The organism is Chitinophaga sp. W3I9, assembly GCF_050434025.1.
Classification (GTDB): Bacteria; Bacteroidota; Bacteroidia; order Chitinophagales; family Chitinophagaceae; genus Chitinophaga.
The window spans coordinates 7115563-7230905 of the sequence record NZ_JBNPWC010000001.1 but is presented as its reverse complement, the minus strand read 5'-3'; the positions used below and the strand labels follow the sequence as shown (position 1 = coordinate 7230905).

The 115343-nt window shown below is 46.7% G+C and carries 98 protein-coding genes (2 of these 98 only partly in view); 61 read left to right on the top strand and 37 right to left on the bottom strand.

All coding sequences use genetic code 11. From position 1 onward, the window contains the following. Together QFZ51_RS29235 and QFZ51_RS29230 are read right to left on the bottom strand one after the other, a co-directional pair. A protein-coding gene (locus QFZ51_RS29235) for a type II toxin-antitoxin system HigB family toxin (RefSeq protein ID WP_429050966.1) crosses the window boundary here: on the bottom strand, positions 1 to 144 show its 5' portion. 132 nt of this gene lie to the left of the window's left edge; only the first 144 of its 276 coding nucleotides appear in the window; the start codon lies at positions 142 to 144; its stop codon lies off the left edge, out of view. Between the two features lie 84 nt (positions 145 to 228). Next, positions 229 to 717, bottom strand: a complete 489-nt coding sequence (locus QFZ51_RS29230) for a DUF6702 family protein (protein ID WP_429050964.1) — start codon at positions 715 to 717, stop codon at positions 229 to 231. Positions 718 to 785: 68 nt separating this feature from the next. On the opposite strand from QFZ51_RS29230, the gene QFZ51_RS29225 reads away from it, so the two are divergent. The 3 genes from QFZ51_RS29225 to QFZ51_RS29215 all read left to right on the top strand — a co-directional run bounded on the left by QFZ51_RS29225 (position 786) and on the right by QFZ51_RS29215 (position 4596). Next, positions 786 to 1367 (top strand): HupE/UreJ family protein, encoded by a 582-nt coding sequence (locus tag QFZ51_RS29225; RefSeq protein WP_429050962.1) that lies wholly within the window; start codon positions 786 to 788, stop codon positions 1365 to 1367. 8 nt (positions 1368 to 1375) lie between these two features. Beyond that, positions 1376 to 3700, top strand: coding sequence for a M1 family metallopeptidase (locus QFZ51_RS29220; RefSeq protein WP_429050960.1), 2325 nt, complete (start codon positions 1376 to 1378; stop codon positions 3698 to 3700). A gap of 83 nt (positions 3701 to 3783) precedes the next feature. After that, positions 3784 to 4596, top strand: a complete 813-nt coding sequence (locus tag QFZ51_RS29215; RefSeq protein ID WP_429050959.1) for an alpha/beta hydrolase — start codon at positions 3784 to 3786, stop codon at positions 4594 to 4596. A 308-nt stretch (positions 4597 to 4904) separates the two neighbouring features. Here QFZ51_RS29215 and QFZ51_RS29210 read toward each other — a convergent pair whose 3' ends face one another. The 8 genes from QFZ51_RS29210 to QFZ51_RS29175 form a co-directional block, all read right to left on the bottom strand. Further along, positions 4905 to 6506 carry a SusD/RagB family nutrient-binding outer membrane lipoprotein gene (locus QFZ51_RS29210; protein ID WP_370912328.1) on the bottom strand — a complete coding sequence of 534 codons (1602 nt, stop codon included), beginning with the start codon at positions 6504 to 6506 and terminating at the stop codon, positions 4905 to 4907. A gap of 29 nt (positions 6507 to 6535) precedes the next feature. Beyond that, positions 6536 to 9685, bottom strand: coding sequence for a SusC/RagA family TonB-linked outer membrane protein (locus QFZ51_RS29205; protein ID WP_429050957.1), 3150 nt, complete (start codon positions 9683 to 9685; stop codon positions 6536 to 6538). Between the two features lie 386 nt (positions 9686 to 10071). Beyond that, on the bottom strand, positions 10072 to 10278 hold the full coding sequence (locus tag QFZ51_RS29200; RefSeq protein WP_429050956.1) for a SusD/RagB family nutrient-binding outer membrane lipoprotein: 207 nt from the start codon (positions 10276 to 10278) through the stop codon (positions 10072 to 10074). Further along, positions 10250 to 11650, bottom strand: a complete 1401-nt coding sequence (locus QFZ51_RS29195; RefSeq protein ID WP_429050954.1) for a SusD/RagB family nutrient-binding outer membrane lipoprotein — start codon at positions 11648 to 11650, stop codon at positions 10250 to 10252. Before QFZ51_RS29195 ends, QFZ51_RS29200 begins: the two co-directional genes overlap by 29 nt. Positions 11651 to 11661: 11 nt before the next feature. Next, positions 11662 to 15147 (bottom strand): SusC/RagA family TonB-linked outer membrane protein, encoded by a 3486-nt coding sequence (locus QFZ51_RS29190; RefSeq protein ID WP_429050952.1) that lies wholly within the window; start codon positions 15145 to 15147, stop codon positions 11662 to 11664. A 5-nt stretch (positions 15148 to 15152) separates the two neighbouring features. Next, on the bottom strand, positions 15153 to 16178 hold the full coding sequence (locus QFZ51_RS29185; protein ID WP_429050951.1) for a FecR family protein: 1026 nt from the start codon (positions 16176 to 16178) through the stop codon (positions 15153 to 15155). 92 nt (positions 16179 to 16270) lie between these two features. Beyond that, positions 16271 to 16855 (bottom strand): RNA polymerase sigma factor, encoded by a 585-nt coding sequence (locus QFZ51_RS29180; RefSeq protein WP_429050949.1) that lies wholly within the window; start codon positions 16853 to 16855, stop codon positions 16271 to 16273. A gap of 138 nt (positions 16856 to 16993) precedes the next feature. Then, positions 16994 to 17869, bottom strand: a complete 876-nt coding sequence (locus tag QFZ51_RS29175; protein ID WP_429050947.1) for an AraC family transcriptional regulator — start codon at positions 17867 to 17869, stop codon at positions 16994 to 16996. 312 nt (positions 17870 to 18181) lie between these two features. On the opposite strand from QFZ51_RS29175, the gene QFZ51_RS29170 reads away from it, so the two are divergent. The 4 genes from QFZ51_RS29170 to QFZ51_RS29155 all read left to right on the top strand — a co-directional run bounded on the left by QFZ51_RS29170 (position 18182) and on the right by QFZ51_RS29155 (position 24757). Then, positions 18182 to 19213, top strand: coding sequence for a LacI family DNA-binding transcriptional regulator (locus QFZ51_RS29170; protein WP_429050945.1), 1032 nt, complete (start codon positions 18182 to 18184; stop codon positions 19211 to 19213). Positions 19214 to 19859: 646 nt separating this feature from the next. Next, positions 19860 to 20297: a carboxypeptidase-like regulatory domain-containing protein gene (locus QFZ51_RS29165; protein WP_429050944.1), complete on the top strand. Its 438-nt coding sequence runs from the start codon at positions 19860 to 19862 to the stop codon at positions 20295 to 20297. Continuing rightward, positions 20287 to 23142 (top strand): SusC/RagA family TonB-linked outer membrane protein, encoded by a 2856-nt coding sequence (locus tag QFZ51_RS29160; RefSeq protein ID WP_429050942.1) that lies wholly within the window; start codon positions 20287 to 20289, stop codon positions 23140 to 23142. The genes QFZ51_RS29165 and QFZ51_RS29160 overlap by 11 nt, the downstream gene beginning before the upstream one ends. 37 nt (positions 23143 to 23179) lie before the next feature. Next, positions 23180 to 24757 carry a SusD/RagB family nutrient-binding outer membrane lipoprotein gene (locus QFZ51_RS29155; protein ID WP_429050941.1) on the top strand — a complete coding sequence of 526 codons (1578 nt, stop codon included), beginning with the start codon at positions 23180 to 23182 and terminating at the stop codon, positions 24755 to 24757. 81 nt (positions 24758 to 24838) lie between these two features. Here the strand turns inward: QFZ51_RS29155 and mutS are convergent, their stop codons facing one another. Next, positions 24839 to 26227: a DNA mismatch repair protein MutS gene (gene mutS / locus QFZ51_RS29150; RefSeq protein ID WP_429051609.1), complete on the bottom strand. Its 1389-nt coding sequence runs from the start codon at positions 26225 to 26227 to the stop codon at positions 24839 to 24841. Then, the gene (locus QFZ51_RS29145; RefSeq protein WP_429050939.1) at positions 26220 to 27449 is read right to left on the bottom strand and encodes a hypothetical protein; all 1230 of its coding nucleotides are present in this window, start codon (positions 27447 to 27449) and stop codon (positions 26220 to 26222) included. The genes mutS and QFZ51_RS29145 overlap by 8 nt, the downstream gene beginning before the upstream one ends. Before the next feature lie 46 nt (positions 27450 to 27495). Between QFZ51_RS29145 and QFZ51_RS29140 the strand changes: the two genes are divergently transcribed. The 9 genes from QFZ51_RS29140 (at position 27496) to QFZ51_RS29100 (ending at position 34271) form a co-directional block, all read left to right on the top strand. Continuing rightward, on the top strand, positions 27496 to 28029 hold the full coding sequence (locus tag QFZ51_RS29140) for an RNA methyltransferase (RefSeq protein ID WP_429050937.1): 534 nt from the start codon (positions 27496 to 27498) through the stop codon (positions 28027 to 28029). Positions 28030 to 28041: 12 nt separating this feature from the next. Beyond that, positions 28042 to 28908, top strand: coding sequence for a UbiA-like polyprenyltransferase (locus QFZ51_RS29135; RefSeq protein ID WP_429050935.1), 867 nt, complete (start codon positions 28042 to 28044; stop codon positions 28906 to 28908). 25 nt (positions 28909 to 28933) lie between these two features. Continuing rightward, positions 28934 to 29347, top strand: coding sequence for a Holliday junction resolvase RuvX (gene ruvX, locus QFZ51_RS29130; RefSeq protein ID WP_370912340.1), 414 nt, complete (start codon positions 28934 to 28936; stop codon positions 29345 to 29347). Positions 29348 to 29449: 102 nt separating this feature from the next. Next, positions 29450 to 30028, top strand: coding sequence for a peptide deformylase (gene def / locus QFZ51_RS29125; protein ID WP_429050934.1), 579 nt, complete (start codon positions 29450 to 29452; stop codon positions 30026 to 30028). Positions 30029 to 30132: 104 nt separating this feature from the next. Continuing rightward, the gene (locus tag QFZ51_RS29120) at positions 30133 to 30651 is read left to right on the top strand and encodes an RNA polymerase sigma factor (protein ID WP_370912342.1); all 519 of its coding nucleotides are present in this window, start codon (positions 30133 to 30135) and stop codon (positions 30649 to 30651) included. 66 nt (positions 30652 to 30717) lie between these two features. Beyond that, the gene (locus QFZ51_RS29115; RefSeq protein ID WP_429050933.1) at positions 30718 to 31587 is read left to right on the top strand and encodes an anti-sigma factor domain-containing protein; all 870 of its coding nucleotides are present in this window, start codon (positions 30718 to 30720) and stop codon (positions 31585 to 31587) included. Between the two features lie 188 nt (positions 31588 to 31775). After that, on the top strand, positions 31776 to 32324 hold the full coding sequence (locus QFZ51_RS29110; RefSeq protein WP_429050932.1) for an RNA polymerase sigma factor: 549 nt from the start codon (positions 31776 to 31778) through the stop codon (positions 32322 to 32324). Between the two features lie 69 nt (positions 32325 to 32393). After that, positions 32394 to 33188, top strand: a complete 795-nt coding sequence (locus QFZ51_RS29105) for an anti-sigma factor (protein WP_429050931.1) — start codon at positions 32394 to 32396, stop codon at positions 33186 to 33188. Between the two features lie 132 nt (positions 33189 to 33320). Beyond that, positions 33321 to 34271 carry a hypothetical protein gene (locus tag QFZ51_RS29100; RefSeq protein ID WP_429050930.1) on the top strand — a complete coding sequence of 317 codons (951 nt, stop codon included), beginning with the start codon at positions 33321 to 33323 and terminating at the stop codon, positions 34269 to 34271. A 3-nt stretch (positions 34272 to 34274) separates the two neighbouring features. Here QFZ51_RS29100 and QFZ51_RS29095 read toward each other — a convergent pair whose 3' ends face one another. Together QFZ51_RS29095 and QFZ51_RS29090 are read right to left on the bottom strand one after the other, a co-directional pair. Next, the gene (locus tag QFZ51_RS29095; RefSeq protein ID WP_429050928.1) at positions 34275 to 35945 is read right to left on the bottom strand and encodes a gliding motility-associated C-terminal domain-containing protein; all 1671 of its coding nucleotides are present in this window, start codon (positions 35943 to 35945) and stop codon (positions 34275 to 34277) included. A 123-nt stretch (positions 35946 to 36068) separates the two neighbouring features. Beyond that, on the bottom strand, positions 36069 to 37142 hold the full coding sequence (locus QFZ51_RS29090) for an RluA family pseudouridine synthase (RefSeq protein ID WP_370912348.1): 1074 nt from the start codon (positions 37140 to 37142) through the stop codon (positions 36069 to 36071). Positions 37143 to 37200: 58 nt separating this feature from the next. Here QFZ51_RS29090 and lipB point away from each other — a divergent pair, with 58 nt between their 5' ends. Continuing rightward, positions 37201 to 37965 (top strand): lipoyl(octanoyl) transferase LipB, encoded by a 765-nt coding sequence (gene lipB, locus QFZ51_RS29085; RefSeq protein WP_429050926.1) that lies wholly within the window; start codon positions 37201 to 37203, stop codon positions 37963 to 37965. On the opposite strand, the gene QFZ51_RS29080 is transcribed toward lipB, so the two are convergent. The 3 genes from QFZ51_RS29080 to QFZ51_RS29070 all read right to left on the bottom strand — a co-directional run bounded on the left by QFZ51_RS29080 (position 37966) and on the right by QFZ51_RS29070 (position 41081). Next, positions 37966 to 38697: a hypothetical protein gene (locus QFZ51_RS29080; RefSeq protein ID WP_429050924.1), complete on the bottom strand. Its 732-nt coding sequence runs from the start codon at positions 38695 to 38697 to the stop codon at positions 37966 to 37968. Positions 38698 to 38764: 67 nt separating this feature from the next. Then, positions 38765 to 39649 carry a 1-aminocyclopropane-1-carboxylate deaminase/D-cysteine desulfhydrase gene (locus QFZ51_RS29075; RefSeq protein ID WP_429050922.1) on the bottom strand — a complete coding sequence of 295 codons (885 nt, stop codon included), beginning with the start codon at positions 39647 to 39649 and terminating at the stop codon, positions 38765 to 38767. Between the two features lie 91 nt (positions 39650 to 39740). Beyond that, positions 39741 to 41081, bottom strand: coding sequence for an alpha-L-fucosidase (locus QFZ51_RS29070; RefSeq protein ID WP_429050920.1), 1341 nt, complete (start codon positions 41079 to 41081; stop codon positions 39741 to 39743). Between the two features lie 131 nt (positions 41082 to 41212). Here QFZ51_RS29070 and QFZ51_RS29065 point away from each other — a divergent pair, with 131 nt between their 5' ends. The 8 genes from QFZ51_RS29065 to ilvA all read left to right on the top strand — a co-directional run bounded on the left by QFZ51_RS29065 (position 41213) and on the right by ilvA (position 51636). Next, the gene (locus QFZ51_RS29065; RefSeq protein WP_370912353.1) at positions 41213 to 42115 is read left to right on the top strand and encodes a sugar phosphate nucleotidyltransferase; all 903 of its coding nucleotides are present in this window, start codon (positions 41213 to 41215) and stop codon (positions 42113 to 42115) included. Then, positions 42106 to 43203: a phosphotransferase enzyme family protein gene (locus tag QFZ51_RS29060; RefSeq protein ID WP_429050918.1), complete on the top strand. Its 1098-nt coding sequence runs from the start codon at positions 42106 to 42108 to the stop codon at positions 43201 to 43203. The genes QFZ51_RS29065 and QFZ51_RS29060 overlap by 10 nt, the downstream gene beginning before the upstream one ends. A 711-nt stretch (positions 43204 to 43914) precedes the next feature. Next, on the top strand, positions 43915 to 44817 hold the full coding sequence (locus tag QFZ51_RS29055) for a branched-chain amino acid transaminase (RefSeq protein WP_370912355.1): 903 nt from the start codon (positions 43915 to 43917) through the stop codon (positions 44815 to 44817). A 247-nt stretch (positions 44818 to 45064) separates the two neighbouring features. Next, positions 45065 to 46744, top strand: a complete 1680-nt coding sequence (gene ilvD, locus QFZ51_RS29050; protein ID WP_429050916.1) for a dihydroxy-acid dehydratase — start codon at positions 45065 to 45067, stop codon at positions 46742 to 46744. Continuing rightward, entirely contained in the window at positions 46710 to 48458 is a 1749-nt protein-coding gene (ilvB, locus tag QFZ51_RS29045) for a biosynthetic-type acetolactate synthase large subunit (protein ID WP_370912357.1), read from the top strand. Before ilvD ends, ilvB begins: the two co-directional genes overlap by 35 nt. Before the next feature lie 49 nt (positions 48459 to 48507). Continuing rightward, positions 48508 to 49044, top strand: a complete 537-nt coding sequence (gene ilvN / locus QFZ51_RS29040) for an acetolactate synthase small subunit (RefSeq protein WP_142686236.1) — start codon at positions 48508 to 48510, stop codon at positions 49042 to 49044. Between the two features lie 128 nt (positions 49045 to 49172). Further along, positions 49173 to 50219 (top strand): ketol-acid reductoisomerase, encoded by a 1047-nt coding sequence (ilvC, locus tag QFZ51_RS29035; protein ID WP_370912358.1) that lies wholly within the window; start codon positions 49173 to 49175, stop codon positions 50217 to 50219. Between the two features lie 160 nt (positions 50220 to 50379). Beyond that, positions 50380 to 51636, top strand: coding sequence for a threonine ammonia-lyase IlvA (ilvA, locus tag QFZ51_RS29030; RefSeq protein ID WP_429050913.1), 1257 nt, complete (start codon positions 50380 to 50382; stop codon positions 51634 to 51636). 28 nt (positions 51637 to 51664) lie between these two features. On the opposite strand, the gene QFZ51_RS29025 is transcribed toward ilvA, so the two are convergent. Beyond that, positions 51665 to 52189 (bottom strand): OB-fold protein, encoded by a 525-nt coding sequence (locus QFZ51_RS29025; RefSeq protein ID WP_429050912.1) that lies wholly within the window; start codon positions 52187 to 52189, stop codon positions 51665 to 51667. A 136-nt stretch (positions 52190 to 52325) separates the two neighbouring features. Beyond that, positions 52326 to 53372, bottom strand: coding sequence for an NAD(P)-dependent alcohol dehydrogenase (locus tag QFZ51_RS29020; RefSeq protein ID WP_370912361.1), 1047 nt, complete (start codon positions 53370 to 53372; stop codon positions 52326 to 52328). Between the two features lie 148 nt (positions 53373 to 53520). On the opposite strand from QFZ51_RS29020, the gene QFZ51_RS29015 reads away from it, so the two are divergent. The 8 genes from QFZ51_RS29015 to QFZ51_RS28980 all read left to right on the top strand — a co-directional run bounded on the left by QFZ51_RS29015 (position 53521) and on the right by QFZ51_RS28980 (position 62737). Next, on the top strand, positions 53521 to 54321 hold the full coding sequence (locus tag QFZ51_RS29015) for an SDR family NAD(P)-dependent oxidoreductase (protein WP_429050910.1): 801 nt from the start codon (positions 53521 to 53523) through the stop codon (positions 54319 to 54321). A 9-nt stretch (positions 54322 to 54330) separates the two neighbouring features. Beyond that, positions 54331 to 55470, top strand: coding sequence for an NAD(P)/FAD-dependent oxidoreductase (locus QFZ51_RS29010; RefSeq protein ID WP_429050908.1), 1140 nt, complete (start codon positions 54331 to 54333; stop codon positions 55468 to 55470). A 406-nt stretch (positions 55471 to 55876) separates the two neighbouring features. Beyond that, positions 55877 to 57562 (top strand): sodium/sugar symporter, encoded by a 1686-nt coding sequence (locus QFZ51_RS29005; protein ID WP_429050906.1) that lies wholly within the window; start codon positions 55877 to 55879, stop codon positions 57560 to 57562. A gap of 95 nt (positions 57563 to 57657) precedes the next feature. Then, positions 57658 to 59136 (top strand): xylulokinase, encoded by a 1479-nt coding sequence (locus tag QFZ51_RS29000; protein WP_429050905.1) that lies wholly within the window; start codon positions 57658 to 57660, stop codon positions 59134 to 59136. Positions 59137 to 59182: 46 nt separating this feature from the next. Continuing rightward, the gene (xylA, locus tag QFZ51_RS28995; protein WP_429050904.1) at positions 59183 to 60511 is read left to right on the top strand and encodes a xylose isomerase; all 1329 of its coding nucleotides are present in this window, start codon (positions 59183 to 59185) and stop codon (positions 60509 to 60511) included. A 110-nt stretch (positions 60512 to 60621) separates the two neighbouring features. After that, the gene (locus QFZ51_RS28990; protein WP_429050902.1) at positions 60622 to 61575 is read left to right on the top strand and encodes an aldose 1-epimerase; all 954 of its coding nucleotides are present in this window, start codon (positions 60622 to 60624) and stop codon (positions 61573 to 61575) included. Between the two features lie 78 nt (positions 61576 to 61653). After that, positions 61654 to 61839 carry a CsbD family protein gene (locus QFZ51_RS28985; RefSeq protein ID WP_429050900.1) on the top strand — a complete coding sequence of 62 codons (186 nt, stop codon included), beginning with the start codon at positions 61654 to 61656 and terminating at the stop codon, positions 61837 to 61839. 181 nt (positions 61840 to 62020) lie between these two features. Continuing rightward, entirely contained in the window at positions 62021 to 62737 is a 717-nt protein-coding gene (locus tag QFZ51_RS28980) for a carboxypeptidase-like regulatory domain-containing protein (protein WP_429050898.1), read from the top strand. A gap of 76 nt (positions 62738 to 62813) precedes the next feature. Here the strand turns inward: QFZ51_RS28980 and QFZ51_RS28975 are convergent, their stop codons facing one another. Together QFZ51_RS28975 and QFZ51_RS28970 are read right to left on the bottom strand one after the other, a co-directional pair. Continuing rightward, positions 62814 to 63947: a S1C family serine protease gene (locus QFZ51_RS28975; protein ID WP_429050896.1), complete on the bottom strand. Its 1134-nt coding sequence runs from the start codon at positions 63945 to 63947 to the stop codon at positions 62814 to 62816. Then, positions 63922 to 64497 carry an RNA polymerase sigma factor gene (locus QFZ51_RS28970; RefSeq protein WP_429050894.1) on the bottom strand — a complete coding sequence of 192 codons (576 nt, stop codon included), beginning with the start codon at positions 64495 to 64497 and terminating at the stop codon, positions 63922 to 63924. The genes QFZ51_RS28975 and QFZ51_RS28970 overlap by 26 nt, the downstream gene beginning before the upstream one ends. Before the next feature lie 131 nt (positions 64498 to 64628). On the opposite strand from QFZ51_RS28970, the gene QFZ51_RS28965 reads away from it, so the two are divergent. The 8 genes from QFZ51_RS28965 (at position 64629) to QFZ51_RS28930 (ending at position 72839) form a co-directional block, all read left to right on the top strand. Further along, positions 64629 to 64862 carry a hypothetical protein gene (locus tag QFZ51_RS28965; protein ID WP_370912372.1) on the top strand — a complete coding sequence of 78 codons (234 nt, stop codon included), beginning with the start codon at positions 64629 to 64631 and terminating at the stop codon, positions 64860 to 64862. A 575-nt stretch (positions 64863 to 65437) separates the two neighbouring features. Further along, positions 65438 to 66262, top strand: a complete 825-nt coding sequence (locus QFZ51_RS28960; RefSeq protein ID WP_370912373.1) for a prephenate dehydratase — start codon at positions 65438 to 65440, stop codon at positions 66260 to 66262. An 8-nt stretch (positions 66263 to 66270) separates the two neighbouring features. Further along, entirely contained in the window at positions 66271 to 67434 is a 1164-nt protein-coding gene (locus QFZ51_RS28955) for a pyridoxal phosphate-dependent aminotransferase (RefSeq protein WP_429050891.1), read from the top strand. Next, positions 67431 to 68273, top strand: a complete 843-nt coding sequence (locus tag QFZ51_RS28950) for a prephenate dehydrogenase (protein ID WP_429050889.1) — start codon at positions 67431 to 67433, stop codon at positions 68271 to 68273. The genes QFZ51_RS28955 and QFZ51_RS28950 overlap by 4 nt, the downstream gene beginning before the upstream one ends. A 33-nt stretch (positions 68274 to 68306) precedes the next feature. Continuing rightward, positions 68307 to 69410: a chorismate mutase gene (locus QFZ51_RS28945; RefSeq protein WP_227024498.1), complete on the top strand. Its 1104-nt coding sequence runs from the start codon at positions 68307 to 68309 to the stop codon at positions 69408 to 69410. Positions 69411 to 69486: 76 nt separating this feature from the next. Continuing rightward, the gene (gene aroB / locus QFZ51_RS28940) at positions 69487 to 70512 is read left to right on the top strand and encodes a 3-dehydroquinate synthase (protein ID WP_429050887.1); all 1026 of its coding nucleotides are present in this window, start codon (positions 69487 to 69489) and stop codon (positions 70510 to 70512) included. A gap of 40 nt (positions 70513 to 70552) precedes the next feature. Then, complete coding sequence (gene aroA, locus QFZ51_RS28935; RefSeq protein ID WP_370912377.1) at positions 70553 to 71815, top strand: 3-phosphoshikimate 1-carboxyvinyltransferase; 1263 nt, start codon at positions 70553 to 70555, stop codon at positions 71813 to 71815. 22 nt (positions 71816 to 71837) lie between these two features. Beyond that, positions 71838 to 72839 (top strand): chorismate synthase, encoded by a 1002-nt coding sequence (locus QFZ51_RS28930; RefSeq protein WP_429050885.1) that lies wholly within the window; start codon positions 71838 to 71840, stop codon positions 72837 to 72839. 406 nt (positions 72840 to 73245) lie between these two features. On the opposite strand, the gene QFZ51_RS28925 is transcribed toward QFZ51_RS28930, so the two are convergent. Next, positions 73246 to 73965, bottom strand: coding sequence for an FKBP-type peptidyl-prolyl cis-trans isomerase (locus tag QFZ51_RS28925; protein ID WP_429050883.1), 720 nt, complete (start codon positions 73963 to 73965; stop codon positions 73246 to 73248). A 136-nt stretch (positions 73966 to 74101) separates the two neighbouring features. On the opposite strand from QFZ51_RS28925, the gene QFZ51_RS28920 reads away from it, so the two are divergent. Further along, positions 74102 to 75286 carry an acyloxyacyl hydrolase gene (locus QFZ51_RS28920; RefSeq protein WP_429050881.1) on the top strand — a complete coding sequence of 395 codons (1185 nt, stop codon included), beginning with the start codon at positions 74102 to 74104 and terminating at the stop codon, positions 75284 to 75286. A 41-nt stretch (positions 75287 to 75327) separates the two neighbouring features. Here the strand turns inward: QFZ51_RS28920 and QFZ51_RS28915 are convergent, their stop codons facing one another. The 5 genes from QFZ51_RS28915 to QFZ51_RS28895 form a co-directional block, all read right to left on the bottom strand. Continuing rightward, positions 75328 to 77220, bottom strand: coding sequence for a CocE/NonD family hydrolase (locus QFZ51_RS28915; RefSeq protein ID WP_429050879.1), 1893 nt, complete (start codon positions 77218 to 77220; stop codon positions 75328 to 75330). Between the two features lie 79 nt (positions 77221 to 77299). Then, positions 77300 to 77650, bottom strand: a complete 351-nt coding sequence (locus QFZ51_RS28910; protein WP_429050877.1) for an MmcQ/YjbR family DNA-binding protein — start codon at positions 77648 to 77650, stop codon at positions 77300 to 77302. Positions 77651 to 77697: 47 nt separating this feature from the next. Then, positions 77698 to 78609, bottom strand: a complete 912-nt coding sequence (locus tag QFZ51_RS28905) for a hypothetical protein (RefSeq protein WP_429050875.1) — start codon at positions 78607 to 78609, stop codon at positions 77698 to 77700. A 14-nt stretch (positions 78610 to 78623) separates the two neighbouring features. Then, positions 78624 to 79547, bottom strand: a complete 924-nt coding sequence (locus QFZ51_RS28900) for a hypothetical protein (RefSeq protein ID WP_429050873.1) — start codon at positions 79545 to 79547, stop codon at positions 78624 to 78626. Positions 79548 to 79748: 201 nt separating this feature from the next. Beyond that, positions 79749 to 80261: a hypothetical protein gene (locus QFZ51_RS28895; protein ID WP_370912384.1), complete on the bottom strand. Its 513-nt coding sequence runs from the start codon at positions 80259 to 80261 to the stop codon at positions 79749 to 79751. Positions 80262 to 80576: 315 nt separating this feature from the next. Between QFZ51_RS28895 and QFZ51_RS28890 the strand changes: the two genes are divergently transcribed. Further along, positions 80577 to 81827, top strand: coding sequence for an ectonucleotide pyrophosphatase/phosphodiesterase (locus QFZ51_RS28890; protein ID WP_429050871.1), 1251 nt, complete (start codon positions 80577 to 80579; stop codon positions 81825 to 81827). A gap of 79 nt (positions 81828 to 81906) precedes the next feature. Here the strand turns inward: QFZ51_RS28890 and gcvP are convergent, their stop codons facing one another. Continuing rightward, a complete protein-coding gene (gcvP, locus tag QFZ51_RS28885) occupies positions 81907 to 84774 on the bottom strand; it encodes an aminomethyl-transferring glycine dehydrogenase (RefSeq protein WP_429050869.1) in 2868 nt (955 codons plus the stop codon). Between the two features lie 164 nt (positions 84775 to 84938). On the opposite strand from gcvP, the gene QFZ51_RS28880 reads away from it, so the two are divergent. Continuing rightward, positions 84939 to 85433 (top strand): YkgJ family cysteine cluster protein, encoded by a 495-nt coding sequence (locus QFZ51_RS28880; RefSeq protein WP_079470457.1) that lies wholly within the window; start codon positions 84939 to 84941, stop codon positions 85431 to 85433. 47 nt (positions 85434 to 85480) lie between these two features. Here the strand turns inward: QFZ51_RS28880 and QFZ51_RS28875 are convergent, their stop codons facing one another. Beyond that, entirely contained in the window at positions 85481 to 86737 is a 1257-nt protein-coding gene (locus QFZ51_RS28875; RefSeq protein WP_429050867.1) for an MFS transporter, read from the bottom strand. Positions 86738 to 86879: 142 nt separating this feature from the next. On the opposite strand from QFZ51_RS28875, the gene QFZ51_RS28870 reads away from it, so the two are divergent. Together QFZ51_RS28870 and QFZ51_RS28865 are read left to right on the top strand one after the other, a co-directional pair. Continuing rightward, on the top strand, positions 86880 to 88109 hold the full coding sequence (locus QFZ51_RS28870) for a PQQ-dependent sugar dehydrogenase (RefSeq protein ID WP_429050865.1): 1230 nt from the start codon (positions 86880 to 86882) through the stop codon (positions 88107 to 88109). Between the two features lie 302 nt (positions 88110 to 88411). Continuing rightward, on the top strand, positions 88412 to 90532 hold the full coding sequence (locus QFZ51_RS28865) for a carboxy terminal-processing peptidase (protein ID WP_429050864.1): 2121 nt from the start codon (positions 88412 to 88414) through the stop codon (positions 90530 to 90532). A 247-nt stretch (positions 90533 to 90779) separates the two neighbouring features. On the opposite strand, the gene QFZ51_RS28860 is transcribed toward QFZ51_RS28865, so the two are convergent. Continuing rightward, complete coding sequence (locus QFZ51_RS28860; RefSeq protein ID WP_429050862.1) at positions 90780 to 92396, bottom strand: S41 family peptidase; 1617 nt, start codon at positions 92394 to 92396, stop codon at positions 90780 to 90782. Between the two features lie 216 nt (positions 92397 to 92612). Between QFZ51_RS28860 and QFZ51_RS28855 the strand changes: the two genes are divergently transcribed. The 8 genes from QFZ51_RS28855 (at position 92613) to QFZ51_RS28820 (ending at position 102492) form a co-directional block, all read left to right on the top strand. After that, positions 92613 to 93461, top strand: coding sequence for a BadF/BadG/BcrA/BcrD ATPase family protein (locus tag QFZ51_RS28855; RefSeq protein ID WP_429050860.1), 849 nt, complete (start codon positions 92613 to 92615; stop codon positions 93459 to 93461). 19 nt (positions 93462 to 93480) lie between these two features. Beyond that, positions 93481 to 94299, top strand: a complete 819-nt coding sequence (murQ, locus tag QFZ51_RS28850) for an N-acetylmuramic acid 6-phosphate etherase (protein ID WP_079470451.1) — start codon at positions 93481 to 93483, stop codon at positions 94297 to 94299. Between the two features lie 31 nt (positions 94300 to 94330). After that, entirely contained in the window at positions 94331 to 94894 is a 564-nt protein-coding gene (locus tag QFZ51_RS28845; protein WP_370912394.1) for a hypothetical protein, read from the top strand. 187 nt (positions 94895 to 95081) lie between these two features. Then, the gene (locus tag QFZ51_RS28840) at positions 95082 to 95765 is read left to right on the top strand and encodes a succinate dehydrogenase cytochrome b subunit (RefSeq protein ID WP_429050858.1); all 684 of its coding nucleotides are present in this window, start codon (positions 95082 to 95084) and stop codon (positions 95763 to 95765) included. Between the two features lie 19 nt (positions 95766 to 95784). Continuing rightward, a complete protein-coding gene (locus QFZ51_RS28835) occupies positions 95785 to 97758 on the top strand; it encodes a fumarate reductase/succinate dehydrogenase flavoprotein subunit (protein ID WP_370912396.1) in 1974 nt (657 codons plus the stop codon). A 63-nt stretch (positions 97759 to 97821) separates the two neighbouring features. Beyond that, on the top strand, positions 97822 to 98586 hold the full coding sequence (locus tag QFZ51_RS28830; RefSeq protein WP_370912397.1) for a succinate dehydrogenase/fumarate reductase iron-sulfur subunit: 765 nt from the start codon (positions 97822 to 97824) through the stop codon (positions 98584 to 98586). A 333-nt stretch (positions 98587 to 98919) separates the two neighbouring features. Next, on the top strand, positions 98920 to 100305 hold the full coding sequence (locus QFZ51_RS28825; protein WP_429050856.1) for a Gfo/Idh/MocA family protein: 1386 nt from the start codon (positions 98920 to 98922) through the stop codon (positions 100303 to 100305). 138 nt (positions 100306 to 100443) lie between these two features. Then, positions 100444 to 102492, top strand: a complete 2049-nt coding sequence (locus QFZ51_RS28820) for a S9 family peptidase (protein ID WP_429050855.1) — start codon at positions 100444 to 100446, stop codon at positions 102490 to 102492. Positions 102493 to 102546: 54 nt separating this feature from the next. Here the strand turns inward: QFZ51_RS28820 and murI are convergent, their stop codons facing one another. After that, positions 102547 to 103365 (bottom strand): glutamate racemase, encoded by an 819-nt coding sequence (gene murI, locus QFZ51_RS28815; protein WP_370912400.1) that lies wholly within the window; start codon positions 103363 to 103365, stop codon positions 102547 to 102549. A 2-nt stretch (positions 103366 to 103367) separates the two neighbouring features. Then, positions 103368 to 104030: a carbonic anhydrase gene (locus tag QFZ51_RS28810; RefSeq protein WP_429050853.1), complete on the bottom strand. Its 663-nt coding sequence runs from the start codon at positions 104028 to 104030 to the stop codon at positions 103368 to 103370. Between the two features lie 170 nt (positions 104031 to 104200). On the opposite strand from QFZ51_RS28810, the gene QFZ51_RS28805 reads away from it, so the two are divergent. After that, entirely contained in the window at positions 104201 to 105844 is a 1644-nt protein-coding gene (locus tag QFZ51_RS28805; RefSeq protein ID WP_429050851.1) for an ABC-F family ATP-binding cassette domain-containing protein, read from the top strand. Positions 105845 to 105920: 76 nt separating this feature from the next. Here the strand turns inward: QFZ51_RS28805 and QFZ51_RS28800 are convergent, their stop codons facing one another. Beyond that, on the bottom strand, positions 105921 to 106316 hold the full coding sequence (locus QFZ51_RS28800) for a response regulator (RefSeq protein ID WP_429050849.1): 396 nt from the start codon (positions 106314 to 106316) through the stop codon (positions 105921 to 105923). A 355-nt stretch (positions 106317 to 106671) separates the two neighbouring features. Continuing rightward, positions 106672 to 107634: a hypothetical protein gene (locus QFZ51_RS28795; RefSeq protein ID WP_370912404.1), complete on the bottom strand. Its 963-nt coding sequence runs from the start codon at positions 107632 to 107634 to the stop codon at positions 106672 to 106674. Between the two features lie 138 nt (positions 107635 to 107772). Between QFZ51_RS28795 and QFZ51_RS28790 the strand changes: the two genes are divergently transcribed. From QFZ51_RS28790 to QFZ51_RS28780, 3 genes are all read left to right on the top strand, one after another. Then, the gene (locus tag QFZ51_RS28790) at positions 107773 to 108465 is read left to right on the top strand and encodes a ribonuclease H-like domain-containing protein (protein ID WP_370912405.1); all 693 of its coding nucleotides are present in this window, start codon (positions 107773 to 107775) and stop codon (positions 108463 to 108465) included. An 18-nt stretch (positions 108466 to 108483) separates the two neighbouring features. Beyond that, complete coding sequence (gene holA / locus QFZ51_RS28785; RefSeq protein ID WP_429050847.1) at positions 108484 to 109479, top strand: DNA polymerase III subunit delta; 996 nt, start codon at positions 108484 to 108486, stop codon at positions 109477 to 109479. Positions 109480 to 109584: 105 nt separating this feature from the next. Further along, on the top strand, positions 109585 to 109767 hold the full coding sequence (locus tag QFZ51_RS28780) for a hypothetical protein (protein ID WP_429050845.1): 183 nt from the start codon (positions 109585 to 109587) through the stop codon (positions 109765 to 109767). On the opposite strand, the gene QFZ51_RS28775 is transcribed toward QFZ51_RS28780, so the two are convergent. Continuing rightward, a complete protein-coding gene (locus tag QFZ51_RS28775; protein ID WP_370912408.1) occupies positions 109764 to 110702 on the bottom strand; it encodes a bifunctional riboflavin kinase/FAD synthetase in 939 nt (312 codons plus the stop codon). The two genes, QFZ51_RS28780 and QFZ51_RS28775, sit on opposite strands and share 4 nt — an antisense overlap. Positions 110703 to 110839: 137 nt before the next feature. Here QFZ51_RS28775 and QFZ51_RS28770 point away from each other — a divergent pair, with 137 nt between their 5' ends. Then, entirely contained in the window at positions 110840 to 112015 is a 1176-nt protein-coding gene (locus QFZ51_RS28770; protein ID WP_429050843.1) for an AIR synthase related protein, read from the top strand. 217 nt (positions 112016 to 112232) lie between these two features. On the opposite strand, the gene QFZ51_RS28765 is transcribed toward QFZ51_RS28770, so the two are convergent. Next, positions 112233 to 113900: a TonB family protein gene (locus QFZ51_RS28765; protein WP_429050841.1), complete on the bottom strand. Its 1668-nt coding sequence runs from the start codon at positions 113898 to 113900 to the stop codon at positions 112233 to 112235. A gap of 2 nt (positions 113901 to 113902) precedes the next feature. Continuing rightward, on the bottom strand, positions 113903 to 114268 hold the full coding sequence (locus QFZ51_RS28760) for a BlaI/MecI/CopY family transcriptional regulator (protein WP_079470433.1): 366 nt from the start codon (positions 114266 to 114268) through the stop codon (positions 113903 to 113905). A gap of 153 nt (positions 114269 to 114421) precedes the next feature. Between QFZ51_RS28760 and QFZ51_RS28755 the strand changes: the two genes are divergently transcribed. Both QFZ51_RS28755 and rpsO read left to right on the top strand, forming a co-directional pair. Continuing rightward, positions 114422 to 115117 carry a cell division ATP-binding protein FtsE gene (locus QFZ51_RS28755; RefSeq protein WP_370912411.1) on the top strand — a complete coding sequence of 232 codons (696 nt, stop codon included), beginning with the start codon at positions 114422 to 114424 and terminating at the stop codon, positions 115115 to 115117. Positions 115118 to 115265: 148 nt separating this feature from the next. Beyond that, on the top strand, positions 115266 to 115343 hold the 5' portion of the coding sequence (gene rpsO, locus QFZ51_RS28750) for a 30S ribosomal protein S15 (protein ID WP_079470431.1). Its footprint extends 195 nt past the window's final position; 78 of the gene's 273 nt are visible here — the first part of the coding sequence; its start codon is at positions 115266 to 115268; its stop codon lies off the right edge, out of view.

The following is a 115343-nucleotide window of genomic DNA, read 5'->3' as shown; positions in this document are numbered from 1 at the left end:
TACAGTATTAAAGCTTTCCTTTATATCCGAAAACTTTGACCAGTCAGCCAGTTTACTAATATAATACCAGTATAATAAAGGGTCAACAGCGTCTGGATGTTTTAAGGAAAACTCATTGATTGCAGTTTTCGAAACGATCACCATAACAAGAGTTTACCTCTCGAAGGTATAAATTAAATTTCAATAAATGAAATTTAATTTATATTTTTGAAATTTGTTCTTTATGGTCTAAAACCCCATCACCGCCACCTCTTTCGGGTTATCCAGCTTCACACTTTTCCGCTCTCCGCCCACCAGCACATGCACCATGTTTGTTTGCGTAGCGTGGCGTTCATACAACAGGTTATTCTTTACCTGTACCTGTTTTGGCGTGGGCACATTTTCCGCTTCCAGAAAGCTCCACACGGCATCTTCTTCTATTTTATAGCCAATGAAGTGCAGGGGAACATTTTTACCGTCGAGTGTGATCGTGAGGTGCTGGGAAAGATAGGCGGAAATATAGCTCTCCACCTGTTTCCGGTTGGCAGGGTGGGTGATATCCAGAGGAATTTTATACTGAGCTTTAAGGGTATTTTCCAGGTCATCTGTAAAAATGCGGCAGCTTACCTGCAGTTCCTTTTTACCGGCGTCGTGCGAAATCTCTGTCACGCTCGCATAGAAGGGGTGCAGGGCTGTGAGCCACAAAGTCATCCACCATTTACATAATAATAAACCCACTGGACTAAGATTTTAAAAAAAATTAACTTTTACTTTTTATAATTACCAAAATTATAGAAAAGGGAACAATGGATGAGTTGTATTTTCAGCTGGGGTGGCAACATATTATAAACTGGGATGCGTATGACCATATTCTTTTTGTAATAGCGTTGAGTGCCATTTACCTGCTGCGTGACTGGAGGAAAGTCCTGGTATTGGTGACTGCATTTACTATCGGTCATTCTATTACGCTGGCTTTGAGTGTGTTACATATTATCCGTATACCCGCGGCGCTTATTGAGTTCCTGATACCGGTCACTATTTGTGTAACAGCTGTTTCTAACATTATCCGGAAAGACGATGAGCCGCAAAAGCTGCAGCTGAACTATTTTTACGCCTTATTTTTCGGTTTAATTCACGGACTGGGATTTTCCAATTATCTGAAAAGTTTGCTGGGAAGCCAGGCAGATATTGTAAAGCCACTGCTGGGATTCAATTTAGGACTGGAGTTCGGGCAGATCATCATTGTGATGTGCATACTGCTCATTTCCTCTGCGATCGTGAATTTTGGAGGCGTAAAACGCCGGGATTGGAACATGTTCCTTTCTTCTGCCACCTTTGGCGTCGCATTTTTAATGATCATTCAAAGCGTAAGAGCACTGTTTATATAATACTGTTTATGAGAAAACAACTTTACCTCGCGGGGGTATTGTGTTGCAGCGTTTTGTTGCTGCAGGCGCAAAGTAACCCGGGATCCAACCATGGCAACCGTTTTGAGCAGCTGGGAACAATGCTGCAAACACCCAACATGTACCGCTCGGCCTCCGGCGCTCCCGGCCCTAAATACTGGCAGCAAAGAGCGGATTACGACATCGAGGCGCAACTGGATGATGAGCAGCAGAAACTCACCGGCGCAGAGACCATCACCTACTTTAACAATTCTCCCGATCCGCTCACCTACCTGTGGCTACAGCTCGACGAGAATGAACACGACAGCAAAAGCGATAACCAGCAGTTCAATGAAAGCCGTATGTCTGATAAAATGACGCTGGCTACGTTGAACAGCATTCTGCCTTCCGGGAAAGACCTGGGCGTAAAGATTGTAAAGCTCACAGATGCTGATGGTAAAGCACTACCTTATACTATCAACCAGACCATGCTCCGCATCGACCTGCCAAAGCCATTGATGCCCGGTGAGAAGTACCGGTTTAAAGTATCCTGGTGGTATAATATTTCCGATCGCATGACCATCGGGGGCCGCGGAGGGTATGAATATTTCCAGGAAGATAAAAATTACCTGTACACCATTTCCCAGTGGTATCCGCGACTGGCAGTATATTCCGACTTCCAGGGCTGGCAGAACAAGCAGTTTACCGGCAGGGGAGAATTTGCCCTCACCTTTGGGAACTTTCGTGTACGCATGACCGTTCCTGCAGATCACGTAGTGGGCGCCACCGGTGAATGCCAGAACTATAAAGAAGTACTCACACCGGCCCAATACCAGCGCTGGCAACAGGCGCAGAACAGTAAAGAGCCTGTTGAAGTGGTGAGCCTCGACGACGCAAAGAAAGCCATGCAGGGCCACGCCGGCAAAACAAACACCTGGGTATATGAAGCGCAGAATGTGCGCGACTTCGCCTGGGTATCTTCCCGTCGCATCGTATGGGATGCCCTGGCTACCAACGTGGAAGGCAACAAAGTAATGGCCATGTCGTACTACGGGCCGGAAGCCTACCCGCTCTACCGCCGTTATTCTTCCAAAGTAGTGGCGCATACCCTTCAGTCCTACTCCAAACATACTATTCCGTATCCTTACCCGGTGGCTATTTCCGTAGAAGCGGCCAACGGCATGGAATATCCAATGATCTGTTTTAACTATGGACGCGCCGATAAAGACGGTACCTACAGTGAGTCAACAAAGAACGGGATGATTGGCGTGATCACGCATGAAGTGGGGCACAACTTCTTTCCCATGATCGTGAACTCCGATGAAAGGCAGTGGACCTGGATGGATGAAGGCCTCAATACCTTCTGCCAGTTTATGGCGGAACAGGAGTGGGACAGTAACTTCCCTTCTTCCCGCGGGCCTGCTCATAAGATCGTGGATTATATGAAGATGCCGAAAGATCAGCTGGAGCCCATCATGACAAACTCCGAGAACATCGTGCAGTTTGGGCCTAATGCCTATGCAAAACCGGCTACAGGATTGAATATTCTCCGCGAAACCATCATGGGCCGCGACCTGTTTGATTTTGCATTTCGTGAATACGCACGCCGCTGGGCCTTCAAACATCCCACACCGGCCGATTTCTTCCGTACCATGGAAGATGCCTCTGCAGTAGACCTGGATTGGTTCTGGCGCGGATGGTTCTTCGGAACGGAACCGGTGGATATCTCTATCGACAGCCTCAAATGGTATCGCATGGATGGTAAAAACCCGGAAGAAACAGCTAAAACAGCGCAGGCAGCCTACGATAAAAATATGGATCACGTAGCAAGGCAGAGAAATAAGGCGGCCGGCGTAAAATACACGGTGGACCAGGATACCAGCCTGCAGGACTTCTACAGCAAATGGAACCGCTTCGAGGTAAGCCAGGAAGATAAAGCGGCTTACACGCAGTTCTATAACGGCCTGAGCAAAGAAGAAAAAGCCTTGTACGACAGTAAGAAGAACTTTTACCAGCTGACATTCTCTAATAAAGGAGGGCTGGTGATGCCGCTCATCATTGAGTGGACGTTTGCAGATGGTACCAAAGAAACCGACCGGATCTCTGCCTACATCTGGCGCAAAGATGAAAACACCGTTACAAAGGTGTTTGCAAAAGATAAAGAGGTAGTAGCCGTGAAGCTCGACCCATTACGTGAAACAGCCGATATCGATGAAAGCAACAACAGCTGGCCGCGGGAGGCCGCACCCTCCAGGTTTGAGTTGTTTAAATCATCGGGCGGTATTCGTGGCGCTTCCAGTGGTGATAACCCGATGAAGAAAGCAAATACAAAATAAACAAGCTATTTTATATTTTGTGGCGGCTATCATCCTGGTATGGTAGCCGCTATATTTTTTAGATTCTTTTAAAAGCCCGAGTTATGAAAGTAATAGCCCGATTTTTATTGTTGATATGCCTGGCACAAACAGCCAGGGCCGCGGATGTAGATACCGTTTCTATTCACAGCGGCAAAATGCAGCGCGCCTACAAATGCGTGGTCATCACCCCCAATACCTATAAAAACGGCACGCAGCGCTACCCGGTGGTATACCTGCTGCATGGCGCCGGTGGCAACTTCGCTAACTGGGTAACCAATGTCCCCATTATCAAAGAGCTGGCAGACACCTATCAGTGCATGATCGTATGCCCCGATGGCGCGGTAACCAGCTGGTATTTCGACAGCCCCGTAGACAGCTCTATGCGTTTTGAAACCTATGTGTCGAAGGAAATTCCACAATACATTGACCAGCATTACCAAACCTTACCCGAACCCGCTCACAGGGCCATCGCCGGTTTAAGCATGGGTGGCCATGGTGCTATGTTTCTTGCCATCCGCCACCAGGATGTATTTGGAGCCGCCGGCAGCATGAGCGGCGGCGTGGATTTCCGCCCCTTCCCAAAAAACTGGGATCTGAAAAAACGCCTGGGTGAACCCGGAACAGATGGCGCTAACTGGTACGACTATACGGTCCTCAAGCAGGTAGATAGCCTCAAATCCGGCGCATTGTCCATCATCATCGATTGCGGGGTGAAAGACTTCTTCATCGATGTAAACCGGGATCTTCATAAAAAATTATTACTGGCGGGTATCGACCACGATTATACGGAGCGCCCGGGAGAACACAACTGGAAATACTGGGCTAACGCAGTGAAATACCAGCTGTTGTTTTTCCACGAGTTCTTTCAAAGGTAAAGAGCGGATTTTGTCTTTCGCGGATTTTGTCTTGGCTCAGGATTACGCTGATTATACTGATTAGTTTGATTTTTACTTTTGGATTTTATAAAGGATTAAGGGAGATAAAAGCGAATATATCCGCTTCTATCTCCCTTAATTATTAATCTAAAAATCCAAAAAAATCCAAAAAGTAAAAATCCAGCTAATCAGTATAATCAGCGTAATCCTGAGCCAAGACAAAATCCGCGAAAGACAAAATTCGCTGCCGGTCCTCAACAGGACCGGCCTTTTTTATGCACGCGATTCAAAATAAGAATGTCTGGTAATTATTTTTTCGGATCCCACCACAGATGGGTACCACCTACGTCTTTTGGTTCGCTTAGGGTACTCACGGCTTTCGCAACAGCAGCACCGTTGGTAGAGTACTCGTTACTTGGGAATGGCGCCCTGCGAACGAAATCAGTTGTACTTACTTTTCCACCGCTGTTATTCACAACAACAGGGAACAGTTTAGGATAACCGGTGCGGCGGAACTCACTCCATGCTTCCTGTCCTTCAGGAAAGTTAGCGATCCATTTCTGGGTAATGATTCGTTCCAGCTTCCTGTCGAGTGTAACGCCTTCTTCCCATTTAATGGTAACAGTGCTCAGGTACTGTGAACCCTTCTTAATATCATTTTGTCCGGCAGTCATGGCTTTGGGATCAATGTATTCTGCAGGCAGGGAAGTGGCATTGTTGTAGTAAGTGCTGGCGCTGCCTAATGAATATTGATTAAAGGATGTCTGGATACCTGTTTCGTAGTTGGTTTGTGCATTACCGGCGCCTGCCCATCCGCGGATGGCGGCTTCTGCTTTCAGGAACCAGGCTTCGGCAGCTGTTACCAGTTGCAGTTTACCAGGCAGGTCTACCAGTTTCGAATAGTCGGCGTAACGTGCCTTACCGTCAATGTTAATACCATTACGGATACCGATGTACCTGTCTTTTACAGCAGGGTCCACTGCTTTCTTGAAGTACAGGGGCAGGCGTGGATCGTTGTAACCACCGAGATAAGTACCAATGGGTGCGCCCATTAAAATATCGCCCCAGGAGCCGCAGATGGTGTTCAGTGGATGCGTGGTGCTTCCGATATCCACCGTGAAGTTATCTTTGTAAGTTTGCAGCAGTCCGCCGGCATTGGCGAGTGCGGCTTCACCTTCCAGCTTGGCTTTTGCAGCATCTACGTTTACGATACGCAGTGCGAGTCTTAAGCGGAGGGTATTGGCAAACTGTAACCATTGTTTGTAATTACCACCGTATACGAGATCTGATTTTTTAAACAGCTCTGTAGACGGTTTATCGGCCAGCGGCGTTAGAATATCGATCGCTGTTTTCAGTTCTTCAAAGAAGGTATAATAAACATCCTTCTGGCTGTCGTACTCAACAGAACCATCACCGCTGGGTGTATTGTATTTGCTGTAGATGATGGGGCCAAAGATATCGGAGGTACGATGCATGGCTTCCACCTTCACGATCAGCGACATGGCGTAGCTATCGGGTACTTTACCTTTTGTAAAACCGGCTACTTTATAGCAGGGGTTCATTACATTGGTATAGCCGGTGCTGAAAGTAGTGTTGATCCAGCCATCCACGAAGCTGTATGTGATGTTGTTGATGTTGCCGCCAAATGGAGTAGGAGACATCATGTAACCACTGTAAATATCGCTCAGGAGATTTTGTTGCAGCTGGAAGGTTGGCGCCGGCTGATACAGGTAAATACTGCGTTGTGCCTGTTGCAGTAGGGCAGGTACCAGGGCGAAATCAGCCGCTAACTCCTCATCAGTGGAGCCGTATGGATTTTTGTTGATGTCTTCAAAGTTTTTGGTACAGCTGCTGAAGCATAGTGTGGCTGCCATCGCCAGACCAGCTATTTTGAATATTTTATAATTCATAGCTCTTGTTTTTGTTGTTCTTAATCAGGTTAAAATGCACATTTCAGGTTCAATCCAAAGCTGCGGGTAGATGGTAAACCAAATACATCCACACCTTGTACACCATTGCCGGTACTCATGCTCAATTCAGGATCGTAAGGCGCTTTTTTAGTGATGAAGAACAGGTTACGTCCTACCAGTCCAAGCTTCATGTCTTTGAAGAATCCTGGTTTCAATGCGAAATTATAGCTGATGGATAATTCTCTTAAACGGATGTTGGTAGCATCATACATGTAGAATTCAGTGATGCCTGCGCGACCGCCAATGCCCTGGTAGTAGAGATCTGCAGGAACTTTTCCGGTGTATGCTTTACCACTGGCATAAACAGCAGGTACATCCACACCACCGTTATTGCGGGCATCTGCGCTTGCTTTTGATACGCCATACTGGTCCATCATGGCCTGGGTAATACTCATTACTTTACCACCAAAGCGGCCATCTACCAGGATGTTTACATTGAACTTTTTCCAGTTGATAGTATTGCTCCATCCCAGGAGGAAGTCTGGTGTGGGATTACCGAGGTATTCCAGTTTGCCGTCTTTTGCTTTTGGCTTACCGGTTTCGTCATCTATTACGAGTGCACCGCTTTCACTGCGCACTGCTTTCCTGCCGTAGATGTCGCCATAGGAGCTTCCTTCATGTAGTACTAGCGCATATGTATTAACGTTATCGCCTCTTGGTGTGAGGGTATAATCACCGTTTAACTGCGGCGCCAGTTTGATAAGTTTATTCCTGTTACGGGTGAAGTTGAAGGCGGTATTCCAGCCCACGTTCTTCTGTTTAACTACCTGGAAACCCAGCGTGGCTTCTATACCGGTATTCTGTACATCACCTGCATTCAGGTAAGCATTAGGATACAGGTAACCTACGGATACGGGGAAGTCGAAGTACTGGTCTTTGGTGTGTGAATTATACCAGGTCACATCCAGGTTCAGGCGATTGTCGAAGAATCTCCACTCTGTGCCGATTTCAACGGAAGTGGTGATCTCTGGTTTCAGCGCCACACCGCCAAAAGGACCGGCAATGTTTGATATCAGCGTTCCGGAAATGATCTGGTTGGTAGGGCGTGTTACAAACTGGTCCACGTCGTTACCCACCTTCGCATAAGATGCGCGGATCTTTGAATACGTGATCGCGGAAGGCATCTTAAATACATCACTCAGAATAGTATTTAAACCAGCTGAATAATACAGGTAACCTTTCTTCATGGAAGGGGTATAAGCCATGGTGGATGACCAGTCGTTACGGGCGGTCAGGTCCAGGAATACTTTTTCGCTCAGGTTCACACCCGCTGTTGCAAATACCGACTGGATCTGCCTTCTGGCGCCTGTGGGCGTTAATTTTGCGGCAGGGCTCAGGTTCAGGTTACCAATGTGGAATACGTTGGCAAAGGCGAGGTCGCCGTCTTTGGAATCTATAAAGGTACGGTCTTGTTTAAGGTCGTTGATGCTGGTTCCGGCAGTGAAATTGAACCCGAGTTTATCGGACAGTTTCCTGTTACCCGATACTAACAGATCTCCGTAGTATTGTGTGCTGGTCAGGTAATCGTAGGTATAACGGCCGTTGGCATCTGCAATGGTAGTTTGTGTACCGGCATTTGCTTTCAGTTCATATTTATCCCATGCTTTGTTGGCGTTACCACGTACCTGTACATTTAACCAGTCGTTGATAGCATAACGTAAGCTCAGCGAAGCAATCAGGTTATCTTTCCTGTTTTCAGTGACGTTCCTGTTGAGGATCCAGTATGGATTCTGTTGAAAGTCTTCTCCCGCCTGGCCCTTATCATAATTGATATTCCACCAGTTCTGCATGTTCACGTTACGTTGGGCAGAAAAGTATTCGTAATTGTTTTTATAACTTTCGAAGTCCAGTCCTCTTGGGAAGATGTATAAACCGGTAAGCGGGTTATAGTATAAACCGGAAGTAGGGCGGTTATGTGCATTTTGTGTGGTCATCTGCACATTCGCGTCAATGTTCAGTTTATCGTTGAGGAAAGTACCTGTTTCCCTAAAGTTGAGCGTATGCTGACCATACTTTGCAGTAGGCATTATTCCTGTATTCGTGGTATTGGAGTAGGAGAAATAGGTTTGTGCCTTTTCTGTACCGCCGGCTACATTTACTGAGTTGATCCAGGTGGTGCCTGTTTTGAAGAAGTCTTTTACAATTTCCTTACTGCTGCCTGCTTTACCCCAGCTATCAATAGTGCCGGCGCCGGTTTGAAGATAGGAGTTTTGTGATTCGGGCAGATATGCAGGTCTGTCGATAGTGAAGTTAGAAGAGAAGTTCACTTTTGCCTGACCGGCTTTCCCTTTTTTGGTAGTAATGATGATCACACCATTACCCGCCTGGCTGCCGTACAGTGCAGATGCAGAAGCGCCTTTCAGTACGTTGATGCTTTCAATATCGTCCGGGTTGATGGTGCTCAGGATGTCGCCACCATCGCGTCCACCGGAGGAAGCGCCTGATGCTTGTCCCCAGAGATCACCTGGCTGTGCGCTGGTGAAGTTCGCGATGGGTACTCCATCGATCACGTACAGCGGCTGGTTTTCACGGATAGATTTTTGTCCGCGTAAAATCACCCTGGCAGAGCCGCCCACACCGGAAGCGCTGCGGTTGATCTGCAATCCGGATACCTTACCGGATAAACTATTGATAACGTTTGTTTCTTTTACATTCGTGAGATCTTCTCCTTTTACCTGCTGGGTAGAGTAGGTGAGATCCTTTGCTTTACGCTGGATGCCCAGCGCGGTAACTACCAGTTCATTCAGTCCTCTTACATTGTCTTCCAGGGTAGCATTGAGGGTAGCGCTGGTGCCAACGGTACTTTCTTTAATGGCAAAACCAACATAGCTGAAAACAAGTACATCACCGGTTTTGGCATTGATGTGATATTTACCTTCTGCGCTTGTTTGGGTGCCTTTGGAGGCGCCTTTAATTTGTACAGTAACACCAGGAAGAGGATTGCCTTTGCTGTCCTTTACGGTGCCGCTGATTTCTTTTTCCTGGAAAGTGCTACGGAATGAAGATGCGGGCGACCATACATAGCTGGCTGCCTTCACATATGCACTGTCTGCTAATATGGAAGTGAGGGCCAGACCGGTCATAGCGCACACTTTCATAAGGCGTAGGTTTTTTTTCATACTTGCCTTTTTTTTGGTTAATAAATGGGATTTGTATTGTTGAATTAAACTGACCATTTTTTTATTGCGTGCATTGTTTGGAAATGAGATGTCCGTTAGCATGGCGCGTACCATCCTTTAGCGGCTGTTTTTTCTTCGTGTTACATGCATTTACCGGCCTATAGGGGCGTGCAAGGCCTCATCGCTTATGGCAATGTGTTGACCGGGTTGAGCAAAGCAGTTTGTTGTTATGTGTTTTCCTTACATGAAATGTTGTTTTTAATAACGTCTGTTTTTTACAGGCTGCGTAGCATAAAGCGTTCAAATGTGGCGCTTCCGGAAAGGAGTCGTGCGGAGTTATATTTAGTACTATCTTGTTTTAAATTATTTTTAATTTTTTTTGAGATTTACCGGAGATCCCACCAGAGTGGTGTTCCGCCGGTGTCGGGTCCTTTTAACGTGGCTACTGCGCGGGCTACTGCTTTAGGATTGGTAACGAGTTCTATCTGCGGCATGGGCAGGCGGCGGATAAATTTTTCGGTAGAAATGGTGCCGCCGCTGTTGTTAATTACTACGGGAAATAATTTAGGGTAACCGGTGCGGCGGAAATTCACTCCATGCTTCCTGTCCTTCGGGGAACATGGCAATCCATTTCTGCGTGATAATCCGTTCCAGTTTCTGTTGAAGCGTAGCGCTTTCATTCCACTTGATGGTAACCGTACTTAAATGCGGATCGCCTTCCGGTATGTTATTGTCGCTATTTTGAGGATCCGTATATGGGTGGGGTTTATCCACATTGTTATTCATATATACGTTAGCGTTAGTAATGCTGTATTGATTAAAAGAAGTGCTGATGCCGGCAGCATAATTGGTAGCCGCATTACCGGCGCCCTGCCAGCCGTACAGTGCAGCTTCGGCTTTCAGGAACCAGGCTTCCGCGGCGGTCATAAACAATATCTTACTGTCGAATTTCACCAGCTGTGAAAAACCGCTGTATTCTTCTTTGGCGGCGATCTTAATGCCGTTGCGGATGCCGTGGTATATATTCACACCATCGTCGGTAGGTATAAAATAATGCGCCAATCGCGGATCTTTATATCCCGTGAGGATTGATTCCATGGGAGCGCTCATTCTCAGATCAGCCCAGGTATAACACATAATATTCAGCGGATGCGTAACCGGTGAAATATTCACTGCAAAGTTATCTGCAGGTGTTGTGAGCAATCCCAGCGGATGCCGCAGCGCTGCTTCTCCTTCTTCCTTTGCTTTCTTCGGATCAATCCCGGAAATACGGATGGCCAGCCGTAAGCGAAGGGTGTTGGCAAATTTTACCCATTGGGTGTAATCGCCTTTGTATACCAGGTCGAAGGCTGCAAAGCGTTGGGGGAAGCCACTGTTTATAAAACCGGTTAATGTGTCCACCGCTTCATCCAGGTCTTTAAAAAAAGCATAGTACGCTTCCTGCTGTGAATCATAATCAATGCCCATTTCTTCATTCAGTATACCATATTTTGTGTAGATCACGGGACCGTAAATATCGCTGATGCGGTGCATGGCTTCTACTTTGATGATCTGCGCCCAGGCATAAAAATCGGCATAATGGCCTTTCGCTTTCGACTGTGCAAAATCGCAGGTTTTCATTACGTTGCTGTAAGTTACCTGCCATGGTTTATTGTTCCAGTAGTATAACAGGCCATAGTTGGTATTATTGATATTGCCCTCAAAAGGAGTGGGGGCCATCATATAGCCGGAGAAAACATCTGCATTCAGATTCTGTTGTAACTGCGCGGTAGGCGGGTCGTTATAAATAAGCAGGTTCAGTTGCGCCTGGGATAAGGGTTCCCCCATCAGCCGGTAATCGGCTTTCAGCTCCTCTTCTGTAAAGTCGAAAGGGTTTCTGTTAATCTCATCAAAATTCTTCGTACATGCACTTGCCAGCAGAATTGCCATAACGGCGGATAATGTGGCGATTTTCCAGCTTTTCATTGGTGAGTATTTTAAATGCCTAATCTCAGGTTGATCCCCATACTTCGCATGGGCGGTAAGCCAAAAACATCTACGCCCTGCAGTCCGTTGCCTGTTCCCATCGATACTTCCGGATCAAATGGTGCGTGCAGCTCAAAAAAGAAGAGGTTCCTGCCTACGATGCCCATCCGCATATTCCGTATCCATTTCCACTTCAGTGGTATGCGGTAGCTCAGGCTCAGTTCCCGTAAGCGGATGTTGGTGGCGTCGTACATATACATTTCACCGATGCCGGCCCTGCCGCCAATGGTGGTATAGTAGCTTTGCGCATCCAGTTTTCCGCTGTAAGGCGTTCCATTGCTGTTCACCGCATTTATTTCCACGCCGCCTTTATCGCGGGCTTTGGCGCTCTCTTCACTTACGCCATACCAGTCCAATACCGCCTGTGTTACACTCATCACCTTGCCGCCGAAGCGGCCGTCGATGAGGAAGCTCAGGTTGAAATTTTTATAGTCGATGCTGTTGTTCCATCCCAATGTGAAATCAGGATTGGGATTGCCTACTTTTTTAAATGCGTTGCGCGTTTGCAATTTGCCGGCAGCATCAATTACATAAGCGCCCTTATCGTTCTGCAACAATTCTTTATTGGAGTAGATATCGCCCCAGGAGCCGCCTTCCATAATGAAGGAGCCAAACATATTTACCCCGAAATCGGTGAGCACAAACATGCTGCTCGTATCCGCTCCAATGATCCTGGAATTGGAAAGAGAAACGATTTTATTTTTATTCGCGGCAAAGTTGATGGTGCTGGTCCACGATACTGCCTTATTACGTATAGGCATTAAGGTGAGCGTAGCTTCCCAGCCCTGGTTTTGTATATTCCCCATGTTGAGGTAGTAGGTGTTATACCTGTTACCCAATGGCGCCGGCACTTCCATGTACTGCTTGTAGTTATTATTTTTATAGAAGGTTACATCGGCGGTGATCCTGTTTTTCAGCAGATGTGTTTCCAGTCCTATTTCAAAAGAACGGTTGTCTTCCGGTTCCAGGCTGAGACCGGGATACAGGGTACGTTGATTCAATACTACCCGTGTTACGCCGGCAATGGTTTGTAACGTAAATGCCGCCGGCCGGGATGCGTAAGCGGCGATATCATTACCAACCTTGGCGTAGGAAATACGGGAACGCAGGAAATCAATGAAGGCGGGCATTTTAAACATCTCACTCCATACGGCAGACAGCCCGGCGGAATAATAAAAGTATCCTTTATGCAGGGTAGAGGTATAGGCAAAGGTGCTGGACCAGTCGTTACGACCGGTGACATCCAGGAAAAGGTAGTTGTTGATGCCTGCCTGCACATTGCCGAATACGGCCTGCAATTGTTTCTGATCTATGCTGTGTTGTGCATCGAGCGAGGTGCTCAGGATATTGGATACCGAAAATTTATTAGGGTACGTGAGTCCCGGATCGGCATTGGGATTGGAGCCGTTAAAAGTGCGTTCGTGTGCTTTGGTGTCGGTGATGCTTGCACCGATATTACCGGCCAGGTGCAGCCACTTGTTCATTTTGCGGCTGGCATTCAGCATGATATCCCCGTACAGTTGGGTATTAAATTCCCGTTCGAGGGTATACCGGCCGTTGGAACCGGCGAGTACGATTTGTGTACCGGCGTATGCTTCCAGTTCGTATTGATCGAGCGATTTGTCAAAGTTGCCGCGCCCTTTCAGCGACAGCCAATCGTTCAATTGCCAGGTAAGCGATATGGTAGCGAGGCCGCGGTAGCGGGAATCCAGGCGCAGGTCGCGGTATAGCGCCCACATGGGGTTTTGCTGGTCGTCTTGCCCGATCCATTTTTTATCATTGCGGATATTCCACCAGTTCTGCATGTACAGGTCGCGGCCCTGGTCGTAGTATTCAAAATTGTTTTTGTAATAGTCGAAGTCCTGCCCACGGGGGAAGGTATAGAGCCCGGAAATAGGACTGTAGTACAATCCGGATGACAACCGGTTAGTCGTGTTTTGTGCAGTAAAGGATACATTGGCGTCCATTACCAGTTTGTCGTTCAGCAGCTTCAGGGTTTCGCGCAGGTTCACCGTATGGCGGTCGAATTTGTTGGTGGGAAGAATTCCTTTATTGGTGGTGTTGGCGTAGGAGAAGTAACTCTGTGCGGTTTCTGTGCCGCCGCTGAAGGCGATGGTGTTGGTAAAGGTGGAGCCGGTGTTATAAAAGTTTTTTACATGATCGGGTGCGTTCACAGGTCTGCCCCAGCTGCCGAGTGATCCGGGTTGTGGCGTGCCTACTTTATCTACGCCGGGCGTATCGGTTTGTGCATAGCGATATTGCAGCGGGGGCAGGATTTCGGGCATTTCCCGGGTATAATCGGAAGAAACGTCGATTTTGCTTCTGCCGGGTTTTCCTTTTTTGGTGGTGATGAGGATCACGCCGTTGGCGGCCTGGCTGCCATAGAGGGCGGCAGCAGAAGCGCCCTTCAGGATGCTGATGCTTTCAATATCGTCGGGGTTGATGTTGGAGATGCCATCGCCGCCATCGCGGCCGCCGGCACCGATGATGTTGTGCGACTGGCCCCATACATCTGAAGGTTGCGCGGGTGTGTAGTTGGCATAAGGTACGCCATCCACGATATAAAGGGGCTGGTTTTCGCGGGTGGATTTGTTACCGCGCAGTACTACTCTCACGGAGCCGCCAACACCGGAGGCGCTGCGGGTGATGGTGGCGCCGGCTGTTTTTCCGTTCAGGCTGTTGATAACGTTGGCATCTTTCACCAGTTGCAGGTCATCTCCATCCAGCTGTTGGGTAGAGTAGGGCAGTTCCCTGCTTTTTTTCTGGATGCCTAGTGCGGTAACCACCAGCTCATTGAGTGCCTTTACATTTTCCTGCAGGCGTACATCGAGGTGTGGGTCGGCGCTCAGGGTAACTTCCCGGGTGATAAAGCCAACGGAACTAAACACCAGCACGTCGCCGGTGCTGGCTTTTAGTGAAAAACCAGCATCGGCGTTAGATTGGGTTCCTTTATTGGAATATTTGATCTGAATGGTGACTCCCGGGAGCGGCGTGCCTTTGTTATCGCGTACTGTTCCACTGATCTCTCTCTCCAGGGATACATGATTCAGCAGGTCTGCAGTGGGTGAGGGTTTGACTTCACTTTCTGCGCCTACAATGATTTTGTTGTTGATAAGGGTAAACTTTAATCCGGCCTGAGCTGATAATAACGCAAGTACTTCATCAATGGGTGTTTTCGTACAGTTTAACGTAATCTTTTTCTTCAGGTTAAGATCAGCTTTGTCGTAATGAAAGTTTAGTCCTGTTTTTACCGAAATTTCGGCCATTACTTCTTCCAGGTTTTTGTTTTTTACCTGTATGGTGACAACTAAACCTGTGGGCGGGTCGGGTGTTTGCGTGATGGCACTAGTCGTTGTGTTCAAGCTCCCCGCCAACAGTAGTGTCAGCATCAACCCCATGGATACAAACCACATCATGGGGCATGGCTTTACCCTCATATGGACTAGTTTTTGTTTTGCAGGTGAACGGTATCGTTTTTAATGGTATAAGAAAGGGATTTGGCCAGGCAAATAATATCCATGACGTCTTTCAGGCTTTCGTTTTTGAAAGAGCCGTTGTAGTTCCATTCTTTTTTGTCGCTTTCGTTGATAACGGTAACGTCATAACGATTTTCTATACCTGTTACTATTTCATTATAGGGGGCATCTTTGAATACAAGGTATCCTTGTTTCCAGCCGGTGATGTCTTCGGGTTTATTGAAAACAGATTTTACGAGGCTAAGTGAAATAGGGTCGTAGCTGATCTGTTCACTTGGCAGCAAAATGAGTGATGAAGCGGATTGGCTGTTTTTATTCAGTTGGTCTACTTTTACCTTGCCGCTCACAAGTGCTACGGTTACTTTATGTTCGCTGGCATATGCGCGTATATTAAAGGCGGTACCGAGTGCGGTGGTGGCCAGTTCGCCGGTATTCACCACAAATTTCCTGGCCGGGTCGGCGGCTACATTAAAAAAGGCTTCTCCTTCTTCCAGGAAAATGGTGCGGCTGTTGCTGTCGAAATGTTCGGGGTAGCGTACTTTACTACCGGCGTTCAGTTCCAGGGAGCTGCCGTCTTCGAGGGTAATACTTTCTTTATTGCCTTTGGGCGTGGTGATTTCCACAAATCCGTTCCTGATGATCCGGTTGGATTGCCGCGCAATAACCGGAGGCTGGAAGTTGCCGGCACCTGGCCCGGTACGGGGCGTTTGTTGGTTAAACCAGAAAAGCCCCGCTGCCAGTAATATGATAGCCGCAGTTGCGGCGTACCAGTAACGGGTATGGATATGCCGCACCTTTGGCGTGGGTGTGATATGTTCATTGAGTTGTAAACGGATGCTGTCGAGCTCGTGGTCCAGTTCTTTATCTGCTATATAGGTGGACTTATGCCGGTTGATATTTTCAAACCACTGATCTACAATAGCAGCTTCCTCCGGTGAGCAATTCCCCTGGTTATATCGCTCCAGCAATATTTTAATCTGTTCTGTGTCCACCTGTTGCCGTTTTATGTGTTGATAAGTCGTAATAACGTGGAAAAGGTACCATGTACATTTAATTATTTTTTACCTGGCTACGGGCCTGCGGGCTAAATAAACAAATAAATATATATCAGGAGTACGATCAGGTCGGTCCTGGCATAACTGGTCCTTAGTATCTTCAATGCTTTGGTAATCTGGTTTTTTACCGTCTGTTGGGAAAGGCCAAGATGAGTGGAGATCTGTTCTACGGTGAGGTTTTCAAACCGGCTGAGCATGAAAATTTCTTTCATGCGGTCGGGCAGGTGGTTGATCGCCTCAAACAGTTCCTGTGTCCGTGCTTTATTGTCTACTGTTTCCGTGATGGAATGCGGCTGGGCATCGAAATGTTCGATGAGTTGCTGCAGGTATTTGCGGTAAGTGGCGTTTTTCCGGTAAATATCGATGATTTTATGGCGGGCTACCTGGTACAGGTAAGCTTTCAATGATTCTTTGAGGATCAGTGAATGTCTCTTCTCCCATAGGGAAATAAAGAGTTCCTGCAGCACATCTTTGCTGATCTCTGAGGCGTCCAGTTTGCTGTGTATGAATAAATACAGCATTTTACTGTAGCGGTCGTAGATGGCATTGAAGGCAGCGCTGTCGTCGCTTTTCAGCAGCGAAATTAGCTGGTTGTCGGAATAACTGCTGTACATCGAATTACAGTAGTAATTAAGCGTTTTGGTTGATAATTACTGAAATGAATGTAAGAAGAAAATTTTGATATTCTGACATTTGACGCTTACTTTTTAAAATAACTAAAGAACCAAATGATAAAATAATTACATTTTTTATCATGCTTCCTTCAGGCGCAGTTCATTTTTATATTCCTTGGGTGTTTTGCCTACAATTTCCTTGAAGAAGCGATTGAAATTGGAAAGGTTTTTAAAGCCGCAGGAGTAGGCGATTTCCGCGATGGACCAGTCTTCCTCGGTTAACCGTTTACAGGCGTGACCGATACGTACTTCGTTGAGGAACTGTACAAAGGATTTTTTTGTACGGTTTTTAAAGAAGCGGCAGAAGGATTGGGGTGAGAGGTTGGTGATGCTGGCCACATCCTGCAGGGATATTTCCTTGGAGAAGTTATTCATGACGTACTTGAACACTTCATCGATCTTATGGTTATCCTTTATGTTGTAGGCGTGGGAGTAACCGGTGCTGGCCAGGTAGTAGCAGTCGCGGGTTTCCGAAAGTGTTTTTAAGATATGGAGAAGGGAAATGATGCGGTCCAGTCCCTCCTTCCGCGGAAGCGCCAGGATTTCGGGTTTCAGCAGTTCATGGGTGGCGCCGGTGATTTTCATGCCTCTTTGTGCCCGGTGAAACAGTTCACTGAGTGCTTTGGTTTCCGGCAATCCGTAAAATTTCTCCCCGAATATGTCTTTGGGAAAATAGATAACCACAGAACGGGCTTTCAGATTTTCATCTCCCTTATAGTATTCTTCTTCATTATACCATACATGCGGAATATGCGGACCGAGAAACACCATATCGCCTTCTTCAAAGCTTTCGATGCTATCCCCTACAATTCTCTTCCCATGGCTTTCCGTAACATATACCAGCTCGCACTCCGGGTGGAAGTGGAATGGTGTATTGAAATAAGGATCACTTCTTTCTATGATCGTGATCTGATTATCGGCAAAAGCCCCAACTTTAATAAGGATGGGTTTCATTCATGTATTAATTTAAGCTACTATATTACTGTGACCGTCCTATACTTTATTACCATCGCCATTATCCTGGCTCAGGGGAACCCTATGCAGGCAGGTGAGTAGTATTGATATCGTCCTATGAATGATGCCAAATTATTAAAAATTGGTTAAAAAAATATCATTTTCCCGAAAATAACCTTTTTATGTGATAGAAAATCAACCGGGGTAGGGCAATAGTTTTGGCGGGGGTACTTGGAATAATTAGTACAACAATGTAATTTCCAACTTCATTTTGTAAATTACGTCCGGCTAAATCGATGTAGCATTTTTTCTATGAAAGGGATCTCTATTAAAGATATTGCAAAACAGGCCGGAGTATCTCCCACAACGGTATCTTTTGTACTCAACGGTAAAGCAAAGGAGAAAAGAATCAGTGAACAGGTAAGTAAGAAAATCCAGAAAATTGCAACCCGGCTGAAATATAAACCCAACCAGCTTGCCCGCGGACTGCGAACCGGTAAAACCAAAACGATTGGTCTTATTGTGGAGGACATTGCGAACAACTTCTTCGCCACGCTGGCTAAAGTAGTGGAAGACGAGGCCGACAGGCACGGTTATAAAGTACTTTACGGCAGTACGGAAGATAATACGGAAAAGGCAAAGGGACTACTGGAAGTACTGAAATACCGGCAGGTAGATGGTTATATTATTACGCCCACCAAAAACCTCGACAAAGAAATAGAACTGCTTCAATCGGCTGCGAAGCCGCTGGTGCTGGTGGATCGCTATTTCCCGCATGTAAACAGTCACTATGTGGTGCTCAACAACTATAAGGGCGCCTATGATGCTACTGCGCACCTGGTGGAGCAAGGCTATAAGAAAATTGCGATTGTTACCATCGCATCTGATCAAACGCAGATGAAAGACAGGCTGGATGGTTTCACGGCAGCACTCAAAGATCATAAAATTCCTTTTAATAAATCGTTTGTGAAACGCCTGCCGTTCGACCTGGACCGCGAAAGTTTCAATAATGAAATTAGAAAATTCCTCACTGCTGCAAAGGGTGTGGACGCCGTTTTTTTTGCCACCAACTACCTGGGAATTGCAGGTATTGAAACCATCCGCTCTATGGGATGGGAAATAGGAAAAGAGATCGGACTGGTGGGCTTTGATGACCACGACCTGTTTCGTTTGCATAGTCCTTCCATTACCTGTGTTTCACAACCTATTGCTGCCATCGGGAAAAGTATTGTGGAAGTATTGATGAAAGAATTAAATCATCCGGCAGGAGCTCCTGCTTCTCCGCAACAACAGGTAGTGCTGGAACCGGAGCTGATTATCCGGGCGTCTTCTTCGCGGCGGTGATTGGCGCGGAGGTTGTCTTGGAACACTGATTACGCTGATTATACTGATTTTACTTTTTTGATTTTATTTTGATTAAAAAGAAGAAGGGAGATATATACAGATCTGCTTATGTCTCCCTTCTTCTTTTTAAAAATCAAAACAAAATCAAAACAAAATCAAAAAGTAAAATCAAAAAAATCAGTATAATCAGCGTAATCAGTGTTCCAAGACAATTTAAAATCGCCGAAGGCGATCACGAGTTGTAATGCTATTTTAATCACATAGAATATTATTTTCTCTTTCTTAACGAGCTGTTAACGATAAATAAAAAAATTGTTAAATCTTCTTTGCACTTCTCGTAATTATCCCTAAGTTTGAAACCATTATTCAGAGGGATCAGCCAAACTTGTAGTGAAAAAGAAATGTGAAAGTGGGTACAGGTTTTTTTTATGTGGTATTGCTAAAACGTTTTACTACTGGTATGATGTCAGAATAACAATTAATGCCAATGGAGTAATTCCATTTGATTATTTAAGAACGGAAACCACGTGATTACCATCAGGACTCCTGTGCAATGCAGGCAAGTTAATGGTAGCGGGCCTTTCGTGTCTTTTTTTGCTTATGTGTCTGATTCACTTGTTATAATTCACTAAACCAAAAGGAAGCTATGCGAAGATCACTTCTTCTCACCACGTTGCTTTTCTTATGCTGCTGTATCACTGCGTGGGCGCAGGATAAGAAAGCTGTTGCGGGAACCGTTAAGGACGCAAAAGGAACGCCTTTACCAGGTGTTACCGTAAAAGAGAAAAACGCCTCCAACGGAGCTACAACCGGCCCCGATGGAAATTTTAAAATCCAGGTAGCAGACGGCGCTACACTCGTTTTTTCCTACATTGGATTTATCAACCAGGAAGTAGCTGTTAATGGACAGTCTGCCGTAAACATTGTATTAAAAGAAGACAACAAGAATCTGAATGAAGTAGTGGTTACCGCTATGGGTATTAAGAGAGAAGCCAAGGCACTGGGTTACTCTGTTAGCACCGTAAGTTCCAAAGAAATTACCGAAAGCGGAAGTACCAAACTTTGCTTCTGCCTTGTATGGTAAAGCAGCCGGTGTGAAAATCGTATCTGCTCCCGGTGGCGCTTCCAGTGGTGTTTCCGTACAGGTAAGAGGAGTTTCTTCTGTAAGCCTGAGCACACAACCGCTGTACGTAGTGGATGGTGTACCGCTGAGAAACTTTAATGATCCTACCACCAACACTTTTGGTACCAGCAACTCAAGGATTGAGGGGAATGGTGCACTGGATATCAACCCGGAAGACATTGAAACACTGACGATCCTCAAAGGCGCCAGTGCATCTGCTTTGTACGGTTCTGAAGCCACTAACGGGGTGGTGGTAATTACCACCAAGAAAGGAGCGAAAGGCCGCGGCCTGAATGTAGACGTTAATTATGTTTACAACCAGGAGAAACTCGCAGCTACACCGGATTACCAGAATGAATATGGTCCCGGTTATGACCCCGCAACCAACATCTCCGTAGGTGCTACACCCGACGGCTGGATTACAGACGCTGATGGTGCTATGCATCCTTATTACAGAGCATATGATCAGTTCGGACCAAAATTCGACGGCCGCGACGTGAAATACTGGGATGGCACTACCCGCAAGTATGTAGCGCAGAAAGATAACTACAAGGACTTCTTCCAGAATGGTTATAACTCTGCAGCCAACGTGGCTATTTCCAACGCAAGCGATAAAGGTAGTTTCCGGTTTTCTTACAATCGTGTAGATTATAAGAGTATTATGCCAGGAAGTAATCTTTATAAAAACAACTTTAACTTCAACGGTACATTAAAATTAAGTGACAAGGTTAGCGTAGATCTGATATCTACTTACAACAACACCTTTGTTCACAACCGCGCGAATGTGATGAGTAACATATTTGGGTCATTCGATGGCTTCTTCAGCCGCTTCGATGACATGAGTACGTTCTTCAATAAATATCAGACCAGTAACGGTTACAAATATGTAGCTGCGGACAATAACCAGTACGATCAGGATGAGAAAATGGCATACCGCTTCAGGGCTACCAACCTGATGGACTATCTGTGGAATAACCTGCGTAACAGGTATGATGAAACACAGAATCGCTTTATCAACAGCGCTACGCTGAATGTAAGCCTTCTGAATAGTCTGCGTTTCAGAGGCCGTGTAGGTGGTGACTTCACCAATGTTACAACTTCCGATCAGCAATACAACACCAAACCGGCTGTTTATGGCTATACCGGTCAGTATGCGCTGAATACCCGTAATAATAACTCCTTTTATGGAGATGCGATGTTGATCTATAACCCTAAAGTAGCGAAGGACTTTGATATGTCTTTCACCGGTGGTGTTACGGGCCGCAAACAGAAATATAAGAATCAGTTTACTCAGACGAAAGGTGGTTTGATGGATGAAAACTGGTTCAGTTTGGCCAACTCTGCTGATCCGTTGTACGCAACAGGAGTTCGCGCAGAACAGATTGATGTAGCCGGCTTTGGTATGGTGAACCTGGCTTATAAAGGATTTTTGTTCCTGGAAGGAACCGGTCGTTATGAGTCTACCTCCACTTTGCCGGTAAAAAATAACAAGTACTTCTATCCTTCCGTGAATGCTGGTTTCCTGTTGTCAGAAGTAGTAAAGTTGCCTTCTTTCGTTGATTATGCGAAATTCAGGGCTTCTTACGGTCTGGTGGGTAATCATCCAAACATGTACCAGGCTAATGTTGCCTACAATCCTTACACGGTTACCCTCAGTAAAAATAACATTCCCTATCAGCAAACCAATCCCAGCGCCTTTGGTAATGAAGAGTTGAGATCCGAAAAGAAAAGGGAAACTGAGGTTGGCTTCGAGGCAAGGTTCCTGAAAAATAAGATTGGTGTAGACTTCAGTTACTATAATAACAAAGTCATGAATCAAATCCTGACTATGAGTACACCAGCATCCGGTGGTGCTACCTCTCAGATCATGAATGCAGGGGACCTCAGCAACTCCGGTTTTGAAGCAGCTATCAATGCTTCTCCCATCACTACCAAAAATTTCAGCTGGACTACCCGCTTTAATTTTGCCATCAACAAGAACAAGCTGACCGCGCTGAGAGATGGTATGACAACCTTAACCATGCAGAGTTATGACGGTGGTTATCTGTTGCTGCAATCCAACGTAGGTGATCCATTGGGTAACATTTATGTACACCCACGTGACAAAGACGCGAACGGTAACTACCTGGTAAATGCAGATGGTATTTATACCGCTAATACCAACGCATGGGAATTAGCCGGTAACATCATGCCTAAAGTAGTGGGTGGTTTCTCCAACTCGCTCCGCTATAAAAACTTTACGCTGGACTTTACGCTGGATTACCGTTTAGGTGGCGATCTGGTATCTATTCCTTACTACTATCAGATCGGTGCAGGTATGTTTAACAGTACCCTCCAATACAGGGATGCTGCTCATGGTGGTATTGCTTACGATGCAATTGACTATGCCAGTGGTAACCTGGTGGCTAACCCGAATGGTGCACATCACGATGGTGTGATTTTACCAGGTGTAACTGCTGATGGTAAGAAGAATGAAAAGGTAATTACTGCTGCGCAATATTACATGAATCAGTATGATTGGCAAACCAATGGCCTGTATGAGAATGCTGTAATGAAAAACAGTTATATTAAGCTTCGTGAAGTAACCCTTACTTATAACATGCCTAAAAGCATTGTTGAAAAATTACACTTCCAGGGTTTGCAGTTCTCATTGGTTGGCAGAAACCTCTTCTATGTATGGAAGACTTTACCGAAAGGCTTAGATCCGGAAGTAGCAGTAGGTTCTCAATGGTTTAGCCAGGGAATTGATGGTGGTACCGTTGGTCCAACAAGAAGTTTGGGAGCCAGCCTGCGTGCCCGTTTCTAGCAGAATACTGATTTGTAAACGAACTTAACAGATTAAAATGAAACGCCTTTTAATAAATACTTCACTGCTCATCTTGCTGGTAGCTACTTTCAGCTCTTGTAAGAAACAAATTGCAGACGCCTACCCGAACCCGGAGTTAACTACTACCGGCTCAATGAGCAAACTGCTCAGCGGTATGTACATGAACAAGCGTATGCGCCCGTCTTACTGGGATTACGCGACCTTTATACTGCCTACCACTGCAGCATTTTCGCAAACAACGGCACTCTCGCCATCCATAAAAATGTATATTCCTACTCCGGCTTATACAGAGAACCGTTGGATCGATTTTTACGCAGGTAGCAAAAGCGACGATAATGACCTGAACTATGTTGGTCCGGGTATCATGGCTAACTACCGGGAAATGGAAACTACTTATAGTAACCTGACGCCCGCCCAGCAGGCAGATCAACTGATTTTCCTGAACTGTGCCAAAGTGGTGTTGTACGATCAGGCTGCACAAATGATAGATCTCTGGGGAGATATTCCTTTCAGCAAGGCTGGTTCTCTCAACACGGACCGTGTGGTGATACCTGCACCTTTTGATAATGCAGCTGCTGTGTATGATACACTGATTGCCGGACTGGACAACCTGAACAGTTATTTTGAAACGGCTTCTATCTCTGTTGAAACGTTAGCCGCTTTTCAGAGAGCTGATTTCGTGCTGAATGGTGATCTTACCGCCTGGAGGCGTTATGCTAACTCCCTGCGCCTGCGCCTGTTGATGCATACTTCTTATGTGAAAGAAGCTAATGCCAAAACAGCGGTAACAGCTATGCTGACCAACCCGTCCAAATATCCGCTGGTGAGTGACAATTCTCAGAATGTATTGATCAAAATGAGTTCGCCTACTTTAAAAAGCGACCTGCAAAGCGCTCTGACGGGTAGTCCGTTTGCACCTGCTTTTCTGCTGGATACTGTGATGGCGATCAATGGTGATCCACGTACAGATGTTTATTGGGATGCGGGTGCAAAGCACGGTATGCATGGTTTCCCGGCAAATGGTACTGCTACTGATTATGAAAACTTAGGGTATGCTACCTACGATACCGCTACTTTCTTTAATAACTACAATGTGCCTGGCGTAATATTTACGGCATCTGAAGTAAGCTTCCTGAAAGCAGAAGCAGGTGAAAGATGGAGCATTGGTACACCGCAAACAGATTATGAAAACGGTATTGCTCAATCAGTAAATTTTTATTACAGTATTAACCAATCTGCTGTATTCAGCTCCGGTGTGTGGCCTATACTGCCTACACCGTCCGGCACTGTTATCAGCAGTTTCATTGCTAAGCCAGCCATTGCCTATACCGGTACTTCCCAGCAAAAACTGGCAAAGATCTGGACACAAAAATGGGTGAACTTCTTCATCCTGCAGGCAGGCGAGTCATGGACAGAAGTAAGACGTACAGGTTATCCTGTATTACCTTTTGCTACCGGTACATCTTCCGGTTCCACGACGCCACCACAGCGTTTGCTGTATCCATCTACAGAGCAGATTTACAATCCTGATAACTATGCTCAGGTAGCGTCAAAGGACAAAGCCAACATCAAAATTTTCTGGGACGTTCGTTAAGGACCAGTGAACAATGATTATAATAAAAAAACGTCCCGGATATTCCGGGACGTTTTTTTTATTATAATGATGATCAGAAACCTACCCGATCATATTCTTAATCTCGCTCAGCTTCAGCAATGCTTCCACCGGTGTTAACCGGTTAATATCCACGGTATCCAGTTTCTCACGGATCTGCTGGAACACATCACTGTGGGCGTCAAAGATATTCAGCTGTAATTTCTGAGAGGGTGTGCTGATCTGTTTTATGTTTTTCTGCAATGGCGCATCAATATGTTTTTCTTCGAGATTTGCCAGCACTTCATTGGCCCTGTTGATCAGTTCTGGCGGCATGCCCGCCATGCGCGCCACATGAATACCAAAGCTGTGGCGACTTCCGCCCGGCGCCAGTTTACGCAGGAAAATAATTTTGTTCCCCGATTCCATATTAGTGATATGGAAGTTCTTTACCCGCGCATGTTTGTTTTCCAGTTCATTCAACTCATGATAGTGCGTGGCAAACAGCGTTTTAGGGCAGTGCGCCGTCATATCGTGAAGGTATTCCACGATGCTCCAGGCAATGGAGATCCCGTCGTACGTGCTGGTACCTCGTCCTATTTCATCCAGTATCACAAGGCTGCGCGGGGTAATGCTGTTGATGATGCTGGCGGTTTCGTTCATTTCCACCATGAACGTAGATTCGCCGCCGCTCAGGTTATCGGAAGCGCCTACACGGGTAAATATTTTATCGGTAAGACCAATATCAGCACTGGTGGCAGGTACAAAGCTGCCCATGTGCGACATCAGGGTGATGAGCGCTGTTTGCCGCAACAGGGCCGATTTACCGGACATGTTGGGTCCCGTAAGAATAATGATCTGCTGGGATGCTTTGTCCAGCTGCAGATCGTTGGAAACATAGCTTTCACCGGCAGGGAGTCCTCTTTCGATCACCGGGTGACGGCCTTCTTTGATGACCAGGTCAAATCCTTCCGTGATATTCGGGCGGCGGTATTTGTACTGCATGGCATTATGTGCAAAACACAGGAGGCAGTCGATTCGCGCAAACACCTGCGCATCTTCCTGTACCGGCTTAATAAACGCCTGCAGGCTTTGTACCAGGTCGTCGAACAATCTGCTTTCCAGCACCTGGATCTTATCTTCCGCTCCTACAATCTTTTCCTCATACTCTTTCAGTTCGGGCGTAATATAGCGTTCTGCGTTGGCCAGTGTTTGCTTGCGCATCCAGCGGTCGGGCACTTTGTTTTTATGGGTATTGGTTACTTCCAGGTAATAGCCGAATACATTATTGAAAGCTATTTTCAGGGAAGGAATGCCGGTAGCTTCGGATTCTTTCTGTTGAATTTGCAGCAGGTAGTCCTTCCCTTTGTTCGCGATATTGCGGAGGTCATCCAGCTCTGCGTTTACGCCTTCTTTGATGCAGCCGCCTTTGTTTACCAGTACCGGCGGGTTTTCCATAATTTCATTAAGAATGCGGTCCAGTAAGGGAACGCAGGGATCCAGTTTTTCGTTTAGCCCGGCGGAGGTAATCGCTGCTGCTGTTTTCCAGGAGTGCCTGCACGGCCTGTACCTGTTGCAGGGAGCGGGCCAGCTGTAGTACTTCCCGCGGATTTATTTTCTTCAGCGGTATCTTGGATACCAGTCTTTCCAGGTCGCCGGTTTGTTTCAGGTGGTGTACCAGGGATTTGGAGAGATCGGTTTCTTTGATAAAGTATTCCACGGTATCCAGTCGTTCGTTGATGGCTTTGATATCGCGGAGAGGGAATACCATCCAGCGTTTGAGCAGGCGTGCCCCCATGGGGGTAACGGTATTGTCCAGTACTTTCAGGAGGGTATGGCCGTTTTCCACGCTGCTGTTGAGCAGCTCCAGGTTGCGCACGGTGAAGCGGTCCATCCAGAGAAAATCGTCCTGGCTGATGCGCTGCATGCGGGTAATATGCTGGAGGTTGGGATGCTCGGTATCTTTCAGGTAGTGAAGGGTGGCGCCGGCAGCGATAATAGCAGCGGGCAGGCCTTCCACGCCGTATCCTTTCAGGGAATGGGTCTGGAAATGTTTCAGCAGTATTTCTTCCGCATAGGTGGTGGTAAATATCCACTCATCCATCGTATAGGTGTAGAAACGGGTGCCGAAAGTGGCTTTGAAATTTTTCTGTTGTTGTTTGGCGAACAGTACTTCCGCCGGACGGAAGCTCTGGAGGAGCTTATCCACATATTCCGTGCTGCCTTCTGCAATAAAAAACTCGCCGGTGGAAATATCGAGGAAAGACACACCGGTGGTGTCTGCACCAAAATGAACCGCCGCCAGGAAGTTGTTGCTGGCGTTTTCGAGCAGCTTATCGTTGATGGCTACGCCGGGGGTGACCATTTCGGTGACGCCACGTTTGACAATGCCTTTTACTGTTTTGGGATCTTCCAGCTGGTCGCATACGGCCACCCGGTGACCGGCTTTTACCAGTTTATGGAGATAAGTATCTAACGAGTGGTGGGGAAATCCTGCCAGGTCAACATAAGAGGCGGACCCATTGGCCCTTTTGGTTAACACAATGCCCAGTACGCGGGCGGCTATAACTGCATCCTCATTAAACGTTTCATAAAAATCGCCAACACGGAACAACAGTACGGCATCAGGGTATCTGTCCTTGATGGCCTTATGTTGCTGCATGAGCGGTGTTTCTTCCGTTTTACTTTTTGCCATGGCGCAAATATATAAAACTCATCCCATCCTATTATCTTTGCAGGTGATGAGAAAATTAAGCATGGATGAACTGGGCCGTAAAACGGTGGAAGAGTTCAAGGCTGCCGATAAAACGCCTATTGTACTGGTATTGGATAATATACGCAGCATGCACAACGTGGGATCAGTGTTCCGTACCGCGGATGCATTCCTGGTACAGGGGATCATTCTTTGTGGCTATACGCCGGTGCCACCGCACCGCGATATCAATAAAACGGCTTTGGGCGCTACCGAAACGGTGGAGTGGCAGTATTTTGACACCACCGTGAGCGCAGTACAGGAACTGAAAGTAGCCGGGTACAGGGTGATGGCCATTGAGCAGGCGGTGAACAGTTATATGCTGAATAGTTTTACGCCTCCGGAAGATCAGCCGCTGGCGCTGGTTTTTGGGAATGAAGTGAGTGGGGTGGACGGGGAAGTAATGAAGCTGGTAGATGGTTGTATCGAAATTCCCCAGCTGGGCATGAAGCATTCCCTGAATATTTCCGTGAGCACTGGTATTGTGGTTTGGGATATCTTTGTAAAATTGAAGAAGGCTTAAAGGATTAATTATATGATTTCTACGGTCAACAAGTATTTATCGCTGGTAAAGTTCAGTCATACCATCTTTGCCATGCCTTTTGCCCTCACCGGCTTTTTTATGGCTACCACCAAAGGAGGCGGCGGCTTCAACTGGGTTACTTTTTTACTGGTAGTGCTGTGCATGGTGTTTGCGCGCAGTGCTGCAATGGCGTTCAACCGGTGGCTGGATGTGGATATCGACAAGCTCAATCCACGTACGGCAAAAAGGGAAATCCCGGCCGGTATCATATCTCCCAAAAATGCCCTGTTCTTTATTATAGCCAATGTGGTATTGTTTATTATCGCTACCTGGTTTATCAACCCGGTATGCTTTTACCTGTCGCCGGTAGCTTTGCTGGTGGTGCTGGGATATAGCTATACCAAGCGTTTTACCGCGTTTTGCCACCTGGTGCTGGGCGTGGGATTGTCGCTGGCGCCTATAGGCGCTTACCTGGCAGTAACCGGTAGTTTTGCACTGTTACCGGTACTGGTATCTTTCCTGGTATTATGCTGGGTATCCGGATTTGATATTATTTATTCCCTGCAGGACGAGGATTTTGACAAATCACAGCAGCTGAATTCCATTCCGGCCTGGCTGGGACTCTCCGGCGCCCTGCGTTTTTCGGAATTACTTCATGTGATAGCGGCTGCACTGGTAGTGACTATCGGCTTAACCGGGCATTTTCACTGGATTTACTGGATAGGAGCGGCTGTTTTTGTGGTGATGCTCGTTTCCCAGCATTTACTGGTAAAACCCAATGATCTCAGCAGGATCAATATTATGTTTATGACTACCAACGGGATTGCGAGCGTGGTATTCGCTGTTTTTGCGATCACGGATATGCTCGTTTTTCATTAGCCCTAACCTTGTTAAAAGCTACTATATGGCCCGCCTGATGGCAATAGATTACGGAAAAAAGAGAACGGGACTGGCCGTAACAGACCCTTTACAGATGATTGCCACCGGGCTAACCACCGTGGCCACGCACGACCTGATCCCTTTCCTGAAAAAGTACTTCGCCGCCGAACAGGTGGAAACGATTGTAATAGGAGAACCCAAAGGACTGGATGGCAACGCTACCGATGCCACTGCACTGGTGGTGGAATGTATCCGCATCATTAAAAAGAATTTCCCCGATATCCCTGTTGTAAAGGTAGATGAGCGTTTTACCTCTAAAATGGCCTTCCAGACAATGATCGACAGCGGTCTGAAGAAAATGGACCGCCGGAATAAAGCCCTGGTAGACGAAATAAGTGCCACTATTATATTACAGGAGTACCTCCGTAATAAAATATAATAACATATAAAAAATCACCAAAATCAGCGTAATCCTGAGAAAGACAACCTCCGCTGAACTCCGAAATTGTCTATCTTTGCGGATTAAACCAAGTATTTGAACATGATTTTGCCAATTGTAGCTTACGGGCACCCGGTATTGAGAAAAGTAGCAGAAGACATCACTCCTGAATATCCAAACCTGAAGGAATTGATTGCCAATATGTGGGAAACCATGTATGGTTCTAACGGTGTGGGCATTGCTGCTCCACAGGTAAATAAGGCGATCCGGCTGTTTGTGGTAGATAGTGAGCAGATTATTCATAACCTGGAAGAAGACGAAAAGAACGATTATCCCGGAGATGAAGGGGTAAAAGGCGTATTTATCAATGCGCATATCGTGGAAACCGGCGGAAAAGAGTGGGCGTATAATGAGGGATGTTTGAGCATTCCAAAGGTGCGCGAAGATGTAACCCGTGCGGAAACCGTTACCCTCAGCTATGTGGATGAGAATTTTACCCCGCATGTAAGAACGTTCACCGGCGTGACTGCCCGGGTAATCCTCCATGAATATGACCACATCGACGGGGTTTTATTCATCGATCACCTGAAGCCATTAAAGCGCAGAATGTTGAAAAGTAAGCTGGAAGATATTACCAAAGGTAAAATAAGAGTAGATTACCGGATGACTTTCCCTAAATAGGAAATAATTTTGTAATGTAAAGAAAACCTGTTATTTTGGTATCATAAAGTATAACATCCATATCCTCAAACTTGGGAGCTACCTTAACATACACTGAAGTTGAATTGATTCAGGGCCTTATAGCCAGGGATGAAAAGATATTCACTTATTTGTATGATCACTATTCACCCGCTTTATATGGTGTAGCCCTGAAAGTAGTGGGAGAAGAAACAGCCGCCGGAGATGTGCTGCAGGAAGTATTTGTAAAGATCTGGCGGAATATTGACCGTTATGATGCCTCAAAAGGCAGGTTATTCACCTGGATGTTGAATATCACCCGCAACACAGCAATTGATAGTCTCCGCTCAAAAAATCACAAACTGGAACAGCGCGTACAGGATGTAAACAGCGTGGCACTGATGTATGAACCACAACTGGCGGTGCATTTATCTGTGGACCATCTTGGTTTAACTAAAGTGATTGAAAAGCTTCAAAAAGATCAACGTATTATTATTGACATGGCTTACTTCAAGGGACATACCCAGGAAGAAATAGCCAAGTCCCTTGAAATACCATTGGGTACGGTGAAAACCCGCATGCGCAATGCTATTATACAATTGAGAACACTGTTAAAACAATTGTAATTATAAGAAATAGTGGATGTACAACGATACATATCATCCGGAATCCTTGAAAGCTATGTATTCGGTATGTTACCGGAAACAGAACAAGGTGAGGTAGAAACGGCCGTGTCTCAATACCCCGACGTTAAAGCTGCAGTGGATTCATTGCAGCATGACAAGGAGCGTTTTGTGCAGCTGTACGCGATAGCGCCTCCTTACGGCATTAAGGAACGGCTGATGGAAATGATCCGTCAGGAAAACACGCAGGAAGGCAACAACCTGCTGCCGGATGAACTGCGTACACCCATCTCCGCTCCCCTGAACGGGAAAAATAAAAAACAAGTGCAGCAACCCGCCCGGGAAACACCGGTAAAACAGCTGCCGGTGGCAAAAAAATCAAATGACAAGCTATGGAAGTATCTCACAGCCGCCATTGTAGCTTTGCTGCTGGGCAGTGTTTTCATGAACTTCTTTTTCTTCCGTAAATCCACCGACTATAAAAGCCGCTACCAGTCGCTCATAGCCACCAAAGAAAAGCTGGAAGCAGATAAGGAACAACAGGCGCTGACCAGTTTGAAGGAAACGCCCGCCAATGTGGTAACAGATGCAGATCCGCTGAATAACCCCGATTTTAAATGGACAAAGATCCCCGGCGGCGGCAAGTATGCAGGCAACCTGGTAGCCGTAGGATGGAATGCAAACACACAGGCCGTATACCTGCAGGCACAATTAATGCCTATACCTCCGGCCGGTAAGCAATTCCAGCTGTGGGCCATAGTAAATAAGAAACTGGTAGATGCAGGTGTGTTCCTCACCGGAGCCGATGCGTCACAACTGTTACAACAAATGAAAGCGGTGGCTGCCGCACAAGGCTTTGCCATTACGCTTGAAAAGAAAGGCGGCAGCCAGGACCCCAGTATGGACCAGGTATGCATGTCGGCAAAATTGGCAAAATAACGCCGGATTTGTTTATCATGATAAATGAGTATCTTGCCTTTACCGGCACCCCGATTAACCATTTCAAAGAAGCACAACTGTTATAAAAAAAATATCCGTGAAAGCTGAAGGCATGATGATCATGTTCCGTTCTGTCGTGTTGTGAAATCTATCCGTAACTAACTATCTAAAATTATATCCAATCTGTTTTGGAATACGCTGCTACATATACAGAAGCTGAGCTGGTGCAGGGTTTAAAAGCCCGTGACCAGAAAATATTCAGTTACCTGTATGACCAGTATTCACCGGCATTATATGGGGTGATTGTGAAGGTACTGAACGACGACAACTCCGCCGGGGATGTATTGCAGGAGGTATTCATGAAGATCTGGCGTCATCTCGACCGCTACGATGAAACAAAAGGCAGGCTTTTTACCTGGATGTTGAATATTGCGCGGAACACCGCGATAGATATTCTCCGGTCCAAATCCCATAAGATGGAGCAGAAGATCCGGAATATGCCGGATGACGTACATGTAGTCGACAGCCTCATTGCTGTGCAGCCATCTGCCGACTACCTTGGGTTTTCCCGGATCCTGGAAAAGCTTACCAAAGAACAGCGTACCCTGATAGATTTAGCATATTATAAAGGTTGTACCCAGGAAGAAATTGCCCGGGTGATGGACATCCCTTTGGGTACCGTGAAAACAAGAATGCGCAATGCCATTAATCAATTAAGAACCATTTTAAACAAGTAAATATTTTTTCCAATAGTGGACCCACAACATTTCATATCGTCCGGAATTATTGAGCTATACATAGCAGGTATGGCCAGCGATGAAGAAACTCAGGAGCTGGAAGCCGCTATGGCCCAATACCCGGCTGTGGCCGAAGAGGTGGAAGCCTATCGCCGCAGTATGGAAGAATATATCAGGTTGCAGGGCAAAAATCCGGAGACGGATATTAAAACACGTTTATTCACACAAATCAATAATGAACCCAATTTGCAGGAGGGTGAACCTGTACCCGATCAAGACCTGCAACAACCAAAAGTAGTGTCCATGCAAGAAACTAAAAGCCTATCCTGGAAATGGCTTGCCACCGCCGCCGCCGTGCTGCTGGTGGGAAGTCTTGTTTTAAATTATGTGTTCTTTAACCGGTACAAGGAATTCAAGGAGTACAAAGATAAATACCAATCTTTGCTCGTATCCCAGAACTCCATTTTGTCAAAGAGCAATCTTTACAAAACCCGCTTAGAACAAATGCAGGAATCTATGGAAATTATCCAGGATCCTAAAGTTCTGAAAGTGCCGATGCCAGGTACCAAAGCGTTCCCTGAAGCATTAGCTACTGTATTCTGGAACCCGCAAAGTCAGGAAGTGTATCTGAAAGTTAACAAACTGCCAGAACCAACCGCCGACAAACAGTATCAACTCTGGGCTATCGTAGATGGCAAACCGGTTGATATGGGCGTGTTCGAAATGGGTGATACAGCCAGCCTCCTCCAGAAAATGAAAGTAACCGGCAAAGCACAAATGTTTGCTGTTACCCTGGAGAAAAAAGGTGGTGCGCTGCAGCCTACTATGGAACAAATGTATGTGGCCGGAAAAATCCCCGGTTGATAAAAAGAGATAGTTCTTCTCTATCTCCTTTTAAAGAAAAACAGAAAGCTGTTGTAAGTGCTACTTACAACGGCTTTCTGTTTTTAGTATTTGACTGGCACCCACTTTGCTCTTTTTTACTAAATTGCAGCTATGTCACATTTTTGGAAAAATATAGCCGGAACCATTGCCCTCAGCCTGTTACAATGTTTACAACTCAACGCTCAGGACACAGCCCGCTATAAAGGAATGACGGTTAACCTGGATGAAGTTATTGTAGCTGCAAAGCGTATAGGCTTCGACGTTAACAGCTTTATTAAAAGGGTGGAAGATGACACCACCTTTTACCGCGCATTCAAAAACCTGCATATCGTAGGTTTTGACGCCATCAACGATATCCAGGTACTTGGCAAAAATGCGCAGGTACAGGCCTCCCTTTATAATCAAACCCACCAGGAAATGAAAGGGAAGTGCCGCACCATGCAGGTTTCTAACGAAAAAGTAACCGGCGATTTCTATACCCGCAAAGGAAATTATAATTATTATACCGCTGAATTATACGCTAACCTCTTCTTTACCAAAGGCACCGTATGTACAGATGAATCAGGTGAAGATCCCGACCGCTCCAGCGGCAGCCTCGCCCGGCACAAGGCGCAGTTGAAACAGCTGATCTTTAACCCCGGGAAGCCTATCCGCGGCGTGCCCATCGTAGGGCCCAAAGTAGCCATCTTCAACAGTGAAGTAATGCGGTATTATGATTTTTCCATCACTGCTGCAAACTATGTGGATGGGACCTCCTGCTATGTGTTTACCGCCAAAACAAAGCCCGGCCTGAGCCGCATCGACAGGGCAGATGTGGTGATAGATGAGCTGATCACCTGGTTTAACAAAGATAATTTTGAGATCGTTGGCCGTAAATATGCTCTTTCCTACAAAACGATGTTGTTTGATTTTAATGTGAAGATGGATGTACAGATGACCAAATACAATGGCCTCCTGATCCCCGCCCTGGTTACCTATAACGGCACCTGGAACGTACCCTTCAAGAAAAGGGAAACAGCCGTGTTCGCAGCCAGGTTCCTGAATTTCACAGGGGCGCAGTGATAGCTAATTCACCAAAGTAATGGTACCGGTTTTATGCACAGCAAACCTGGTGATCACTTCTTTATAATCCACAATCCATACATAGGTGGCAATATCCGCTAAAATACCGTTTACACGCCCGTTCCAGCCAACCTGCGGATCTGTGGTAAAGAAGATCCGTTCTCCCCAGCGGTTATAGATGCTGAGTGTATAATCGTATATGGGACACCGGTATACCGGCCGGAAATAATCATTTCTTCCATCTCCGTTGGGGGAAAAGGCAGTAGGAAAATACAGCTGGCATTCGCAATCGTGGTATTTTACTTCTACCGAGTCAACGGATTGCCCGCAACTATTGGTAGCCACCATCGCATAAAACCCTGGCCGCGTAACGGTATACATGGGTGTGCTGGTACTGTCCTGCCATTTATAGGTACCCCCGCCGGCGCCGGTAGCGCGCAGCTGGTACACTTCATTTCTGCAAAGCAGTGTATCCGGACCAAGGTTTACCCGCAGGGTGTCTTCAAATTTTACAGAGATACTATCCATCGATTCGCAGCGGCCTATTTGTGCATGCACATAATAGAAGCCGGGCTTGGTCACATAATACGTGGCCTGATCGGAGCTGTCCTGCCAGAGATATTGCCCGTTTCCGAAATCGGCGGTAAGCACCAGGAAGTTTCCTTTGCAGATGCTGGTGTCGTTGCCCAGGTCCAGTTTTTTTAAACGGTTATAATTAATGAAGATGGTATCTACCACACTGCAGGTGTTGTTAATTTCCACCAGTGCCCACAGGTTAGTGGTATTGCTAATAGTCACCGCCGGCGTGGTGGCGCCGGTACTCCATTCCCACCGGGTGGCCTCGGGAATGGCAGGAGCTACGCGGATCGATTCTCCGGGGCAAAGCAGGGTATCCGGACCCAGTGAAAAGGGATAAGGGGCGCCGGTGAACGTAATGGTGATATCGTCCGACACGGTAGGGCAACCTTTCGGATATACGTCTACGTGATAAGTGCCTGAGGTGTAAACATCCTGCGTGGGCTCTGTATTCCCGGTACTCCAGAGATACGTACAGTTTTGCGCGGTAGCATCCAGCGCAATATGTTCGCCGGTGCATAGCACGAGGTCTTTGCCAAGCTCTATTTCCGGGATGGGTGTATAGAAAATATTGACGGAGTCGGGACTCGGACAGCCATTTATTTTTACTTTATAGGTAGCGGAAGTATCTACAAGAATGCTGCTGCCGGTGGAACTGTCCTGCCACAGGTAAGTAGCGCCGGGAATGATGGGCGCCTGCAATGTCATGGTGCCGCCTTCACACAGGGTAATGTCCTGGTCGCCGAGATCGAAGATCACAGGCGTAACAATGGTAACAGATTGAATGGTGGTATCCGGAAGGCCATTGCGCCAGGCGATGAGGGTATCGGTATAAGTGCCAACGTTGTTATAAATATGATACGCCTGCATGCTCCTGGAAGAATCTTTATCTCCCGAAGGGGGATCGTTAAAAAACCACTTCACAGAGTCAATGCCCGCGGGATTGATGATCAGGAAAAAAGAAGTATCGTTTACACAGGTAGAGGATACAGCAAAGGGAGTGTTCTGGGCGCCGGCCTTGTTGCCAAACAGGCAGCATACCAGCAAAACCGGCATAAGGAATAAGAATCGACAGAAAACAGATATTTGGTCTCTCATGTAATGACATGGGTAATTGCTGCTAAGATAACCTAAACATGTAGAATATTTATAATAATAAATATGAATTTTAGGAGAAGATGATTTTAGCGGAGACAGTTCCCCGCTAAAACCAGTTATAAGTTATACTTCGTCGTCTTTCAGCGGTCTGGCTGCAATATATCTTTTCCACTTTTCCAGTACGGAGGTAAAGTCGGAAGGTAGGTTGCTTTCAAAGTACATCTGCTCGCGGGTGCGGGGATGTATGAAGCCCAGCTGTTGCGCGTGCAAGGCGTGGCGTGGCATAATACTGAAGCAGTTTTCCACAAACTGTTTGTATTTCGTGTATACGGTTCCTTTCACAATGCGGTTACCGCCGTAGGTTTCATCGTTAAACAGCGAGTGGCCGATATGCTGCATGTGTACACGGATCTGGTGGGTGCGGCCGGTTTCAAGACGGCATTCAACCATGGTTACATAATTAAACCGTTCCAGTACGCGGTAGTGGGTGATGGCTTCCTTGCCATATTCGCCATCCGGATATGCATCCATAATCTTACGTAAGCGTTGATGGCGGCCTACGTGGGCCACCACGGTGCCTTCGTCTTCTTCAAAGTCGCCCCATACCAGCGCAATATAGCGGCGATGCACGGTGTGATCGAAGAATTGTTTGGCCAGGTCATTCATCGCTTTTTCGGATTTGGCGATGACCAGCAATCCGCTGGTATTTTTATCGATGCGGTGTACCAGTCCGAAGCGCGGGATTTCCGGCTCGGTAGCCTGGGTTTTATCGCCCAGGTACCATGACAGGCCATTCACCAGTGTGCCATCGCGGTTGCCGCAGCCGGGATGTACTACCAGGCCGGCGGGTTTGTCGATGATCATAATATCGTCGTCTTCAAATACAATATTCAGCGGTAGCTCTTGTGGAATGATGTCGGTATTTTCCGGGTTCCGGTTGGAAAACACGACGATCCTGTCCAGTGGCCTGATCTTGTAATTGGCCTTAACGGGTTTGTCGTTCACCAACACCAGTTCACCATCCAGGGCCTGTTGGATCTTATTGCGGGTGGCGCCTTCTATGCGGTTAGTAAGGAATTTATCAATACGGATAGGGTCCTGTCCTTTGTCGACCACCATATTAATCTTTTCATATAGTTCCTCACTGCCATCCCCGTTTTCCAGCTCATCTTCCAGTTCCAGCAATTCTTCAGCCATTAATATAATTTTTTGCAAAGGTAAAGCTTAGTTGGCAGTTTAGCAGCCCTGTGGGCAAATGTTCCGTATCACAGCGAATTGGCGTACCTTTGCGCAGCTGAAAAAGACCAATATGATCATGGATAAAGTAAAGCAGAAGATTGTAGTAAGAGACCTCGGCGTAATAGACTACCAGGCTGCCTGGGATTACCAGGAGCAGTTGCTGAAGGAAAATGTGCAGTTGAAAACCAGGGTAGCCGATCAGTTGCCAAAGGCCACTACCAACTACCTGTTGTTTTGCGAACATCCTCCCGTGTATACCATTGGTAAAAGCGGTCATATGGAAAACCTCCTGATCTCCCAACAGGAGCTGCAGGAGCAGGGGATAGGCTTTGTGCCTACCAACCGTGGCGGAGATATTACGTTTCATGGTCCCGGCCAGGTGGTGGGTTATCCTATCCTGGATCTCGAAAATTTCTTTACAGATATTGGTAAATACCTGCGTTGCCTTGAAGAGGTGATTATCCGCACGCTGGCGGAATATGGCGTAACCGGCGACCGTTCTTCCGGAGAAACCGGCGTATGGCTGGATCCGCACGATAAAGCGAAAGCCCGTAAAATATGCGCTATGGGGGTTCGTTGCAGCCGTTGGGTAACCATGCACGGCTTTGCCCTGAATGTGAATACCCTGATGGACTACTTCAACAACATCATTGCATGTGGTATTGCCGACAAACAGGTAGCCTCACTAGATAAAGAAGTGGGTAAGCCGGTAAGCCTGGAAGAAGTGAAAGCTAAGCTGAGTAAACATTTCGGCGAAGTGTTTAACGCTGAAATGGTATAGTTACATTTTGTAGTTGAGCGGAATGAACAGGTTCCATTTCTCCTTTAATTTTCCCTCCTCGAATATTTCGAAGTTGAACCATCCTGCATGCATAAAAATAGCTTTCTCTAAAATGAGGGAAGGGCCTTTTACCTGGTCGATATCGAAAAGGAAAGTACCGTTGGATTCATAAAACTTAATGGAGTACTTCTTTTGCGGTGCATCCGGCAGCTTTATGTTGATATTGCCATCGGCAGTAGTGTAAATATAGTTGGAGGGGTGCCAGGATGCTCTTTCCGGCTCCCTGTTTTCCTGTTCCTTGCCTCTCAGGCCCCTTGAAGCATCCATGATGTCGGCATACTGCAATTTCTGATCGGCGCGGATAGTGCTGTCGGACAGGGCCAGTACCGTTTTGCTGTACATGAAACGTCCGTTGGTGAATAAAATAAAGAGACGGTAATAGTTACTGCCCGGTAACGGTTTATTATCAAGATAGGCGTTCCTTGTTTGAGTAGGGTAGCTGGCGTAACCAATGGTATTGAAGTTCAGTACGCTGTCGAGCGAGCGCTGAATACCTATTTCCTTTACCTGTGTGAAGCCGGAGATCCAGTCCAGTTGTATCCTACCGGTTTTAATAGAAGCGGTAAAATTAGGCAGCACAGGTGGCACAAACTCCTGTGCCTGAGCCTTTCCTGCAAATCCGGTCAATAAAAAAATTCCAATAACAAATGTTATACGCACAATCTGCTTCATACTGATTATTCCGTGAGCTCTTAAAGTTGGCAAAAATACACTACCGTTCAAATATAATGAACAGTTTTTAAAAGGAAAGAACGCCGGGAGGGAGGGAAAGATTGCCCTGGAGGCCTCCGGTGTGTACCAGCAATACGTTGCTGTTCGCCGGAAAGCAGCCCTGCTGGACCAGATCACGAAAGGCCATTACCAGTTTGCCGGTGTAAATAAAATCTGTGGGAATACCTGTTTCTTGATAGACAGTATTGATAAAATCTATAAGTGCAGGCGATTTTTTGGCATAGCCGCCACCGTGGTGTTCGTATAATAGCCGCCATCGGTTGTTATTACCGGGATGCAGCAGGTCAGTAATTTCTTTTTCAAGGGACTGAGCGCCCTTTAATACGGGAATGCCAATTACCTGCTGATGCGGTGCAGCACTGTTGATCAGGCCCGCGAGTGTGGTGCCTGTGCCTGCGGCACAAAGGATATGTGTATAATTTGTTGTGGGGAAGATAGAAAGGATCTCTTCACAGCCCCGGGCGCCCAGGGCATTGTGACCGCCCTCCGGAACAACATGATAGCCGGGATATAAGGTGTTACCTGCTTTGTGATGTCGATAATCTTCCCGGCTAATAAAAACCAGCTTCATGCCATTGTCTGCTGCGGTTTGAAGCGTATGATTCAACTGGCCCTTATGCTCTTCTCCACGGATAATTCCTGCACAGGGCAAGGCTGCTTCCTTACAGGCCAGGGCGGTGGCTGCAATATGATTGGAGTAAGCGCCGCCATAGGTAAGGATGCCGTTGCTGTTATTAGTCCTAGCCGCTTCGATGTTGTATTTCAGCTTAAACCACTTATTCCCGGATACTTCCGGGTGAATTTTATCCAAACGCAGCATGGCAGCCTGGATATGCTCCGGCAGCCAGGAAGTTTGAAAGGATTCAAGGGTGATGTTATCGTAAGAAAGCATGTAGCGATTAAGTGATAAGGCAGTAAAAGATCGGGGAGATGAAGGCATATTGCAGCATTCATCTCCCCAAATATAAAATCAAAATCGTTTATTAATCGTTGGTCAGGAAACCACCCTGGCCTCTGTACAGCTTCACGGCCTTATCCAGCTTCACTTTCAGCACAGTGATATATTTATCCTGTACATTTTCCGGTACGTTTATGAAAACCAGTCCGGGTACAGGACTCCAGGAAATTTTGCCGACTACTTTGTGGGTCAGCTGGCTGTTGTTGCCCAGTACGGTGATGCTTTCAATTTTATTGGAAAGTCCTTTCACCATTACCTGGCCACTGGTTTTAGCCGGCAGGAACAGGTAGAGGGTGCTGGAATCTTTTGAGAGGGTGGTGGGGCCGTAGAAGTGTCCCTGCGGAATACCACCGATGGTATTGAACACTGCTTCGCCATTGCGTTTGTTCCAGGCGCCGAGTTCTTTCAGCATGTGAACTTCTTCTTCCGGGATGCTGCCATCGGCTTTGGGGCCGATATCGAGCAGGAGGTTGCCGCCATTGCTTACGGCATCCACGAAGATGGTGATAATTTCAAAAGGTGTTTTCCAGTTGTTGTCCTGTGGCTGCCATCCCCAGTTGTTGTTGATGGTCATGCATAGTTCCCACCAGTGGTATTTCGGGCGTGACACGGGGAAGTTCTGTTCCGGCGTTTCATAGTCGCCGTATCCCTGCAGGCGTCCGTTGATAATGGTGTTGGGATTATGGGAGGTGAGCATTTGTCGCATTTTGGGGGCTTCCCATTCTTCGGCGGAGTGTTCCCAGTCGCCATCGAACCACCACAGGTCCGGGTTGAACTTCGTCATTACCTCGGCCATTTGTCCTTCATAATATTTCAGGAAGCGTTGCCATCTTTCGGGCTGGGCTTTGATATCATAGCGGTTGCTGTCTTTCAGGAACTGCGGATAATCGTTGTGGCTCCAGTCGATCAGGGAGAAATAGGCACCACATTTGATATTATCGCGCCGCAAAGCCGCGTAGAGAGGGGTGAGCACGTCTCTTTTCGCCGGTGTACTGTTGGCAACATCCAGTTTACTGTATTTGCTGTCCCACAGCGCTACGCCATCGTGGTGTTTGGTGGTCATCACTGCATAGCGGGCGCCGGATTCTTTGATCAGGTCGGCCCATACCTGCGGGTTGTAATTGTTTGCAGTAAAGCCTTTCAGCTGCTGCATATAATCGGGGTAGGATATTTTTTTGTTGTGGAATGACCAGGATTCATCGATTCCTTTGACAGAGTAGATGCCCCAGTGAATGAAAATGCCCAGTTTGGCATCGGAGAACCACTGCATTTTTTCTTTAATGTCATCCGGATTTGTTTTCTGTTGCGCATTGGCAGTAGTAAGAAGCTGCATGGCAACGGCTCCCAGCACTAATAATCTCTTCATTGTTCAGTTTAATTAATCTTTAAAAAAGGGCGTTACTACAAAAAGAAAGTGTGAAAATAGTTTTAATGATTAAATTTAGCGCCGATATTTTTAGGTAAATAGTTGACACTTATAAAACTAATATCAGAAAAATGCAACCGACTTTATTGATTTTGGCGGCCGGTATGGCCAGCCGATACGGCAGTTTAAAGCAAATCCAGCAATTTGGCCCCAGCGGTGAAACTATCGTTGACTACTCTATTTACGACGCTATCAGCGCCGGTTTTGGAAAAATAGTGTTCATCATCCGCGAGAATTTTGCGGCTGAGTTCAGGGAAATCTTTGAACCAAAGCTCAAAGGCCGCGTGGCTGTTGATTTTGTATACCAGGAAATGGATGCATTTTTAGGAGATCATACGGTTCCGGCCGACAGAACCAAGCCATGGGGTACTGCCCATGCGGTTCTTTGCGCCAAAAACGCTATCAATGAGCCATTTGCAGTGATCAATGCAGATGACTTTTATGGTACAGATGCTTTCGTTAAAATGGCTGCTTTCCTGAATAACGACTGTAAGCCCAACGTATACAGCGTAGTTGGCTATGAACTGGGCAAAACTATCAGTGAGCACGGTTCTGTTTCCCGCGGCGTATGCGAAGTAAGCGCAGACGGCAACCTGGCGGCTATCAACGAAAGGACCAAGATATATGCTGAAAACGACCAGATCGTTTATGAAGAAGCAGATGGCAGCAAACATCCGTTACCTGCCAACACGCCGGTATCCATGAACTTCTGGGGATTCCACCCGAGCGTATTTGAACTGAGCCAGGGCCTTTTCAGCGAATTTCTGGAGAAAAACAGCAGCAATCCTAAATCTGAATTCTTTATTACGATTGTAGCCGATGAATTTACCCGCCGTGGTATAGGCCAGGTAAAAGTAATTCCAACCAGTGCAAAATGGTTTGGCGTTACTTACAAAGAAGATGCACCGGGAGTGCAGGCCAGCTTGTCGGCGCTGGTTAAGAATGGAGAATATCCAGACAATTTATGGAAATAAAACCCAACAGCAGGATCCTTCAGGCTTTCGGACTTGAGCCTGAAGGATTAAATGTCCGAAAATTTGGATCAGGACACATCAACAACACTTTTTTGTTAGAAAAAAAGCAGGACGGCAGTAGCTACGTTTTACAAAAGATCAATGTAAACGTATTTAAGGAACCAGGAGTTATCGCCGCCAACCAGAGAATGGCAGCGGATTACCTGGCAGTTCATCATCCCCGCTATCTGTTTATTACGCCGATCCCCACGGTTAACGGGGAAGAGCTCTTTGTAATTGACAACGAATACTGGAGATTGATCCCTTTTATTGCGGATTCCGTAACGGTAGACCAGGCCGACAACCCAAAGCAGGCGTATGAAGCAGCCAGACAATTTGGCCGCCTCGCCAGTTACCTTTCGGGAATTGACCTGAAGCCGTTTAAAGCTTCGATTCCAAACTTTCACAACCTGACCCTTCGGTACAGCGCCTTCCAGGAGGCAATCCGAACGGCAAAGGAAGACCGGAAAGTTGCAGCAGAAGAGATGATTGAAGATTTCCTCCGCTATTCTGACATCGCAGTAACGTATGAACAACTGAAAACAAATCCTGAATTCAGGGACCATCTGATGCATCACGATACCAAAATCAATAATGTATTGCTCAACAAGGATACTTATGAAGGTATTTGTGTATGTGACCTGGATACCCTGATGCCCGGAAAAATCATCTCAGACCTCGGTGACATGGTACGCACTTATGTTTGCCCCGTGTCTGAAGAAGAAAGGGATTTCAGCCAGATCGTTATCCGCGAAGAATACTACGAAGCCCTTATGCAGGGGTATCTCGCAGAGATTGGCGGTACTTTGACAAAAGTAGAAAAAGAACAACTGTTCTTTGCCGGGAAGTTTATGATCTACATGCAGGGGATACGCTTCCTCACCGATTATCTGAACGGTGACGTATATTATCCCATCAAGTACCCGACACACAATTACGACCGCGCAAAAAATCAACTGGTTTTACTGCAGCGGCTCATGGAAAAAGAAACAGTACTGCAGGATATCATCGATAAATGCCTGCACGTCAATGTAACAAGTGAACAGTAAATGAAATCATTTTTAGAACGTGAACAGTAAAATGAAATCATTTTATCCCGGTGCAGGAAGCACCGGGATTTTTTTTTGAGCGGATATTGTCTTGGCTCAGGATTACGCTGATTATACTGATTACCCGGATTTTTACTTTTGGATTTTTTTTAGATTTTTTAGATTTCCTTAAAATAATAATTAAGGGAGATAAAGCGGATACATCCGCTTTATCTCCCTTAATCCTTTATAAATCCAAAAAGTAAAAATCCGGGTAATCAGTATAATCAGCGTAATCCGCGGGAAAGACAAAATCCGCGTCTTTTGTACACAAAACCAGTAGATTAATTTATAACGATCCTGTGATTTGTTTAGAAAATAAGCAACTATTGCCTTGTTTTTTTAAATATTTTCAAAAACCCTTAATGTGATTAATTTTTTACTAAATATTGCCTGTATTGTTGTTTTTTATTTTTTTCACGAATACTTTTGTAGAAACGCTAAAGAAAATAAGCACCTCCATGTGGGTAAATAAAGACAATATAAAACTTAATCACATCGTGCCTCAGCTCAACTGGGCTATCACGAAGGTCGTGATTATCGTCGTTGTCATTATTAGCCACCAGTATGGAGGATAGGTAAACGTGCATATAATCACAAAATATAACGCCTTCCTCCGCAAAGAGGGAGGCTTTTTTTTGGACTGTATATTCCTGGTATAATTTCAATTTTATGTATAGCTATTACAACGACAACACTTTTCTTTACATCAACGGTGAGTACACCAAAGCAAATGCTGCTACAACTGACCTGTATGGTCAGTCGCTCCACTACGGTTATGCTGTTTTTGAAGGCATCCGCGCCTACAAAACCGCAAACGGCGAAGTGAAGATCTTTAAAGCAAAAGAACACTTCGACCGCCTGAAGCGCTCCTGCGAACTGATCCACATCCCCTACAAATTTGATAACGAAGAGCTGATCGCCGCTTGTTATAAAGTACTGGAGATGAATAACATGGAAGAAGCTTATATCAGGCCGCTGGTGTTCTGTCCGCCGAATATGACGCTGAAAGCCGCCGCAGAGTCGCACATCCTGATCTGCGCATGGGAATGGGGAGCTTACCTGGGAGAAAAGCTGTTGCGCGTAATGACTTCCTCCTACGAACGACCAAATCCCAAAGCCTTTAAAATAGAATCCAAGTCGGCCGGCCTTTATGTAAACTCAATACTGGCCTCGCAGGAAGCAAAAGAAAAAGGTTACGATGAAGCGCTGCTGCTGGATATGAATGGTTACGTTGCAGAAGGCCCCGGTGCTAACATCTTCTTTGAAAAAGACGGCAAAATATACACTCCTCCCGCCGGTAACATCCTCCCAGGCATCACCCGCGCCACTGTTATCGAACTTTGCCAGGAACTGAATATCCCACTGGAACAAAAATTATTTACCATCCCGGAATTAAAAGAAGCCGAAGCAGCATTCTTCTGCGGTACTGCAGCAGAAATCATCGGTATCGACTCCCTGGACGGTCAGTCTTTCAGCAAGCCCTGGGCACAGTCGCTCGGAAAAATACTCCAACAGGCCTACAAAGCTAAAGTGCTGGAAAAAGCATTCCAACGCGAAGCTCAACTGGCATAACCGTTGGCTGTTAGCTGTTAGCATTCGCTAAATGCTAACAGCTGACAGTTAAAATCCTTTGAAGGTTGTAAATCGAAAAACTTATAATCCTTTACAGTAAAGGGTTTTAAAGCTTAAAAGGCAGATTTGAAGACCGGTAAATTGGAATAAGTTGGTTTGAATTTGACGACGCCACCGGGTAATTTGTGGAGAGTTTTTAAAATAGGGTACCTATAAACACCTGTAATCGGGGTAATAACAAAAAGCAATGGAATTAAATAAATACAGCAAGACGATCACGCAAGACCCTACGCAACCAGCTGCGCAGGCACAATTGTATGGAATTGGTTTAACAGAAGAAGATCTGAAAAAAGCACAGGTGGGTATCGTTAGCATGGGCTACGATGGCAACACCTGCAATATGCACCTGAACGATCTGGCTAAAGATGTCAAAAAAGGCGTCTGGGCAAATGATCTGGTCGGACTCATTTTCCATACCATTGGCGTCAGCGATGGTATGAGCAATGGTACGCCGGGGATGCGTTATTCCCTCGTTAGCCGTGATCTGATTGCAGATTCCATTGAAACCGTTGCAGGAGCACAGTATTACGACGCCCTGATCACCGTACCAGGCTGCGATAAGAATATGCCCGGCTCCCTGATGGCGATGGGTCGCCTCAACCGCCCCTCTATCATGGTTTATGGCGGTACTATCGCACCCGGAAAATATAAGGGCCAGGATCTCAACATCATCTCTGCATTTGAAGCATTAGGTCAGAAAATGGCCGGTAAACTGGATGAAGGCGATTTCAAAGGCATTGTACAGAATTCCTGCCCCGGCGCAGGCGCCTGTGGCGGTATGTACACCGCTAATACCATGTCTTCCGCTATCGAAGCACTCGGTATGAGCCTCCCATACAGCTCATCCAACCCCGCATTGAGCCAGGACAAAAAAGATGAATGTATTGCTGCCGGTAAATACATCCGCCTGCTCCTTGAAAGAGATATTAAACCTAAGGACATCATGACCAAAGAGGCATTTGAAAATGCCCTCACCATCATCATGGCCCTGGGTGGCAGCACCAACGCCGTACTGCACTTTATCGCCATCGCGAAGTCAGTAGGCATTTCCATCAGGCTGGAAGATTTCCAGCGCATCAGCGACAAAACACCGCTGATCGCCGACCTGAAACCAAGTGGTAAATACCTCATGGAAGACCTCCACAATATCGGCGGCGTTCCTTTGGTAATGAAATACCTCCTGAAAAAAGGATATATCCACGGCCATTGTATGACGGTTACCGGTAAAACAATCGCCGAAAACCTGGAAAACGTGGCAGACATAGACTTCAGCACACAGGATATCATTGTGCCGCTGGAAAAACCACTGAAACCAACCGCCCACATCCAGATCCTTTACGGTAACCTCGCCACAGAAGGCTCCGTAGCGAAGATCACCGGTAAGGAAGGCGAACGCTTCAGAGGCCCCGCCCGTGTATTCGACGGCGAATTTGAACTGATCGCAGGTATCACCTCCGGTAAAGTAAAAGAAGGAGATGTAGTGGTGATCCGCCAGGTAGGCCCGAAAGGCGCACCCGGTATGCCGGAAATGCTGAAACCTACCAGCGCCATCATGGGCGTGGGATTAGGCAAAAGCGTAGCCCTCATTACCGATGGCCGCTTCTCCGGTGGTACCCACGGATTTGTGGTAGGCCATATCACCCCGGAAGCTTTTGAAGGGGGAAATATCGCACTCGTACAAGACAACGATATCATCGAAATAGACGCAACGAAGAACTTTATCAATGTGGAAATCAGTGACGAAGAACTGGCCGCACGCCGGGCAGCGTGGATACAACCCGCATTGAGAGTGACCAATGGAATCTTATTTAAGTACGCAAAACTTGTAAAAAATGCAACAGAAGGATGTGTTACCGATGAAGCCTGAGATAGCAGATAAACAGTTAGCTGCAAAGCCTGTGATTACAGGTTCCGAAGCAGTGATCCGCTCCCTGATCGAAGAAGGAGTGGACACCATTTTCGGATATCCCGGCGGGGCGATCATGCCTATTTATGATGCCCTTTACGATTTCCAGGATCAGGTCCATCACATACTCGTCCGGCACGAACAGGGTGCCACTCATGCTGCACAAGGTTATGCACGCAGTTCCGGTAAGGTAGGTGTAGCTTTTGCTACTTCCGGTCCGGGCGCCACCAACCTGGTTACAGGTTTGGCCGACGCTTATATGGACAGTACCCCAATGGTATGCGTAACCGGCCAGGTAGCTGCCGCCCTGTTAGGAACCGATGCATTTCAGGAAACAGATGTGATCGGCATTACCATGCCTATCACCAAGTGGAATATACAGGTGACCCGTCCGGAAGATATTCCGGGCGCAATGGCCAAAGCATTTTACATTGCCCGCAGCGGCCGTCCCGGCCCTGTACTGGTGGATATCACCAAAAACGCACAGTTCGGGGAATTTGAATACGAGTACAAGAAATGTGAATATATCCGCAGTTACCGTCCTATTCCTGAATTAAACCAGGATGCGGTAACAGCAGCAGCAGCGTTGATCAACGGTGCAAAGAAGCCATTCATCCTCTGTGGCCATGGCGTACTGTTATCAGGTGCCGAAAAAGAACTGATCGCGCTGGCGGAAAAAGCCGCCATTCCTATCGGATCTACTTTACTGGGCCTGTCTGCCGTACCGGTAGATCACCCGCTGTATGTAGGTATGCTGGGAATGCATGGTAACTATGGTCCTAACATGCTCACCGGCGAAGCCGATGTGGTGATCGCAGTGGGAATGCGCTTTGATGACCGTGTAACGGGCGATGTAGGCACCTATGTTCCCAACGCCAAAGTTATACACATCGAAATCGATGCAGCAGAGATCAATAAGATCATCAAAGCTGATGTAGCCGTTCACGCAGATGCAAAGCCAGCCCTGGCAGCATTGATCAAACAGGTAAACCCTGCTGAGCATGCCGCCTGGCTGGAAGAATTCCGCGCCGCTGATAAAAAAGAATATGATAAAGTACAGCATGCTGAACTGTATCCACAGGAAGGTGAGCTGAAAATGGCAGAAGTAATCCGCCTGATCTCAGAAAAAACCAAAGGCGAAGCAGTGCTGGTAACAGATGTCGGTCAGCACCAGATGGTAGCCTCCCGCTATTACCGCTTCAAAAATCCCAATACCAATGTCACCTCAGGGGGAATGGGTACGATGGGCTTTTCGCTGCCGGCAGCAATGGGCGCTAAAACCGGTACGCCCGAAAAAGAAGTAGTTGCTATTATCGGCGATGGTTGTTTCCAGATGACCTTACAGGAACTGGCCACTATTCACCAGTCACAGATTGGTGTGAAAATAGTGATCCTGAATAACAACTTCCTGGGAATGGTAAGACAATGGCAGCAGCTGTTTTTCGACAGGCGCTATTCCTCCACTGAAATGGTCAATCCCGACTTTGTACAGGTTGCCAAAGGATTTTATATCCCCGGCAAAAAAGTAACAGCAAGGGAAGATATATCCGCCGCTATTGATGAAATGCTGGCGCACAAGGGTGCTTATCTGCTGGAAGTGGTAGTGGAAAAAGAAGATAACGTATTCCCTATGGTGCCCGCAGGTGCTCCTGTTTCCAGCATCAGGCTGGAGTAGCAGCATCCCGGAGGATTCACATTGATCATTTGTAATTCACAACAGGTATATGCAAAAAGAGTATACAGTAACGGTATATACGGAAGACCGTATAGGTATAACCAACCGTATCACCATAATATTTACCCGCAGGGGTATCAATATCACCAGCTTAACCACCGCTGAAACAGAAATTCCCGGTGTGTATAAGTTTGTAATAACGGTGATGTCTACACGTGAGAAGCTGGATAAAGTAGTTGGACAGATAGAAAGGCTGATTGAAATTCACCGCGCTTTTGTGCATGAAGAAGATGAAGTGGTATACCAGGAGCTGGCGCTGTATAAAATTTCTACCCGGTCGTTACATACAGGTGATATTGAAAGACTGATACGTGAAAATAATGCGCGTATCCTGACGATCACCGCGGATTATTTTGTGATCGAGAAAACAGGTCACCAGCAGGAGCTGACCGACTTTATCAAGAAACTGGAGCCATATGGCCTGATAGAGTACACTAAGAGCGGAAGGGTAGCCATTGTAAAATGGAGCCGCCGTTTCCACGAGCACCTGAAAGAATTACACACACAGGAAGCTCCCGGCATTTAGCCGTGTGCTTTCAGCAAATAACTGGCTGCCGGCCAGCCGCCGGCAGCTGACATCTTAATCATTATTCATTCAAATCACACCTCAGCTAACAGCTAACAGCTAGTAGCTAAAAGCTAAAAAAACAACACATGGCAACCATCAATTTTGGAGGGGTACTCGAACAAGTAGTAACCAGAGAAGAATTCCCTATGGAAAAAGCAAGGGAAGTGCTGAAGAACGAAGTGATTGCAGTTATTGGTTATGGCGTACAAGGTCCTGGCCAGGCACTGAACCTGAAAGACAATGGCTTTAATGTTATTGTAGGTCAACGTAAAAATTCCAAAACCTGGGACAAAGCAGTTGCTGATGGCTGGGTTCCTGGTGAAACTTTATTCGATATCGAAGAAGCAGCTCAGAAAGGTACTATTCTTCAGTTCCTGCTGTCTGATGCCGGACAGATCACCCTGTGGCCTACTTTAAAGCAACACCTGACTCCTGGTAAAGCACTGTACTTCTCCCACGGTTTCGGTATCACCTATAAAGAACAAACCGGTATCATTCCTCCTGCTGATGTAGACGTAATCCTGGTAGCTCCAAAAGGTTCCGGTACTTCACTGCGCCGCCTGTTCCTGGCTGGTCAGGGTCTGAACTCCAGCTACGCTATTTTCCAGGACGCTACCGGCCGCGCTAAAGAACGCGTAGTAGCACTGGGTATCGGTGTTGGTTCCGGTTACCTGTTTGAAACAGATTTCAAAAAAGAAGTTTTCTCCGATCTTACCGGCGAACGCGGCTCTCTCATGGGTTGTATCCAGGGTATCTTCGCTGCTCAATACGAAACACTGCGTAAGAATGGTCACTCACCTTCTGAAGCTTTCAATGAAACAGTAGAAGAACTCACACAGTCGCTGATGCCACTGGTAGCAGAAAATGGCATGGACTGGATGTATGCCAACTGTTCTACTACTGCTCAGCGCGGTGCGCTCGACTGGTGGAAGAAGTTCAAAACTGCTACCCAGCCTGTATTTGATGAACTGTATGCCAGCGTTGCTGCAGGTAAAGAAGCTGCCCGTTCTATCGCTTCCAACAGCACTCCGGATTACCGTGAGAAACTGAACGAAGAACTGAAAGAACTCCGTGAAAGCGAAATGTGGCAGGCTGGTGCGGCCGTACGTAAGCTGCGCCCTAACAACGCGTAATAGCAAATATTATACATTACAATGGCAAAGCATTTTCGAATTATTGAAATTATTGGCGCTCGTATTTAGTACGGAAGAATACATCTTTCTGATACTGAATACAGGTTCCATGATTTCGATAATCCCGAAAATGCTTTGCCATTTGTATTAATTACATTTTATGTCTGAAGTAATGAGTAGTGTCAATTCCCTGAATATCCTGGACGCGGCTGTGAAACTGAAACCAATCGTTACCCGCACTCCGCTGATGTATAGCGCCAATCTTTCCCGGCGTTATAACTGCGACGTATATCTGAAAAGAGAGGATATGCAGATTGTACGCTCTTATAAACTGCGCGGCGCCTATAACCTGATCAGCAGCCTGCCTGCTGAACTATTGGCTAAAGGCGTTACCTGCGCCAGCGCCGGTAACCACGCCCAGGGCTTTGCTTATGCATGTAAAGCCATGAATATTAAAGGCGTGGTGTTTATGCCGGTGATCACACCAAAACAAAAAGTTAACCAGGTAAATATGTTTGGCGGCGATCATATACAAATCCGCCTCGTAGGGGATACCTTCGACGATTGCTCTGTGGAAGCCCAGGCTTTCACAAAAGCCAATAGTATGACCTTTATCCCGCCATTCGACAACCCGAAAATAATTGAAGGACAAGGAACCGTAGCCGTTGAAATCCTGGAAGACCAGTCCGCTATCGATTTTCTTTTTGTACCCGTTGGCGGCGGCGGTCTTGCTGCCGGCCTCGGCACTTATTTTAAAACATATAGTCCCAATACCCGTATCATCGGGGTGGAACCGGAAGGCGCACCCTCTATGCTCCGCGCACTGGAAAACGGCGGTCCCGTTACCCTCGATGAAATAGAGCGCTTTGTAGATGGCGCTGCTGTTAAAAGAGTAGGTACCCTCAACTACGAAATCTGCAAAGATGTGCTGGATAAAATGCACCTCGTGCCGGAAGGAAAAGTGTGCTCCACCATCCTCCGGTTATATAACGAAGATGCAATTGTGGTAGAACCCGCGGGCGCCTTGTCCATCGCAGCACTGGACGACCATGCCGCGGAAATCAAAGGGAAAAAAGTAGTATGTGTGATCAGCGGCAGTAACAACGACATCGACCGCATGCAGGAAATAAAGGAACGTTCACTCCTGTATGAAGGATTGAAACACTATTTTATTGTACGTTTTGCACAACGCCCGGGAGCCCTGAAACAATTTGTGAACGATATACTCGGCCCGGATGATGACATCACCCGGTTTGAATATATCCAGAAACATAATAAGGAGATAGGTCCCGCGCTGGTAGGGGTGGAACTGCGAAACCGCGAGGACTATGATAAACTGATTGCCAATTGTCAGAAATATAATTTCCAGATCACCGAACTCAATAAAGACGACAGCCTGTTCGGATATCTTGTATAGAGATGAGGCGCGCCCGTAAAAGGGCGCGCTATTTTTTTTGCGATGTTACAACCGGAAGATCCAGTAATTCACACTCCTCAATTTTGAGATCCCATATCTGCCCCCGGCAATAACCCTTCAGTAAAACGCGGCTCCCCTTCGTTAAATTAATATCTTCTTTGTTCTGTAGAAAACACTTAATGGAATGAGACCTGTCGCCACTTTTAAGGATCATGTAGGCAGTACCCATCGGGTTAATACCAGTACCAATGTAAACACCGTTTATATACACCGTTTCATTTGTATACTTTTCCACGGCTACCGGATCATTCGCCAGATATAGCTTTTGAAGCTCTAATGCAGTGATGGGATACTGCGCGCATTTTCCTACACTGGTATCTTCTTCCGGCATTACTGCCTGATGCAGGTTGGCGGCGATATCCGGTAAATCAGGCGTGTGCCGCTTAACAAAAAAGTACAGTAAAACGCCGGCAATGGCTATAACAACCGTGCTAATTATAGCTAAATGCAGGTGCCGGTACCTGTTGTGGTTCTTTGAGGTAGTACTCGACATAACGGGAAATTTAGGGATAGTGACTAATATACCAACAAAATCAAAGGACAATTTCTGCTTAACAACTGCATAACAAAAAAATACCCGTTCCGGTTTACCGGAACGGGTATAAATAAAGTGGCCACTCCGGCTACACTTATTTCAAACTGGCAATATCAATTACAAACCGGTACTTCACATCACCCTTCAGCATCCGCTCATAAGCGGTATTGATATCTTTAATATTAATTACTTCCACATCACTGGTAATATTATGCTCCGCACAGTAGTCCAGCATTTCCTGCGTTTCGCGGATGCCGCCGATCAATGATCCGGCAATGCTCCTGCGTCCCATGATCAGGTTGAAGGCCGGTACCACGGACGGTTCCGGTGGCACTCCCAGGCAAATCATCACACCATCCAGGTTCAGGAGGTTCAGGTAAGTCGTGTAATCGTGGGGGGCGGAAATAGTATTGATGATAAAATCGAATTGACTGTAGAGCTGCTTTACCTGCGCTTTATCTGTCATCAGCGCGAAATGATGGGCGCCCAGCCGGCGGGCATCCGCTTCCTTGGAGGGAGAGGTGCTTAGCATCGTTACCTCAGCCCCCATAGACGCCGCAAGCTTTACCGCCATGTGGCCCAGACCGCCCAAACCCACTACCGCTACTTTATGACCTTTGCCTACTTTCCAGTGGCGAAGCGGGGAATAAGTGGTGATGCCAGCGCATAACAGCGGCGCTACTCCCTCAAGCGGCAGCTTATCAGAAACCTTCAACGTATATTTTTCGTCTGTTACAATATGGGTGGAATATCCGCCATAGGTATGCGTTTTTCTATCCATTTCGTAACCATTATAGGTACTGGCGCCACCGGTGATGCAATATTGTTCCTCTCCGGATTTGCAGGGATCGCACACCCGGCACGAATCCACAAAGCAACCTATCCCCGCCAGATCGCCTACCTTGAATTTGGTGACATGATCACCCACTTTGGTGATCCGCCCCACTATTTCATGGCCGGGAACCATCGGGTAAATTGAATTGCCCCACTCATTCCGCACCTGGTGAATATCGGAATGACATACCCCGCAATAAAGGATTTCAATCTGCACATCATGCGGTCCCGGCTCTCTGCGTTCAAAATTCCAGGGACCCAAGGGTGATGCAGCATCCTGCACAGCATAAGCTTTTGTCGCAATCATGGTGTATAATTTTAGTCCCCCGAAGCTACATAATTTGTACTATCCGGAATCCTGCGGGGGTTAAACAGCTGCTTTTACTGTTTTTTCAATAACTTATACAGTAATAAACAGATACCCGGTTTTTATTTTTGGTCTAAAATATAAGATCATGGAGCTTAATTTAAAAGGAAAGGTAGCCATCGTTACCGGTGGCAGTAAAGGTATAGGCAAAGGGATCGCGGCGTCTTTGTTGCAGGAAGGCGCTACCGTAGTGATCACCGCCCGTAATGCCGATGAACTGGAAGATACAGCCGCTATGTTCCGCCTGCAGGGACTGGACGTGCTGGCGGTGGTAGCAGATATGACAAAAGAAGCGGACCTGCAGCAATTGGTCACTACCACAGTGCAGCAGCTCGGTCACATCGATATCCTCGTAAATAACGCCGGCGGTATAGACGCATTCGGTCCGTTGGACACCATCAGCATGCCGCAGTGGCGGCAGGTGTTTGAAGTCAATTTCTTCGGCTTGGTAGCGCTCACCCAGCTGGTAATTCCTCACATGAAAAAGCAGGGTGGCGGCAGGATCATCAACATCTCCTCCGAAAATGCGGAACAGCCGGACCCCAACATGGGCCATTACAATGCTACAAAGGCTGCATTGAATAACTATTCAAAAACGCTGTCGCAGAATTACGGAAAAGATAATATCCTGGTAAACACCGTTTCGCCGGCATTTATCAAAACACCACTGGTAGATGAAATGCTGGAAGGCATCTCAAAAGGAAAAAATATTTCTATCGCCGAAGCGGCCAAAGAATTCCTGAAAGAAAACCGTCCCTACCAGGTGTTGGGCCGCCCCGGCACCCCGGAAGAAACCGGCAGCATAGTGGCGTTCCTGGCTTCTGATCACGCCTCCTTCATCACAGGCGCGGTATTCCGGGTAGACGGCGGATCTGTAGGCACTGTATAAATATCAAGTATGTTAAGTTTCTGGGAGAAGGAAAGCTTGTTGCAATACGACTATATCATTATCGGCAGCGGTATCGTTGGTCTGTCGGCTGCCATCAGCCTGAAAGAAAGAGCGCCCGGCTGCCGGGTACTGGTGCTGGAACGGGACATTTTGCCCACCGGCGCCAGTACCAAAAATGCCGGCTTCGCCTGCATCGGAAGCCTCACCGAAATACTGACCGATCTGCAAACAATGCCCACGGATGCGGTGAGGGACCTGGTCCGGTTACGGCTGCAAGGCTTACGCCTGCTGCGCAGCCGTCTCGGCGATACCACCATCGGTTACCAGGAAAATGGCAGCCATGAACTGATTGGCCCCCGTGAAGAATGGGCCCTGCACCAGCTCCCGGAAGTAAATCACATCCTGGGTGAGCTCTTCAACGGAGAACCCGCATTCACGCTGGCAAACGACCGTCTTCCTGCTTTCGGTTTTGCCTCAGCGTATGTAAAAGCACTTATCCGCAATAATTTTGAGGGTGAACTGCATACCGGCAAAATGATGCGGGCGCTGATCGATACAGCTGTATTAAAAGGAGTGGAAATTAAAACCGGTTGCACCGTGAAAACAATAGACGATTTTCATACAGGTGTGAACGTTATCGTGCCGCATCATACCCTGGAAGAAGATATTGCCTTTTCAGCCCGTAAGGTGCTCATCTGCACCAATGCCTTTACCCGCCGGCTGCTCCCGGAGGAAGAAGTAGTGCCCGGCAGGGGACAGGTGCTGATCACCACACCGGTAAAAGACCTGCCCTTTAAAGGCGTTTTCCACATGGAAGAAGGATATTATTATTTCAGGGAACTGGAAGGACGGGTACTGCTTGGCGGTGGCCGCCAGCTCGACTTCGCCGGGGAAACTTCCACCGACTTCCGGTTCAACGACCGGATCCAGCACGAACTGGAAGTATTGCTGCGCACCGTAATACTGCCCGGCAGAGAGGTAACCATAGCCGACAAGTGGACGGGTATCATGGCTTTTGGTAAAACAAAACAACCTATCGTAAAAGCACATACGAATAATGTGATCATGGGCGTACGCATGGGAGGAATGGGAGTGGCCATCGGTTCTGTAATCGGGGATAACATCGCTGTAATGGCACTGGAGTCCTGAAGGCGCCCGCGGGATTTGCCCCGACCTGCCCATTGATTAAAATGTTTTTTCCCGACGGAGCGGAAAAACTTGCTTCCCGGTTTTCTGTGCTCTATATTTATTTTTTATTTCCACGCTACCAGGCATTCAGTTGACAATTCCCCACCCCCATAAAGGAAAGGAAATCAACCTGGAAGATATTTTATTCCGTTCACAGGTACCTTTTGTGAAAGTAAAGGGTATCAATTGTTTCTTTTTACATAAATGCACTATGATGAGCAATTTAAATGTATAGTTTTAACACCCGGTAAACCGCGGCAGCCCTCGCGTTTTTTTATTTCACGCAAAAAAAACAATTGTAAGCGTATTTTTTACATTTATTATGTATATTGATCCGCTAAATTTTTTATAACCACGTTTGAACGTTATGCAAACAAAATCCTTACACATCTTTGATTACCTGGTATTCCTGGTATATTTTTTAATAGTGGCTGGTTATGGTTACTATATCTATCAGAAAAAGAAGAAGACCACAACGGATTCCAAAGACTTTTTCCTGGCAGAAGGTTCCCTTACCTGGTGGGCTATCGGCGCATCACTCATTGCTTCCAATATTTCTGCGGAGCAGTTTATCGGGATGTCCGGAAACGGATTCAGTATGGGGCTGGCCATATCCACTTACGAATGGATGGCGGCTGCTACGCTCATCGTGGTGGCAGTATTTTTCCTGCCGATTTACCTGAAAAATAAGATCTATACCATGCCCCAGTTCCTGGAACGCAGGTATAATCAAACGGTAAGTACCATCATGGCCGTTTTCTGGCTGTTATTGTATGTGGTGGTAAACCTTACTTCTATCCTGTACCTTGGCGCCCTCGCGGTGTCCACGATCTCTGGTATTAACTTCTATGTGTGTATGGTGGCGCTGGCCTTCTTCGCCATCCTCATTACACTGGGAGGGATGAAGGTGATCGGCTACACCGATGTGATACAGGTGTTTTTCCTTATCCTCGGCGGATTAGCCACTACCTACCTGGCATTACAGCTGGTGTCTGAGCACTTCGGCGAAAAAGGCGTATTAAGAGGCTTCTCCCTGATGACGCAACATGCCAGCGATCATTTCCATATGATCCTTCATAAAGAGAATCCCAAGTACCTCGATCTGCCCGGCCTGAGCGTGCTGATAGGGGGTATGTGGATCGTAAACCTGAACTACTGGGGATGTAACCAATATATTACGCAGCGTGCATTGGGTGCGGATCTGAAAACTGCCCGTCAGGGATTACTGTTTGCAGGCTTCCTGAAACTCCTGATGCCGGTGATCGTAGTATTACCTGGTATTGCAGCTTATGTACTGTATGCCCAGAATCACGGTGACTTTGCACAATCCATGATGAAAGGTGGTTCCCTGAACCCGGATAACGCTTACCCGGTATTGCTCAATCTCCTGCCTTCCGGTTTAAAAGGACTCGCGTTTGCTGCTTTAACAGCTGCAGTGGTGGCTTCCCTGGCAGGTAAAGCCAACAGTATTTCCACCATTTATTCCCTGGATATTTATAAGAAGATATATAACAAAGATGCCGATGAAAAGAAGATCGTAGGCGTGGGCCGTGCTGTGGTAATTATCACCATGATCATCGCAATCGTGATCTCTAACTTCCTTGGCATAGATAAAAAAGGTGGTTTCCAGTTTATCCAGGAATATACCGGCTTTGTTTCTCCGGGCGTATTCGCCATGTTTGCCCTCGGGTTTTTCTGGAAACGGACAACCTCCAGCGCAGCCATGTTTGCGATGATAGGTGGTTTACTCCTTTCCTTCTTCCTGAAGTTTATGCCGGCATGGGTGAACCTGGAACCTTTGCATCAGCTTGGCTTTGCCGCATTGAACCCGGACAGCGGGTTATACGAAATGGCTTTCATCGATCGTATGGGACTGGTGTTTGTAGTGTGCGTAGTAGGTATGATCATTATCACGTTGTCGGATAAACGCAGTGTGAACAATCCGAAAGGACTGGCTATCGATGCCAGCATGTTTAAACCCAACCTGGGCTTTACGGTGGGCGCCTTACTGATTGTAGGTATCCTTATCGCCTTGTATACTGTATTCTGGTAATAAGAACATTTTATTATTTTGGTATCCGGATATTTTAGGACATTTTCCTGTCGTAAAATATCCGGTCCTTTTTCAGATTGTTAATTTCTCACGTTATGTACTTTATAGGATACGATATTGGGTCATCATCTATCAAAGCAGCATTGCTTAACGCTGACACCGGCGCCTGCGTGGCCACCGCCACCTGCCCCGAAAAAGAGATGGCCATTGATGTACCACACGCCGACTGGGCAGAACAAGACCCCGAGAGCTGGTGGAAGGAAATTGTTCACGCTACGGAACTGCTGCTGAACCGTTTTACAGTGGATCCTGCACAGATCAAAGGAATAGGTATTGCCTACCAGATGCACGGATTGGTGTGTGTGGATAAACAACAGCAGGTGCTGCGCCCGGCTATTATCTGGTGCGACAGCCGCGCTGTAAATACCGGCAATGCTGCCTTTAAAGCACTTGGCGAACAGTACTGTCTGGAGCACCTGCTGAACTCACCCGGTAATTTTACCGCCTCGAAGCTTCGCTGGATCCAGGAAAATGAACCGCATATTTATGAACGCATTCATAAAGTAATGCTGCCCGGCGATTTCATTGCCATGAAATTAACCGGCGAAGCCTGCACCACCATCTCGGGCTTATCAGAAGGTACCTTCTGGGATTTTGAGGAAAATGCAGTTTCCAAATCATTACTGAAATATTATAACATAGACGAACAACTGCTGTCTGCCATCGTACCTACGTTCGGCATCCAGGGCCAGCTTACAGCGGCTGCAGCTGCTACACTGAAACTGGCGCCCGGCACACCGGTTACCTACCGCGCCGGCGATCAGCCTAACAATGCTTTTTCTCTCAATGTGCTGCAACCCGGTGAAGCCGCCACCACGGCAGGAACCTCAGGCGTAGTATATGCCGTGCACGATAAAAACAGCTTCGACCAGCAAAGTCGCGTCAACACGTTTGTGCATGTGAATAACGACCACGCCCATACGAGAAACGGTGTGCTCATGTGCCTCAATGGTACCGGCATTGCCAACAGCTGGCTCAAAAACCTGGTAGGTGATATCACCTATCCCGAAATGAATACCCTGGCGCAACAGGCGCCGATAGGCGCCAACGGCCTGCAGGTATTTCCTTTTGGCAATGGTGCGGAACGCATCCTGGAAAACAGGAGCCTCGGCGCTACCCTCCGCAACCTTGAGTTCAACCGCCACAGCCGCGCGCACATTATGCGTGCCGTACAGGAAGGCATCGTGTTTGGTCTGAACTATGGCATGGATATCATGGCTGAAATGGACCTCAGCATCCATCGCGTAAGAGCCGGACATGCCAACATGTTCCTCAGCCCCTTATTCCGGGAAGCTTTTGCCAATACCGCCAATGTTGTGATAGAACTATATAATACAGATGGAGCACAGGGCGCAGCCCGCGGCGCAGCAATAGGCGCCGGTTATGTTAGCATGGCAGATGCATTCCGTGGCATGGAATGCCTCGCAGTAATAGAACCGGATCCCGCCCTGCAATCACAATACCGGGATGTTTATGGCAACTGGCTGAACGGTCTCCGTACCCTGATGCATTAACGGAAACATATAAGTAGATCTGGCATTTTAAAAAACCATATTAGTTATGAGTATTACATTAGGAAACAACGAGTATTTCAAAGGGATTGGTAAAATACAGTTTGAAGGACCACAGTCAGATAACCCGCTGGCGTATAAATGGTATGATGAAAACCGCCTCATCGCGGGTAAATCTATGAAAGAACTGTTCCGTTTTGCCGTGTCCTACTGGCATACCTTCTGCGGAACAGGTGGTGATCCTTTTGGTCCTGGTACCAAACAATTCCCCTGGCTCGCTTCCCCGGATGCGAATCAGAGTGCTAAAGACAAGATGGACGCAGCTTTTGAGTTCATTACCAAAATGGGGCTTCCTTACTACTGCTTTCATGACATAGACCTGGTAGACGAAGGCGCCAACATCGCAGAATATGAAAGCCGTATGCAGCAGATCGTTGCCTATGCTAAACAGAAACAACAAGCCAGCGGTGTAAAACTGTTATGGGGCACTGCCAATGTATTCAGCAACCCGCGCTATATGAACGGCGCTGCTACCAATCCTGATTTCGCCGTATTGGCCTATGCAGGTACCCAGGTGAAAAATTCACTGGATGCCACCATCGCACTGGGCGGCGAAAACTATGTATTCTGGGGCGGTCGTGAAGGATATATGACCCTGCTCAACACCAATATGAAACGCGAACAGGAACATCTGGGCCGTTTCCTGGGCATGGCCCGCGATTACGCACGGGCACAGGGCTTTAAAGGCACCTTCTTTATAGAGCCTAAACCCTGCGAGCCTACCAAGCACCAATACGATTATGATGCCGCCACAGTGATCGGCTTCCTGCGCCAGTTTGGTCTCGATAAAGATTTCAAACTGAACCTCGAAGTAAACCACGCTACGCTCGCAGGCCATACCTTCCAGCACGAACTGCAGGTGGCAGTAGATGCGGGGATGCTGGGCAGCATCGATGCTAACCGCGGGGATGCGCAAAATGGCTGGGATACCGATCAGTTTCCCACCAACCTCAACGACCTCATTGAAAGCATGCTGGTTATTCTCGAAGCTGGCGGATTTGCCGGCGGCGGCGTAAACTTCGACGCAAAAACCCGTCGTAACTCCACCGACCTGGAAGATATCTTCCACGCACACATAGGTGGCATCGATACTTTCGCAAGAGCTGCTATTGTTGCAGAAAAAGTATTGACCGCCACACCATATAAAAAATTCCGCCAGGACCGGTACGCTTCTTTCGACAGCGGTAAAGGACAGGAATTTGAAGCGGGTAAACTTACATTGGAAGACCTCCGCAATTTTGCAGTGGCAAACGGAGAGCCTAAACAAACCAGCGGCAAACAGGAATGGCTGGAAAACCTGATCAACGCAAGCATCTAATATACTATTGGGATTTTGCTTTGGATTACCGGTAGCAACAAATGGCTGTTACCAAATAATCCCAAAGTAAAATCCCAAAATGTTTTATTTTTCTTCCAAAATAATGAACAATGAAATTTGGCATCCATTCTTTTCAAGAGGCAGGATTTGACATCATTGCGCTCCAGGATCTCGAAGCAGGTACACAGGTGGAAATAATTCCTTCTTTCGGCGCACTGCTGCATGCGTTCAAAGTAAAGCATACAACAGGACCACTGAACCTGATAGATAGTTACAAAGATATCGCCGACCTGGAAGCAAATCTCCGCACCAGCTTCAAAAGCGTAAAACTTAGTCCCTATGCATGCCGCATGAAGGATGCACAATATACCTGGGAAGGCAAACCCTACACTATCCAGAAAACATTGGCACCCGGAAATGCCATCCACGGCTTATTATATGATGCGCCCTTTACCGTAACAGCGCAACAGGCAGATGACCAGCAGGCATCGGTAACCCTTACCCATCATTTTAAACAAACCGATGATGCAGGGTACCCCTTTGCATACGACTGCATCGCTACCTTTACCCTGCGGGCCGGCAACGACCTGCAGCTGAATACCACGCTCGTGAATAAGAGTGGCGTTGCCGTTCCCGTGATGGATGGCTGGCATCCATACTTCAGCACAGGTACACCGGTAGATGAGCTGGTACTTACCTTCGCTTCCAAAGAAATAGTGGAGTTCAATGAAAAACTGCTGCCTACAGGAAACGTTTTGCCATATACCGAATTTGTTGAAGGAAAGGTGTTGAAAGGCGTGGAGCTGGATAATTCCTTTGTACTGGATCTCACAAAGCCACAACCGCTGGCCACGATCCACGATCCGAAGAAAAATATCAACATTGCCTTCTATCCCGAAAATAGCTATCCCATCCTGCAGATATATATTCCACCGCACCGTACCAGCATCGCTGTAGAAAACCTCAGCGGCGCGCCGGACGCCTTTAACAACGGACTCGGACTGGTTCAGCTGGCTGCCGGCGAAAGCAGGGTTTTCAGTACCCGCATCCAGGTATCTTTATAAAATAAGGGTGATGGCATATTCTTTGGCTCTTCATGTTCATAAGCAACCCGATTATATCACCATATAAATTGAAAGATTATGGACAAGTTACAGATCAAAGGAAAGTGGAACGAAATAAAAGGTACCCTGAAACAAAAGTATGCAGACCTGACCGACGATGACCTGTTGTACGAAGAAGGACAGGAAGATAAATTGATCGGAAAACTGCAGCAGAAATTGGGTAAAAGCCGGGACGAAGTGATCGATTTACTGAAGTCTGCCTGATTGGTACAACCTGAAATTTTAAATACAGCGATCCTTCCGCCCCCGGGGTGGAAGGATTTGTTTTTAAAACACCGTGGCATTTTCTTTAATTTGTACTTCATTAGGGTAGATGAACAATGTCTATACTGATCTGTTTGTAAAGAATGGAAGGGATTCGGCTGTAAAAATTATTATATTTTATATGAAGGTTTTCATGCGCATCATAGCACTAGGCTGTATATTCAGTATGGCATTTGCTCCAAAGGTACAGGCCCAGGTAACTGTTACCGGGATGATTTCAGACAGCAACAAGCTGGTGCTGCCCTATGCCACCGTCAGCAATCTCAACTCCGGGAAGCGGTCGCTTTCTGACCAGGGAGGGTATTACAGGATATCAGCCTCCCGCAACGACCGGCTCCTGGTTACTTTCGTAGGGTACAAGCCGGATACGATCATTGTTACCCAAACTTCCGGTACTCAAACCATTAACGTGGTGATGGAATCTGCCGGTAAGTTCCTGAAAGGAGTGGAAATCACCTCCCAGTACAGTCCTTACCAGATAGATTCAATGGAAAGACGTAACCAGTACGGCTATATCCTGGATAATCCAAACAAGCCATTGGCTGGCGGTAGTACGCCTGAAGGTGCTGGTATTGTGTTTAGTCCGATTACCCGTTTCTCCAAAAAAGAAAAACAAAAACGGCAGTTTAAAGAGAATTATGAGAAGATGGAAAAGGAGAAGTTTATAGACTCCCGCTTTACACCGGTATTGGTAAGCCGGGTAACAGGGCTTAAAGGCGACTCACTCCAGTTGTTTATGAGGGATAATTATCCTGATTATAATACCATGCGTACCATTAATAACAACGATCTGTTGTACTGGATTACTGATAAATACAAATCCTGGTTGAAGAAATAACCAGGCTGGAACATAAAAAAGCGCGGGATATAACAATTGTTATATCCCGCGCTTTTTTATGTTAATAGGTGTTGGTTCAATTATACACCTTCACCATATATACAAAGTCCTCCAGCTTCTTAATCTGATCTACCCGGTTCATTCCTTCCAGGCGGCTCTTATGATTCCAATCCTTCCTGGTTTGTTTGTCTTTTGGCATCTCATCCAGCAGGTGTTTGAGGTGGGCAGATTTTACCGCAAAGGCGATACCATCGGAGGTAGTTTGTTTGCCGGTTACTATTCCTACTACATCTCCTTTGCTATCCAGCAGAGGAGCACCGCTGTTGCCCGGGTTCACCGGGATAGATACCTGGTAGGCAGTGGTATCCCCGTTAAAACCTGTTTTGGCGCTGATATAACCTTTGCCATAAACAATTTCATCGCGGGGGAATCCCATGGTGAATACTTCTTCGCCCAGTTTTACGCTCTGTGGTTTCAAAGCATAAGGCAGGGGCTGACTTTTAAAAGTAGAATCTGCAATCTTCAGTATTGCCAGATCACTGGAAATATCTTCAAATATGCTGATGGCTTTAAAAGCCTCTCCTTTATTATTCTGAACATATACGGAGTCGGCGCCGGCTACTACATGATAGTTGGTAACGATATAGCCATTACCGGATACCGCGAAACCAGTACCTCCATAAGTGCCGGGGTTTAACGGAGCCCGGCTCTTGCTGTTCATATCGTTGATGAGTGCATTCTGGGAACGCTGAATATTATTCAGTACCCTTCTTACATCTTCGTATTGTGCAGTTGATTTACTTTTAGATACATTCTGTATGATCGCAATGGTGGATAAAGAAGTAACCAGTGCTATACAGGCGGCGGCAGCCAGGTTCGTAATGGTTCTGCGGCGGATGGTTAATCTTCTTGCAGTCTGGTTTTCTTCCTGTGCCTGTTTGCGGAGGCTTGGCATATCCAGTTGTTGATGTATCTGGTTGAGCTTTGCCTGTAACTGTTGGCGTTTGCCGTAATTGCCCAGGTGCTGAAGGAACAGTTGATGTTCTTCTACCTGTTTGTTAATCAAGGGATTGGTATGACGTAAAGTTTCGAAAGCAGTTTTTTCCTGTTCGCTCATTTCCCCTTCCAGGTAACGCTCAATTTCACGTAATAAGATCATGTCTTCTTTCATGGCTGCTTTCTGCTTATAGTGGTGTTTTGTATTGATCAAAAAATAACTTCTTCAACCGCATCAGGCACTTATACTTCTGGTTCTTGGCGTTTTCAGCATTGGTGTATCCGAACTTTTCTGCTATTTCCTGCATAGATTTTTTATGCAGATAATAATCTTCCAGGATGGTTTGGCAGGGTTGACCAATATTGCTCATCGCGCCTTCCATGATCCTGAATTCCTGATCCCTTGCATCGTGCTCTTCCAGCTCTTCCGTAGCCGGAATCACTTCTTCCAGTTCGGGCGTTAAAGCATATAATCCGTAGGTACGGTGAACTTTTTTAAGCCAGAGATGGCGGCAAACCGAATAAAGAAAGGTTTTGAGCCTGCTGCTTAAAGTAAAATCACTGGTTTGTACCTTTTCATATAATACTATAATGGCCTCCTGGAACACATCTTTTGCGTCATCTTCGGAGCCATTATGCTGAAGGATCATTCGTAATACCACCGGAAAATTCTCAGAATAGATGATTTCCAATGACTTATCCTCGCCTTTTGCCAGTCCCAGCAATAATTCCCGGTCTCTTGTTATGTCTTGATTTTGCTTCACTCTTAATACAGTTATTAGGCATTTGGTAACCCAAAGTAGCGAAAAAAAATATTTTTAAAAGTTTGGGTTACCTTTTAGGTGATCCCGGTATAAAGGTTAAATCATTCAAAAACAACTTAAATAATTGTAACATGAAGAACGTAATCAAAATTGGTTTCTTAGCTCTGTCTTTCGGTCTGTTCGCAGTTGCTTGCGGTGGTGCAAAAACTGAAAATGGTACTGACTCTACTGCTAGCGCTGCTGGTGCTTCTATCGATTCAGCTGCTCAGGTAGCTACTTCAGCTGTTGACTCTGTAGCTGACGCTGCAAAAGCAACTGTTGATTCTACTGCTAAAACTGTTGATTCAGCTGCTGCTCATCACTAATCTGACTTTAGAATTTATAATTAACCGTTCCGGCTTAGCCTGAACGGTTTTTTTATGCCCTGTTTTTGGTTACGGAAATATGTTTCTTTGAAAGTTATTCAATAAACGACCTTTATTATTAAAAAAAGCATATTTTTTGATATTAGCCCTTGGATAATTAAAATCGTGCCGTATTTTTGTCCTACGCTCAAAACGAGTAACAAATAATAATATGACACAGCAAACCTCTTTCGGCTTTTTTAGCTTTTATTATTTCTGGTACCAGAAATAGGGAGGTCGTTTGTAAAAGATAAAAGAACTACAAAAAGGCCTTCCGGAACCGGAAGGCCTTTTTTAATACCATAAACCGGCAGTGGATGCCAACAAACAAATAAGTATATGTTACAGCCAGTTTCAGGCAAATACTTTTTTTATTACTTCTCTTACTTCTTTTATGCGAAGAAGCAGGGGACTCGTTTGCAATAACATACTTACATATAAAAGTACAGCGCAAAGGGTCCCGGATCGGGACCCTTTCTGTTTTAAATAGCTAGTTGCTGTAGCAACTATAACTGAATAAAATCAATCACATACACATGAAAATTGCCATACAGGGGTTTGAAGGGTCTTTTCACCAGGTTGCTGCCCAGGGGTATTTCGGTAAACAAACTGAAATAGAATGCTGTGCCTCCTTTGCAGAACTGGTTAAAAAAGCAAAACAACAAACCGATGTGGATGCAGGTATGATGGCCATCGAAAACTCAATTGCCGGTAGCATCTTACCAAACTACAGTCTCATTAAAAACTCCGGTCTGCATATCACCGGTGAAATTTATCTCCAGATCAATCAGCACCTCATGGTGTTGCCCGGGCAAACAATGGAAGATATCAGGGAGGTGCATTCTCACCCGATGGCCCTTTTGCAGTGTATGGATTTCCTGGAAAAATACCCGCATATCAAACTGGTGGAAACAGAAGATACCGCCCTCAGTGCCAAGCACGTAAGACAGAAGAAACTGAAAAGTACGGCTGCTATTGCAGGTAAGCTGGCCGCCGAAATCTTTGAACTGGATATCATAGCGCCTAATATCCACACCAATAAAAATAACTATACCCGCTTTCTGGCTGTATCCCGTACGCCCATCGCTACGCCGGAAGATGCCAACAAAGCATCTGTATACTTTCAAACAAGCCACGACAGGGGCAGTTTGGCTAAAGTACTTACCCAGATTGCAGTGGCCGGCATCAACCTGTCGAAGCTGCAATCCTTTCCGATCCCGGCAAAAGAATGGAATTATTACTTCCACGCCGACATGGAATTTGATAACGCCGCTCACTTCGAAAAAGCATTATCGAAAATAGAGCCACTCACAGAACACCTGAAAGTGCTGGGTATTTATAAAAAAGGAAAAACACATTAATCAGTTTTATGCAGATACAGGTTGCTAAAAGATTACAAGGCACAGAAGAATACTACTTCTCCAAAAAGCTCAGGGAAATTGAGGAAATGAACCAAACCGGCGCAAGGGTGATCAACCTCGGTATCGGAAGCCCCGATCTGCCTCCTCATCCTTCAGTGGTGGCTGCATTGAACGAAAATGCCGCTTTGCCGAATACGCACAACTACCAGGGATACAAAGGTATTCCCGCCCTGCGTAAAGCAATGGCAGACTGGTATCAACGCTATTACAACGTAACCCTGAACCCCGATACGGAAGTACTGCCGCTGATAGGTTCCAAAGAAGGGATTATGCATATCTGCATGACTTACCTGCAGGAAGGTGATGAGGCCCTGATCCCTAACCCGGGTTACCCTACCTACCGCTCCGCAGTGAACCTCAGTGGCGCTACTGTTGTTGATTATGACCTGACAGAAGAAAACAGCTGGCTGCCAGACCTGGATGCCCTGGCACAAAAAGACCTGAGCCGGGTGAAACTGATGTGGGTAAACTACCCGCATATGCCTACCGGCGCAAAAGTAAACAGGGAATTTGCCGCAAAGCTCATCGCTTTCGCCAAACAACATAATATCCTCATTTGTCACGATAATCCGTACAGCTTCATCCTGAATGAACAACCCGAAAGCCTGCTGCAGTTTGAAGGGGCAAAAGATGTGGTGCTGGAGCTGAACTCCCTCAGCAAATCATCCAATATGGCCGGATGGCGTATCGGTATGCTGGTGGGCAAGGCAGAATGGATTGCACAGGTGCTGCGCTTCAAAAGCAATATGGATTCCGGTATGTTCCAGCCTATGCAGATGGCCGCTGTAAAAGCACTGCAGCTGGGAAAAGACTGGTACGACGACTTAAATAAAATTTACCGTGCACGCAGGGAAAAAGTATTCCAGTTACTGGATCTGCTGCATTGCACCTACGATAAAAACCAGGTGGGTATGTTCGTTTGGGCGAAGATACCATCCACTAACGAGAACGGATATACGCTCACTGATGAAATACTGCAGAAGGCACGTGTATTCATTACTCCGGGAGGAATATTCGGAAGTAACGGTAACGGCTATATCAGGGTGAGTTTATGCCAGGATGAAAAGGTTTTCCAGGAAGCGATAGAACGTATCAAAACCAACGTAAAATGATTGCAACAATAATAGGAACGGGTTTAATCGGCGGCTCGCTTGCCATCACGCTGAAGGAAAAAGGCGTGGCGGAGCGGATCATCGGGGTGGATCAGAACCAGGAGCACCTGCAACGGGCACTGGAGCTGAACATCATTGATGAAGGCGCGAGCCTGGAGGATGCCATGAATCGCTCCGGCCTGGTAATACTGGCCATCCCGGTGGATGCAGTGCTGCAGGCGCTGCCCTCCATCATGGATAAAGCGCGCCCCGGCCAGGTGATTATGGATGTAGGTTCTACCAAAGAAAAAATACTGCAACTCGTTGCCGGTCATCCCAACAGAGGACGCTTCGTGGCGGCCCATCCGATGGCCGGCACCGAGTATTCCGGCCCCGATGCTGCTGTACGCAATCTCTTCGTTAACAAAACGATGGTGCTCTGCGATGTGAAAAACAGCGATGAAGATGCACTTGAAGTAGTGGAAAACATGGTAGACCGGCTGCAGATGCGCACCGTATATATGAATGCGGAAGAACACGACCTGCACACGGCTTATGTATCCCACATTTCCCACATCACTTCTTTTGCACTGGCCTTAACCGTGCTGAAAAAAGAGAAAGAGTCAGGACGCATTTTCGAACTGGCGAGCGGTGGTTTTGAATCCACCGTGCGGTTGGCGAAAAGCTCCCCTGATATGTGGGTACCTATCTTCAAACACAACCGGAACAATGTGCTCGATGTACTGGAAGAACACATCAGCCAGTTACAGCAGATGAAAACATTGCTGGAAAACGAAGACTACGACACCTTTTACAAATTGATTCAAAAATCCAATAAAATCAGGAAGATCCTGAAATAACTAAATTCTGATAATCTACTTAACTTCAATACTATGGTACAGACAATGGAACAGATATTATCTAAAACAAAATTCTCCGATCCGTCTTCCGATAAAAAGCCGTTGATCATTTCCGGACCCTGCAGCGCAGAAACCGAAGAGCAGGTATTAGCCACCGCACTGGCCCTGCAGAAAACAGGTAAAGTGGACGTTTTACGCGCTGGTATCTGGAAACCCCGTACCCGCCCCGGTTCTTTCGAAGGCATCGGTACAAAGGGATTGGCATGGCTGCAGAAAGCCCGTGAAATCACCGGCCTGCCACTGGCGGTGGAAGTAGCTACTGCCAAACAAGTGGAAGACGCGCTGCATTTCGGTGTGGATATTCTGTGGGTAGGCGCACGTACTACCGTAAACCCTTTCTCTGTACAGGAAGTAGCCGATGCACTGAGAGGTGTGGACACTACCGTTTTAATTAAGAATCCTATCAATCCTGACCTGGAACTGTGGATTGGCGCCGTGGAAAGAATCCAGAAAGCAGGTATCAATAAAGTTGGTTTAATTCACCGTGGCTTCTCCAGCTATGGCAACACCCAATACCGTAATGCACCCATGTGGCACCTGGCTATTGAGCTGAAACGCCGTATGCCTGAACTGCCAATGATCTGCGATCCTTCGCATATCTCCGGCCGCCGCGATATCCTGCAGGAAGTTTCCCAGGAAGCAATCGACCTCGACTACGATGGTCTGATGCTGGAAACTCACGTAGATCCGGATAACGCTTGGAGCGATGCTAAACAACAGATCACGCCTGAAAAATTAGCAGACCTGCTGGATGGTATCACCTGGAGAAGAGAACATTCCGATAAAAAAGATTTCAACTCCGCACTGGAAAAACTGCGCGCGCAGATCAACCAGGTAGATGATGAAATTATGCTGTTGCTCGGCAACCGTATGAAAATTGCAGAAAAGATCGGTGTGTACAAGAAAGAAAATAACATCACCATCCTGCAAACAAACCGCTGGAATGAAATCCTGGATCGTGCAGTGTCCAAGGGTGAGAAACTGGGTCTGACCAAAGACTTCATCGTGAAATATTTCGATGCAGTTCACCTGGAATCCATCAACCGCCAGAACAAAGTAATGAACGAAGATAAGTAGATCCATCAGCCGCCGGCTGTTGGACAATCACAACAGCCGGCAGTAGTTTTTTCTGACAGCTAAAGCTAATCGCTCCATGCTCATACAAACCCACCAGTTTCAACAACAGGAAACGACCTATTTTTTAGGAGCAAGCCTGATGGAGTTGGGCAATCATGTAAACCGTCACAGGGCCATACTGGTAATTGATGAAAATGTAGAATACTATCACGGTCATCATCTGCACAACTGGAACAAAATTGTGGTGCCCTCTGGGGAAGAATTAAAAAATATGGCTACGGTAGATAAGATCATCGATGGTCTTATTGCTTACGAAGCCGACCGCAAAACCACGCTGGTAGGAATTGGTGGCGGAATGCTCACCGATGTGGCAGGATTTGCCGCCAGCATATACATGCGCGGCATTCCCTTTGGCTTTGTACCTACCACCTTATTAGCGCAGGTAGATGCCTCCATTGGCGGAAAGAACGGGGTGAGTCATGGTAAACAGAAAAACCTGCTGGGCATTATCCGTCAGCCGGAGTTTATCCTCTTCGATTACACCCTGCCCCTCACCATGCCGGCAGAAGAATGGCACAACGGTTTTGCTGAAATTATCAAATACGCTTGTATCATGGATGCCACGCTGTTTGATTATCTCGAAAATAACAGGGAAAAAGCACTGGCGCGCGATGTGGAAGTACTGCAATACCTGGTAGAAAAATCGGTAGCAGCAAAAACGAAAGTAGTACTGGAAGATGAACTGGAAATCGGTCCGCGCAGATGGCTCAACTTTGGTCATACCCTCGGGCATGCCGTGGAAAAACTCGAACATATAGCGCATGGTAAAGCGGTAGCGATAGGAATGGTAGCAGCTGCCCGCTTTTCGGAAAAGCTAATGAACCTGCCGCCAGATCAAACCATCCGCCTGATAAAACTGATCAGCGATTACCAGCTGCCCGTAGCTTTTAGTTCAGATAAAGACGCGGTGTTCGACATCTTTAAACTGGATAAAAAACGGGAGAAGGATGTAATACATTTTGTGTTGCTGGAACAGATCGGGAAAGCAACCACCATGCCCGTTCCCATTGCAGAACTGAAGTTGTTACTGCAGGAATTGTAAATTTTTTTTCTAATCAATTAAAGGCAGACGAAATATACATATGCAAGTTACTGTATCACCAGCCATCATTAAAGGCACGGTTACGGCCAATCCTTCCAAAAGTGCCATGCAACGAGCTGTGGCAGCAGCTTTGCTGGCAAAAGGGAAGAGTATTATCCGTAATCCCGGCCTGAGCAATGATTGCCTGGCAGCACTGGAAGTAGCCGAAAACCTGGGTGCTAAAATCAAACGGGAATACGACTATTTCGAAATCACCAGCAACGGTGTAGCACCGTTTTATGATGAAATCAACTGCGGCGAATCCGGTTTGGGTATCCGTATGTTTACACCCATCGCAGCGTTGTCGTCACTGCCCATCACCATAGAAGGCCACGGTAGTTTAACTACCCGCCCGATGGATTTCTTTGAAGAAGTATTGCCACAACTGGATGTAAAGTGTTCCACGCAGGGCGGTAAATTACCGCTGCATATCGAGGGCCCGTTACATCCGAAAGATATTACGATTGATGGTTCTCTCAGCTCTCAGTTCCTCACCGGCCTGCTCATGGCCTACGGTGCTGCCGCAGAAAATGTAACGATCACCGTAACAGATCTGAAAAGCAAACCATACATTGCGTTAACCCTCCAACTGATGGCGCATTTTGGCGTTCAGGTGGAAGAAAAGAATTTTGAAACCTTTCATTTCGGAAAGAAACAGGCATATAACGCCTGCGACTATACGGTGGAAGGCGACTGGAGCGGCGCCGCATTCCTGCTGGTTGCTGCAGCAGTAGCCGGTAAAGCGGAAGTACAGCATCTCAACACTTCCTCTGCCCAGTCGGATAAAGCCATCCTGGAAGCATTGGAGAAAGCCGGGGCACATTTAATGTCCGGCGTATTCACCGTAAACATAGAAAAAGGCGGATTGAACGCATTTGAAATAGATGCCACCGACTGCCCCGATCTGTTCCCTCCGCTGGTAGCGCTGGCGGCTAACTGTAACGGTACTACGAAAATAAAAGGCGTTAGCCGTTTAGCCCATAAAGAAAGTGACCGTGGCTTAACACTACAGGCAGAATTTGGCAAGATGGGTATCAGCATTGACCTCGAAGGCGATATTATGCTGGTACATGGCGGCACCGGCATTAAAGGCGCACACGTACATTCACATAACGACCACCGTATTGCAATGGCCTGCGCGGTAGCTGCCCTCACAGCAGATGGCCCGGTGATCATCGACAATGCAGAAGCAATCAATAAATCCTACCCGGAATTTTATGACCACCTGGAATTGCTGGGTGGTAAGGTGGCAGTAACCGTATAATTTCACTTTAAATCATCAGCGTGTGAACAGTTTTGGCAGATTATTCAGGGTAAATGTTTTTGGAGAATCACATGGCGCCAGCGTTGGCGTAAATATAGATGGTATACCTGCCGGTATCCCGTTAAAGCAGGAAGATTTCCTGGCAGACCTGGAACGCCGTAAAGGCGGCTCCAGGGGCACTACGCCCCGCAAAGAGGAAGACCTGCCCTTTATCAAGTCAGGTGTTTTCAACGATTTCACCACCGGTGCACCGGTGACTATTCTTTTTGAAAATAACAATACCCGCAGTACTGATTACGAAAAGCTGCGGGAATTCCCACGTCCGGGGCATGCCGACTTTGTAGCTACCGAAAAGTTCGGCGGCTTTGAAGACTATCGCGGCGGCGGACATTTCAGCGGTAGGCTCACCCTCAACCTGGTAGCCGCCGGTGTAATCGCTAAAAAGATCCTGGGCGAAGAAATCCAGGTAAACGCTACTATCACGGAAGTAGGGGGCAACCCCGATCCGGAAGCCGGGCTGGAAGCAGCTATTGCAGCAAAAGATTCGGTAGGTGGTATCGTAGAGTGTGTGGTAAATGGCCTCCCCATTGGATTGGGCGAACCCTTCTTCGATTCGCTGGAATCCGCACTGGCGCATGCCGTTTTCGCGATCCCTGCTATCAAAGGCATTGAGTTTGGCGCCGGCTTTGCCGCCGCTAAAATGAAAGGACTGGAACATAACGATCCCATCATCGATACAACCGGTAAAACTGCCTCCAATCATGCCGGCGGCGTAGTGGGCGGTATCACCAATGGCAACCCGCTGGTATTCCGCATCGCTGTGAAACCTACATCCAGCACACCGAAAGAACAACAAACCCTCAACATAAAAAGCGGAGAAGTGGAAACTTTCAGCGTGAAGGGGCGTCACGACCTTTGCATCGCGCTGCGCGTACCAGTGGTACTGGAAGCGGTGACCGCTATGGTACTGGCCGACTTCTTCCTGCTGGAACAGCGCCGCCCGCGGGTGTTTAGAGCGGAGTAGCGCCTTCGGCGCTTTTAAATTGTCTTGGAGCAGGATTACGCTGATTATGCTGATTGAGATGATTTTCCCACCTTTTGTTGTTTGATATTTTGAGGGAGATAAAAGTGGGTATTTGATTTTATTGATTTTTTGACTAAATATCTCGGGGAGATAACAGCAAAAACATTTGCTGCTATCTCCCCGAATTTTGTTAATCTGGTGGTTATAATAAAATCAAATATCCGCTTTCATCTCACCAAAATATTTTATTACAAAAAGGTAAAAAAATCAATAAAATCAAATATCCGCTTTTATCTCCCCTCAAAATATCAAACAACAAAAGGTGGGAAAATCATCTCAATCAGCATAATCAGCGTAATCCTGCTTCAAGACAATTTAAAAGCGCCGAAGGCGCCCACCCGCTGCATTACTGCTCTATCGCCAGCAGCTCCACATCGAATATCAACGCAGCTCCAGGGCCGATTTTCGGACCCGCACCACGGTCGCCGTACGCCAGCTCAGAAGGAATGAAAAGACGCCATTTGGAGCCCACAGGCATTAACTGGAGCGCTTCTGTCCAGCCTTTGATCACGCCGCCCACAGGAAAGGAGATAGGTTGTCCCCTGTCTACGGAGCTATCGAACACCGTACCATCGATTAAGGTACCGTGATAATGCGTTTTTACTTTATCGGCGGCTGTAGGTTTAGGGCCATTGCCTTCTTTCAGGATCTGGTACTGCAAACCATCAGGCAGTGTTACCACGCCTGGTTTTACTTTATTCTCCGCCAGGAATTTAAGTCCTGCTTCGCGGTTTTTGGCAGCTTTGTCTGCTTTCAGCTGCTGCAGATAATTACTTATGCTCATATCACATTGATCTTTTGACAGTGTTAATGGTTTATTCTTCAACACATCCTGTACCGCTTTGGACAGGAGGGCAGGATTCACATTTTCCAGTCCCTGGGCTTTGAGGTTTTCCGCAATACTCACCCCAATTCCGTAGCTCACGGAATCCAGTTTGTTTTTCAATACCGGCGACTTAACGGCTGTTTTGGCCACTGGCTTCTTAGGTGCAGGTTTAGCCTGACTGAAACCTTGTATGGATAAGCATCCCAGGGCTCCTATGAACAGGTATTTTTTGTACATCATAAATAATAGACAGAAATGTTAGTTAAAATAAGGCTTTTTAAAGATGCTGCAAGTTAATCAATATAATATTTCACAGGCAAGCCTTTTGCAGAGATGAACATTCGATTACGTTACCTTGTTTTCATCTGTTTTTATTATGTGGAAATTTACCCTGTTTGTTTTACTGTTATTTTACGGGAGATGCCTGCCGGCACAGGATACCACGGATTTGTGGGAAAAAGCCAGGTTGAATCCAAACCTGGGAAGACATAAGTTTATTGAACTGAAACTCCACGGGGGCACGCATCTTTATACCGGCGATGAGCTGAAAAACGCGCTGAACGACGGTTATAAGTCGATGGAACTAAGAATGGGGTGGCAGTCGACCGGGGAAAAAGAGTGGCAGCGGGTATTCAACTATCCCAGTTATGGCATTGGATTCTACACCGGCGATATCGGTAACCCTACCATTCTCGGCAACCCCAGCGGGGTATACGGTTTTTTTTATGCGCCCTTCCACCGCCGGAAAAGAAATCACTTTGAAGCGGGTCTGTCGCTCGGTATCACATACGACCTGAACCCTTACGACTCCACTACCAACCCGCTCAACGACGCCATCGGGTCTAAGCTGGATGCCTATGTTAATTTCAGCATCACCGGAGTGCTGAAAGTGTCGAATTCATTCGATTTTCTTTATGGCATTGATCTTACCCATTTTTCAAACGGGCGCACCCATACGCCCAACCTGGGGCTCAATATGGCGGGATTGAATATTGGCGTGCGTTATCATTATAATACCATCCGCAGTATCGTAAAGCAACAGATTGACCCCACATACGAAGCCGCACGCCGCCCTACATTCATTACAACGCCGGTGCCACCGCTGCAACGTTATCATGAAATCAGTTTATACGGCGCTTTTGGTGTAGTGCAGGCCTCCAGCGATGAAAAGCTGGAAGCCTTTTATGGCACCGCCTCCCTGATACTGGGTTATGATTACCGCTTCAGTCATAAAAGCAGCGTTGGCATTGGCCTGGATGGTTTCTACGACGGTTCCTTGGGTTGGACTTACCAGCAGCGCTACGGCGAAGTTCGCCCCAGCGATAAAATGCTGATGGGCACACACCTGGCCTATGTATTAAATATTAAGCGTTTCCAGGTAAGGGCAGAAGTGGGTACTTACGTGTGGAAAAGAGATAATGAAAAAGGCGATTATTTTATGCGGCTGGCTATCCGTTATAACATTGCTAAATACGGTTTTTTACAACTCGGACTTAAAACCGTAAACGGAGCAGCTTCCGACTGGATCGAATGGGGAGGGGGTGGAAAAGTACAGTGGTAATAATACCGGGATGATGCCATCGGCATCATCCCGGCAATTGATTATTTCACTACCGGCAGCACCACATTGGATGGATGCTGTGCATCGTGATAGATGCGGATAGTAGCCTTTTTAAAATCTTTATCTGTGGCCCTGTAAATATCCATGAACTGCTGCGGGTTCCGGTCTGTCAGCGGAAACCAGCTGCTTTGTACCTGGATCATAATGCGGTGTCCTTTCTGGAAGGTATGGGCTACATCCGGCATCGTGAATTTCACTTCAGCAGGTTGATTGGGAACAAATGCTTCCGGCTTTTCAAAGCTATTGCGGAATTTACCACGCATGATCTCTCCACGTACCAGCATCTGGTAGCCGCCCATCGGGTAAGTGGCAGAAGGCACCCGGCGATGTTCGGTAGGTGCGTCTTCTTCATATTTGAAATCGTCGGGGAATACGTCAATCACTTTTACAATGAAATCGGCATCTGTAGTGCTGGTGCTGGCAATCAGGTCTGCCACTACCGGGCCGGCCAGGGTAATATCTTTATCCAGTACTTCACTTTCAAATACAGCCACATCTGGTCTGCGGGCGGCAAAGCGTTGGTCGTCGGTCATATAGTTAATGGTACGTCCAAAATGCACATCTTCTGTATACGGAACAGGTTTGGCAGGATCGCTTACATATTCGCTGAAACTATTAGCAGCAGCGGGCTTGGTAAAAGAGAGCTTACTATCTTCCTGCAAATAAACCGGTGCATCTTCCATGTTAGCCGGAGGCCATTTAGGGAGTTGTTTCCATTTGTTTTCGCCGGTGAAGAAAATAGTGGCTTCTGCGATATCAGGTGCAGCGCCTTTGCCTTTGAGGTAATAGTTGAAAAAAGGAATTTCAACGTTTTGCGCATAGTATTCGGCGGTGTTACTGCCAAAGCGCACATTACCGAGGTGGGTACCATCATTGGATGCCCATTGTCCGTGGTACCACGGACCCATTACAATACGGTTATTGGTAGCCGGACTTTTAGTTTCAATTGCTTTATAGGTATTCCACGCGCCGAAGCAATCTTCCGCATCAAACACGCCCCCAACAATCAGCATGGCAGGTTTTACATTTTGCAGGAAGTTGCGCACATTGCGGGCTTTCCACCAGCTGTCATAAGTAGGATGTGCATACATTTCATGCCAGAAGGTTACGCTGTCGCCGATGATTTTGGCGAAGTTGGGCAACGCGCCGGTTTCCAGGTAGTATTTGTAATTGTCGTGCGTATAGTAGTCGATACCTTTTGGTCCTTCCGTAGTGGGTTTGGGATGCGGATGGTCAAACACGGTATAAAAAGAAAAGGCATCTGCAATAAAGAAAGCACCGTTGTGATGAAAATCATCTCCCAAAAACCAATCCGTAACAGGCGCCTGCGGACTCACGGCTTTCAGGGCCGGGTGACCACTCAGCGCGCCCATCGTTGAGTAGAAGCCAGGATAGGAAATACCGAATATCCCAACATTACCATTGTTGCCACCGAGGTTTTTTACGAGCCAATCGATCGTATCATAAGTATCACTGGCTTCATCAATATCCTTCTTCCCTTTTTTAGCGGGATTGAAAGGTCTTACATTTACAAATTTACCTTCACTCATCCAGGTGCCTCTTACATCCTGTATGACCATGATGTAGCCTTCTTTCAGGTATTCCTTGTAATGATTTTTATACAACGGACGGAAGACATTTTCGCCATAAGGCGCGCAGGAATAGGGGGTGCGCGTCATCAGGATGGGATGCTTCTCCGATTGATCTTTTGGCAGGTAAATAGAGGTAAACAATTTAATACCGTCCCTCATGGTGATGTATACTTCCTTTTTTGTGTAGTGCTCATACATCCAGAGTGAATCCTGGTTAACGGCCTTACATGCCACCGGAATTACAAACAGCGCGGCACAGGCCAGCAGCAGCCATTTTCTCATAAACAGTTTATTTTAGATTTAGATTTCGGGCTAATGTAATAAAAAAACGGGGGATGATTGCCAGGTATATGGGGAACGGTTATTGGCCCAGTTTCTCTCTTTCTTTCTTTGGCAAACTCGCCACTACTAAGTTGTACGAGTTCCGGATCCATTCCAGCAGCAATTTATTGGGGATACCGGAATGTACATCCACAGTATTCCAGTGTTTCTTATTCATGTGATAGCCGGGGATCACGCCTTCATAGCGCTCCCGTAGTTCAACGGCTTCTTCCGGGTCGCACTTGAGATTAATGGATTCAAAATTTGAAAGGCCGCTGAGTGCAAATACTTTTCCGCAAACTTTATATACCAGGGTTTCATCTCCAAAAGGAAACTCTTCTGTAACGCCGGGTAATGAAAGGCAATATTCCTGAAATTGTGCAAGGTTCATGAGTAGCAATTATATCTGGTTACAAAAGTCAGGAAAATTTCCGGAAATTATGGAAGAAGCCTGTAATGATACTGCCACTGGGTAGTACTGGTAACGCCATTTTGTATAGTCACCTCCGTGGTGTAAATAATATGGCCGTTGAGATCATCGCGGGTATCCTGAAAGAGATGGGTGATTTCGGTCTGACTGCCGGGAGAGATATGCTTTCCCAAGTGCTTTTTTACATTGAAGCGGCCGGCAAATAAAGGATGGTCCGGTTTCATGATTAATCGCAGATAAGGATATTTTTTGCCGAGCGCATAGAAAAAGTTAGGTGTATTATCGTATTCAAACTGAAATTCACTGGTGATTTGCAGTTTATTTTCTTCTCCGCCTGGCAAGGTGGGTGATGCATAATAACCATAACCATTGCGTGTCAGGCCGCTGAGCTGATCGCCGGAATAATTATAGGTAGTGATGGCTATAAGCTGACGCAGATAATCCGTACCCTTCTCCGTTGTTAGTGTATCCGTGAGTTGAATTAGTCTGCCATTGTCGTCAAAACCAAATCGCATGGTATCCGGTATAGTGTCCTTTATTCCTGTGAATGGAGGATAGAGGCTCCCTGTTATCTTCAATTCTTTTTCGAATGATTGTATCGTATTTTTTTCTGCCAATTTAAAATTGGCTCCGTCCTTTCGATAGAGAACCGTTCCTGTCAGCTTCCCGTCCGCATCGGTTTTAAATTCCAGGCGCATATTGCCTGCACCACCAGTAGGCTCATAATGGTGGAAGGTAACCAATTGGTTGTTGTTATAGTCCAACTGCTCATAAAGAATATTATCCCTATAAATGCTTGTAAGCAGGCGGGTAATCTGTAAAGGCGCCGGTCCTGTCGGTCCATTTGGCTGATCTTTTTTCCGGCATCCGGTGGTACTTAGTATTATAAGGACAATGGCGGGTAGAATAATATATTTCACGGTATAATCTGTTCTTATTCTGCTTTAATCACTTTATAAGTATAATCAATCGTTTTATTGATGCCTGCAATGCTTTGCGTTTGTGGATAATGCGTGGTATCGTACATTTTATAGGTTACAGGGCATATCTTCGAAGGTACATCATCTGCTTCATAGGTAAAAGCCCCGGCCAGGTGTTCACTCAACAGGTAAGGGTAATATTCGTTGGAAGAATAGGGGAAATTATCACCACCAATGGCGCGGAACAACAGTGGATTTTTTGATACCTGTGGAAACAAAGGGTTCCCAAATGGAAGATATGCCAAATCAAATTTGTTCATGAAGGAAGTGGGTTGCCCGTTAGCTACATGATACCAGTTCCAATCCAGGAATTGCGTGATGTCTTTCCCGTTATATTGGTATTGTTTGTATAATACAGCTACTCCTACACCAATAGGAATAGTGTCTTTAGTGCCTGCCAGGGTAAGTAGCCTTTGATTGTTAATATGTAAATAACCAAGCGTATCGTATCCGGAAATCTCATTACCGAGTTCCCTGTAAAAGGTGGTGTAAACGATAATCCTGTCTGTTGTCCATGCTACAGAGTCCTTCTGGCTAAGACTTTTGATGGTATTGTCATTTTCGTTATAATATCTGGCCATCGATACATACCCTTCCTGGTTGTACTGGTAAGCCACATAATTTTGCCAGATCCGGTAAGATGTATTGTAATCCCATCTCTCTGTAACCTGGTGCTGATCGTTATAAACGAGGCTGTCTTTCGGTACGTTATTTACACGGATGGAGGTAACGAGGTAAATGTCTTTTGGTGGTTCAGGCCGGGGTGGGGGAGTAACACTATTATCCTTTTTGCATTGACAGGCGGGCGCTATGATGAATAGCAACAGCGCAGTACAATACAGCAGGATTTTTATTGGATGTAGCAAAAGTAAACGCATTAACAACCTGGTTAAAAATACTGTTTTATAGATAGTTTCCGGTGAAAAACAACATCAAATTATCAAGCGCATCCCCCACGGGTACAGGGTTTATGATACAAACGCTTTTACCGGCTAAATGTTACATTTTGCAAATAATACAGCCCTGTACGTCAGCTATTAAGCTTACGCACAGGGCCGGCATTTCAAAACGGTGGTAAATTATTTCTTGTTGATACTGATAATTACGCGGGAATAACGGGCATAGGTGATTTCCACTTCCTGTCCGGCCCTGTATCCTTCCAATGCCCCACGCATCCAGTAAAACAGGCGTTTCTTTTTATTCTCCAGCAGGATCATAATATTGGTTTGCGTATCATTGTTTTCCAGGTATACCGCTTCCATCGGCGCCTGTAAAGTGCCTTTCTGCAAGGCCGACAAATCCTTTTTAATAGCCCAGTAGCGTATATCAGTTACTTTTATCAACGCAAATATCAACGCTATCACAAAGCATAACAGCCATACCCAGAACCAAAGGTTTTTGAACGACAGGAGCGAATCATCCGCATCACCCAGGTTGTTGTGAGTGTACAAATAAATTTGGGGTATTACAGCAGCAATCAATAATAGCCCAAAACCGATAAGGGTGAATTTTGTTAACTGTTGCTTGTTCCTCTTCAGCGCATCCTGTAATAAAAAATGTTCCTCAGTTGTAATAAAGGTGTAATCAGACATAGTTGTTAGATGGTTTTTCAGTAGGCTAATATATAGATAAACAATTAATTAATTAAAATTATATATATAATTTTTTATTTAGTGATTATCATTTTGCTGATATATAGCTGTTTTGAGAAAATATGTGTTAAAATATTATTACATGTTTATGGGGATTTTAATAGTTGTGGTAACTCACAACTGTCTTTTTTTAACGGATATATAATTGCTGATCCCGTTTTGAATGGAAATAGTTTTCTAATTTGCCCCGCATTATAACCCATCATCTGTTATTCTTCCCCAATTATTACTATGCAATCATAAACATCGTAAATAGTGAAAAGGATTTTTTTATTAGCCGCCATCCTGTTATCGATCAGCTTTGCCGGCTATGCCCAGGATACTGCCCAACTGGTGGTGGAAGGAAGGAAGAACAGCGCAACACAGCAATCGAGGCCCTATGTGATCATGATTTCCATTGATGGCTTCCGGTATGATTACGCCGAAAAATACAATGCACAAAACCTGCTGCGTCTTTCAGGAGCGGGCGTTCGCGCTACCGCCATGCAGCCGGCATTTCCATCACTTACTTTTCCCAATCATTATTCCCTGGCTACCGGGCTTTACCCGGCTCATCACGGCCTGGTGGATAATCTTTTTTACGACCGTAAACGGGATGCCGTTTATAAAGTAGGCAACCGCGATGCCGTGGAGGATGGTACCTGGTACAATGGCGTGCCATTATGGGTGCTGGCAGAGAAACAGGAAATGCTCAGCGCCAGCTATTTCTGGGTTGGATCAGAAAGCGCCATTCAAAATATACGTCCTACTTACTATTTTAAGTACCAGGAAAAAACAGGTATCGATCAGCGCATCCAAACAGTAGTAAACTGGCTCCGCCTGCCGGAAGACCAACGGCCGCACTTCATTACCTTCTACTTCCCCGAAGTGGATCACATGGGGCATTCCTGGGGACCGGACGCCGACAGCCTACGCAGCGCCGTACAATTCGTGGATGCCGCCATCGGTAAAATGGTGACAGCTGTAGCACAGCTGAACCTGCCGGTAAATTTTATCGTGGTATCCGATCACGGCATGATGCAGGCAGACACCACTCACACCATCACCCTGCCCGATGTACCCGCTCTGCAACCCCTGAAAAGTATGCCGGGGAACGAAAAGGTAATGCTATACGGTAAAACCGATGAGGAAATCAAAACCGCTTACGATTATCTCAAACAACACGAAAATCATTATACCGCTTACCTGAAAAAGGAAACACCGGAAAGATGGCACTATGGCCAGGAAGATATTTACAACCGTATTGGTGATATTGTCCTGCTGGCAGAAGCCAACTATATATTTACACCGGCAAAAGAAGCACATCCCGGTCATCATGGTTATGATAATAACCTCACCAACATGAACGCTATATTCATGGCCTGGGGCCCGGCCTTTAAACCCCATACCCGTATTGCCACTTTTGAAAACGTACATGTGTACCCGTTAGTAGCAAGAATACTTGGCCTGGATATTACACAGCCTATCGACGGGCGCCTGGAAGTACTGGAGCCTGTCTTACAATAACTGTTATATATCTGCATAAAAAAGAGAAGGGGACAGACGCCATGTCTATCCCCTTCTCTTTTAATATTAAACCAACAGCTTATACTGCTGCTTCCTCATAGGCACTTGCAGGTTCGCAGGTACAGATCAGGTTCCTGTCGCCGAATGTATTGTTGATACGGCTTACAGAAGGCCAGAATTTATTTGCCTTAACATATTCCAGTGGGAATGCTGCCTGCTGGCGGCTGTATGGACGGGTCCATTCATCAGCAGTGATCACCTGTTGGGTATGCGGTGCATTTTTCAGTACGTTGTTTTGTTTATCGCTCTGACCCTGTTCTACCGCACGGATCTCTTCACGGATAGCCAGCATTGCATCGCAGAAACGATCCAGCTCACCTTTATCCTCACTTTCGGTAGGCTCAATCATGATCGTACCCGGAACCGGGAAGCTCATGGTAGGAGCGTGGAAACCGTAATCCATCAGGCGTTTGGCCACATCTTCCGCTTCAATACCGGCAGCTGCTTTAAACGGACGGAGATCTACAATGAATTCATGCGCACAGGTGCCGTTAACACCGGTATACAGGATGTCGTATGCTTTTTCCAGTCGTGCCTTCATGTAATTGGCATTCAGGATCGCAAATTCAGACGCCAGTTTAACGCCTTTAAATCCAAGCATGCGGATGTAAGCGTAAGAGATCAGCAGGATGCTGGCAGAACCAAACGGCGCTGCAGATACTGCGTTGGATGGTTTGCCGTCGTTCAGCGTAACGTGTCCTGGCAGGAATGGCGCCAGGTGTTTGGCTACGCAGATAGGGCCCATGCCGGGACCGCCGCCACCGTGAGGGATAGCGAAAGTTTTGTGCAGGTTCAGGTGACAAACGTCTGCGCCAATCAGTCCGGGTGCGGTTAAACCTACCTGGGCATTCATATTGGCGCCATCCATATACACCTGTCCGCCGTGTTCATGTATAGTTGCGCAGATATCTTTCACACTTTCTTCATATACGCCATAGGTAGATGGATAAGTGATCATGATACCGGCGAGGTCTTTACTGTTTGCTGCTGCTTTTGCTTTCAGATCGTCCACATCGATGTAGCCGTTTTCCAGCGCTTTTACAATGACTACCTTGTAGCCCGCCATTACTGCAGATGCAGGGTTGGTGCCGTGTGCGCTGATCGGGATCAGCATTACATTACGGTGGCCTTCACCTCTGCTCTTCTGGTATTCGCGGATCACCAGCAGGCCGGCGTATTCGCCCTGTGCACCACTGTTGGGTTGCAGGCTGCATGCGTCAAAGCCGGTAATTTTGCTGAGGTATTCTCCCAGTTCGTCCGCCATCTGTAAATAGCCGCCTACCTGGTTTTTAGGGGCAAACGGATGCATTTTGCTCCAGTGTGCCCAGCTCAGAGGAATCATCTCGGTAGCTGCATTCAGCTTCATCGTGCAGGAACCCAGGGAGATCATGGAAGTGTTCAGGGAAAGATCCTTGTTTTCCAGCATCTTCAGGTAACGCATCATCAGTGATTCGCTGTGATAGCTGTTAAATACCGGGTATTGCAGGTAGGGAGAAGTACGTTGCAGATCAGCAGGAACACCGGTGGTACCGTTGGAAACGGTTGCTGCATCTGTAGTACCTGCGCCAAATACGTGCAGGATATCATTTACATCAGCTATGGTAGTGGTTTCGTCGAGAGAGATACCTACATTGCCATTGGCGAAATAACGGAAGTTAATGCCCAATGCTTCTGCAGCATCTTTAACATCAGCGGCCGCGCCTTCCACTACAATAGTGTCGAAGAAGCTGTCTGACGCCAGTTTCAGCCCTTTCGCCTTCAGCTTACCGGCCAGTGTATTGGCCAGCAGCGAAATGCGGGTGGCAATATTTTTCAGTCCCTCCGGTCCATGATATACGGCATACATAGCGGCCATATTGGCCAGCAAAGCTTGTGCAGTACAGATATTGGAAGTTGCTTTTTCACGTTTGATGTGCTGTTCACGGGTTTGCAGTGCCATACGCAGCGCACGGCCGCCGTTGGCATCAATGCTCACGCCAATGATACGACCCGGGATAGAACGTTTAAAGTCGTCTTTTACTGCAAAGAAAGCAGCGTGCGGACCACCAAAGCCTAATGGAACACCAAAGCGCTGTGCAGAACCAAAGGCCGCATCAGCGCCCATGTCGCCGGGAGAAGTAAGCAGGGTTAGTGCCAGCAGGTCTGTTGCCACACCAACAAATGCACCCACTGCATGTACCTGGTCAATGAAACTACGGTAGTCGGCCGCAGCACCCACGTTGTCGGGATACTGGATCAACGCACCAAAGTATAATTCGTCGAAGGAAGCAGTTTTGTAATCGCCTACTACCACTTCAATCTGAAGCGGGGTAGCACGGGTATAAATTACATCCAGCGTTTGCGGGTATACGTTGTTATCTACAAAAAATTTAGGCCTGGTTACATGGTCATGATCCTTGTTCAGCGCATTGAAGAACATCGTCATGGCTTCTGCCGCTGCAGTGGCTTCATCCAGCAGGGAAGCGTTGGCAATTGGCAGCCCTGTCAGGTCACATACCATCGTCTGGTAGTTCAGCAGGCTTTCCAGGCGGCCCTGGGAAATTTCTGCCTGGTAGGGAGTATACTGGGTATACCATCCTGGATTCTCAAATACATTACGCAGGATAACACTCGGCGTAATCGTATCAAAATAACCCTGGCCAATGTAATTGCGGTAAACTTTGTTTTTCAGCGATATGTCCTTCAGATGACGGAGATAATCGCTTTCACCCATCGCTGCAGGAATAGCCAGTGGCTGTTGCATACGGATGGCGCCCGGAACGGTTTTGCTGATCAGCTGGTCCAGGTTGGAGGCCCCGATGGTTTCCAGCATCTGGTTGGTCTCTCTTTCATTCGGCCCTATGTGACGGTGCACGAATTCATTTTGTTGAATATCAAAAAGATTCATGATGTAAGCAGGTAATTTGAAATAGAATGCGCAAAGCTATGCAGATTTTAAGCAACGGCCAAACAATCAATACTGGCGGGGGAAAACAGTGATAAATGATACTTCAGGGATGGGCGTATATGTCATAATTTTGTCCACAGACTAATTACCTATCTTTGCACCAAATGAGCAAAATATTAGAAGACTGGGAACAGAAGGCCCAGGACAAGCAAAAAGCGAATAAACAGTTTCTCGCAAAACTGCAAACCCGCCGTGGAAAAGGAGTAGAGAAACTTTTACCGGACCTGCATGAGGAAGCATTCAGTAAAATTGACTGCCTCCAGTGCGGTAACTGCTGCAAAACCATCAGCCCCCGCTTCAAAGGACCCGATATCAGGCGCATCTCCAAACACCTGGGCATGAAGGAAGGCGATTTCATTGAAACCTACCTGCGGCTGGATAAGGATGAGGACTATGTGGTGAAGTTCACACCGTGCCCTTTCCTGGGCGCCGACAACTACTGCGGCATCTATGATGTACGTCCCGGCGATTGCGCCAACTATCCCTACACAGATAGTTACGACTTCTTTAAACGCCCGAAGATCACTTACGAAAACAGCACCGTTTGCCCGGCCGTTTATTATGTACTGGAAAAGTTAAAGGAAAAGATGGATTTATAAAGATAGGTGCCGGAAGCGGTTAGTGCTTCACAGCACTGACCGTCCCACTACGGCTTCAGATCCAGCTTACGCATGGCCGGTGAAATAATATAAGTGGTGATCACCACACCCAATGTAACACACCCTCCAAATACCACCGACGGCACCAGTCCCATTGCCCTGGCCATAAAGCCGCTTTCGAACGCCCCCAGCTCATTGGAAGAACCTACAAACATCGAACTTACCGATGCCACCCGGCCACGCATGTCGTCCGGCGTTTTTAACTGCAAAATCGTTTGCCGTATGATCACGCTGATACCATCCAGCGCACCGCTGATCAGCAGCGCAAACATCGACAGGTAAAAGCTCGTGGAAAGACCAAACAATATAATGGTTAAACCAAAGCCGAATACCGCCGCCAGCAGCTTAATACCCGGTTTGTTCACCAATGGCCGGTGCGCAAGTATAAACATGGTTACTAATGCGCCCACCGCAGGAGCAGAACGCAGCAACCCATATCCCAGGGAACCCACATGCAGCACATCCGTGGCAAATGCCGGTAACATCGCTACCGCGCCGCCAAATAATACTGCAAACATATCAAGTGCCATCGCATTTAAAACTACTTTGGTTTTCCATACAAACCGCATCCCTTCAGTAAGACCAGTCACAAAACTCTCACCCTTCGGTTTATAATAAACCGGCTTGGGCTTTATCTTCAGCAAGCTGTATAAAGGAGCCAGGAAAACGAATACCACCATCAACATCGACCAGTGCACGCCGAACCAGTGAATGAAAAGCCCGCCCAGCGCAGGCCCCAGCACACCGCCTATCTGCCAGGCGGAACTGCTCCAGGTAGAGGCATTGGCATACAACTCACGCGGTACCAGCAACGACATCAGGGTAAAGTTGGAAGGACTGGTATAGGCCCGCACAATGCCGCCCAGGAAAACCAGCAGGTAAATGAGGTTCAGCACCCAGTGCTTTGAAACACCGGCTACGGCACGGTCCCAGGTTAAGAGGAATAATCCCGAGCTGATAAACAAATAAGCAATCACACAATTGAGCAGCATGCCCCGCTTCTCCCGTTTGTCCACCATGTGACCGGCAAACGGCGCCAGCAACACGGCTGGAATTACTTCTGCCAAACCTATCAATCCCAGTGAGAAGGGATCTTTTGAAATTTCATATACTTTCCATTCTATAATGGCAAACTGCATAGCCAGCGCAAATACAAGCGCAAAGCGGATTACCAGGTAATAATTGAATTCCGGAAAGCGTAGCGAAGCGTATGGGTCGTTCTTTTTCGGTGCCGTAGTGTCCAACCTGATGAGTTTTTTGCGAAGGTACAAAAATCACAAACGGCGACAGCAGAATATCGGACAATCCGCTTTCACCGCCCACCACAATCACTTCTTCTTTTCCCATTTCTGGTTTATATTTATTCTGCATTAATACCGCAGTTCTATGGAAATACATACCCTCATTTTCCGGGCTTTATTGCCGGCGATATTCATACAGTTTGCCTGTGCCGGCAACAATTCCAACGATGATGGCCCGGAGCCTCCGGCTAATGCGCCCCGGAAAGCGAAGCTGCAGCTGGTAACAGACCAGTTCATATCTCCGGTAAATATGGCCGTGCCAGGGGATGGTACCGGCAGGTTATTTTTCTGTCAGAAAGAAGGGAAAGTATGGATCGTGCAGCAAAATAAACTCCTTCCCACCCCTTTCCTGGATGTAAGCAGCGATATGATCTCCGTAAATCCCGGGTATGATGAACGCGGCCTGCTGGGAATGGCCTTTCATCCCGATTTTAAATCGAACCATAAATTTTATGTGTATTACAGCTCGCCCACCAAAAAGTCCGGCTTCGACCACACCAGCCGCCTGGTAGAGTTTACCACTACAGCAGCAAATCCCAACCTGGCCAACCCGGCTTCCAAAAGGATTGTGCTGGAAGTGGATGAACCGGAATCCAATCATAACGGCGGCCAGCTGCAGTTTGGTCCCGATGGCTACCTGTATATAGGACTCGGCGATGGCGGTGGTGGCGGCGACAAACACGGCACTATCGGTAATGGTCAGAACCTCAATACTTTACTGGGTAAAATATTAAGAATAAATGTCAATGGAACACCCTATTCCATCCCGCCGGATAATCCTTTCGTTAACCGGCCCGACACCCGGCCTGAAATATGGGCCTACGGCCTTCGGAATCCCTGGCGCTTTTCTTTCGATAAAACCACCAGGATGCTCTTTGCGGGCGACGTTGGACAGAATAAGTATGAAGAAGTAGACATCATCACCAAGGGCGGTAACTACGGCTGGCGCATCCTGGAAGGCAACCACGATTATAATGTGCCTGCCGGTGCTGATAAGTCGGCATTGATTGCACCTATCCACGAATACAGCCACGATGTGGGGATAAGTATCACCGGCGGCTATGTATATCGCGGAAGCGCCATCCCGGCACTGAAAGGATTATATGTTTTCGGCGATTATAACGGGAAAACCTTTGTACTCAGGCCCAACGGGCAAAAATGGGACAGCGCTCCCCTGGAACTCACCGGCCGCCCTGCCGATAACCTCCAGATCCTCAGCTGGGGAGAGGATGAACAGGGCGAACTTTATATGCTTGCCAGCACTTCCGGCAGCAGTGGCTTTAAAGGAGCAGTATATAAGCTGGTAAAAGAATAAATTTTCAACATTCCGGCCACCACCTTAATCGTTTACGCTGGGTCCACCCTTCATAGGAGGATACTCCCGGGATACTCCCCGTATACTTAGGGTATACTCCGGTCATGGAGCCGTATTAAAGGACCGGCAACAACATCCTTACAGGTACTGTAGCGAGCGGGAAAAGCAACGCTTTTCAGCCATGTATCTCGCCTGGTGCCCGTTTGGCCCAATTTTTTGTTAAAAGGAAATAAATTGCACGACCGACGGGTGATTTTATTTTATATTTGATTTGACAACGTTTAAGTTCAATTGAGATACATATGAGACTGAAAGTGATTATACCGGTTGTGCTGCTTAGCATCTCCGCAGGCGTGTTGGCTTTTAATAAGCTCGGACATAATGACGATCCTCCCGGTCGTTACGAGGTGATCATGAACCTGGTAGGGCAGATGCTGAAAGAAGGGCATTATCAACCTAAAGCAATAGATGATAAATTCTCCACCGAAGTTTTTAATAAATACCTGCGTAGCCTGGATACGGAAAAGAAATTTTTCCTGAAAACAGATGTGGATAAGCTCATGCCGCTCGCCGTTCATATTGATGATGAACTGAAAGGCGCACCGATCGACTGTTTCCGCAGCATCAACACCCTGATCAAACAACGGGTGGCTGAAGCAGCAGCGATCTATCCCGAAATCCTGTCCAAACCTTTTGATTTCACCGTAGATGAAAAGGTAACACTGGATCCGGATAAAGTGGATTTCCCTGCAGACGAAAATGCCCGTAAAGAAGCCTGGCGCAAAGTACTGAAATACCGTACGCTGGAAAAATTGACGGACCTCCAGGAAATGAGGGAGAAAGATAAAGGAAAGGACAGTATTAAAACCAAAACCGATGTGGAACTGGAAGCAGAAGCCCGTGTAAAGGTAAAACAACTGTACGACCGCTATTTTGAACGTCTGAAAAACAGACAGAACGATAATGATCGCTTTAATCTTTATGTAAATGCGATCACCACTACCATGGATCCGCACACCGACTACTTCCCGCCGGATGAAAAACGCGCGTTCGAAGAACAGATGGCCGGTAAATTCTTTGGTATTGGCGCACAGCTGAAAGAAGAAGGCGACAAAATCCGCGTAATCAGCATCGTTACCGGAAGTCCAAGCTGGAAACAGGGACAACTGAAAGCCAACGATGTAATCCAGAAAGTAGCACAGGGAAATACCGAACCAGTGGATATTACCGGTTACCCCGTAGAAGATGCGGTGAAACTGATCCGTGGTAAAAAAGGTACCCCCGTTAAACTGACCGTGAGAAGCGTAGATGGTACCACCAAAGAAATAACCATCATCCGTGATGAAATTGTTACCGAAGAAACATTCGCCAAATCAGCGATCATCAACGGACAACATAAAATAGGCTATATCTACCTGCCGGAATTCTACGCCGACTTCAACGACCGTAACGGCGCCCGCAGCGCGGAAGACGTTGCCAAAGAAGTAGCTAAACTGAAAGCAGAAAACGTAGAAGGTATCATCCTCGATCTCCGCTTCAACGGCGGTGGCTCCCTCCAGGATGTAGTGCAAATGGCCGGCCTGTTTATTCCGGAAGGCCCCGTGGTACAGGTACGTTCCCGTGGTGGCGACGCGGTAGTGCTGCGCGATCGCGATAAGAATGTACAATACGAAGGACCACTGGCCATCATGGTGAATGAATACAGCGCCTCCGCCTCCGAAATTATGGCCGCAGCCATGCAGGATTACAAACGTGCCGTTATCATCGGCAGCACCCAAACATTCGGTAAAGGTACCGTACAGCGTCTCTTCAACCTGGATGATTTCTACCCTGTTAAAGACGGTGGCAGTCTCGGCGCCCTGAAACTTACCCAGCAGAAATTCTACCGTGCCGATGGCGGCTCTACCCAGCTGAAAGGTGTGGCTTCCGATATTGTACTGCCGGATCCATACTACGAAATAGCTGAACGCAAAGACTCTGACGCACTGGCATGGGATGAAATTCCGCGCGCAAGCTTCACCGCATGGTATAACCCGGTAAATGCAGAATCACTGAAAAAGAACAGCGAAAAAAGAATGGCCACCAGCCCAGCCTTTAAACTGCTCAATGAAAACCTGAACACTTTAAAGAAGCTGGAAAAACAGGAAACTTATTCCCTGAACTTGCAGACTTACAAAACAGAACAAAAAACAAACACCGCTGCACTCAAGAAATATGACGCAGTAAACGATAAAGTAAAAGAACTCAATATCGTAAACATCAAATCCGACATGGAGAAATTTGGCAGCGACTCTTCCAAGATAGCCCGTAACAAGGACTGGATCAGGATCAGAACCAAAGACATCTATCTCGATGAAGCCGTGAACGTAATGAACGACCTGATCGTTCAGTCATTGCCTAAGATGCAGCGTAAGAACCAGTAGAAGGATCGCTTTCATCGCCTTCGGCGATTTTAAATTGTCTTGGGCACTGATTACGCTGATTATACTGATTGGCTTGATTTTTATTCTTTTGATTTTATTAAGATTTTTTTATAAATAACTAAGGGAGATAAAAGTGAGTATTCACTTCTATCTCCCTTAATCTTTAAAATCAAATATGATCAAATCCGAACAATCAGTATAATCAGCGTAATCAGTGCCCAAGACAATTTAAAATCGCCGAAGGCGATTAGTCAGAGGCGCCTTTTTCCTTGCCCACCACTTCGAGTGCTTTCTTTACCATAGGGTCTTCGGCGTTAATGGCTTCGTAGAAACCCTCTGTTCTGTACAGTTGGCGGGCCAGCATGGCTTTGAGCCTTGTACGGATTTCTGTTTCGTCACGGGCAGTAAGATGATCCAGGCCTGGTACGCTGTCTTTTTGGGCGTACGCTTTAAAGTCACTGATCAGTTCTGGTGTGGTCTGGAAATTTTTGGTGAAAGCTTCTGCATTCTTATAGGACTTGAAGGTTTCCCGGTGCGTGGTATAATATTGATACGCAAAGTTACTGAACGTATTACGGGTATAAATGGCTGTTAAAGTAGGTGTAAAGCGGGAGGTATCAAACGGAATGAAAATATCCGGTGTAATACCGCCACCGCCGTAAACCGGGCGGCCTGCTGCTGTTTTATAAAGCACAGTATCTATTATTCTGATACTGTCTTTGTTTACCATTTCGCCATGGTGGTAACGTTCAATGATGTCGTCATCATAATCATCATGTCCTTTTCCGTAGGGTTTCTGAATACTTCTGCCGGAAGGAATGTAGTAGCGGGCTACGGTAAGACGGAGTGCGCCTCCGTTGTCCAGGTCATATTGTTCCTGCACCAGGCCTTTACCAAAGGTGCGGCGGCCAATAACGGTGCCACGGTCCCAGTCCTGTATGGCGCCTGCAAGAATTTCGCTGGCGGATGCAGAGCCTTCATCAGTAAGTACCGCGAGGGCGCCTCTTTCAAAAAGGCCCGGCCGTTTCGTTTTATAATCCGTACGCGGGAAATCTTTGCCCTTCGTGTATACAATCAGCTTCTGGTCGTCGATAAGTTCATCGGCTATGCGGGTGGCTGCATCCAGGTAGCCGCCGGGGTTTTGCCTGAGGTCAATGACCAGTTTCTCCATGCCTTGTTTTTCCAGCTGACGGATAGCTTTCATAAACTCATCGTAGGTGGTAGCGGAGAATTTACTGATCTTGATATAGCCCACACCGGGAGCTGCCATGTAGCTGGCGTCTACACTATACAAAGGAATAACGCCTCTTTTGATGGGAATGGTAATTTTTTTATCCTGTCTCAATACGATGGTATTCACAGTAGAACCCGCGGGGCCTCTCAGCAGTTTGCGGATCTTTTCAGGAGTAATGCTGTTACCGGCTACGAGGCTGTCGTTCACCTTCAGGATCTTATCGCCGGTTTGCACGCCTGCGGTTTCAGACGGGCCGCCACTCAGCACACTCACCACGTTCACTGTATCTGCCGTGATATTGAATTCTACCCCGATCCCTTCAAAGTTACCTTCCATATCTTCATTCACCCGTTGCAGTTCGGAAGGAGGTATATATATGGAGTGGGGGTCCAGGTGGGTTAATAATCCTTCTATCGCTTCCTGCTGTAAATCGTCTGTATTGAGTGAATCTACATATTTCGCTTTGATCAGGTCCATTACTTCCTGTAACGGACCCCTGTTGGGTTTGGTAAAAAATACAGTCGCCCCTCCGTTGTTCGATCCAGGCATTTTATGTCCGAGGAACATTCCCAGGGCTAATACAACTGCAAAGAGAAGAGGTAAAAAAACATTCAACTTCCTGTTAGACATAATCAGATTATTATCCCGCTAATTTATATGACCAATCTTTATATCCATGTAGCAAAAGCACCTGGCGGAAAGCAATCTGCTGCATACATGTATCATCATCATCTAAACTTAAAGGGGCCATTTGTTTTTATGAACCCCTTTTGTTTAAATTGTGACAAAAATAGCATAAATCGGGTGCAAACTTTTAGGATTCTTAAATTTCATAAATAACCGGATATGGGTGCTGGAATAAAGTTAATAGCAGACAGCGGATCTACGAAGACGGAATGGGGCTTGCTGGGCGCGGCGGAACCGCTGGTATTGAAAACGCAGGGTGTGAGCCCGTATTTTCAATCTGCGGAGCAGATCAGGGCCATCTTCGAAACGGAACTGGTTCCCCAATTACCTGCCGGCCAACCGGTAACAGAGGTATACTTTTATGGAACAGGCCTGTCGCAGCCTAAGAACCTGCAACTGGTATCCGATGCAATAAAGGCAGTATGGCCAGGTGCTGCATTTGATGTGCAGCACGACCTCATGGGCGCAGCCCGCGCACTTTGTGGCACACAGGGAGGCGTGGTAAGCATTTTAGGCACCGGCTCCAATTCCTGTTACTATGATGGTAGAGAAGTGGTGAAAAATAATCCGGGTCTGGGCTTTATCCTGGGCGATGAAGGCAGTGGCGCCTACCTCGGACGTAAGGTGCTGCAGTATTATCTCTACCATAGTTTTGATGACGACCTGCACGCCCGCTTCGAATATAAGTACCATACCAATAAAGACGAGATCCTGGAAAGCGTATACCGGAAGCCGTTAGCCAACCGTTACCTGGCAGGGTTTACAGAGTTCCTGTCGGAAAACCGCGAGCATTATATGATCCAGAACATCCTGGAGGACGGGCTGAACGACTTCTTCTTTAACCATATTTATAAATACCGGGAAAGCTGGACCACAGCACTGCATTTTACCGGTGGCGTTGCATGGCACTTCCGCGACATCATCAGCGAATTGTGTGAACTGTATGAATTGCCTATGGGCAAAGTGCTGCGCACGCCCATGGAAGGCTTGCTGGAATATCATCGTTAATCATTTTTAAGCATTCAATATGTCATTTGTAAAAGTAACGGAACAGGCCTCACACTATCGTCACCTTGAAAAGATGAGCGTGCAGGAACTGCTGACCAACATGAACAAAGAGGATCAGACCGTTCCGTTAGCCGTGGAAAAAGCCATCCCGCAAATAGAGAAACTGGTAACAGCCGTAGCCGATAAAATGCTGGCAGGCGGTCGCCTCTTTTATATGGGCGCTGGTACCAGCGGCCGTTTGGGCGTGGTAGATGCCTCTGAATGTCCGCCTACTTTTGGCGTGCCGCAAGGCCTGGTAGTAGGATTGATTGCCGGCGGCGATACGGCCATACGCAAAGCCGTGGAGTTTGCGGAAGACAGCCGCACACAGGGCTGGGAAGATCTGCAGGCATACAATATCACCGATAAAGATGTGGTAGTGGGCATCGCTGCCAGCGGTACCACGCCTTATGTAATAGGCGCGCTCAATGAATGCCGCAAGCATGGTATCGTTACGGGCAGTATCAGCTGTAACCCGGATACGCCGGTATCTGCGGCGGCCGACTTTCCCGTGGAGGTAGTGGTAGGCCCCGAGTTCGTAACGGGCAGCACACGCCTGAAAAGCGGCACTGCGCAGAAACTGGTGCTGAACATGCTGTCTACCGCCGTGATGATCCAGCTCGGCAGGGTAGAAGATAACAAAATGGTGAACATGCAGCTCAGCAACGAAAAACTGGTAGACCGCGGCGTGAAAATGCTCATGGAACAATTATCACTCACCGATTATGAACAGGCGCAACAACTGCTGTTAAAGGCCGGCAGCGTGAAAAAAGCGGTGGACGACTTCACCGGAAAATGATTTAAAAAACCTTTGCACCCATAAACCAGGTATGCACAACATAGAGCCATATTACAACTGGCGGCATTTGTACACCGCCGAAGAAGATGAGTACTCTCCCTTTTATGGAAGAGAATACAGTGAGTTTGAATATTCCAATTCGGTGTATAACTATTATATACACCCACAGTGGGATGAATTTGGCTCACGCAACCTGTACATGAAAATCCTCTTCATCGATTACCAGTTTAACTTCGCTATCATAGAATTACTGGGAGAATGGAATGATGCCATTGATAACGACATCATGACCATGAAGCGTAATATCATCGATACCCTTATCGCCCAGGGCATCACAAAATATATTCTCATCACGGAAAATGTGATGAACTTCCATTCCTCCGATGATTGTTATTATGAAGAATGGTGGGAAGATATCCGCGATGAAGGCGGCTGGATCGTAAGCCTGAACATGCCGGTACAAACCCGTGAAGAGTTTGAAAGAGCCCGCCTGCACTACTATGTTCACCTGCTCGATGATGATAAATGGCGGACATATCAACCATTACACCTGTTCAATATGGTGGATAATATCATGTTAAAACGGCTGGAATAATATTAATTTTCATTACAAAATGAAAGATATTATGCGTGTTTGTATGATTATGAATACATAGTGCATATGAATAATAATATATGCGTATAAAAACCTGATAAATATCATTTGGTTTTTATTTTTCCTGCGTTAAATTTGCCCGACATTTCAAACATCTTTTTATACTAGGAAGCTTAGAATTTTACTTATGAAGTGGTCACAGTTTTTTAATACCTCTATCGGTAAGAAGTTATTGGTAGGTGCTACCGGCTTGTTTCTTTGCAGTTTTGTTATTGTACACCTGGCAGGTAATTTCCAGCTGTTGTACAACGACGAAGGCAAGGCCTTTAACGCATATGCTGCGTTTATGGGACACAACAGCCTGATTCAGTTTATTGCCTGGGGGCTGAAAATTGTGATACTGCTGCACGCCATCATTGCGCTCCAGCTCACGTTCAGCAACAGAGCAGCCCGTCCGGTGAAATATACCATCAACCCGGGTAATCAGACATCTTCCTGGTTCAGTCGTCAGATGGCCATTATGGGAAGTATCCTTTTAATCTTCATTGTTATCCACCTGGTTAATTTCTGGGGACAATTCCACTACGCGGAAATGCCCACCCGTACTTATGAAGGCAGCATTGAACCGTTGAAAGACCTGTACGCTTTATCTTATGAAACCTTTAAGAATGGCTGGCTGGTTGCATTGTACGTGATCGGGATGATCGGTTTGTCTTTCCACCTGATCCACGGCTTTAAAAGCGCCTGTCAGACCTTTGGTTTAAATCATAAAAAATACAACGGCTTACTCAGCTTCATTGGCATATGGTTGTTTGGTATCGCAATTCCTATCGGTTTTGCCATCATCCCCGTTGTAATCTATTTCAAATAATTCTGAAAAGTAAGGATATATGTTTGACGCAAAAATTCCTGCCGGACCATTAAATTCCAAATGGGAAGACTATAAAGGACACTGTAAACTGGTGAACCCTGCCAATAAGCGCAACCTGGAAGTGATTATCATTGGTACTGGTTTGGCCGGCGCTTCAGCAGCGGCTTCATTAGGAGAGTTGGGATATAAAGTAAAAGCATTCTGCTTTCAGGATAGTCCGCGCCGCGCACACAGTATTGCTGCCCAGGGTGGTATCAATGCGGCCAAAAATTATCAGAATGACGGCGACTCTGTTTTCCGCTTGTTCTACGACACAGTAAAAGGTGGTGACTACCGCGCCCGCGAAGCTAACGTACACCGTTTGGCAGAAGTGAGCGGTAATATTATAGATCAGTGCGTGGCACAGGGTGTTCCCTTTGCACGTGAATACGGTGGCCTGTTAAGTAACCGCTCTTTCGGTGGTACACAGGTACAGCGTACTTTTTATGCCGCCGGTCAAACCGGTCAGCAGCTGCTCCTCGGCGCCTACTCCGCACTGGAACGCCAGGTAGCACTCGGCAACGTGAAAATGTACAACCGCCACGAAATGCTCGACATCGTGAAAATCGATGGTAAAGCACGCGGTATCATTGCACGCGACCTGATCACCGGCGAACTGGAACGCCATTTCGGTCATGCCGTACTGATCTGTAGCGGTGGTTATGGCAACGTGTTCTACTTGTCTACCAACGCCATGGGCTCTAACGTAACCGCCGCCTGGAAAGCAACTAAAAACGGCGCTTACTTCGCTAACCCCTGCTTCACACAGATCCACCCTACCTGTATCCCGGTTTCCGGCGATCACCAGTCGAAACTGACCCTTATGTCAGAATCACTGCGTAATGACGGTCGTATCTGGGTGCCTAAAAAACAAAACGATACCCGCAAAGCCAGCGACATTCCTGAAGATGAAAGGGATTACTACCTGGAAAGAAGATATCCTGCATTCGGTAACCTCGTTCCCCGCGACGTGGCCTCCCGTGCAGCAAAAGAAAGATGCGATGCCGGTTATGGCGTAGGTACTTCCAAACAGGCAGTATACCTCGACTTCGCCGCAGCCATCGAACGTTATGGTAATATTGAAGTGGGTAAACGCCAGCTCTCCAATGTTTCCAAAGAAGAAGTGATTAAACTGGGTAAAGAAGTAGTAGCCGAGAAATATGGTAACCTGTTCGACATGTACGCCAAAATCACCGGTGAAAATCCTTACGAACTGCCTATGCGTATCTATCCTGCAGTACACTACACAATGGGTGGCCTCTGGGTGGATTATGAACTGGGTACCACCGTTCCGGGATTATATTCCCTGGGAGAAGCTAACTTCTCCGATCACGGCGCTAACCGCCTGGGTGCATCTGCACTGATGCAGGGGCTGGCCGACGGTTACTTCGTGATTCCTTATACAGTAGGTAACTACCTCGCAGATGAAATCCGTACAAAGGCAATCCCTACCGACCATCCCGCTTTCGTGGAAGCAGAAAATAAAGTAAGGGAAACCGTTAATAAGCTCATCAACATCAAAGGCACCAAATCAGTCGATTTCTTCCACAAGAAACTTGGTAAAATCATGTGGGACAAATGTGGTATGGCGCGTAATGAACAGGGCCTGAAAGAAGCGATCGAAGAAATCAAAGCGTTGCGTGCTGAGTTCTGGAGAGATGTGCGTGTTCCCGGTGAAGCCAATGAGTTCAACCCCGAACTGGAAAAAGCCGGTCGCGTGGCCGACTTCCTGGAACTGGGCGAATTAATGTGTATCGATGCACTGAACCGCCGCGAATCATGTGGTGGCCACTTCCGCGAAGAATCACAAACAGAGGAAGGAGAAGCCAAACGTGACGACGAAAACTTCAGCTACGTATCTGCATGGGAATACAAAGGCGATGGCCAGTATGAACTGCACAAAGAACCGCTGGAATTCGTTGAATGTAAACCAACACAGCGTAGCTACAAATAATGGTTATTGGTAAACCGTTTAACGGTTAGCCAGGATTATAAATCAAATAATTGTCCAAGGTATATGGAACATTATAACATGAACCTCACATTAAAAGTGTGGAGGCAGAAAAACAAAAACGATCAGGGTAGATTTGAAACTTTACAGGCAAAAAACATTTCTTCTGAAATGTCTTTCCTGGAAATGTTTGACGTAGTGAATGAAGAGCTGATCAATGAAGGCAAAGAACCAATAGCATTTGACCACGATTGCCGCGAAGGTATCTGCGGTATGTGCTCCATGCATATCAACGGCCGCGCACACGGTCCGTGGGATGGTACTACTACCTGCCAGCTGCACATGCGCGCTTTCAAAGATGGCGATACCATTACGGTAGAACCCTGGAGAGCAGGCGCATTCCCGGTAATTAAAGATCTGACGGTAGACAGATCTGCTTTCGACCGCATCATCGAAGCAGGTGGTTATATTTCCGTAAACACAGGTAACGCACAGGATGCGAACTGTTTACCGGTAGATAAAAATAAAGCCGACCTGGCTTTCGCAGCTGCTGCCTGTATCGGTTGCGGCGCCTGCGTAGCCGCCTGTAAGAACTCTTCCGCCATGCTGTTCGTATCAGCCAAAGTATCCCAGCTGGCATTGCTGCCACAGGGTCAGCCTGAAAGAACAACCCGCGCCCTCAACATGGTAGCGCAAATGGATAAGGAAGGCTTTGGTAGCTGTACCAACACCGGCGCCTGCGAAGCAGAATGCCCGAAGGAAATTTCCCTCACCAATATCGCCCGCCTCAACAGGGAGTTCATTGGAGCAGGATTTTCTTCTGAGAAATAAGCGCGCGCGGAGTTTGTCTTACTCAGGATTACACTGATTAAGCTGATTACTTTGATTTTTTTCTTTTAATATATTATAAGGAGATAAGAATGGCTTGTTCATTCTTATCTCCTTTCTTTTTACATTCTTTCCCAAAAAACAAAAAATCCAAAACCCGCTGTCATCTCCTCAAATCCCTTAAAAATCCAAAAAAATAAAATCCCCCAAATCAGCATAATCAGCGTAATCCTGAGAAAGACAACCTCCGCTCCCCCCGCTCATCCATCGAACTTTATCTTTCTAAATTTTTTTACTATCATGTGTTTTTTCCACGCAATGTAAAACAGAGAACATATGTCAGAACAATCACGCAGAAAGTTTATCAAACACATCGGCAGCACTGCCGCACTGCTCGGAATAGGCCAGCTGGCGGCCCTCGCAAATGAAAAGGAACATGTAGAAATCCTGCAGCCCGAAAAAAGGATCGCTCCCAGCGACAAAATCCGTATCGCATGTGTAGGAATGGGTATTATGGGATTCGGAGATGTGGAAACTGCTATCAAAGTGCCGGGAGTGGAATTTGTGGGCGCCGCCGACCTGTACACCGGTCACCTCGACAAAGTGAAGGAAGTGTTTGGCCCGCAGGTATATACTACCCGCGACTACCGCGAATTACTCAAACGAAAAGATATAGATGCCATTATTGTAGCTACACCCGATCACTGGCACGATACGATTGCCATCGCTGCAATGGAAGCCGGTAAAGCCGTGTACTGCGAAAAGCCGATGGTACAGCAGATAGAAGAAGGCCATAAAGTAATTGCCGCACAACAACGCACCAAAGCCGTTTTCCAGGTGGGTAGCCAGCGCGTTAGCAGCGTAGCACTTGCGGAGGCGCGTAAACGTTACCAGGCGGGTGAAATAGGACGGCTGAACGTAGTGGAAGCCCGGATGGACCGCCACAGCGCACTCGGCGCCTGGCAATATTCCATCCCGCCTGATGCATCCCCAGCTACCGTGGATTTTGATACCTTCCTGAAAGATACCTCCAAGGTGCCTTTCGACCCGGTGCGTTTTTTCCGCTGGCGTAATTACCGCGCCTATGGTACCGGCATCCCCGGCGACCTGTTTGTACACCTGATTTCCGGCCTGCATTTTATTACCGGATCGCTTGGCCCCACATCTATTTATGCCAGTGGCAACCTGGTACAATGGAAAGATGGCCGCGATGTGCCGGATGTGGTAGTGGCCATTTTTGACTATCCCGAAACTAAAGAACATCCCGCCTTCCAGATGACACTCCGCGTGAATTTCGCCGACGGCAGCGGCGGTGGGGAATACACACGTTTTATTGGCACCGAAGGTGTATTGGAACTGGGCTGGAACGACTTTAAAATCAAGAAACACAAACTGCCCGAAGCGCCAGGCTACGGTGGCTGGGACACTTATAACACTTTCACCAAGGCCCAACAGGCGCAATATGTGAAAGAGTATAATGCCAAATACCCGGCAGATAAACGCAATGCCATCGAAACATCCAACTCCTACGCTCCCCCCAAAGGATACGACGACCGGCTGGAACATTTCACCAATTTCTTTGAATCCATGCGCTCCGGTAAACCCGTTGTGGAAGATGCCGTATTCGGTCTTCGCGCTGCAGGACCAGCCCTGGTTACAAATGAAAGTTACTTCAGCAAAAAACTGATCAACTGGGACCCGGTAAATATGAAAATAGTGTAGGGAGAATTCGTAATTTGTAATGCTTTTGAGTTAAAACCTTACTATTTAAATCTATCTCCTATGTTTAAAAACTTCCAGGGTAATTGTTGGTTGCTTTTGGGAACGGTGCTTTTGTCTTGTAATCAAAAGAAAAATACTATGAACGACCAGGCTGATATAAAACCTCCGGTAGCAGAAAAGATAGCTAAAGAACTCAGCATCCACGGCGACAAACGGATCGATAATTACTACTGGATGAATGATCGGGAAAATCCGAATGTACTGGCCTGGCTGAACGCAGAAAACGCTTATCTCGACACGATCTTGTCGCCCGAAAAAAAGCTCCGCGAAAAACTCTTTACCGAGATGAAATCCCGGATCAAGGAAACAGACATGAGTGTGCCCTATCTTAAAAACGGTTATTACTACTATACCCGTTACGAAGAAGGAAAGGAATACCCGGTGCATTGCCGTAAAAAAGGCAGCCTGGAAGCACCGGAAGAGGTAATGTTGAACGTGAATGAACTGGCTGCAGGTCATGCCTATTGCCACGTGGCCGGCCTGAGTGTAAGCCCCGATGCAAAATTACTCGCCTACGGAATAGATACCGTCAGCCGCAGACGTTATACCATCCGGATCAAAAACCTGGAAACAAACGAACTGCTCACAGACGAAATTCATGAAACCACCGCCGGCAGCACCTGGGCCAGTGATAACAAAACCCTGTTCTACTCCCGCAAAGATACCGTTACCCTCCGGGCCGATCGTATCATGCGACACTCACTGGGTATCGCAGCCGACAAAGAAGTGTATCACGAAGCAGATGAAACGTTTGATGTAGATGTATCTAAAACAAAATCCGGCAAGTATATTATCATCAACAGCGAAAGCACCTTATCATCTGAAAGCAGGATACTGGATGCGGCTAAACCCAACGAAGCATTCCGCATTTTCCAACCGCGTGAAAAAGATATGCTGTACCATGTGGATCACCGTGATGATAAATTCTACATCACCACCAACTGGAACGCACTCAACTTCCGCCTGATGGAAACCGCGCTGGATAAAACTTCCCGTGAAAACTGGAAAGAACTGATCCCTAACCGCAGCGATGTATTGCTGGAAGGAGTGGAGCTGTTTAAAGAGTTTACGGTATTAGAAGAAAGAAAGGGCGGTTTAACCCATATCCGGATCATCAATGATAAAACACACACGGAAAAGTATTTGCCATTTTCAGAAGCAGCGTATACTGCTTCCGTAAGCAGTAACCCGGAAATGGACAGCAAGGAACTGCGGTATAACTATACATCCATGATCACACCCAACTCGGTGTATGATTACAATATGGAAACGGGCGCCAATGAACTGAAGCGTCAGCAGGAAGTACTGGGCGGCTATGATCCGAAAGATTATGCAACAGAGCGGTTGTTTGCCACCGCCACAGACGGTACTAAAATTCCGGTGTCCATTGTATATAAGAAAACGTTTGAAAAAAATGGCAAGGGGCCGTTATTGCTGTATGGTTATGGTTCCTATGGCAACAGCATGGATGCCACTTTCAGTTCTACCCGGTTAAGTTTACTCGATCGTGGTTTTGCTTTTGCGATCGCGCATATCCGCGGTGGCCAGGAAATGGGACGGCAATGGTACGAAGATGGCAAGATGTTTAAAAAGAAAAACACCTTCACCGATTTCATTGCCTGCGCCAACTTCCTGATACAGCAACATTACACGGATACCGCGCATCTTTATGCGATGGGAGGCAGTGCAGGTGGCCTGCTGATGGGTGCTGTAGCTAATATGGAGCCTACCTTGTTCAATGGCATCGTGGCACAGGTACCTTTTGTGGACGTGGTTACCACCATGCTGGATGAAAGTATTCCGCTTACCACTGGTGAGTTTGATGAGTGGGGCAATCCAAAAAATAAAGACTCGTACGATTACATGAAATCCTATTCTCCTTACGATAACGTGGAGCATAAGGCTTATCCGAATATGCTGGTAACCACCGGGCTGCACGATTCACAGGTACAATACTGGGAGCCGGCAAAATGGGTGGCGAAATTAAGGGAAATGAAAACAGATCATCATTTACTGCTGTTGCATACCAATATGGAAGCTGGCCACGGTGGCGCCTCCGGAAGGTTTAAAGCACTGGAGGAAGTGGCGTTGGAGTATTCATTCCTGCTGAAGCTTGAAGGGAAGTAAGGAAGGAGATAAAAAATTAAAAGCCTGCCGGTACATGATGCCGGCAGGCTTTTTTTATTTGGTGAGCATCTTTGCAGATGTTACTGTTTGCCCATAAAAGATCTCCGCCATCTTATCAAAAATTCCGGGATCATCTGTTGTATAAAAACTACGCTGCTGTTGCTTACTCAGCCTGCTTTCCATTTCAGGATGACGTTTCAGGTAGTCTTTCAGGCTGTGCGCCACAATTTTACCCTGCGACAAAACAGTAATACCGCCGGGTAAAAACTGTTTGATCTTTTTCATCAGCAGGGGATAGTGGGTGCAACCGAGTACCAGGGTATCGATACCTGGTGAGCCCAATAATATCTTATCCAGGTACTCCTTTACAAAGTAGTCTGCTCCTTCGCTTTCGTGTTCGTTATTTTCAATCAGCGGTACCCACATCGGGCAGGCCAGCTGATGTGTTTTTACATGCGGGAAAAACTTATGGATTTCCAGCGGGTAAGACTCAGATGACACCGTACCATTGGTAGCCAGTATGCCTACTTCACCGGTTTGCGTGATGGTACCTACCATTTCTGAAGTAGGACGGATCACGCCCAGTACCCGGTTGTCGGGAGCTATATTGGGCAGATCTTTTTGCTGGATGGTGCGCAGCGCTTTAGCAGAGGCCGTGTTACAGGCCAGGATGACCAGCGGGCAACCCATCGCAAACAGTTTTTGTACACATTCCAGCGTATAAGCGTGAATGGTATCAAAGCCACGGTTGCCGTAAGGTGCGCGGGCGTTGTCGCCCAGGTAGATGTAATCGTACTGCGGGAGTTCCGCTACTATTTCCCTGAGTACGGTTAATCCGCCGTAGCCGGAGTCGAATATGCCGATCGGACCCATGATTATTCGGTATCTTTTTGCATCAGGCCGGAACCTGTTAAGTCATAGATCTTTTGAATTTCGTGCAGTACGCCTTCGAAATCAATTTGGAGGTCTTTCAGCAAGCCGTTTTTCAAGTCATACACCCAGCCGTGTACGGTAGGGAATCCTTTTCCTACGTACGACTTCTGTACCGCTGCGGTTTTGATTACGTTAATACATTGTTCCTGCGTATTGAGTTCAACGAGGCGGTTGTAGCGTGCATGTTCGTCGCCGATAGCGTTGAGTTCGTCCATGTGCAGCCGGTAAACATCACGGATGTTGCGTAACCATGGGTTCAGGATGCCGAGATCTTTCGCTTGCATGGCTGCCTTTACGCCGCCGCAGTTATAATGCCCGCATACGATGATGTGTTTTACTTCCAGGTGTACTACCGCATAATTGATGACGCCCATTACGTTGAGGTCGGTATTGGGAACAAGGTTGGCTATATTGCGGTGTACAAAAACTTCACCTGCTTCAAGCCCCATGATCTCGTTGGTGGGAACGCGGCTGTCGCTGCAACCAATATACAGATAGTCTGGTTTCTGGGAGTCGGCCATTTTTTCGAAAAACTCCTTGTCTGTGGCCGTTTTGGAAGCTATCCAACGTTTATTGTTCTCAAATATCTCGTTATATGCTGTCATGCGGTTCCATTTTTATGCGCTAAAGATACGCATAGAAAGATATATGCAGACAACCCTTTCATGATGAATGGGTTAACGAGTACTTTTTATTGATATGCCTGGCAGGACGCCTTCTTGGAAACCCCGCATAAAATCTGTACCTTCGCAGCTTCAAAATTTACATAGCCAGCATGATCAGTGTTAAAAACGTAACGCTCTCTTTTGGTAAGAGAGTATTGTTTGACGAAGTAAACCTCAATTTCACAAAAGGGAACTGTTATGGTGTGATTGGGGCCAATGGAGCAGGTAAGTCTACTTTTCTGAAGATATTGTCCGGTGAAATAGAACCGAATAAAGGTACTGTGGAAATCACCCCCGGTGAGCGCATGAGCGTGCTCACGCAGAACCACTTTGGGTTTGATGAGGTTACCGTACTGAATGCCGTATTGATGGGTAATAAGAAGCTTTGGGAAATAGCGCACGAAAGGGACACTATTTACGCCAAGGAAGATTTTACCGAAGAAGACGGTATGCGCGCAGGCGAATTGGAAGCTGAATATGGCGAAATGGGTGGTTATACCGCAGAAAGCGATGCAGGAGTACTGCTGAGCGATCTGGGTGTGAAGGAAGAAATGCATGGAGTGCTCATGAAAGACATTGCCGGCAGCCTTAAAGTGCGGGTACTGCTTGCACAGGCGCTGTTCGGTAATCCTGATATCCTGCTGCTGGATGAGCCTACGAATGACCTTGACGTGGAAACCATCGGCTGGCTGGAAAACTTCCTGGCCGACTACGAAAATATCGTGATTGTTGTATCCCACGATCGTCACTTCCTGGATGCCGTATGTACGCATGTGGCAGATGTGGACCGTGCAAAGATCCAGATCTTCAGTGGTAACTACACCTTCTGGTACGAATCATCCCAGCTGATGGCCCGCCAGATTGCAGATAAGAACAAGAAGATGGAAGATAAGCGTAAAGACCTCATGGACTTTATCGCCCGGTTTAGCGCCAACGCCTCCAAAAGCAAGCAGGCCACTTCCCGTAAGAAAGCCCTCGAAAAACTGGTGGTGGAAGATATCCAGCCTTCTAACCGTAAGTATCCGGGTATCATCTTCAAGCAACAGCGTGAAGTAGGTAACCAGATCCTGAACATAGAGAAACTGGAAAAACTGGTGGATGGCCGCAAACTCTTTACAGATGTTACTTTCTCCGTTAACAAGGGAGATAAGATCGCATTCCTGTCTAAAGATCACCTGGCCCTCACTACTTTCTTTGAAGTGATCAACAATGAAGCAAAAGCCGACGGTGGCAAGTTTGAATGGGGTACCACTGTTACCAGTGCCTACCTGCCAAACGACAACTCCGCGTTCTTTACCAATAAAGACCTGAACCTGATGGATTGGCTGCGTCAATACGTACCACCACATGTAACAGATGTGGATGAGCCTTTCCTGCGTGGATTCCTGGGTAAGATGTTATTCGGCGGAGATGAGATCATGAAGAAAACTTCGGTGCTGAGTGGTGGTGAAAAAGTACGTTGCATGATCAGCCGCATGATGCTGCAGGATCCCAATGTGCTGATACTTGATGAGCCTACCAACCACCTGGATCTGGAATCTATCCAGTCTTTCAACGAAAGTATGATCAACTACAAAGGCGTGGTGTTGTTCACCACCCATGACCATACCTTCATGCAATCAGTAGCCAACCGTATTATTGAGCTGACGCCTAAAGGCATTATCGACAGGCTGATGACCTTTGATGAGTACCTGGCAGATGAGCGTGTGAAAGCACTGCGTGAAGAAATGTACGGCAGCGCGGTTTTAGCGTAAAAGTAAGATAACTGAAAATAATTGAAGCGAATGGTCTGCCGATCATTCGCTTCTTTTTTTAATGGTGTTTTATATCTTACAGATACTCCTCTATTACCTTTAATTTATTTTTATCGAGCGGCTTTGTAATGTACGCCATCAGCTCCGGCGTATGCTGCACTTTTTGCATGTCACGTACATCCACAGAGGAAGAACACATTATAATCGGGATGGTATTTTTCAGAGAAGTTTTCAATCCTCTGTAGGCCTCAATAAAATCCCAGCCATTCATTCGCTGCATATTCATATCAAGAATGATAAGAGAGGGTAAGGTAGTTTGCGGGGTACTGGAAAGCTGCTCCAGGGCCTCTTCTGCACAGAGAAAAGAGGTAACTATCAGGTGATTGCTTTGGTGCCCCAACATTTTTTTGATGATAAAATGAAATATTTCATCATCATCTACAACGTACACTATTTTATTCATGTCTTCCATGCTTCGGTTTTAATTGGGCTTCTGATCTTATCCAATAATAACAAAAGGCGCACATAAGACGATGTTAAAGAATGAATCACGGGCTAAACCGGCATCATATGCCTGTCACATTCTTCTTCTTAAGCATTGGTCAGGGGAGTGCAGTGGCCTCCGGCTATCTTTAATTGTGCAGCAAAGAACGTTAATTTAATTTTATTTTTATATATATCTTTTTGTCAATAACTAATCATTAACAAATGAGATAAGCGAAAAAAATACCATGAATCCGCTATAAAACCGCCACAAAAGCGAATGGCCGGAGTGAAAGAATAATCTTTGCTCCGGCCATCGACTTTATCCTGAATGCTGATTGTTACTAAAACAAGCCGCCTTTTTTCAGTGTTACTTTACCTTGTCCTATTTTGAAACCGTTGTGATAGATTTCAACTGCATAATCGCCTACCTTGAAATCGGAGTTCTGTTTCCAGTCCATGCTTACGGTTTGTTTCTGACCAGTAGTATAAGCAACTGTTTTCTTGGCAGTATATAATTTTTCAGTACCATCTTCCAGTGTAAAACGGCCGGAACCCAGCGCTTCTACAGCCAGTGGCGCTCCATCCGGAGCAGTAATGGCCACAAAAATTTCTTTATCACCGGTTGGTGCAATACGGTTGTCGTCCAGGTCAAAAGTAACCCGCATCATATCAGCGCGTTTTGCTTTGCTGGTTTCTACTTCTTTACCGTTATTCTTTACACGGATCGGTAACAGTTTAATGTTGGAAGCATGGAGTACGGAACCCAGGTCCACTTTTTTATTCAGACTGTCCTTTACCACAGACACAGAGTCGCGCTCTTTACGTGCATAATCTCTTTCACCAGCCAATACTATTTTTTCACCTTCCAGGCGTTCAATAGTTTCTGAATAACCTTCAATATTGGATTTCAGTTGCTCAATCAAACGACGGGCTTCCGCCAGTTGCGCCTGTGTAGCATTTTTGTTGTTCAGGATAGTAGAGATCCTGGCTTTCATATCCTGTATTTCCTTATCTTTTGTTTTAACCAGGCTATCCATCCGGGTGTTCTGTGAAACCAGATCATCCAGGCGGGCATTGGCCGCATTGTATTCCTGCTGCAGTGCGTCACGTGACGAAGAGATCGAATCTATCTGGGTGCTTTTTTGAACAATTTGCTCGTTGGATTTATTCTTATCATACAACATATATATCCAGGTACCGGCTAATGCTGCAATTAAAATACCGTAAATTAGACCGTTGCGGCTACGTGGTTTTTCTGGTCCGGGTGATCCCGGTGCAGGTGAATTAAAAGTGTTCTCCGTCATAGTTGTGAGTTTTATGTTTATTGTTATATGGTTAAAAATTGTTATTCAAAAGTACTTATAATATTCCTATTTTATAAATAGCTATAAAACTGTTTTTCAATCGTGCTTCCAAATATTGCGTTAGATCAATTATTACTGTTGGACATAGAAACAACACCCGCAGCTCCTGCTATAGAGCACTTATCCGAAGACATGCAACAGCTCTGGCGTGACAAAATTGCAAAAACTGCGCCAGTTTCCGGAAATGAAGATTCAGCATACGCTGACAGGGCTGGCATCTACGCCGAATTTGGGAAAATTGTGTGCATTTCGGCCGGCTTCTTTAGTCTTGAAAATAACAGGTACCAGCTAAGGCTGAAATCATTTTGTAATGATGATGAAGCAGTTGTGCTGTCAGGATTTTTAGAATTAATCAATAAATTCTATGCGAAATATCCCCGGTTCCAGTTTGCCGGGCATAACATCAAAGAATTTGATATTCCTTTTATTTGCAGGAGGTCTGTTATCCATCAATTATCTTTGCCACAGCCTTTACAGCTGCACGGATTTAAACCCTGGGAAATTCCCATGCTCGATACCCTGCATCTGTGGCGCTTCGGGGACTTTAAACATTATATTTCCCTGAAACTTCTAACGGCCGTTATGGGTATTGATACGCCCAAAGACGATATAGACGGCAGCATGGTAGGCAAGGTATACTGGGAGGAAAAAGATCTGGAACGTATTGCCGCCTATTGCCAGAAGGATGTACTGGCGGTAGCACAGCTGCTGCTGAAGTTCAAACGTTTACCGGCATTGACACAGGAAGATATTATTATCGTAAAAAAATAGACAAAAAGCATTCTAGTAATGGAGTACCAGGATATCATCAGGGATTGGAAGCAGCAAAAATTCAAATCATTATACTGGCTGGAAGGAGATGAGGACTTTTTTATTGACCAGGTGACCAGCTATGCAGAACATGAGCTGTTACCTGAATCAGAAAGAGGCTTTAACCTCACGGTCCTTTATGGAAAGGATACTGACTGGAGCCAGGTGATCAACGCCTGCCGCAGGTACCCGATGTTCGCTGAAAGACAGGTGGTACTGCTCAAAGAGGCGCAGGCCATGCGCGATCTGCTGAAACTGGAAACCTATATCGATAACCCGCTTACTTCTACGGTGTTTGTAGTGGCGCATAAACAGGGCAAAATAGATGGCAGGAGTAAAATGGCCAAGCTCATAAAGGAAAAAGGCGTACTCCTGTCTACCAAAAAATTATATGATAACCAGCTGCCCACGTGGGTTGAAAGCTATGTGAGCAGCCGCGGACTGGCCATCTCACAAAAAGCGGCTATCCTCCTGGTAGATCATATCGGTAACGACCTTTCCCGTATCTCCAATGAAATAGATAAGTTGCTGGTAAACCTTCCCGCCCAGAAAAAGATCGACGAAGCGGATATTGAAAAGTATGTGGGCATCAGTAAAGAGTACAATGTATTTGAACTACAAAACGCCCTGGGACAGAAGAATACGGCTAAAGTATTCCGGATCATCGCTTACTTTGCCGCCAATCCCAAAGCAGCGCCCATCCAGATGACATTACCCGCACTCTATAATTTCTTCGCTAAAGTAAACCTCATTTTCAGCGTAAAAGGGGGCGAAAAAGAGGTGGCCACGGCGCTGGGTGTACATCCGTTTTTTGTAAAGGACTATATGAACGCTGCCCGTCAATACGGACCCGAAGGAACCGAGAAAGCTATTTTGCTGCTGCACCAGTATAACCTGCGGAGTATAGGCATTAACGATAGTGGCGTGGAAGACGGGGAACTGATGAAAGAACTGATGTATAAGGTGATGAATTAATTAATTATGCTGTTTTTTATGGCTATTGGGGTAAAGAAGATATTCAGATTGCTGTTTGGCCTGCTGTGTTTCGTTTTAAGTAGTTGCTGCGCTTTAATTGTGCTGATGAACATCATCACTCTTCATCGTGGAGCGATCGGGTTGGATCTTAGCATGAGCACCAACACGGCTATGATCATGTGTTTTTATGTAATCGCGTCTGCCTTTTTTCTATGGCGTGGGGTTCGTTTAATGAAGCCCCCTAAAAAGGACGAGCAAAAAACGGAACTCCTGGGAGAAGAATTCTAAATCTTCGCCAGTATCTCCTTTGCCTGCGCAGAATCCTTATCCATTTGTACTATCAGCGCATCTATATTGTCAAATTTCAGGTTGGAGCGGATGTATGCTACAAAATGAACCGTTAATTCCTGCCCGTAAATATCTTCATGAAAATCAAAGATGTGTACTTCCAGACGGAGATCGGTGCCATTAAAAGTAGGGCGGAAGCCGATGCTCATCACGGCAGGTAATAATTCGCTGCGGCCGCTGAGCTGGGCGTTTACGGCGTAAATACCTTCAGCCGGAATCAGCTTTCTTTCGTCGGTGAGGTGCAGATTAGCGGTGGGATAACCCAGTTGCCGGCCCATTTTATCGCCATGCACTACGGTGCCGGTTAAAAAATAGGTGTAATCCAGCAATTCATTGGCCAGCCGGATATCGCCTTCCTGCAGGCTTTTACGGATTTTGGTAGAACTCACCGTAAGATCATGTACTACCTGCTGCGGAATTTCGATCAGGGTAAAGCCATACTGCTGCTGCTCTGCTTCGAGCAGTTCCAGTCCGCCTTCCCGGTTGTGGCCAAACCGGTGGTCGTAGCCTATAATAATGGTGTGCGGCCTGAAGCGCGCTACCAGGAAGTCTTCCAGATAACTGCGGGCGGGCATCTCAGAAAATTCTTTCGTAAAAGGCACTACTACCAGGTGATGAATGCCGGCACGCTCCAGCAAGGCAATTTTTTCAGGCAGGGTAGTCAGCAGCCGGATATTATTCGGTTTGGGTTGTAATACCTCCCGCGGATGCGGATCAAAGGTAATGATCACGGTTTCGCCGCCGCAGGTGTTGGCAGCCTGCTCCAATTGCTCAATAATGAAGCGGTGGCCTGCATGTACTCCGTCGAAAGTGCCTATCGTGATAACAGCATTACGGAATTCCGGTAAATGGTCTAAGTCCCTGTGAACCTGCATATAAATCAATAACTATCAAAATCGCCGTGCAAATCTAACACATTCGGCGGGCATTCTGCATGGAATCTGTTACTTTTGCAGCCTGAAGAGCATCTTTATTTAGTTTACTTTTTATTTACATATTTATTTATTTCCCGGTGGATAATAATATTTACGCCAAACGCGGTGTTTCAGCAGGCAAGGAAGATGTGCATAATGCCATTAAAAACATTGACAAGGGCCTTTTCCCGAAGGCATTCTGCAAAATTGTACCTGATATTTTAGGAGGCGATGAAGCTTATTGCAATATTATGCATGCAGACGGCGCCGGCACCAAATCTTCCCTGGCTTATATTTATTGGAAAGAAACCGGTGATCTGGGTGTATGGAAAGGCATCGCCCAGGACGCGATTATTATGAACATGGACGACCTGCTTTGCGTGGGTGCTACAGACAATATCCTTCTTTCTTCCACCATTGGCCGCAACAAACAATTGCTGCCGGGTGAAGTAATTGCTGCCATCATCAATGGCACAGAAGAAATCCTGGCAGAACTGCGGAACCACGGTATCAGCATTTACTCTACCGGTGGAGAAACCGCTGATGTAGGTGACCTTGTACGCACCATCATCGTGGATTCTACCGTTACCTGCCGCATGAAACGTGAAGACGTGATCTCCAACGACCGGATCCAGGCAGGCGATGTGGTGGTAGGGCTGGCATCCTACGGACAAGCCACTTACGAAACGGAATACAATGGCGGTATGGGCAGCAATGGCCTCACCAGCGCGCGTCATGATGTTTTCAGCAAAGCTATTGCGGAAAAATACCCCGAAAGCTTTGATCCCAATATTCCTTATGAACTGGTGTTCAGCGGTAAAAAATCGCTGACAGATAAAATAAATATTCCTGGCTTTGGCGCGGTGGATGCAGGTAAACTGGTATTATCGCCCACCCGTACCTATGCCCCTGTGATCAAGAAAGTGCTGGAGCAATTCCGGCCGCAGATTCACGGGATGGTACATTGCAGCGGCGGTGCTCAAACCAAAGTGCTGCACTTCATTGAGAAACTGCACGTGATCAAAGACAACCTGTTCCCGGTGCCTCCGTTGTTCAGTCTTATCCAGGAGCAGTCCGGTACTCCCTGGAAGGAAATGTACCAGGTGTTTAACATGGGACACAGAATGGAACTGTATGTGCCGGAAGCAATAGCAGCTGATATTATCAGCATTTCCAAAAGTTTTAATATCGATGCACAGATCATAGGCAGGGTAGAAGCCGCAGAAGAGAAGAAAGTAACCGTGAAAGCGCCGGCTGGAACCTTTGAATATTAGGTCATAGTGTATAGGGAGTGTATGGAGAGTGCATTGATAGTGCATGAGGAGTCCATCAGAAGTGCATGGAGAGTCCATGGATGATCCATGGTATACCCAGGTATGAGGCATTGGCGAAGTACCCCTGAAGTAATTCCAAGCTGAGGATGATGAATAGAATAAGGGCAGGCCACAGTGTAAAACCGTGGCCTGCCCTTATTGATCATTTATAGTTGTGTTAGTTTTGCAGACTAAACCTGATAGGAAGATTAAACTGCACCGCCACCTGGCGTTCATTTTGCACACCTGGTTCCCATTTCGGCATGGCTTTCACTACCCTTATCGCTTCATCTTCCAGGCCGTAACCTTTCTTTGCGCCTATTGTTCTCACATCATGGATGCTGCCATCTGCATCTACAATAAACTGCACAAAGGTGGTACCGCTTATATTCGCTGTTTGTGCCTGTTTGGGGTAACGGATATTTTTGCTAAGATATAATCCAAGGGCATTTTCGCCGCCGGGGAATTTCGGTGGATGTTCCACAAAGGTGAATACTTCTTTATCGTTAGGTGGCGGGAAATTGACGGTATGATCACCGGTTTTCGGTGTCTGTTTGCCAGCATCCAGCATAAAGCGGATAGGCAGGTTAAACTGTACGGAAACAGCCCGGCCCTGATGCCTGCCGGGTATCCATTGCGGCATTCCTTTTACTACGCGCATCGCTTCTTCAGCAAGACCAAAGCCTGGGTTTTTTCCCACTGTACGAACGTCTGTAATATTACCTTCCTCATCCACCACATAACTTACAAACACAGTGCCTGTAATGTTTTTTTCCTGTGCAGCTTTAGGATACCGGGTGTTTTTGGAAAGATATTTTGCAAGCGCTTCTTCTCCGCCCTGGAAAGTGGGAGGCTGGTCTACCGAAGTATAAACGTTGTCTTTCCTGGTGGTTACCTTTTTAACCGGTGTGGTATCCACTGCGATGGTGGCCGAAGGAATAGCAGCGGCAGTGGTGGTAAGCGCCGGAATGGCGGACGGACGCTTATCGGCCACAAATGCAAGGGAGCAAAAAATGAAGGTAGCCAGCGGCAATACCATGATGCGTCGCAGGTAACTGAATCTGGGAGTGTGGAATTGTGTCAGCATAAGGATTCTTCTTTTTATTGGCGGATGAAAAAAGTCGTTTGTAATACTGAATTGTTTGCTTTGAAAGGCCATCTGGAGGATGGTTTGCGCGTAGCCGGCTATTTCTTCCCCGGCTGCTTTTTTGTCGGCCAGGAATTCATGTACCAGTGCCAGTTCCCTTTTTATCAGGTGAAAGAAGGGGTTGATCCAGCATACCGCGGTAACCAGTTCCATGAATAGTTTATCCGTACTGTGTTTCTCCTGCAGGTGTACCAGTTCATGTTTAAATATCTGTTGCCCTTCGGGAGAATTCAATGATGTTTGTTGATCCCAGAAAATATAGCGGAAGAAAGAAAAAGGCGCTTTGATGTCCTTGTTCTTTACAAACCGGTAGGGAGGAATTTCCTGCACCTGGCTGCGGCGGATGAGGTTCTTAATCCTGAAAAGACTGATCAGTGTTCGTGTCAGCAGCAACGCTATCACCGCGATGTACAGGGTGTTGAGCACCATGCCGGAACTGATCCCGGGGTTGGCCGGTATCACGGTTTCGCGGATATTAACAATGCGTGTTGTATAAGACAGCACCGTGGAAGTTTCGGCGGCCTGGCCTGGCAGTGGAATTTTCAGGAGGGGGGTGAGCAGGGAAACCAGGGTGATGAGCACCAGGTAGTACCGGTTCCATTGGTGGAAACGGTTATTACGCAGGGCGATATAGTAGTAGCCGTATAAAACGGCTGAACAGATGATCACTTTGGAGAGATAGGTGAGCAGAACTGTCATGGTTAAGGTTTTTGGGCTGCTTTAATTTTTTGTACCAGTTTCTCCAGTTCAGCGATGCTCAGTTCTTTTTCTTTCACAAAAAAAGAAACCATGTTGCTGAAGGAGCCGTCGAAATAGCCTTTCACGATATTGTTGACTGTTTTGTGGCTGTAAGCATCTTTGGTTACAAGGGCAAAATACTGGTGTGATTTACCGTAAGCTTTAAAGTCGACGAATCCTTTTTCAATCAGTATTTTCACAAGGGTGGACACCGTATTGTAATGCGGTTTGGGTTCGGGCATTACTTCTATGATATCTTTCACGAAGGCCGGGCCGGTTTCCCAGAGTGCCTGCATGATCTGTTCTTCTGCTTTGGTGAGTTGTTTCATATTTCTCGTTTGTAAAACCAAGTTATAACTAATAGTTTAGTTTTACAACTATTTTTTTAGTTTCAGAGAGATAGATATTTGACATATTATCACAACGAGTTATTTTTTAATTAGTTATTTTTGTCCGCACAGACCGTAAAAAACAGAAAGGACATGACGCCTGAACAACCTATCATACAATTAACAAACGCCAGTATATACCAGGGCCATTCATTGATATTAGCTGATGTGAATATCACGGTGAACAAGGGTGAATTTGTGTATCTCATTGGTAAAACCGGTACCGGGAAATCCAGTTTGTTAAAGACATTGTATGGAGATTTACCTTTAAATGATGGCACGGGACAGGTAGTTGGTTTTGATCTTAAGAAGATGGATTGGAAAAAAGTGCCGTATCTTCGCCGGAATCTGGGTGTGGTATTCCAGGATTTTCAGTTATTAACCGACCGCAACGTGCATGATAACCTGAAATTTGCGCTCCGGGCTACCGGTTGGCAGGATCCTAAGGAAATGGAGAATAAGATCAACGATGTACTGGAAAAGGTGGGATTGGGTACCAAAGGCTTTAAGATGCCGTACGAGTTATCGGGAGGGGAGCAGCAGCGTGTGGATATTGCCCGTGCTATGCTGAATTCGCCAAAACTGATCCTGGCGGATGAGCCCACTGGTAACCTGGATCCGGAAACTTCCGATGGTATTATGCAGCTGTTGTTCCGTATTTGCCGTGAAGGAACTGCCATAGTGATGGCCACACACGATTACATAGTATTACAGAAATTCCCGTCGAGAGTACTGCGTACAGAAAACGGGCACGTAACGGATAATGCAGCTGTGAATTTTTCTTCTTAGGAGTTGTTGAGAAAGAAAATATTACGGATGTACATTATCCTTCATTTATTATTAATTTCCCGTTAATTGGTAATTCCTATTTTTTAAATTACCTTTGCACCGGAAAAATAGCGACAAAAAACATTATTATTACTTATTATTTTTAAAGATGTCTTACTTAACTGTTGAAAAGAAAGCCAATATTTTTAAGGAATTTGGTGGAAGCGAAAAAAATACAGGCTCTGTG

What these genes read in the sequence shown, in the direction of transcription:
- QFZ51_RS29225 (WP_429050962.1), top strand. Translation starts at nt 786, where the DNA reads ATGGATGAGTTGTATTTTCAGCTGGGGTGGCAACATATTATAAACTGG.
- QFZ51_RS29220 (WP_429050960.1), top strand. Translation starts at nt 1,376, where the DNA reads ATGAGAAAACAACTTTACCTCGCGGGGGTATTGTGTTGCAGCGTTTTG.
- QFZ51_RS29215 (WP_429050959.1), top strand. Translation starts at nt 3,784, where the DNA reads ATGAAAGTAATAGCCCGATTTTTATTGTTGATATGCCTGGCACAAACA.
- QFZ51_RS29210 (WP_370912328.1), bottom strand. Translation starts at nt 6,506, where the DNA reads ATGAATTATAAAATATTCAAAATAGCTGGTCTGGCGATGGCAGCCACA.
- QFZ51_RS29205 (WP_429050957.1), bottom strand. Translation starts at nt 9,685, where the DNA reads ATGAAAAAAAACCTACGCCTTATGAAAGTGTGCGCTATGACCGGTCTG.
- QFZ51_RS29195 (WP_429050954.1), bottom strand. Translation starts at nt 11,650, where the DNA reads ATGAAAAGCTGGAAAATCGCCACATTATCCGCCGTTATGGCAATTCTG.
- QFZ51_RS29190 (WP_429050952.1), bottom strand. Translation starts at nt 15,147, where the DNA reads ATGAGGGTAAAGCCATGCCCCATGATGTGGTTTGTATCCATGGGGTTG.
- QFZ51_RS29180 (WP_429050949.1), bottom strand. Translation starts at nt 16,855, where the DNA reads ATGTACAGCAGTTATTCCGACAACCAGCTAATTTCGCTGCTGAAAAGC.
- QFZ51_RS29175 (WP_429050947.1), bottom strand. Translation starts at nt 17,869, where the DNA reads ATGAAACCCATCCTTATTAAAGTTGGGGCTTTTGCCGATAATCAGATC.
- QFZ51_RS29170 (WP_429050945.1), top strand. Translation starts at nt 18,182, where the DNA reads ATGAAAGGGATCTCTATTAAAGATATTGCAAAACAGGCCGGAGTATCT.
- QFZ51_RS29165 (WP_429050944.1), top strand. Translation starts at nt 19,860, where the DNA reads ATGCGAAGATCACTTCTTCTCACCACGTTGCTTTTCTTATGCTGCTGT.
- QFZ51_RS29155 (WP_429050941.1), top strand. Translation starts at nt 23,180, where the DNA reads ATGAAACGCCTTTTAATAAATACTTCACTGCTCATCTTGCTGGTAGCT.
- QFZ51_RS29145 (WP_429050939.1), bottom strand. Translation starts at nt 27,449, where the DNA reads ATGGCAAAAAGTAAAACGGAAGAAACACCGCTCATGCAGCAACATAAG.
- QFZ51_RS29140 (WP_429050937.1), top strand. Translation starts at nt 27,496, where the DNA reads ATGAGAAAATTAAGCATGGATGAACTGGGCCGTAAAACGGTGGAAGAG.
- QFZ51_RS29135 (WP_429050935.1), top strand. Translation starts at nt 28,042, where the DNA reads ATGATTTCTACGGTCAACAAGTATTTATCGCTGGTAAAGTTCAGTCAT.
- ruvX (WP_370912340.1), top strand. Translation starts at nt 28,934, where the DNA reads ATGGCCCGCCTGATGGCAATAGATTACGGAAAAAAGAGAACGGGACTG.
- def (WP_429050934.1), top strand. Translation starts at nt 29,450, where the DNA reads ATGATTTTGCCAATTGTAGCTTACGGGCACCCGGTATTGAGAAAAGTA.
- QFZ51_RS29115 (WP_429050933.1), top strand. Translation starts at nt 30,718, where the DNA reads ATGTTACCGGAAACAGAACAAGGTGAGGTAGAAACGGCCGTGTCTCAA.
- QFZ51_RS29105 (WP_429050931.1), top strand. Translation starts at nt 32,394, where the DNA reads ATGGCCAGCGATGAAGAAACTCAGGAGCTGGAAGCCGCTATGGCCCAA.
- QFZ51_RS29100 (WP_429050930.1), top strand. Translation starts at nt 33,321, where the DNA reads ATGTCACATTTTTGGAAAAATATAGCCGGAACCATTGCCCTCAGCCTG.
- QFZ51_RS29095 (WP_429050928.1), bottom strand. Translation starts at nt 35,945, where the DNA reads ATGAGAGACCAAATATCTGTTTTCTGTCGATTCTTATTCCTTATGCCG.
- QFZ51_RS29090 (WP_370912348.1), bottom strand. Translation starts at nt 37,142, where the DNA reads ATGGCTGAAGAATTGCTGGAACTGGAAGATGAGCTGGAAAACGGGGAT.
- lipB (WP_429050926.1), top strand. Translation starts at nt 37,201, where the DNA reads ATGTTCCGTATCACAGCGAATTGGCGTACCTTTGCGCAGCTGAAAAAG.
- QFZ51_RS29080 (WP_429050924.1), bottom strand. Translation starts at nt 38,697, where the DNA reads ATGAAGCAGATTGTGCGTATAACATTTGTTATTGGAATTTTTTTATTG.
- QFZ51_RS29075 (WP_429050922.1), bottom strand. Translation starts at nt 39,649, where the DNA reads ATGCTTTCTTACGATAACATCACCCTTGAATCCTTTCAAACTTCCTGG.
- QFZ51_RS29070 (WP_429050920.1), bottom strand. Translation starts at nt 41,081, where the DNA reads ATGAAGAGATTATTAGTGCTGGGAGCCGTTGCCATGCAGCTTCTTACT.
- QFZ51_RS29065 (WP_370912353.1), top strand. Translation starts at nt 41,213, where the DNA reads ATGCAACCGACTTTATTGATTTTGGCGGCCGGTATGGCCAGCCGATAC.
- QFZ51_RS29060 (WP_429050918.1), top strand. Translation starts at nt 42,106, where the DNA reads ATGGAAATAAAACCCAACAGCAGGATCCTTCAGGCTTTCGGACTTGAG.
- QFZ51_RS29055 (WP_370912355.1), top strand. Translation starts at nt 43,915, where the DNA reads ATGTATAGCTATTACAACGACAACACTTTTCTTTACATCAACGGTGAG.
- ilvD (WP_429050916.1), top strand. Translation starts at nt 45,065, where the DNA reads ATGGAATTAAATAAATACAGCAAGACGATCACGCAAGACCCTACGCAA.
- ilvB (WP_370912357.1), top strand. Translation starts at nt 46,710, where the DNA reads ATGCAACAGAAGGATGTGTTACCGATGAAGCCTGAGATAGCAGATAAA.
- ilvN (WP_142686236.1), top strand. Translation starts at nt 48,508, where the DNA reads ATGCAAAAAGAGTATACAGTAACGGTATATACGGAAGACCGTATAGGT.
- ilvC (WP_370912358.1), top strand. Translation starts at nt 49,173, where the DNA reads ATGGCAACCATCAATTTTGGAGGGGTACTCGAACAAGTAGTAACCAGA.
- ilvA (WP_429050913.1), top strand. Translation starts at nt 50,380, where the DNA reads ATGTCTGAAGTAATGAGTAGTGTCAATTCCCTGAATATCCTGGACGCG.
- QFZ51_RS29025 (WP_429050912.1), bottom strand. Translation starts at nt 52,189, where the DNA reads ATGTCGAGTACTACCTCAAAGAACCACAACAGGTACCGGCACCTGCAT.
- QFZ51_RS29020 (WP_370912361.1), bottom strand. Translation starts at nt 53,372, where the DNA reads ATGATTGCGACAAAAGCTTATGCTGTGCAGGATGCTGCATCACCCTTG.
- QFZ51_RS29015 (WP_429050910.1), top strand. Translation starts at nt 53,521, where the DNA reads ATGGAGCTTAATTTAAAAGGAAAGGTAGCCATCGTTACCGGTGGCAGT.
- QFZ51_RS29010 (WP_429050908.1), top strand. Translation starts at nt 54,331, where the DNA reads ATGTTAAGTTTCTGGGAGAAGGAAAGCTTGTTGCAATACGACTATATC.
- QFZ51_RS29005 (WP_429050906.1), top strand. Translation starts at nt 55,877, where the DNA reads ATGCAAACAAAATCCTTACACATCTTTGATTACCTGGTATTCCTGGTA.
- QFZ51_RS29000 (WP_429050905.1), top strand. Translation starts at nt 57,658, where the DNA reads ATGTACTTTATAGGATACGATATTGGGTCATCATCTATCAAAGCAGCA.
- xylA (WP_429050904.1), top strand. Translation starts at nt 59,183, where the DNA reads ATGAGTATTACATTAGGAAACAACGAGTATTTCAAAGGGATTGGTAAA.
- QFZ51_RS28990 (WP_429050902.1), top strand. Translation starts at nt 60,622, where the DNA reads ATGAAATTTGGCATCCATTCTTTTCAAGAGGCAGGATTTGACATCATT.
- QFZ51_RS28985 (WP_429050900.1), top strand. Translation starts at nt 61,654, where the DNA reads ATGGACAAGTTACAGATCAAAGGAAAGTGGAACGAAATAAAAGGTACC.
- QFZ51_RS28980 (WP_429050898.1), top strand. Translation starts at nt 62,021, where the DNA reads ATGAAGGTTTTCATGCGCATCATAGCACTAGGCTGTATATTCAGTATG.
- QFZ51_RS28965 (WP_370912372.1), top strand. Translation starts at nt 64,629, where the DNA reads ATGAAGAACGTAATCAAAATTGGTTTCTTAGCTCTGTCTTTCGGTCTG.
- QFZ51_RS28960 (WP_370912373.1), top strand. Translation starts at nt 65,438, where the DNA reads ATGAAAATTGCCATACAGGGGTTTGAAGGGTCTTTTCACCAGGTTGCT.
- QFZ51_RS28955 (WP_429050891.1), top strand. Translation starts at nt 66,271, where the DNA reads ATGCAGATACAGGTTGCTAAAAGATTACAAGGCACAGAAGAATACTAC.
- QFZ51_RS28950 (WP_429050889.1), top strand. Translation starts at nt 67,431, where the DNA reads ATGATTGCAACAATAATAGGAACGGGTTTAATCGGCGGCTCGCTTGCC.
- QFZ51_RS28945 (WP_227024498.1), top strand. Translation starts at nt 68,307, where the DNA reads ATGGTACAGACAATGGAACAGATATTATCTAAAACAAAATTCTCCGAT.
- aroB (WP_429050887.1), top strand. Translation starts at nt 69,487, where the DNA reads ATGCTCATACAAACCCACCAGTTTCAACAACAGGAAACGACCTATTTT.
- aroA (WP_370912377.1), top strand. Translation starts at nt 70,553, where the DNA reads ATGCAAGTTACTGTATCACCAGCCATCATTAAAGGCACGGTTACGGCC.
- QFZ51_RS28925 (WP_429050883.1), bottom strand. Translation starts at nt 73,965, where the DNA reads ATGATGTACAAAAAATACCTGTTCATAGGAGCCCTGGGATGCTTATCC.
- QFZ51_RS28920 (WP_429050881.1), top strand. Translation starts at nt 74,102, where the DNA reads ATGTGGAAATTTACCCTGTTTGTTTTACTGTTATTTTACGGGAGATGC.
- QFZ51_RS28915 (WP_429050879.1), bottom strand. Translation starts at nt 77,220, where the DNA reads ATGAGAAAATGGCTGCTGCTGGCCTGTGCCGCGCTGTTTGTAATTCCG.
- QFZ51_RS28910 (WP_429050877.1), bottom strand. Translation starts at nt 77,650, where the DNA reads ATGAACCTTGCACAATTTCAGGAATATTGCCTTTCATTACCCGGCGTT.
- QFZ51_RS28900 (WP_429050873.1), bottom strand. Translation starts at nt 79,547, where the DNA reads ATGCGTTTACTTTTGCTACATCCAATAAAAATCCTGCTGTATTGTACT.
- QFZ51_RS28895 (WP_370912384.1), bottom strand. Translation starts at nt 80,261, where the DNA reads ATGTCTGATTACACCTTTATTACAACTGAGGAACATTTTTTATTACAG.
- gcvP (WP_429050869.1), bottom strand. Translation starts at nt 84,774, where the DNA reads ATGAATCTTTTTGATATTCAACAAAATGAATTCGTGCACCGTCACATA.
- QFZ51_RS28880 (WP_079470457.1), top strand. Translation starts at nt 84,939, where the DNA reads ATGAGCAAAATATTAGAAGACTGGGAACAGAAGGCCCAGGACAAGCAA.
- QFZ51_RS28870 (WP_429050865.1), top strand. Translation starts at nt 86,880, where the DNA reads ATGGAAATACATACCCTCATTTTCCGGGCTTTATTGCCGGCGATATTC.
- QFZ51_RS28865 (WP_429050864.1), top strand. Translation starts at nt 88,412, where the DNA reads ATGAGACTGAAAGTGATTATACCGGTTGTGCTGCTTAGCATCTCCGCA.
- QFZ51_RS28860 (WP_429050862.1), bottom strand. Translation starts at nt 92,396, where the DNA reads ATGTCTAACAGGAAGTTGAATGTTTTTTTACCTCTTCTCTTTGCAGTT.
- QFZ51_RS28855 (WP_429050860.1), top strand. Translation starts at nt 92,613, where the DNA reads ATGGGTGCTGGAATAAAGTTAATAGCAGACAGCGGATCTACGAAGACG.
- murQ (WP_079470451.1), top strand. Translation starts at nt 93,481, where the DNA reads ATGTCATTTGTAAAAGTAACGGAACAGGCCTCACACTATCGTCACCTT.
- QFZ51_RS28845 (WP_370912394.1), top strand. Translation starts at nt 94,331, where the DNA reads ATGCACAACATAGAGCCATATTACAACTGGCGGCATTTGTACACCGCC.
- QFZ51_RS28840 (WP_429050858.1), top strand. Translation starts at nt 95,082, where the DNA reads ATGAAGTGGTCACAGTTTTTTAATACCTCTATCGGTAAGAAGTTATTG.
- QFZ51_RS28835 (WP_370912396.1), top strand. Translation starts at nt 95,785, where the DNA reads ATGTTTGACGCAAAAATTCCTGCCGGACCATTAAATTCCAAATGGGAA.
- QFZ51_RS28830 (WP_370912397.1), top strand. Translation starts at nt 97,822, where the DNA reads ATGGAACATTATAACATGAACCTCACATTAAAAGTGTGGAGGCAGAAA.
- QFZ51_RS28825 (WP_429050856.1), top strand. Translation starts at nt 98,920, where the DNA reads ATGTCAGAACAATCACGCAGAAAGTTTATCAAACACATCGGCAGCACT.
- QFZ51_RS28820 (WP_429050855.1), top strand. Translation starts at nt 100,444, where the DNA reads ATGAACGACCAGGCTGATATAAAACCTCCGGTAGCAGAAAAGATAGCT.
- murI (WP_370912400.1), bottom strand. Translation starts at nt 103,365, where the DNA reads ATGGGTCCGATCGGCATATTCGACTCCGGCTACGGCGGATTAACCGTA.
- QFZ51_RS28810 (WP_429050853.1), bottom strand. Translation starts at nt 104,030, where the DNA reads ATGACAGCATATAACGAGATATTTGAGAACAATAAACGTTGGATAGCT.
- QFZ51_RS28805 (WP_429050851.1), top strand. Translation starts at nt 104,201, where the DNA reads ATGATCAGTGTTAAAAACGTAACGCTCTCTTTTGGTAAGAGAGTATTG.
- QFZ51_RS28800 (WP_429050849.1), bottom strand. Translation starts at nt 106,316, where the DNA reads ATGGAAGACATGAATAAAATAGTGTACGTTGTAGATGATGATGAAATA.
- QFZ51_RS28795 (WP_370912404.1), bottom strand. Translation starts at nt 107,634, where the DNA reads ATGACGGAGAACACTTTTAATTCACCTGCACCGGGATCACCCGGACCA.
- holA (WP_429050847.1), top strand. Translation starts at nt 108,484, where the DNA reads ATGGAGTACCAGGATATCATCAGGGATTGGAAGCAGCAAAAATTCAAA.
- QFZ51_RS28780 (WP_429050845.1), top strand. Translation starts at nt 109,585, where the DNA reads ATGAACATCATCACTCTTCATCGTGGAGCGATCGGGTTGGATCTTAGC.
- QFZ51_RS28775 (WP_370912408.1), bottom strand. Translation starts at nt 110,702, where the DNA reads ATGCAGGTTCACAGGGACTTAGACCATTTACCGGAATTCCGTAATGCT.
- QFZ51_RS28765 (WP_429050841.1), bottom strand. Translation starts at nt 113,900, where the DNA reads ATGACAGTTCTGCTCACCTATCTCTCCAAAGTGATCATCTGTTCAGCC.
- QFZ51_RS28760 (WP_079470433.1), bottom strand. Translation starts at nt 114,268, where the DNA reads ATGAAACAACTCACCAAAGCAGAAGAACAGATCATGCAGGCACTCTGG.
- QFZ51_RS28755 (WP_370912411.1), top strand. Translation starts at nt 114,422, where the DNA reads ATGACGCCTGAACAACCTATCATACAATTAACAAACGCCAGTATATAC.